Below are 115,343 nucleotides of genomic sequence, written 5' to 3'. Positions count from 1 at the left end.
CGCGGCGCCTTCCGCCTGATCCTCGACGCCCAGCCCGACATGACCGTGGTGGCTGAGGCCGCCGACGGGCGCACCGCGATCGACACCGCCAAGGCGATCAGGCCTGACGTGGTGCTCACCGACATCCGCATGCCCGGAGCCGACGGGATCGAGGTGACCCGCGCGCTGGCCGGCACCGGCATCCACGTCGTGGTCCTCACCACCTTCGGGCTGGACGAGTACGTCCATGCCGCGCTGCGGTACGGCGCCGCCGGGTTCATCCTCAAACGCTCCGGCCCGACGTTGCTCATCGAGGCCGTCCGGGCCGCGATGAGCGGCGACGTGCTCATCAGCCCGCAGCTCACCGTCCGGCTGCTACGCCGGCACGAACGGCCGCGCGAGACCTCCGGCGTGGTCCTCACCGAGAGGGAGGACGAGATCGTGACCCTGGTCGCGCGGGGCAGGACCAACGCCGAGATCGCCGCCGAGATCTTCCTGTCCCCGGGCACCGTGAAGAACCACATCGCCGCCATCCAGCGCAAGACCGGCGCCAGGAACCGCGTCGCGATCGCCGCGTGGGCGTGGGCGACCGGCCGGGCCGAACCCTGACCGCGGCGCGCGTGGAGCCGGTGGGCGGCCTGTGGACCGTCGCCGCCCCCGCCGGTCCCCCTTACGCGCTCGACCCGCGCGACGGCGGGTGGACCAGGCCCGCCGTGCGGCAGGGCGGTCAGGAGCCGCGGGTGCGGCGGGCCGCCGGGCGCGGGATGAACGGCCTGCGCGCCCGCCGGGCGGCCGGCCGTACCCGCCGGGCCAGGTCGGACCCGGTGACCGCCCGCATGATCTCCGCGCCGAGCATGACCCCGGCGCCCAGGGCGAGGGCGGTCGACAGGGCCTGCAGCAGGCTGGACATGCCCGCGTCGGGGTGGCCGAGGTTGGTCTCCAGCATGCCGCGGTACAGGGCCGTTCCCGGCAGCAGCGTGCCGATCGCCGGGATCGTGATCACCAGCGACGGCACCTTGGCCGCCCTGGCGTACGCCGAGCCGAACAGGCCCACGGCCGCCGCGGCGACGGCCGTGGCCAGCACGACCGGCACGTCCCCGCCGCACAGCAGCACGAAGACCACCCACGCCAGCGTGCCGCCGATCACCGCGGCCACCAGGTGCCGGGGCGGCACGAGCAGCGCCACCGCGAACGACAGCGTCACCCCGGCCGACCCCAGCAGCTGCGCCGGCTCCAGCAGCAGCGGCGCGGCCGGCACGTTCTCCACGCTCAGCGGCACGCCCAGGCGGACCGCGGTGTACAGGGTGACGCCGATCCCGGAGACGACCGCGGCGAGGACGAAGAAGACCTCGAACAGCCGGCCCGTCGCCGTGACGTACTCGCCGGCGATGCCGTCCTGCACGCAGGCCACCATCAGCCGTCCCGGCAGCAGCGCGACGACCGCGCCGACCACCACCGCCTCGGCCCGCACCTGCACGCCGAGCGCGATCAGCAGCACCGCCGCCAGCGAGCCCAGCATGGCCGCCACCGCGATCTGGAAGAACTCGGCCACGCCCCGGCCCGCCAGCCACGCGCTGGCCCGGTCGCCCAGCACGGTGGCGGCGAACGCGGCGAGCGCGACCCGCAGGCCGCCGCCGACCAGGATGCTCGCCGAGGCGGCCACCGTCGCGACCGCCGTCACCAGGAACCAGGCGGGGTACACCCGCACCCGCCGGGTGATCCGCCGCAGCCGCGCCTGCGCCTCCTCCAGCGGCAGCGCCCCCGCGGCGGCCTCGGCGACCAGGGCGTGCACCGCGATCAGCCGGTCGTAGTCGGGCAGCCGGCGGCGGACCCGCCGCTCGACGGTGACCGGCACGCCGCCGTCCGCCGGGACGTGCGACAGCGTGATGGCCGACAGGTTGACGTCGGCCTCGCTGTGCGGCACGCCGTACGCGTCGGTGATGCGGCGCATGGCGCCGGAGACCGTCTCGTTGGACTCGCCGCTGCCGAGCAGCAACTCGCCCACGCGCAGCGCCAGCGCCATGGTCAGATACAGGTCACGCCGCGGAGGTGCCTGCTCCAGCGGTGTCGCCGACACCGTTTCCCCCGATACTTCCGAAATAGAACCTGCGCAGAGGTTATCTGCTCACCGCCGCCGCCAGGGCACGCACCCGCTCGGCGTGGCGATCATGACCGATGATCACCGGCGGTTCGTTGTACGGCATCGCGTCGGAGGACCGGCGCAGCTTGACGTACTGGCCGCAGGCGTCGACCGCGTAGGGCTCCATGTCGTCCTGCAGCGCGCCGACCACCGTGATCCCGTACGTCTCGCCGATCCGGCGGAACAGCGCCACGGCCTCCCTGCGGTGCTCCTTTCCGAGGTTGCGGCCCAGCTCGTCCAGGACCAGGCACAGGTGGCCGCCGCCGGAGGAGGCGATCGCCGCCGCGCAGACCAGCTTCACCGCCTTCTCGTCCATCAGCGCGGTGTTGGCCCGCCGGTTGTACGGCACGTAGCCCTGCCCCTCGCCGCGCCGCCAGCGGGGCGTCACCCGCCACGCCCAGCGCTGCTCGGGGTCGGCGGGCGCGGGCGGCACCGGGAAGTCCAGCGTCGCGCCGTAGCCGCCGTAGGCCAGGTCGAGCCGTTCGAACTCCTCGGCGACCCGCGCCAGCCGCGCCTTGACCGCCGCGGTCAGCGCGGCCCGGTGCACGGCGGTGGACTGCGCCGCCTCCTCCGCCCCCTTGGCGGCGGCGGACAGGTCGCGGCGGCGGGTCTCCAGCTGGGTCTCGATCTGGCGGCGCTGGTGGCGCTCGTACTCCTCCTGGCCGCGCAGGTAGGACGCCAGCGCCGCGCAGACACCGGGGAACGTGGCCTGCTCGCGCGCGGTGCGCCCGGCCCCCGGCTCGGTCCGCTCCCTGATCAGGAACCGCAGCTCCTCGGGCATCTCCTCGTCCTCGCCGGGGAAGGTGTCGCGCAGCGCCTCGTCGAGGTGGCGTTCGGCCGCCCGCCACCACTCCTCGGCCGTCAGCGGACGCTCGTCCTCGCCCAGCGCCTCCAGCCACTCACCGGCCCCGGCGACCGTGCCGCCCCAGTCGGCGGCCATCGCGTCCAGCGCGAGCGCGTCACGGTCGGACTGCACCTTCGCCGCCTGCTCGGCGGCCTGGTCGCGCTCGGCCTCGTGCCGCGCCCGGCGGCCCTCCAGGCGCTCGATCTCCATGCTCCTGGTGCGGGCGCGGAAGTCGAGCGCGGCGACCTCCCGCTCGGCCTCGGCCACCCGCGGCGCGGCCTCGGCCAGGGCCGCGACGAGGCCGGTGAGGACCTCACGCCGCTCGGCGAGCCGCCGCTCGACGTCGGCCAGCCGCACCGCGGCGCGCGCCCCCTCCAGCCGCCGGGCCGCCTCCGCCATGCTGTCCTCGGCGGTCCGTACGGCCTCGGCGGCGGCCTCCTGCACGTCCCGCGCCCGGTGCAGCCGCTGCTCGGCGGCCTTGATCCGTGCCTCGCGGCCGGTGGCGACCGCCTCGAACGACCCCACGACCGTGATGCCCGCCGCGCTGACCAGCACCGACCCGGGCAGCGCGGTCAGCGTCCGCGCCGCCTCGGGAAGGTCGGCGGCGTCCACGATCACCGCGTGCTCCTGCGGCCAGCCCCGGGCGGCCAGGAGCGCCCGTCCCGCCTGGTCCGCCGCGGCCTCGTCGTCGCGGGCCTGCTCGGCGACGTCGATCGCGTCGAGCAGGCCGGTCGCCCGGACCCCGGCCGCGGCGAGCGCGTCGAGCTGCGCCGCCGCCGGGCCGCCCTCGGCGTCGTCCAGCGCGGCCTTCGCCTCGTCCACCTCGCGGTCGGCCACGCCCAGCGCCTTCAGCGCCTCGTTGAGAACGACCCTGGCCCGCTCCAGCTCGGCCTCGGCCGTCGCCACGTCGCGGCCGTCGGCCAGCCGCCGCTGCTCCTCCAGCCCGGGGACGCGGGCGCGCAGCTCGTCGGCCGCGTTCTCCGCCACCGCCCGGTCGGCGTCCAGCTTGGCCGCGCGGGCCTGCAACGCGGCCAGCTCCCGGCGGGCCCCGGCCAGGGCGCGCTCCAGCGAGTCGTCCCGGAGCGTGGCGATCTCCGCCTTCACCGTCTCGATCGCCTCGGCCGCGCGGCCGCCCGTCTCGCGCAGCCGCTCCAGCTCGGCGGCGAGCGCCTCGTCCCGGCGGGCCGCGTCGGCGAGCCTGCGCGCCAGCCGCCCCCGCCAGGAACGCATCGCCCCGGCCAGCCGCACCCGGGCCCGGTCGCGCCGGTCGAAGGTCGAAAGCAGCTCCCGGGACTCCTCCTCGAAGTCCGTCAGCAGCTCCGCTGCCCGCGTCGCCCGCACCCGCCTGGCGTGCTCGTCGCGCCGGGCCTCCCGCTCCTGGTCCAGCTCGGCGTCCAGGCCGGTCAGCGCGGCGATCGCCTCGAACACCCGCTCCGGGGAGATCTCGTTCAGCGGCTGGGACAGCAGGTTCGTGGCGACCTTGCTGCGCACCGAGGTGGACAGGAACGACACGCACCTGACGCGGTCGCCGTACAGGAACCTCGTCAGGTCGCGCGCCACCACGTCACGGCGGCCCGCCGAGCGCGGCAGCGACGCCCACACCTGGTCGGCCAGTGCCACCCGTTCCGCCTCCGAGGGCGCCGAGGCCGGTCTGATGCCCGGGGTCACCCGGATCTCCAGGTGCGGGGCCTCCTGGTTGACCCGCAGCCACACCGTGACCGCGTCGTCCACCGAGCCGGGCGGGGCGAAGACGCCCACGATGTAGCCGTGGTCGGCGCTGGCCCACGTCCCGGCGCCGCCGCCCGCCGCCAGCTCGGCGTTGAACAGCAGTTCCGCCACCGCCTTGGCGCCGGAGGCGAAGCGCCACTGCTCGTCACCGAGCAACGCGGTGATCATCGCGATGAACGACGACTTGCCCGCGCCGTTGGAGTCCTTCGGGCCCGCCCCGGCCACCACGATCAGCGTGCCGGGCACGAGCGGCACCGGGTGGGTCGACAGCCGCGAGATGTTGACCGCCTGCACGGCGATCAGCACGCGGTCGCCGACCACGTCGTGGTCGGGCGCGACGGGCCTGACCTCCACCGGCACCAGGCCGATCTGGCTGCCGCGCGCCCGTGCCGCCGCGGCCTCCGCCGTCTCCGCCGTCTCCGCCATTCTGGACGGTTCCGTGGCCGTGCTTCCGGCGGTGCTTCCCGCGGTGTCCTCGACGGCGCCGGCCGCGCGGCGGCCCCTCGCGCCCCGTCCCGCCCGCGCGGCCCGTTCCGGCTGTCCGGTGGTCACCCCTGTGTTCCCCTTCCTCGACGGTTCGCCCGAATGGCGGTGGCCAGCGGGGTGTGCGGCCCCGCGGCCAGGATGAGCTCCTCCTGCAGGCGGCGCCTGGCCGCCGGGGTCAGCCGGTGGAACTGCGGGCCGGGAACATAGCCGCCCGCCTCCTCACCGGCCTTGACCTGCGTCACCAGGCCCGCGTGCCGCAGCGTCCGCAGCGCCGCGTCCAGCGCGCCGACCGGCAGCCGGGTGTGCCGCCGCAGCTCCTCCACCGGCGCGGGGAACGGCGACAGCCAGCTGTCGGCGGGCAGCACGCCCTCGGCCCGGGGGATCGCCACCGAGTGGACCAGCACCAGTGTCAGCACCGCCCGCTCGGCCTCGCCGACCGTCCCGCTCACCGCGGCGCCCACCTCGTCGGCGTATCCCGAGATCCACGTCTCGCGGCCCTGGACGAGCACCCGGCCGCGCCGCCGCAGCATCTCGGCGACCGTACGGCGCGGCGCCGGGTCGCGCAGCGCCGGGAAGCGGGCCTCGTGGACCGGCTCGGCGGCGTGCTCGACCGCCATGAACGCCGCGACGATCTCGGCCCGGCGCCGCTCGTCGAACGCCTCCAGCAGGTCGGCGTCCAGGTCCGCGGCGGCGGTGACCTCCGAGGCCGCCGCGACCTCCCCGGCCGCCGCGCCCGCCGCGACCTCTCCGAGCCCCCCGGCCGTCGCGTCCGCCGCGACCCCGCCGGGCTCCCCGGCGTCCCCGTCCGGGCCGTCCGCCGCCTCCCGGGCCCCCTCGCCGTCCCCGGCGAGGACCGGGAGCACGACGGGCCGGACGGCGCCCTCCGCGCCGGAAGGCAGGCGGCGCAGCAGCTCCCGGAGCTGCGCGTGCGACTCGGCGGGCCAGGACGCGCAGCGCGGGCCGAGCCGTACCACGCCGGCCTCCACCGTCAGCCAGGCCGAGTCGTGCAGGCGGCGCAGCGCGCCGACGGCCCAGTTGCGCATCAGGTCGTCGCCGCGCCCGATGAGGGCGCGGTAGGCCGCCAGCACCTCGTCCACCGGCGCGGGCGAGCCCGGCCACGGGTCGGCGGCGAGGTCGGTCCAGCAGCACCTCAGCGCCGCCGCCAGCACCCGCCGGGTCTCCCCGGAGCGTTCCACCGCCACCGGCGCGACCTGGTACTCCTCCAGCAGCGACGGCGTCGCGCCGTCGGGCCAGGCCGGCAGCGCCGTACCCGTGCCGTCGCCGAGGCCCGCCCGGAGCATGCCGGCCGGGGCGGGCTCGCCGGGGCCCAGCGGCAGCGGCCCGGCGGACCGGGCACGCGCGTGCATCAGCTCAGGCGTCATCATCCGTCCTCTCCGGACCTTCCGAACCCTCCGGACGGCCCCGCACCGGATCGGGCGCCTCGCCCGCTCTCCCCGGACGGCCGCGCACCGGATCGGGCGCCCTCTCCGTCATTACGTCCGTCCTCTCCAGGTGACCGTGCGACAGCCACGCGGGCTCCGCGCCCGGGGCCGCCGTCAGGCCGTCGGACCAGCGCAGCCGGTAGGGCGACTCCGGGCGCAGGTCGGCCGAGACGAGGTCGGCCAGCAGGCGGCGCGCCGAGACCCACTCGCCGCCCGCGGCGAGCGCCTCCTCCAGCGGGGCGGACGGCCGCCCGGCGAGGACCGACTCGGCGACGGCGGCCAGGCGGCCGAGGACGCCGTCGCCGGCCTCGGCGTCCTGGGAGCCGGCCGGGCCGGGATCGGGCACGATCGAACGCGGGGGAGTGGGCTGCGCCGGAGCCGGGCGGGGGCTCTCGTCCACCGCCCGGACGATCGCCGCCGGGTCGTGCCAGGGCGCCGGGGCGTCGAAGGCGAAGCCGTCCAGCACGGCCGCGAGCCGCTCCTTGTCGGCGGTCTGCGCGAACGTCCGCCAGGTCTCGGCGGGCAGCAGCGTGAGGTTCCGCGTCGTGCCGGCCGAATCGGCCAGGCGCCCGGCGGCGCGGCGGGAGGCGTCGCTGTAGGCGTAGATCGCGGCGCGCAGCTCGGTGCAGGTGCGGTCGAGCTCGGGCCAGCGGGTCAGGATGGTCGCGTGCAGGCTCTGCGCCCGGCGGGCGATCTCCTCGGTGCCCCACAGCTTGGGCGCCTGCTCGCGCAGCTCCTCGATGGTGCCGCCGACCAGCGTGATCAGCTCCAGCGCCCACAGCCGGAAGGCCCGTGACAGGTTCCGCGCGCTGAGGCGCGCCTCCTCCATGGTCGTACGGGGGTCGGCGACGTTGAGGTCCTCCAGCGCCAGCAGCCGGTGCATCTCCGACTGGCCGCCGTCGGCCATCATCCGCCGGACGAACATCAGCCCCACCACGCTGGTGAACGACGCCCGGTAGCGGAGCTGGTTGGGCTTGGGGAACACCTCGCGGATCGCGCCGAGGCCCTTGAGCACCCGCAGGCGGTTCTCGAACATCTCCAGCGGGTAGGCCCGGCAGACGTGGCGCATCTGCTCGTGGGTGAGCCACTCCTCGCCGGCCTCGGCGAACGCCGCGAACAGCGTCTCGGCGATGTCGACCAGCACGGGGTCGTCCACCACCGCGCCGCTGTCGCGGGCGAGCGCGGCGAACATCCGCCGGTAGGTCGACAGCACGGCCTCCTCGGTGAGGGCCGCGTCGAGAGTGATCTCCTGGTCGGTCTCTGGCACGCCCAATACCGTAGGGCCTTCCCCCGACATCCCCGTCCCGCCGGGCGGGCGCCGCACGTCGGCCCCGGCGGAGTGGACCCCCGCCCCGCGCATCGCCCGCCGGGCGGAGGGCGGCCGTCCCGTCCGGCGACCGCCCGTTCACCGGCCGCCGGACGGATCCGGCGGCCGGGCGGGGGCGCCGGCGCGGGGCGGCACCCCGTTGCGGAGCGACCAGCCGCCGTCGCTGACGATCGTCTGGCCGGTGATCCAGGAGGCCTCGTCGCCGGCCAGCCACCGCACCAGCCCGGCGGTCTCCTCCGCCGTGCCCCACCGGCCCCGCGGATGCCGGCCGGACAGCCACTCCCGGTCCTCGGGCGAGGCGTATCCCGTGTCGACGGGTCCCGGGTTGACGCAGTTGACGGTGATGCCGCGGGCGCTCAGCGGGGCGGCCAGGCTCATCGTCAGCTGCTGCACGGCGCCCTTGGTGGCGATGTAGGGCAGCTCGGTGGGCATCGGCTCCAGGTGCTGGCCGGAGGTGAACGTGATGATCCGCCCGCCGTCCAGGTCGGGCTGGGCGGCGAACTCCTGCACCAGCAGCAGGGTCGCCCGGACGTTGACCGCCCAGCACAGGTCGAGCTCCTCGGCGGTCAGCTCGCCGATCCCGGCCTCGGAGCTGCGGGCGTGGTTGGCGACCAGGACGTCCACCCGGCCGAACCGCTCGCGGGCGGCGGCGACGATCCCGGCGGGCGCCGCCGGGTCGGCCAGGTCGGCCGCCAGGTGGGCGACCGTCCCGGCGCCCTCGGGCAGCTCCTCCCGCAGCGCCGCGACGACCCCCTCCGCGCCCAGCGGGTCGGCGCCCCAGGACTGTTCGGCGTCGTGCGGCGACCACGAGCAGGCGAGGACGTTCATCGGCACGGAGGCCAGCTCACGGGCGACGGCGTAGCCGATGCCGACGCGCCGGCTCACCCCTGTGACGATCGCGGTCCTCATCGGAACGGAGGTCATCGTTCTCTCGTCTTTCGCTGCGGACGGCATGGCGGCCCATCATCACACCAAGATCAAAAAACGTCCATCCGTTGACGGCGGGACACCGGCCGGTGACGTCTCCACCCCTGCGGAATCATCAGGGTGATCGAACCGGCCCGCTGGACCCAGCCGTCCGGGGCGAACCGGTGCGCCTCCGAGGCCGGGGCCGCTCGTGGATCACGACGCCCCTCCCAGAGGGAGCTCGGCGCGCACGGGCTCCCCGAGGGGAAGCTCGGCGCGTACGGTGAAGCCGCCCCCGGGGCGGGGCGCGGCGCGCAGCCGGCCACCGAGCGCCGCGACGCGCTCGCGCATGCCGAGCAGGCCCGTGCCGGGCACGGGCGGCGCGGCCGGGTCGGCCCCGCCGTCGTCGTCGACCTGCACGACCAGCTCCTCGCCGGCGTAGCCGACGCGCACCGCCGCGGCCGCCCCGCCGGCGTGCCTGGAGACGTTGGTGAGCGCCTCCTGGACGATCCGGTACGCGGCCCGGTCCACCTCGGCCGGCAGCTCCCGCCGCTCGCCGGAGATCGTCACCGTGACCGGCAGCCCGGCCGAGCGGGCCCGCTCCACCAGGTCGCCGAGCCGGTCGAGACCGCTGGCCGTGACCTCGGCGCCGGCGCCGGAGCCGCCGGAGCCGTCGGATCCGCCGGGGTCGCGCAGCACCTCCAGGGTGGCGCGCAGCTCGCGCATGGCGTCACCGCTGGCCTCCTGGATGGCCAGCAGCGCGGGCGGCACGTCCTCGCCGCGCTTGCGCGCCAGGTGGACGGCCACCCCGGCCTGGACCTTGATGATCGAGATGCTGTGGGTGAGCGAGTCGTGCAGCTCCCTGGCGATGCGCAGCCGCTCCTCACCCGCACGGCGCCGGGCCGCCTCCTCGCGGGTGCGCTCGGCCTCGGCGGCCCGCCGTTCGGCCTCCTCCAGGTACGCCTGCCGGTGCCGGGTCACCGTCGCCGCCACACCGGCCGCCACGAACCAGCCGACCAGCAGCGAGGCGTCCTGGAGGACCTGCACGGGCCCGTCGGCGCCGGGCAGGCTCACCGCCAGTCCCACGCTCAGGAAGACCACGCTCGCCAGCGCCGGAGCCAGCCGATGGCCGACCCGTACCGTGGCGAACACCGACACCAGCACGGGGAAGGAGGCCGGCGGGCCCGCCGGGACGCGCGCCGTGACGACGAGCATGCAGGCCGTGACGACGAGCAACGCCACCAGGGGCGCCCGCCGCCAGGCGACGAGCGCGAGCGAACCGGCGAGGACGGCCGCGAGATCCACCGCGCCCGCGCCCGGCGTGCCGAGCACGACGACCGACAGCAGGGCGGCCATCACCGCGGCGAGCAGGCCGTCCTGGGCGAGCGGCCGCCACCCTTCCACAGACCTCATCCGTGCAGATTACGATCTTTCCCGCCGGAGGTCGTCCCCGGTACGTCGTAACGAATCCCTACTCCCCAGGATGTACCGGGGCCGCTCCTGCCTCCCCGGTGTCAGGCGGAGGAGCCTTCCCGGGCATGACGACCGCCGACCGGCCCGGACAGCACGATGTCCGGCATGCACACGATCCGAGCAAAGAGCGGGCTCCGCCAGGTGAGCCCGGGGAGCCGCCGGCCGTCACCCCCCGCACCCGGACGCCGTACGGGCGGGTCCGCGGCCATGGGGACCACGCGGAGAGCCGAGCCGTGCTGAGAGGCGGGGAGGCGACAGGGGGAGGGGCCGCCCGGCCGGGGATCACCCTCGCCGCGGTGGCCGTCGTGCAGTTCATGGTGTCACTGGACCTGTCGGTGGTGAACGTCGGACTTCCGCGGATCGCCACCGGTCTCGGCTTCAGCGCGGCGGGCCTGACCTGGGTGATCCACGCTTACGCGCTCACCTTCGGCGGGCTGCTCCTCCTGGGCGGCAAGGCCGCCGACCGGTACGGCCGCAGGCGCGTCCTGCTGTTCGGGCTCGGCCTGTTCGGCCTCGCCTCGCTCGCCGGCGGCTTCGCCCAGGAACCCGGCCATCTGGTCGCCGCCCGCGCCGCGCAGGGCGTCGGGGCCGCCGCGCTGGCCCCGGCCGCGCTGGCGCTGCTGACCGCGACGTTCCCCGCGGGCAGGGCCCGCGTCCGGGCCTTCGGGGTGTGGAGCGCGACGAACGCCGCCGGGGGCGCCCTCGGCGTCCTGATCGGCGGCCTGCTCACCGAGTACGCCGGCTGGCGCTGGGTGATGTTCGTGAACGTGCCGATGGCCGCGTGCGCCCTGGTTCTGGCCCGGCGCGGCGTCACCGCCGGCCCGCCCCCGGCCCGCGGCGGCCGCCCGGACGTCCTCGGCGCCGTCCTGGCCACCGCGGGCATGACCCTGCTGGTGTTCGGCGTCGTCCGCACCGACCGGTACCCGTGGTCCTCGCCGGTCACCCTGACGACCCTGGCGGTCGCCGTCGCGCTGCTGGCGGCGTTCGTCCGCGTCGAGCGGACCACCGCCCGCGAACCGCTGCTCCGGCTCGGCCTGTTCGCCAACCGCTCGGTCGCCGGCGCGAACGCCTACAACCTCCTGGTCGGGGCGGCCATGGCCTCGTCCTTCTACTTCGTGTCCCTCTACCTGCAACGAGTCCTCGGGACCGGGCCGGCCCTGACCGGGGCCGAGTTCCTGCCGTTCGCCCTCGCCGTGGCCGCCGGCTCCGTGCTGGCCGTCAGGCTCGGCTACCGTCTCGCGCCGCGGACCCTCATGGCCGCCGGCGGGCTGCTGACCGCCACGGGCTTCGCCTGGTTCGGCCTGATCAGCCCGGACGGCGCCTTCGTCACCGACGTCCTGGGGCCCTCGATCGTCGCCGGCGCCGGCTTCGGGCTCTGCCTCGCACCGGTCGTCTCCACCGCCACCGCCGGCGTCGCGCCCCACGAGACCGGCACCGCCTCGGGCCTGCTCAACAGCTCACGCCAGATCGGCGCCTCGCTCGGGCTGGCCGCCCTCGGCGCCGTCGCGCACGACCGCACCGGCCCGATCACCACGCCCGAGGCCCTCAACGCCGGGTACGCGCTCGGCCTGACGCTCAGCGCCGTGCTCCTGGCCGCCGCCGCCCTCATCGCCCTCGTCGTCCTGCCCCGGATCAGCCCACCGTCACGGACCGGACAGGCCGACGCCCACCGGAAGGAAATCCTCGTATGACCGCCGCCCCGATCGATCTCTTCGCGTCCGTCGTCCACCTTCACCAGGGCGGTGAGATCCACGCCGGGAGGAGAGCGGCGGACCCCGGCCTGGACGGCTGGCGGCTGACGGCCTTCCACGCGAAGACCGGCGCCGACGTCCACGCCGACCACTGGGAGGTCCACCCCGAGGCCGAGGAGATCGTGTCCTGCCTCATCGGGAAGATGCGCCTCTACCTCCGCCCGGAGCGGCCGGACCAGGAGGAGGAAGAGATCAGGCTCCTGGCCGGAACCGCCGCCATCGTCCCGCGCGGGCGGTGGCACCGCATCGAGCTGGACATCCCCAGCAACATCATGACCGTCACCCTGCCCCACGGCAGCCGGCTGGAGAAACGGACCGAACCCTAGGCCGGACCCCGGCCGGAGGAACGGCCCGGAGCCCGGACCGGCTCCCCGGCCGCGGAAGTGGCCCGAAGCCCGAATCAGACCCCCGTCCCCACCCCCTGACGTCTTCATCCGGAAGGACAACCTTGAAAGAAAAGGCCCCGCTGGGCGCCCGCGTCATCCTCAGGGACACCCTGGACTGGGAGTCGCTCACCGACGACCAGGTGATCGCCGCGAGGCAGAAGGTCAACCGCATCCGATCGTCCCGGGTGACACGGATCATCACCGGCCTGCCCGACCGCCGTGCCCGCATCGAGGAGCGCACGATCGCCCTTCCGGGCCGTCGCCTGAAGCTGCGGGTGCATCGTCCGAAGGACGCCGGTCCGAGGCTGCCGTTGATCCTCTCGTTCCACGGCGGTGGCTTCATCGTGGGAGTCCCCGCGCAGAACGACTGGCTCAACAGCCACCTCGCGGCCCACTGCCCGGCGGTGGTCGTGTCGGTGGACTACCGCCTCGCCCCCGAGCACCCGCTGCCGGCGCCGATCGAGGACGGCTACGACACACTCGTCCGGATTCTCGAGGACCCGGACGGCTGGGGCGTCGACCCGGCCGCCGTCGCGGTCTTCGGTGAGAGCGCCGGCGGAACACTCGCCGCGCTCGTCGCGTTGCGCGCCCGCGAGGACGGCCCGCCGCTGCACGCCCAGGTGCTGGCCTACCCGGGCACGGACTGGTCCGACACCATGGCCGACTACCCCTCGCTCGCCGCGAACGCCGGCAACCCCGGGTTCTCGCTGTCCGAGTGGCGCATGGCTCGCAGGCTGAGCGTGCCCCCGGCCCTCGACTCACGCAGCGTGTCGCCGGTGAGGTTCGAGAACCTCGCCGGCCTGCCGCCGACGCTGGTCGTCACCGGCACGCTGGACCCCGCGGACGACCAGGGACGCCGATATGTCGAACGGCTCCGCGCCGACGGCACCGACGCCCGGCTGACCTGCCACCGGAAGGCCATCCACGGCTTCCTCAGCATGCCCGGACTGGTCCCGGCCGCCCGGCCCGCACGCCGCGAGATCCTCGCCTTCCTGCGCGGCCACCTGCACCCCGCGGCGAGACCGGTTAAGGCGGAGGGACGATGACCGTCGGCGCCCCCGCCCGGGAGGAGACGCGACCCGCACCGCCGCCGCCCGCCGTCCCCGCGGCGGCGGGGGACGGCGGCCGGCTCCCGAAGCCGTCTCGAACTCCCAGAGCAGCGGTGAGCTAGATCATGGTTGAGGTTGGCCTTGGGTCAGGGGGGAAGCTCGGCGCGGCGGCGCGACGCCGCCCGGGACGTAACAGATTCGAGGGACAGGCCACCGTGGCGATCGCACTTTCCGACCGTGACGATCTGTCAGGGACGAATCCCTGGCTCTGCACCGACGGTGATCGCCTCGACGATCTCCCGGACGGCCGAGGCGTCGGGCAGCGCGCCGAGTTCCCCGGCGAACAGCAGGTGACCGGTGCCGATCAGGGTCAGGGCAAGCGTGCGGACATCCGTGCCTGCCGTGACACGCCCGATGCGGCGCTCAGCATCCAGGTAGGCCGAGAGGCCGGTGCCGGCCTCGGTGAGGATCGGGATGCCGTGCGGGGTCGTCGCGCGCAATCGGGACCGCAGATCGTCACGGGCGATCACAACGCCCACCAGACCCAGGTTCACCGGCGTGAAGATGCGGGTCAGAGCCTCGACCAGGTTGGAGACCAGTGTGGCCGAGCCGGCCGCCTCGGTCAGCTCGTCGGTCTCCGCTTCGAGCCGGGCGATGCGGTCACGGACGAGCCCGGCCAGGAAGTCGTCGAAGTCCGCGAAGTGCCGGTGCAGCACTCCCTTGGCGACCCCCGCCTCCTCCGTCACGGCGCGACTGGTCAGCCCGCCGGCGCCGTCGCGTATCAGGATCCGCTCGGCGGCGGCGAACAGCCGCGCCCGTGCATCGCGTAGGGCCACACCCGTCGGCATGAGTCCTCCTGCGAGCAGTTGACGAATGAGCGTGCGCCTACTTCGTGTGGCGCATGGTCACTCTACCGCTGCCGCTGCCCGTTCATCCATCGACGGCGGGTCATGCCGGCGGCGCGACTGCCGCGGCCACACCGCGCATCAGGATGGAACCCCCAGACCCTGCGGCCCACGTTCGAAGGCGTGCGCTCGATCGCCGGTCACACATTCGAAGTAGCCGGACACGGACCGGTCATCCCAGTCGCCTCCCGCGAGGGCGATGTAGCCGTCAGGGCGGATCAGCACGAGCCCGTCGCCGTCGACCCCGTAGAGACCGTGCGCCTCCCCCGCCGAGTCGATGAGCGCATTTTCGCTGCCGCCGTATGGGAGCCCCGGGGGGAGAATGCGATACGTGTGTACATCGCCGCGTCGGCCCTCGCCCACCCGAGGTGCGGGCCTGGGGCCGAAGGCGAGCAGCGTGAAATGCGTGCCGTGAAACAGATCGAACAGCCTCACATGCTCGTCGCTCGCTGACTCGATGCAGTGGGCGTCCGGGGCGCGATCGCCGGCACGGATGCCGATCGCCTCGTCCAAGTCGCGGGCCAGGCTGCTGCCCCGGTAGGTGATGCTCAGCTGGCTGACGTCGCTGAACGGGTCCCGGCCTTGGAACGCGCCGACAATGCGCTCCGACACGCGTGCGGAGTCGTTGCCGGCCCAGAACCTGCCCCGAGCGGTGGTCGAGGCCAGCACGTGCCCGGCGATCGGCAGACGCTCCTCCTCATACGTGTCCAGCAGCGATTCGGGCGCTCCCCGCAAGACGTGCGCGAGTTTCCAGCCGAGGTTGTAGGCGTCTTGAACACCCGTATTCATGCCCTGGCCACCGGCGGGCGTGTGCACATGGGCCGCGTCTCCCGCCAGGAAGACGCGGCCGTCCCGATATCGGTCCACCATACGGATGTTGACCTGGTACACCGAAAGGTAGACCGCATCATGGAACCGCACCCCGGACATCCCGACTCGCTGCGAGAAGATGTGGGCAAAGGTCTCCACCGAGACCGAGGACGGCCCCTGGTCACCGTCCGGCGGCAGCGGCGCGGTGAAGAACCAGGTTCCGCTCCTCGGCATCGGGGACAGGGTCAGGCCGTTGGCCCACATATGCGCGACCGAGGCGTCCAGTCCGTCGACGCGGAGATTGCCGAACAGCATCCGCTGCCGCTCCCACGTCTCCCCGAGGAAGCTGATCCCGACCTGCTTGCGCACGGTGCTGCCGCCGCCGTCGCATCCGACCAGGTAGCGTGCCCGGATGTCCCGGCGATGCCCGTCGAATCGGACGGATGCCGTGACCTGGTCGCGATCCTGTGCGAGTTCGACCAGTTCGCCGCCGAGTTCCACCCGGATGCCGAGCGATGCCAGCTTCTCGCGCAGGGCCGCCTCGGTGAACTGCTGCCCCACCATCAGGCTGCCCGGGTAGGGCGCGCCCGGCACCGGGGGAGCGTCGTACATCACCGCCTCGCGCACCACGTGCCCCTGCGCATCGTAGAAGCGCGTGGGAAGAGGCGGCTCGGCGTGTTCGGTCAGGCGGCCGAGCACGCCGATGTCCTCGAACACCTCTTGGGTGCGGGCCCGGATGCCGCGAGCCCGCGTTCCGACCGGATACGCGGTGGCACGATCGATGATCCGCACGCGGAGGTCGCGGCGGGCGAGGTCGCACGCCAACGTGAGCCCCACCGGACCTGCGCCGACGATGACGACATCCGTCATATCCGAGGTCTCCATGAACACGTCCTCCCTTCATGGCGGCGATAGAGTGACCGCGCGCCCATTATTAATGGGCGCGCGCCCACTCGTCAAAATCGGCGAGCGATCTTTGCCGGGGCCGGCTTCGCCATCGAGTGCGGAGAACCGTTGTCACCGGTCGAGCCCTCCGGCACCGGAGGGTCCACCTGCCGTGCTGCCTGGCGGCCCTGCATCGAGAACCTCAAGCGCGCCGCCGCTCCGGCTGAGACGAAACCTGTCGCGCAGACCCCGGCGGCCACGCCGAAGTCCGACACCGACTCGGTCACCCTGCCGTGTCACGCCGTGAAGGCGGTCGCGGACGCCGCGGGCACGGCGCGGATACCACCCCGGGAGTACGGCGGGACCGCGACCGGGAGCGGACGAAAGACGTCCGGCCGGGCTCTACTGTTCCGGTATGAGGATCATGTCCGAGCGGCGCCCGGCGGCGACGGAGGCGACGGAGGCGGCTCCCGCGGCGGGGACGGGCGTCACCCGCCGCCCCGGTGGGCAGGCGGGGACGCGCGTCGCCCGCCGTCCCGGCGGGCCGGCCGTACGGATCGGCGGGGACGCCGCCCCCGCGGGAGGCGCGTCGTGATCCGGGTGCTCCTGGTCGACGACCAGCCGCTCATCCGCGCGGGGTTCCGCGCCCTGCTGGAGGCCGAGGACGACCTCCAGGTGGTCGGCGAGGCGGGGGACGGGGCGAGGGGCCTCGCCCTGGTCCGCGAGCACCTGCCCGACGTCGCGCTCGTCGACGTGCAGATGCCGGTGATGGACGGCATCGAGACGACCCGGCGGATCGCAGCCGACCCCGCCCTGGCCGGGGTGCACGTGGTGATCCTCACCAACTACGGCCTCGACGAGTACGTCTTCGACGCGCTGCGCGCCGGCGCCACCGGGTTCCTGGTCAAGGACACCGAGCCGGCCGACCTGCTGCACGGCGTCCGCGTCGCGGCGCGGGGCGACGCGCTGCTCGCCCCGGCCGTCACCCGCCGCCTGATCGGCGAGTTCGTCGCCCGCCGCCCGCTGGCCTCCGCCACCGGGCTGGACGTCCTGACCAACCGGGAACGCGAGGTGATGGCGCTGGTGGCGCACGGCCTGTCCAACGACGAGATCGCCGCGCACATGGTGATCAGCCCGGCCACCGCCAAGACCCACGTCAGCCGGGCGATGACCAAGCTGGGGGCCCGCGACCGCGCCCAGCTCGTCGTCCTGGCCTACCAGTGCGGCCTGGTCACGCCGGGGCTGCCGGGCACGCTCCCCGGTCAGGGCGCCTGACCGGCCCCGGGCGCCCGGCCGGTCCCGTCCGCGACCGGCGGCGCGTACGGCGACGGCCCCGAGGCCTCGGGGGACGGCTCCGGCGCGACGCCCGCCCCGGACCCCGGGCCGGGATCCTGGGTGAGCCGCAGGCCGGTGTGCTCGGCGAGGAAGGCCAGCAGGTCGCCCGCCAGCCCCACCGACCGGCTCGCCGACCGCGCCGCGTGCCCGACGCCCTCCTCGTGGCGCAGCAGGACCGGTCGTGTCCCCGAGGTCGCCCACTGCAGCGCCGCGCACAGCTTGCGCGCGTGCATGGGGTCCACACGGGAGTCGCCGCCGAAGGCGGCCAGCAGCGTCGCGGGGTAGTCCACGCCCTCACGCACCCGGTGGTAGGGGGAGTAGCCCAGCAGCCATCCGAGCTGCTCGGGGTCGTCGGCCGAGCCGTACTCCGCCCGCCAGGCCGGGCCCAGGCCGGACCGCTCGTAGCGGACCATGTCCGTCAGCGGGGCCGAGCAGACCGCGGCGGCGAACAGGTCGGGGCGCTGCGTCAGGGCCGCCGCGGCCACCAGCCCGCCGTTGGACTCGCCGCACAGGCCCAGCCGGTCGGGGGCGGTCCAGCCCTCGGCGACGAGGTGCCCGGCCACCGCCACCAGGTCGTCGACGGCGTTCTGCTTGCGGTCGAGCGCCCCGTCGCGGTGCCAGCCCGCGCCCTCCTCGCCGCCGCCGCGCAGCTGGGCCAGGACGAACACGCCCCCGGCCTCGACCCAGGGCAGGATGTAGGCCGAGTACGAAGGCGTCATCGGCCGGCCGAACCCGCCGTAGCCGTACAGGACCGCGGGCCGCGGGCCGGAGCCGGGCCGGGCGAGCACCACCATCCGCACGGGCGTGCCGTCCCGGGAGGCGCAGACGAGCCGGCGGGAGACGATCCCGGGCACCTCGACGGCGCCGGGCGCGGCGGCCCACGGCGTGGTCCGCCCGGTGCGGGTGTCGTAGCGGTGCACGCTCGTCGGAGTGACGCCGTCGGTGTAGGTGAACCACACCTCGGGGCCGCCCTCGGGGCGGGTGAACATCCGCCCGGCCGCGCCGAGGCCGGGCAGCGGCACCTCGCCCAGCCTTCCACCCGTGGCCGGGTCGTGCACGGCGATCTCACTGATCGCGTGCCGGGTACGGCCGACGAGCAGCACCGGCGCGCCGGGCTCCCCGGCGAACGCGAAGTCGCCGGTCACCGCCTCCGGGTCGGGGCCGACCAGCTCCCGCCAGTCCGCCACGCCGGGCCGCGCCGGATCGGCGACGCACAGCCGTCCCCGGGGGGCGTCCAGGGTGGTCAGCAGGTACAGCCGCCCGTCCGGGCCCACCGCGGGCACCGTCGCCGCGGCCGTCCCCTCCTGGACCACCCGCAGCCCGGGGCGTTCCGGCGGCCCGGACGACAGGTCGGCCAGCCACAGGTCGTTGCCGCCGCCGGAGGCCGCCGAGACCGTCAGCCAGCGGCCGTCGGCGCTCGTCCCCAGGCCGTAGGACCGCTCGTCGCCGCAGATCACCGCTTCGTCGCCGGCGGGGACGCCCAGCCGGTGCAGGCACACCCGCCGCGCGCGCACGTAGAAGAACGCCTTCCCGCCGGGCAGCCAGACCACGGGCGCGTAGCGGCAGCGGTCGATCGGACCGTCCACCTGCCGCCCGGTGGCGACGTCGAGGACCCGCAGCTCCGAACGCTCATCGCCGTTCCTGGAGACCTGGTAGGCCAGCAGCCGGCCGTCCAGGTCGGGCTGCCAGGAGTCGAGGGTGGTCAGCCCCGACGGGTCGAGCCCCGCCGGGTCGACCAGCGCCCGCTCGGCCCCGTCCGGTCCGGCGGTGTACAGCACGGCGTGCTCCTGGCCCGCCTCGCGGCGCAGGAAGAACCGGCGACCGCCCCGCCACAGCGGCGGCCCCGCCATCCCCGCGGACATGAGCCGGGCCACCCGCCCGTGCCACGCCGCGCGACCGGCGAGCGTGTCCGCGTGGCCGCGCCACAGCCTCTCCTGCGCGGCCAGCCACTCCCGCGTCCGGGGATCACCGGCGTCCTCCAGCCACCGGTAGGGGTCGGCCACCGCGTGCCCGTGCAGGTGGTCGACGATCGGCTGCCGCTCGGCGGGGGGATGGATCACAGCACCGGCTCCTGTGGGGTCGCGGGGTTCCAGTGGCCGACCAGGTCGGCGTAGAGGGGGGAGGCGGCGAGCAGCTCCGCGTGCCCGCCGAGCCGGACGCTGGTGCCGTCCATGACGAGGATCCGCCGCGCCCGCGTCGCCGACGTCAGCCGGTGCGCGATGACGACGAGGGTGCCGCCGCGGCGGGCGAACGCCTCCTCCGCGCGGGCCTCGGCCGCCGGGTCCAGGTGGCACGTCGCCTCGTCGAGGATCACCAGGCAGGCCGGGGACAGATGGGCGCGGGTCAGGGCGACGAGCTGCCGCTCGGCCGGGGACAGCGCACCGGAGGACACCTCGGCGTCGTAGCCGCCCAGCCGCTCCGCCAGCGCGGTCAGGCCCACCTCGCGGGCGGCGGCGTCCACCTCCTCGCGCGACGCCGGCGCCAGGTAGGTGAGGTTGTCCCACAGCGTGCCCCGGAAGACGTACGCCTCCTGGGGGATCAGCACCCGGCAGGCCGGATCGAGCAGGTCGGCGGGGACGCCGCCGACCTCGACGCGGCCCGCGCCGGGCCGCAGCACCCCGGCCAGCAGCGCGCCCAGCGTCGACTTGCCGATGCCGCTGGGTCCCACCACGGCGAGGTGGTCGCCCTCGGGGATCGACAGGTCCAGGCCGGAGATCACCGGCTCGGCGTGCGGGCCGTACGCGAAGGCGACCTCGCGCAGCTCGGCGTGCACGTTCCGGGCGGCGACCCGCCCGGCCGCCGGACCGTACGGCGGAGCCGCGGGACCGGGGGAGGGGACCGGGCGCTCGGGGGAGGGAGGTTGCGGGCCGGCGGAGAGGGCCTGGGACCCGGAGGCGGAGACGAGGGGACCGGTGGAGAGGGCCGGGCGCCCGGAGGCGGCGGCCGGGAGAGCGGGGGAGGCGGCCGGGAGAGCGGGGGAGGCGGGGCCGGTCGGGACGTCCGGCCGCAGGATGCGGTCCAGCGACACCCGCAGCCGCACGCCGCTGATCCCCAGCCCCTGCACGAGATTGCCCAGCGCCGGGGCCAGCGACTGCGTCACGTACGCCAGGGCGCCGAGGACCACCCCGGCCCCGGCCCCCCGCGACAGCAGCCAGGGGGTGCCAGCCAGTATCAGCAGGACCGGCAGCCGGCCGCCCACCGCCAGCGACAGCGTGCGCAGGGCGGTCACCCGGGCCAGCGACCGTCCCGCGGCGGCCTGCCCGGCCACCCGCGCGCCGACGGAGGCGGCCACCCTGTCCTCCGCCGCGCAGGCGGTGATGTCCCGCAGAGCGCCCACCGCGGCGGCCAGCGACCCGGCGGTGCGCTCGTCGGCCAGCAGGAACTCCCGCTGCCGCCGGGCCATGGCCGGCAGCGACAGCAGGAACAGCCCGACGCCGGCCGCGAACGGCGGCAGCACCAGCACCAGCACCTCGGGGACCAGCGCGCCCAGCCCCAGCACCACGCTCACCACGGTGAAGGCGAACGACCTGACCACCGTGATGACCGAGGCGAAGGCGTCACGGGCCAGCTCCACCTGGAGGTTGGACCGGGCCACGGCCGCGGCGCCCGGCCCGTGCCCGGCGGCGGACGCGCGGTCCAGCGCGCTCTCCACGACGTGGCCGAGCAGGTCCTCCCGGAACGGCTCCACGATCGCGGCGACGGCCAGCACGACCTGCCGCGCGCCCGCCGCGCCCACCAGCCAGGCGGCGGCGAGGACCGCCAGCCAGGCGAAACCGGTGCCGGGCCGGCCCGCGGCGAAACCGTCGTCGATCGCCCGCGCCACGGCCAGGCCCACGACGAGGGCGGGCGCGGTCTCCGCCACCGACCACGCGGCGAGCCTGACCAGCAGGCGAGGGTCGCGGCGGAGCGCCCGGCGGACCGGGCGGTTCACGGCGTCCCCTGCGCGGACGGCGCCCGCGGTGACACGGCCGGCGACGCGGCCGGCGACGGGGCGGCCACGACGGGACCGGGCGGGCCGGGCGGGCCGGGCGGGCCGGAGGCGGATCCGGGAGGCCCGGGGGGTCCGGGAGGCCCGGGAGGCGGGTCGTCCGCCTGGAAGACCGCGCGGTACGCCGGGTCCTCCCACAGAGTCCGGTGCGTGCCGTAGCCGCGCACCCGCCCGCCGTCCAGCCAGATCACCCGGTCCGCCGCCGCCGCGGTCGCGGCGCGGTGCGTCACGACCAGCCGGGTACGGCCGCCCAGCCGCCCGGCCAGCGCCGCGGCGACCTGCCGCTCGGTGACGGTGTCGAGGCTGGAGGTGGCGTCGTCCAGGACGAGCAGCCGCCGCCCGTGCGCGAACGCCCGCGCCAGCCCCAGGCGCTGCCGCTCCCCGCCCGACATCGGGGCGTCGTCCAGGCGCGTGCCGTACCCCAGGGGGAGCCGCCGGACGAACGCGTCGGCGCACGCCTCCCGGGCGGCCCGGCGCACGGCCCGCGGGTCCGGCTCGTCCAGGCCCAGGCCGACGGCGTCCTCGACGGTGTCGCCGACCAGCACCGGGCGTTCGAAGGCGTAGCCCGCCGCCCGGCGCAGCGCCCCGGGCGACAGCCGGGGCAGCGGCACCCCGTCCAGCAGGACCGTCCCGGCGGCGGGGTCGGCCAGCCGCCCGGCGAGCGCGGCCAGGACCGACTTGCCGCTGCCGGAGCGCCCGACCACCGCCACCGAGCAGCCGCCCGGGACGACCAGGTCGATCTCGCCGAGCCCCTCGGCGCGCACACCGCGCAGCTCCAGCGTTCCGGGACCGGCCGGCAGCGGGCTCTCGCCGTAGGCCCGCGGGGTCCCGGCGGTCAGCTCGGTGATCCGGCCGGCCGCGGCGCGCGCCCGGGCCAGCCGGGCGACCTGGCCGAGCGCCGAGCCGATGCCGGCGCCGAGCACGACGTAGCGGGCGGCGGAGTACAGCTCGCCCGCGGTCAGCCCGCCGTCCGCCAGCCGCAGCCCGCCCACCGCCAGCACGGCCACCTCCAGCAGCGGCACCACGGCGCCCGCCCGCACGCCGGCGCTCGCGTTGGCCCGCCACATGTCCATGGCGTGCCCGCGCAGCCGGGGCAGCGCGGCCAGCACCCGGGCCTTCTCCACCGCCTCGGTGCCCGCGGCGGCGATCGTCCGGGCCCCGGCGAGGGCGTCGACCAGGCGGGCGGCGATGTCGCCCTGGGCCTCCTGGTAGCCGCCGGCGATCGAGGTGCCGGCCCGCAGGAACGCCCGCAGCACGAAGGTGATCAGGACGAGGCCGCAGACCAGGGTCAGGGCCAGCCGGACGTCGATGAGAGTGAGCGCCACGATGCCGCCCGCCGAGGGGATCACCAGCGCCGCCGCGGTGACGAGCGCCTCCGGCGCCCGTCCGGCCTCCTCGGCGTTCACCCCCATCCGGGTGACGAGGTCCCCTTCGGGGAGACGGCGGGTCAGCGCGGGCCCGGCTCCGAGGACGTGCCGCAGGGCCCGCAGGCGGAGCCACGCCGTGGCCTGGGCGCCGCTCGCCCCGGCACCCCAGACGCCCAGGGCGTCGCAGGCGACCGCCCCGGCCACGAGCGCCGCGCAGACGCCCGCCCAGGTCCAGGCCCCGCCCGCCGGGCCGGCCGCGACCAGGGCGTCGACGGCCCGGCCCAGCGCGTAGGGGAGCGCCAGCTCGGCCAGCGCCCCGGCGACGGAGGAGACGGCGAGGACACCCAGCCAGGGGCCGCCGCGCCGTACGGTCTGGGCGAGCAGCCGGTCCGCCGTCCGCACCGGTCCCTCCTTCGCTCGAAAGATCCTGGGGCCCGCTCGGCGGGGCTCGGAAAAGTCCCCGGAACGGGCCGTGCCCGGGACGGCCGCCGTCATCGGCCGCCCCGGGCACGGGGTGTCACTAGTGGCAGAGCAGCAGGCTCAGGTTGCTCGGCGTGTAGGACTCGCAGCCCAGGACGGTCAGCGAGCTGCCGCCGCCACCGCCGTGGCCGCCGCCGGGAGCCTCAAGAGCCTGAAGGTCGAGAAGAACCATTTTCCTTACCTCTTTCTTGTGATCGGGGACGACTAGTGGCAGAGCAGGGCGCTCAGGTTGCTCGGCGTCTGGGACTCGCAACCGAGGACGGTCAGCGTGCTGCCGCCGCCACCGCCGTGGCCGCCGCCGGGAGCCTCAAGAGCCTGGAGGTCGAGAAGAACCATGGTGTTACTCCGTTTCTGGCGATCGGGAAGAGGATCAGTGGCACAGGAGCAGGCTCAGGTTGCTCGGCGTGTGGGACTCGCAACCGAGAACGGTCAGCGAGCTGCCGCCACCGCCACCGCCACCCCCGTTGGGGGCTTCCAGGCTCTGGAGGTCGAGAAGTACCATGCTGTTGTCACACCTCCTTCGAAGGCTCGCAGGGGGAAAGCCGCTCGGCGGATCCATGCGCGGGCAGTGCCGTGGACAGGGCACCCGCGCCGCCGGGCGGCTCGACAAAGGGAAGGAGCACCCGCCGGTCGCCCAGCGCGGAGCTCATCGCGAACAGGACTCCGGCCGTGCCGGTCGCGAAGTCCATCGAAAGCCTGAGCAGCTGGTCACCGGGGAAGGCCAGGCCGTCGCCGTACGACAGCGCGTGCCAGCCCAGTCCCCGGATCTGCTCGGCGAGGTCGGTGGCGGTCCCGGAACCGGCGCCGGCGCCGGTGCGGGCGGGGTCGCCCGGCGCGGGCTCCGCGAGCTCCGCGGGCTCCGCGGGCTCCGGGACCGCGGCCAGAGCCGCGATCATGCCGGCCCGGCCGGTGAACAGCCCCGGCTGGACGTAGTAGCGGCTCCGGGCGGCGCGCATGCAGCCCCGCAGCGCGGTCCGGAAGCCGTCGTCGTCGCGGTGGGCCAGGTAGCGGGCGAGGGCCAGGCCGATGCCGGCCGATCCCTCGTCCAGGTAGGGCAGCGTGCGCCACCCCTGCGTGACCTGCAGCGAGCCGTCCTGGACGGTGACGCAGCGCCGCAGGTCCTGCCGGAGCGCCACGGCCGCCAGGTCGAGCAGCCCGGCGTCGCCGGTCCGCTCGTAGGCGTGCAGGAAGAGGAGGGCGGGCCCGGACGAGCCGTACATCAGCCCGGCCCGCGGGTCGCCGCCGCCGCTGGTCTCCGGCACGTCCTCCACCCCGCCGAGCCGGTCGGCGCAGACGCCGACGGCGCGCAGCGCCAGGTCGGCGAGCGTCTGCTCACCGGTCGTGCCGGCCAGGTGCAGGAGGTTCAGCCCGACACCGGCGAGGCCGCCGAACAGGCCGGGTTCCAGCCCCTCCCACTTCTCCCGCATGGCCACCTCGACCGCGTCGAGCGCGTCCTGGCGGTGCCCGAGCCGGTCGAGGACGTAGGCGACGCCGTGCAGCCCGTCGTAGAACCCGACGCCGGTCCCGGAGACGGGGGACGCCGCGCGGCGGCGCAGCCACTCCACGTGCTCGGGGCGGACCTCGGTCCCGGCGGCGTCCAGCGCGTAGAGCACGCCGGCCGCGCCGTACGCGAGGTTCAGGCCGCCGCCGGGCCTGAACTGGGCCACGTCACCGGGGAAGAGACGGTCGTCGCGTCCGGGGGTGGCGCTCGCCAGGATCGCCCGGCACATGGCGTCCCGCAGCGCGGGCCAGCCGTCCGGGGCGAGCCGGGGGAGGGGCCGCGCCGTCACCGGGTCGTCGCCGACGATGGTGCGGACCGCCTCCTGAACCACCTCCGGCGGCACCGGGAAGGTCTCGGTGACGAGCTCGGCGAGCTGGAACACCTTGGCCCGGTCGAGCGACTGGGTGACGGTGAGCTGCGGCGCGAACAGGCCGAAGCACAGGCAGGCCAGCGCGTAGTCGTCGATCTCGACGCCCTGGCGGCCGGGCGGCGCGTTGAAGGCGGGATGGCCCAGGGCGGCGCGGCCGCGGTCCTCGGCGAGGGTCGCCACCTCGTAGTCGATCATGACCAGGCGGCCCTCGTCGGTGATGAGGATGTTGTTGGGATGCAGGTCGCCGAAGACCACGCCGCGCTCGTGCAGCGCCTCGACGGCCCGCCGGACCGCCGGGAGCGTCTCCATGACCCACGCGGTGTACTCGGCGAGGGTCCCGGCGTCGCAGCCGGCCCGGGTGAGGGGGTAGCGCTGCACCAGCTGCCGCTGCAGGGGGTTGCCGTCGACGAACTCCTGCACCAGGAAGTGGTGCTCGCCGAGGACGAAGTAGTCGATCAGCTCGGGCACGCAGTCCAGCCCGGACAGGCGCTCCAGCATGTCGCGCTCGTGTCCCAGGCGCGCCACCGCGTCGCGGCCAGCGGCGTCGAGGCCGGCGTGCGGGCGGGCCTCCTTCAGCACCACGCGCCTGCCGCCGCGGCGCTCCCGCCCGAGGTAGACCCCTCCGCCGTTGGAGAAGTGCATGACGCTCTCGACCTCGTACGGCAGGCCGCCGGTGGTGACCGCGTTGCGGGCCGCGAGGTGCGGTTCCAGGAACTCCGGCAACGTCACCCAGGACGGCACGGAGAAGGACGGCCCGCGCACGTCGGGCACCAGCCGGCCGTCGGCGTCCTCGATCGCGAGCACCGCCTCGCCCTTGGCGTCCAGGCAGTGCCGGGAGGCGAAACCGCCGTAGCGCACGAAGAGCGGGCCCTCGCCGTAGCGCAGGTCACTGAGGATGTAGGGGCCGTGGACGCCGCGGAGCAGCTCGTGCAGCTCCTTCAGCGTGAGCTCCAGCTGCGCCTCGTCCACGGGGTAGATCGTCACCAGCTTGCCGCTGGACCCGCGGGGGGCCGCCTTGGAGTTCAGCATCGTCACGACCGGCCGGCTGCGCAGGAACTTGAACGCGATCCCGCGGGGCACGCAGTAGTCCCAGACCAGCTCCATCGCCCGCTCGGCGTCGTCCAGGCACGCCGACACGTGGATCTTCCAGCCCTGTCTCGGCGTCCTGGCGTCGAGGGGCGCGTAGTGCATCCACGTGTCCGTCGCCTGGTGCGCCCAACCGCCCGGCACCTCCCGGCCGGCGAGCGGGAAGTCCGGGTGCTCGCTCCGGTCACTGTCGAGAGTGTCGTAGAAGATCGGGTCCGCTAGGCAATAAAGCTCATAGTGGTCATTCACGGCAATCTCCCTGCTGTCTTCCAGGGGAGAGAATTCCGGATAACCCGAGAAATCACCAGTTACAAGTTGCACGTCTCACACGTGTAAAACTCATGAGTCAAGTCATGACATTTGGTCTGACCTGCGCTTATGTGAGGTATGTGAAAGTTGCTCAGGGAAACTTTCCGCGCCGCCGAGTCGGAGACCGAAGATGTTTCTCGTATCGACCGAAATTACCACGTTCAATGCGAGTATGTGGGTATATATCGGGTAACAGAGTTGGTTTGCCTTCCTGGGTCGTCACCGAGCGTGACGGGTCTCGGGGCCGGTCCGGCCCCCCGGCGCGGCGGAGCTCACGGAACCTAGGCGGGCCAGGGCAGCGGGTTCAGCAGCCAGGCCCCGCCCGCCAGGCAGGCGCAGGCCACCAGCAGGAACAGCAGCACCCAGAACCCGCCGGGCAGGAAGGTCAGCCGGGCGAGCTGGTCGGCGTCGGAGTCGGGGGCGTGGCCCCGGCTCCGCTTGCGCCGCAGCTCCAGGATCGGCCGGACGCCGCCGAACAGCAGGAACCACACGGCCAGGCAGGCGAGGACCGCGTCCACGCCGGGCGGGGAGTACCACGTGACGGCGAAGATCGCCCCACCGGTCGCCAGCAGGCTCACCGCGCCGAACAGGTTGCGGATCAGCAGCAGCATGGCGGCGAGCAGCCCGATCACCACCGCGATCAGGATCGCCACGTGGCCGGTGGCGGTCAGCCAGGCCCCGCCCACGCCCAGCAGCGACGGGGTGACGTAGCCGGCGGCGGCGGTCAGGATCATCCCCGGCCCGCGCGGCCTGCCCCGGGTCAAGGTGACCCCCGAAGTGTCCGAGTGCAGCCGGATGCCCTGCAGCTTGCGCCGGGTGAGCAGCGCCGCCAGCGCGTGGCCGCCCTCGTGCGCGATGGTGATCAGCCCCCTGGACAGGTGCCACGACCCGGACCACGCCACCGTCGCCAGCGCGACCGCCGCCGACAGCAGCACGGCCCACGGGGGCGGCCCCGCCTGGGCCGCGGTCAAGGACTCCCAGACCTCGTTCAACGTTCGCTTCTCCTCAACGTCGCCGGAGCAAAGCGTCCCATGAGGCTTGGTCTACCGGCGATAAGGTCGAAAGGAGACGAAGCGGGATCCGGGGTGCCGAGGGGGAGACGGGGCCCCGGCCCGCGGGGCGAACCGCGTCCCGTGGGTTTCCCGGCGACCGCCCGGGTAGACGGCGCGGGCACGCACAGGATCGGGGCGCCCGGCGGGGCGGACGAGGAGGAGCAGGTGGCTGACCGGCGGATACTGGGCATGCGGAGCCGGATGCGCGGCCGCCCCGACGTCGAGCGCGACTCCCCCGAGCGGTCGATGGACCCCCGCTCCGCCGAGGCCGGGCCGGTCTCCGCCCGGTCGCACGTCATCGACAACGCGATCTACGTCGACGGGCGGCGGGCCGCCACGCCGGGATCGCTGCCCGAGGCGTTCGAGTGCCTGAAGAGCACCCCCGGCAGCATGGCCTGGATCGGCTTCTACCGCCCCGAGGACGGGGTGATCTACAACGTCGCCGAGGAGTTCGACCTGCACGAGCTGGCCGTCGAGGACGCCATCGTCGCCCACCAGCGTCCCAAGGCCGACCGCTACGGGGAGACCCTCTTCGTGGTGCTGCGCCCGGCCCGCTACGTCGACGAGACCGAGGAGGTCGACTTCGGCGAGCTGCACCTGTTCGTCGGCCGCAACTTCGTGATCACCGTACGGCACAGCGAGGCCCCCGACCTGTCCCAGGTCCGCCGGCGCATGGAGGCCGACCCCGACCTGCTCCGCCAGGGCCCCCAGGCGGTGCTCTACGCCGTCGTGGACGCGGTCGTGGACGGCTACGCGCCGGTGGTGGCCGGCCTGCAGAACGACATCGACGAGATCGAGGTGCAGGTCTTCGGCAACGAACCAGGCGTCTCCCGCCGCATCTACGAGCTGTCCCGGGAGGTCATCGAGTTCCAGCGGGCCACCCGGCCGCTGCTCGGCATGATCGAGGGGTTCATCGCGGGCGCCGACAAGTACGGGATGGACCAGGAGCTGCAGCGCTACCTGCGCGACGTCGCCGACCACGCCATCACCGTGTCGGAGCGGGTCAGCGGCTTCCGCCAGATGCTCCACGACATCCTCGTGGTCAACTCCACCATGGTCGCCCAGGCCCAGAACGAGCACATGACCCGGCTCACCGAGGCCAGCAACGCGCAGAACGAGGAGGTCAAGAAGATCTCCGCCTGGGCGGCGATCCTGTTCGCCCCCACCCTCGTCGGCACCATCTACGGCATGAACTTCGACCACATACCGGAGCTGCACTGGGCCTTCGGCTACCCGTTCGCCGTGCTGCTGATGGCGGCCGTCTGCGTCACGCTCTACCTTGTCTTCAAACGCCGCGACTGGCTGTAGAACCGCTCGGCGGGGGCCCGGAGCGTGGTCCCGTACCCCCGCCACGAGACATCAGTTCGACTTGGCCAGGATCAACTCCAGCTTGCCGTCCATGGAGTCCACCCGGGCGTGCAGGGAAGCGCCTGCGGACCTCCCCTCGGCGGTCACACGGAGAGCGTCCAGGGCCTCCCTGATGCGGGCCAGCTCCACTTTCGTCCTGAAAGCCCAGGCCTCAAGATCGCTCACTCGCTGATCGATGGTCTTCATGGTTCCTCCGAACATGAGTGCCTCCTGGTTGACGTCGGTGTGGAGGGTCACGTGACCGGGGGCGGGCCGAAAATTCGAAACGGTGTGGAACCAATTGAACACGGTCCGGAGTGGTCCGCGGGTGTGTTCGGTGATTCCCGGGGCGCGGCCGGGCGGCCGATTCCCGCGCGGGTCGCGGCGGAGGGTCAGCCGAGCAGTTTGCGGGCGGCGGCCTCGATGTCGTCTTCCGACAGCAGCACGTGCCGCGAGGCGTCCCCCAGCGGGATGAAGCTGTCGGAGGAGGTCACCCGGGCGATCCTGCCGGTGAAGCCCGCGTCGAGCAGTTCGGTGACGACGCCCTCGGAGACCCCGCCGGTGCGGCGGGTCTCGTCGGCGATCAGCACGTTGCCGGTCAGCTCGGCCGCGCGCATCAGGTCGTCCACCGGGAGCGGGGACAGCCAGCGCAGGTCCACGACCCGGCAGCCGTAGCCCTCGGCGGTGAGCCGTACCGCGGCGCGCAGGCTCATCCGCACGCCGTTGCCGAACGTCACGATGGTCAGGTCGCGGCCCTCGCCGTAGCTGCGGGCCCGCCCGATCGGGACGTGCGTCTCGGCCCAGCGCGACGGCGGGGCGTACGGCGAGAGCCAGCCGTTGTCGCCGTCGTCGAACAGGTCGCGGGTGTTGTACAGGGCGATCGGCTCCAGGAAGACGCAGACGCCGCCGTCGGCGCGGGCGGCGGCCAGGCAGGTGCGCAGCATCGAGGCCGCGTCGTCGGGCCGGGCGGGGGAGGCCACGACCAGGCCGGGGATGTCGCGCAGCGCGGCGACGGAGTTGTCGTTGTGGAAGTGGCCGCCGAAGCCCTTCTGGTAGGCGTAGGAGGCGACGCGGACCACCATCGGGTTGCGGAAGGCGCCGCGGGAGAAGAACGACAGCGTCGCCGCCTCGCCCCTGATCTGGTCGAGGGCGTTGTGCAGGTAGGCGAGATACTGGATCTCGGGCACCGGCAGCAGCCCGGAGACGCCCGTGCCGAGCGCGAGGCCGAGGACGGTCTGCTCGTCGAGGAGGGTGTCGAACACCTGGCCGGCGCCGAAGCGCCGCTGAAGCCCCCGGGTGACGCCGTAGACGCCGCCCTTGCGGGCGACGTCCTCGCCGAACACCAGCATGCCGGGGTCGGCGGCCAGGGCGTCGGCCAGGGTCCGGTTGATCGCCTGGGAGAGGGTCAGCGGCCCCTCCCGCTCCGGGAGCCTGCCGCCGAACGCCTTCTCCCGGGAGGGCGCGGCCGTCGAGGCGGCCGAGACGGCCGCGGCGACCCGCTCGGGCGAGCGGGGGGCCAGCGGTTCGACGATCTCGGCGGCGGAGGCGAGCCTGGGCCGCCGCGAGCTCTCCAGCGCCATCTTGAGCAGGTGCTCGCGCATCGTCTCGTAGTGCGCCAGGATCTCGTCGGGCGTGGTCAGGCCCGCCTCGACCAGCAGCCGGGCCGTGACGACGAGCGGGTCGCGCGCCAGGTCGGCGTCGATCTCGCGCTTGGTCCGGTAGGACATCTCCACGTCGGACCCGGCGTGGCCCATCAGCCGCACGGTGCGCAGGTGCAGCAGGGCCGGGGAGCGGCGGGTCCGGACGTGCTCGGCGGCCGCGGCCGCGACGTCGTGGACGTCGGCCAGGTCGCAGCCGTCGGCCGCGAAGTACGGCAGCAGCGGGTGATGGGCGGCCTCCACCCACCCCGCGGGGGTGCGCACGCTGATGCCCAGGCCGTTGTCCTCGCAGACGAACAGCAGGGGCAGCCCCAGCCGCTGGTAGGCGGCGTAGGCGGCGGTGTTCAGGCCGGACAGGGCGCTGGCGTGGTTGACCGAGGCGTCGCCGAGGCTGCACACCGCGACGGCGTCCTGCGGCCAGGCGCCCGGCACGCCGAGCGTCCGGGCGCGCTCGATGGCGAACGCCACGCCGACCGCGCGCGGCAGGTGGCTGGCGATCGTGGAGGTCTGCGGGATCACGGCCAGCCGGGGGTGGCCGAAGACCTTGTGGCGGCCCCCCGCGATCGGCTCCTCGGCGGCGGCGGTCAGGCCGAGCAGCACGTCGCGCAGCCCCTCCTCGGGCAGGCGCCCGGCCATCGCCGACCTGGCGAGGTAGAAGGCCCCGGAGCGGTAGTGCAGCAGCGCGGGGTCGGTGGGGCGCAGCGCCGCGGCGACCGCGGCGTTGCCCTCGTGTCCGGCGGAGCCGATGGTGTAGAAGCCCTCGCCCTGCTCGCGGAGCCGGCGTGCGGTGACGTCGAGGAGCCTGCTGCCGAGCTGGAACTCGAACAGCTCCCGGCAGCGGGCCCCGGTCAGGGTGGTGCCCTCCCGCACGGGGAGCAGGGGATCCCGCGGCGTCCCCGCGGTGAGAGCGGTCACGGCCTCGGCGAAGTGTGTTTCAACAGTGTCGCGCGCCACAGCTCGATTATGTCCTTCGTCCCGGTCGCCGTCCCGCGCTTGGCCTCTTTGACCTGCCGGACAACGGCGGAACGATGCAATTGACGGCAGTTCTTAACAGTTTGTCATGTTTAACAACGCATGACCTGTCTAGTACGTCTACTTGAAGTACGACGTGGCACCCTCATGCCGCGTTCAACCAACGGGAGGACACCCGAATGTTGCAACGCACCAGAGCCGCCGTCGCGCTGACCGTGGGCGTCGGGGCACTCGCCCTGGCACCCTCCGCCGTGGCGGCCACAACGGTCTCGGCGGTCGCGGCGACCGCGGCGGACCCCGTCGTCTCCAGCGTGAAGATCGACCCCGACCCGATCCTGGTCACCGGATCGCCGGTCGGGGCGGAGTTCACCTTCACCACCTCGGGGGCCGGCAAGGTCGACTTCAAGATCAAGGCGCCCGGCGGGGACTGGACGCCCCTGGAGGTCAAGCCCGCTCCGCACGGCCTGGAGTCGAAGTGGACCGCGACCAAGACCTTCGACACCGAGGACAGGGAGGGGCGGTGGAGCTACATCGCCGTCGCCCACGGTGAGAACGGCAAGGAGGACACCGAGAGCGGCCGGTTCACCGTCGACGTCGTGAGGCGGGTCCTCGACACCAGGATCGCCGAGTTCAACGCCTGGCCCGAGCCGGTGCGCAAGGGTGCCAGGCTCAGCGTCAACGGGCGCCTGCTCGCCTACGGCCGGCACGGCTGGCACGGCTACGCGGGCCGTACGGTCGACATCCTGTTCCGCGCCGACGGCTCCTCGCGGTGGGAGAAGGTCGGCTCCGACCGGACCGACCGGTACGGCAGGTTCTCCGAGAGCGGGACCGCCGAGCGGTCCGGGACCTGGCGGGCCGTGTTCGACGGCGGCCGTTACGTCGACGGGGCCTCCAGCGGCACCGACCACGTGCGGGTCCTGGAGCCGCAGCCGGAGCCGGAGCGCGGCACCAGCCGTGTCATCCGGTTCAACGCCTCGCCGGAGCCCGTCCGCCACGGCCGGTACCTGACCTTCACCGGCAGGCTCCAGGTCGACGACTCCGGCTGGGAGGGCTACCGCGCCAAGGTGGGCCTGTACTTCAAGCCCGCGGGGTCGAGCAAGTGGCAGCGCGTCAAGAACGCGTGGTCCAACGGGGCCGGCCACCTCTACACCAAGGCCAGGGCGTACCGGTCGGGTCACTGGAAGTTCGTCTTCGCCGGTGACGACGACTTCCGTCCCGACTCCAGCGGCAGCGACTACGTCAAGGTGATCAGGCGCTGACGCCCGCTCCGGCGCCGTCCCAGCCGGGGGCGGCGCCGGCCGGTCCGGATGCGGCCCGGGTGCTTCGGCGCCCGGGCCGCCCGCGTGTCCGGCTCCGGTTCCCCCGGCCCCCGCCCTCTGTCAGCGTGCCCCGCTGCGCGTGTCTTCGGTGCGGGCCGCGCTCCCGGACGACGTGGCCGGGCCATTTTTCACGATCCCCGGATGAATCCCATGTGATGGCGGGCTTTTTGGGGCGCCCTTGGCTGCCCGCCCGGCCCTTTCCGGCTCTAAATCATCTCATATGGTGATTCACCCCTACAGCCGCTATGGCCTGGTCTTATAGCTGAATACCGCGATATTTCTTCCCCATCGCTCATGCGTGGATCGAGATGATCAGCCCCCTTTATCGGGGAAGCCATCCGCCTTTCTGAAGGTCGTTTTGCCGTCAGCAAACGCGGCCGGTGCGAGCATCTATTCAGAGCAGCACCGATCATGACAAGGGGGAGGAATGCTCCGAAAACTTATTCCGCTTCTGGCCGCGATCACCGTGGCCGGATCGATGGCCGCCACCTCGGCGGTGGCGGCCGAGGCCGCGTCGGCGCCCGCCGGCCGCGTGACGGTCGCCGAGGCCGAGGGGACGGCCGCGGCGCGGGGGGCGGCCAAGGAGGCGGCCGCCTGCCAGCCGGGGTCGCCGTGCGCGTACGCCAACTGCGGTCCCGGCCGGGTCTGCGTGCCCCATCCCAGGCAGTGCCTGACGCTGCCGTGCCCGCAGTACGACTGCGTGCCCGCGAGCTACCCGCGGCCGCCGGTGTACTACCCGCCGTACCCGTATCCACGGCCGCCGGTGTACTACCCGCCGTACCCGTATCCACGGCCACCGGTGTACTACCCGCCGTACCCGAGGCCGCCGTACCCGCCGGTGGTGCGTCCTCCGTACCCGAGGCCGCCCTACCCGCCCCCGTACCCGCCCCCGCACCCGCTGCCGCGTCCGATGGAGGCTCCGGGCGCCTGACACCCCATCCGGCTCGGCGGCCCCGCCTGAGTCATTGACGGCGGCGGACCCACGGGTCCGCCGCCGTTAGCGTTCCTTAACCACGACCGCGGCGAGCGCCGCCCGGGCCATCCCGCGCAGCAGGCCGGCCATCAGCTCCGGCGCGAGGTCGCCCGCGCTGTGCGGCGTGGAGTTGAGCAGCCCGAAGACGGCGTGGGTGGCGGCGCGCAGCCGCGCCGCGGGGCACGAGGGGTAGATCTCGCTCAGCACGGTCACCCACTCCTCCACGTACAGCCGCTGCAGGCGCCTGATCCGGCGCCGGGCGGGCTCGGGGACGTTGCCGAGCTCGCGGTCGTGCACGGTGATCAGCGCCGGATGGCTGAGCGCGAACTCGATCTGCCCGTTGAGCAGGGCGTCCAGGGCGTGCTCGGCGTCCGGGGCCTCGGTGACGCACCTTCCCGCCGAGGCGTGCAGGCGCTCGCTGACGTCCAGCAGCATCTCGGCCAGCAGGGCCTCCTTGCCGCTGAAGTGCCGGTAGAGGGCGGGGCCCGAGACGCCGACCGCGCCGCCGATGTCCTCGATGGACACGCCGTGGAAGCCGCGCGCGGCGAACAGCGCGGCGGCGGCGTCGAGTATCTCCGCGCGTCGCGAGCCGCGGGCGCGAGCGGAGGCCGGAGCGGTCGTCACCCTCGCATGGTAGACGCTGACGTTAACGATGACTAACATCTTCGGTGAAGACGACGTTGTCACCCACCGGCCCGCGGCGACGCGGCCGGGCGGCGGTCGCGGTCGTGACGGCCGGGCCGCCGCGCCGAAGAGGAGAGCGCATGAGTGGCTGGCCGGTGCTGCGAAGCACCTGCGATCCGGGCGGTGACGCCTTCAAGGCCAACGCCGAGGTCAACGAGCGGCTGGTGGCCGAGCTGCGCGAACGCGTCGCCGTCGCCGCGCTGGGCGGCCCGGAGCGGTCGCGGGCCAGGCACGTCTCGCGCGGCAAGCTGCTGCCCCGCGACCGGGTCGACACCCTCCTGGACCCGGGCTCGCGCTTCCTGGAGCTGTCCCAGCTCGCCGCGAACGGGATGTACGGCGACGACGCCCCGGCGGCCGGGATCATCACCGGCGTCGGCCGCGTCTCCGGCCGCGAGTGCGTGGTCGTCGCCAACGACGCCACCGTCAAGGGCGGCACCTACTACCCGATGACGGTCAAGAAGCACCTGAGGGCACAGGAGGTCGCCCTCCACAACCACCTGCCGTGCGTCTACCTCGTCGACTCCGGCGGCGCGTTCCTGCCCCGCCAGGACGAGGTCTTCCCCGACCGCGAGCACTTCGGCCGGATCTTCTACAACCAGGCCACCATGTCGGCGCGCGGCATCCCGCAGATCGCCGCCGTCCTCGGCTCCTGCACGGCCGGCGGCGCCTACGTCCCGGCGATGAGCGACGAGGCGGTCATCGTGCGCGACCAGGGCACGATCTTCCTGGGCGGGCCGCCGCTGGTGAAGGCCGCCACCGGCGAGGAGGTCACCGCCGAGGAACTCGGCGGCGGCGACCTGCACTCGCGGGTCAGCGGCGTCACCGACCACCTGGCCGAGGACGACTCCCACGCGCTGCGGATCGTCCGCGACATCGTCTCCACCCTCGCCCCGCGCACCCCCGCGCCGTGGGAGCGCGTCGCCCCGGAGGAGCCCGCGCACGACCCCCGCGACCTGTACGGGATCGTCCCGGCCGACACCCGCGTCCCCTACGACGTGCGCGAGGTCATCGCCCGGATCGTGGACGGCAGCCGGTTCGGCGAGTTCAAGGCCGAGTACGGCGCCACCCTCGTCACCGGTTTCGCCCGCATCCACGGCCACCCGGTGGGGATCATCGCCAACAACGGCATCCTGTTCGCCGAGTCCGCCCTCAAGGGCGCGCACTTCATCGAGCTGTGCGACCGCCGCTCCGTCCCCCTGGTCTTCCTGCAGAACATCAGCGGGTTCATGGTCGGCCGGGCCTACGAGGCCGGCGGCATCGCCAAGCACGGCGCCAAGATGGTCACCGCGGTCGCCTGCGCCCGGGTGCCCAAGTTCACGGTGGTCGTCGGCGGCTCGTTCGGCGCGGGCAACTACGCCATGGCCGGGCGGGCATACTCGCCCCGGTTCCTGTGGATGTGGCCGAACGCCCGCATCTCCGTGATGGGCGGCGAGCAGGCCGCCAACGTGCTGTCCACGGTCGGCGACGCCGACCCCGACGCCATCCGCAGGCAGTACGAGGACCAGGGCAACCCCTACTACTCCACCGCCCGGCTCTGGGACGACGGCGTCATCGACCCCCTCGACACCCGCACCGTCCTGGGCCTGGCCCTGTCCGCCGCGGCCAACGCCCCCCTCGACCCCGTCGGCTACGGCGTCTTCCGGATGTGAGTGCCCCATGACGAACCCGACAGCGAACGACCCGGCGGCGAACCGTCCCGAGACCGTCCCGGCGGCCGGCCCGGCGCCCGGTCCGGCGGTGACCGGTCCCACGGCGACCGGCCCGGCGGCGGACACCGGCCGGGGCCGCCCGGCCCCGGCCCCCGCCCGGTCCGGGATGTTCGACACCGTCCTGATCGCCAACCGCGGCGAGATCGCCCTGCGCGTCATCCGGACGCTCCGGAGGCTCGGAGTCCGCTCCGTCGCCGTGTACAGCGACGCCGACGCCGGCGCCCGGCACGTCCGCGAGGCCGACGTCGCGGTCCGGCTCGGCGGCGGCTACCTCGACATCGACCGGATCCTGGCCGCCGCCGCGGCGACCGGCGCCCAGGCCGTGCACCCCGGATACGGCTTCCTGGCGGAGAACGCCGTCTTCGCCCGGCGCTGCGCCGAGGCCGGCCTGGTGTTCGCCGGCCCGCCGCCCGAGGCCATCGAGGCCATGGGCGACAAGATCCGGGCCAAGGAGACCGTGGCCGCCGCCGGGGTCCCCGTCGTGCCCGGCGGCGCCGAACCCGGCGACGACCTCGTCGCGGCGGCCGAGCGGGTCGGCTTCCCCGCGCTGATCAAGCCGTCCGCGGGCGGCGGCGGCAAGGGCATGGTGCTGGTGCGCTCCGCCGGGGAGCTGCCCGAGGCGCTGGCGTCGGCCCGCCGTACGGCCGCCGCCGCGTTCGGCGACGCGACCCTGCTGATCGAGCGGTTCGTGGACAACCCCCGCCACATCGAGATCCAGGTGATGGCCGACGCGCACGGCAACGTCGTCCACCTCGGCGAGCGCGAGTGCAGCCTTCAGCGCCGCCACCAGAAGATCATCGAGGAGGCGCCGTCCCCGCTGCTCGACGACGCCGCCCGGGCCCGCATGGGCGCGGCGGCGGTCGAGGCGGCCAGGGCCGTCGGCTACGTCGGCGCCGGCACCGTCGAGTTCATCGTCCAGGGCGCCACCGGCGACTACTACTTCATGGAGATGAACACCCGCCTGCAGGTCGAGCACCCGGTCACCGAGCTGGTCACCGGTCTGGACCTGGTCGAGCTGCAGCTGCGGGCCGCCGCCGGCGAGCCGCTGCCGCTCACCCAGGACGAGGTACGGCTGCGCGGCCACGCCGTGGAGGCCCGCGTCTACGCCGAGGACCCCTCCCGGGGCTTCCTGCCGACCGGCGGCCGGGTCCTGGCGCTGCGCGAGCCCGAGGGCGTCCGGGTCGACTCCGGCCTGATGACCGGCGGGACCGTCGGCAGCGACTACGACCCGATGCTGTCCAAGGTGATCGCCTGGGGTCCCGACCGGGCGAGCGCGCTGCGGCGGCTGGACGGGGCGCTCGCCGGGACGGTCGTGCTCGGCGTGCCGACCAACGTCTCCTTCCTGCGCGCCCTGCTCACCCACCCCGAGGTGGTCTCCGGAGCCCTCGACACCGGCCTGGTCGAGCGCCACCTCGGCGAGCTCGCCGCGGGCGGGGCCGTCCCCGCCGACGTGCCGGTCGCCGCCGCCCTGCTCCTGCACCACGAGCGGGTGCCCGCCGCGCCGGCCGACCCGTGGGACGTGCCCGACGGCTGGCGGCTCGGGGGCGCGGCGTGGACCGCGTGGCGGCTGGAGAGCCGCGACGGCGTGTCCGAGGTGCGGGTGCGCGGGCTCCCCGGGTCTCCCGCCGGAGCCGAGGTGAGCCCGGCCGCCGGCGGGGCCGGTGAGGACCGGGGCGCCGGGGACGCCGGGAACGCAGAGGCCGCGGGGACGGCCCGCGCCGCCGGGCCTCAAGGGGACGCCGGCGCCGTACGGGCGACGCTGGTCCTGGACGGCGACGACCTGCTCGTCACCCTGGACGGCGTCCGCAGGCGCTACGCCGTCGCCCGTGACGGCGACACCGTCTGGCTGGGCCGCGACGGCGCCGCCTGGGCCCTGACCCGCCACCACCTGGGCGACCCCGGGGACCGCGCGGGCGCGGGCGGCGCCGCCGACGGCGTGGTCCGCAGCCCCATGCCCGGCACGGTCCTGGTGGTCAAGGCCGGGGTCGGGGAGAGCGTCGCGGAGGGCCAGCCGCTGGTCATCGTCGAGGCGATGAAGATGGAGCACACCGTGACCGCGCCGATCGCCGGAGTCGTCGCCGAGCTGCCGGCGCGGGCCGGCCAGGCGGTCGACATGGACGCCGTGCTGGCGGTCGTCCGGCCGCGGGACGAGAAGGAGGAGCGGTGACGCGCGGGCCGTACACGGTCGCGGCGGGACGGGACACGGCGCGCGGGCGGCACATCGCCGCCGCGCCGGGACGGGAGGCGTGATGCGCGAGCCGTACGCGGTCCGGGAGGCCGGGCTGCCCGACCGGGTCACGGTCTACGAGGTCGGGCCGCGCGACGGGCTGCAGAACGAGAAGGCGGTCGTACCCGTCGAGGTCAAGGCCGAGTTCGTCACCCGGCTGGCCGCGGCCGGGCACCGCGTGATCGAGACGACCAGCTTCGTGCACCCCAAGTGGGTGCCCCAGCTCGCCGACGCCGCCGAGCTGCTGGGCCTCGTCGAGAAGGTCCCCGGCGTGCGCTACCCGGTGCTCGTCCCCAACGAGCGCGGCCTGGACCGGGCGCTGGAGCACGGCGTCGAGGAGATCGCGGTCTTCGCCAGCGCCACCGAGACCTTCGCCCGCCGCAACCTCAACCGCACGCTCGCCTCGCAGTTCGAGATGTTCGAGCCGGTCGTGGCGCGGGCGCTGGAGAACGGCCTGCGGGTCAGGGCGTACGTGTCGATGTGCTTCGGCGACCCCTGGGAGGGCCCCACCCCGGTCGGCCAGGTGGTCGAGGTCGGCCGCAGGCTGCTCGACATGGGCTGCTTCGAGCTGTCGCTCGGCGACACGATCGGCGTCGGCACCCCCGGGCACGTCACCGCGCTGATCGGCGCGTTCGGCGGGCCCTCGCGGCTGGCCGTGCACTTCCACGACACCTACGGCCAGGCCCTGGCCAACACCCTGGCCGCGCTGCGGGCGGGCGTGACCGTGGTCGACGCCTCCACCGGCGGCATCGGCGGCTGCCCGTACGCCGACAGCGCCACCGGCAACCTCGCCACCGAGGACCTGGTGTGGATGCTGCACGGCCTCGGCGTCGAGACGGGTCTCGACCTCGCCTCGCTGGTGGAGACCAGTACCTGGCTGGCCGCGAGGCTCGGCCGTCCCAGCCCGTCCCGGGTCGTCCAGGCGCTGGGGGAGACCCCCACCGGCGGTACGGCCGACCACGACGTCAAGGAGTAGTGACGATGCCCAAGCTCGGCGACGAGTACGAGGAGCTGCGCAAGACCGTCGAGGCGTTCGCCCGCGACGTGGTCGCCCCGGTGATCGGGGACTTCTACGAGCGCGAGGAGTTCCCCTACGACATCGTGCGGCAGATGGGCGCGATGGGCCTGTTCGGCCTGCCGATCCCCGAGGAGCACGGCGGCATGGGCGGCGACTACTTCGCCCTGTGCCTCGCCCTGGAGGAGCTGGCCCGGGTCGACTCCAGCGTGGCCATCACCCTGGAGGCCGCGGTGTCGCTGGGCGCGATGCCGATCTACCGGTTCGGCACCGACGCCCAGCGCGCCGAGTGGCTGCCCCGGCTGGCGGCGGGCGAGGCGCTCGGCGCCTTCGGCCTCACCGAGCCGGGCGGTGGCTCCGACGTGCCCGGCGGTATGCGCACCACCGCCGTGCTGGACGGCGGTGAGTGGGTGATCAACGGTTCCAAGGCGTTCATCACCAACTCCGGCACCGACATCACCGGCGTCGTCGGGGTGGCCGCCATCACCGGCCGCCGCGCGGACGGCAGGCCGGAGATCTCCACGATCCTGGTGCCGTCGGGCACGCCCGGCTTCACCGTCTCCAAGAAGTACTCCAAGGTCGGCTGGAACGCCTCCGACACCCGCGAGCTGTCCTTCTCCGACTGCCGGGTCCCGTCGGCCAACCTGCTCGGCGAGCGGGGCAGGGGCTACGCCCAGTTCCTGCAGACCCTCGACGAGGGCCGCGTCGCCATCGCCGCGCTCTCGGTCGGCCTGGCCCAGGGCTGCGTGGACGAGTGCCTGCGCTACGTCCGCGAGCGTCAGGCGTTCGGCCACCCGATCGGCCACTACCAGGCCATCCAGTTCAAGATCGCCGACATGGAGACCCGGACCCACACCGCCCGCCTGGCCTACTACCACGCCGCCGAGCGGATGCTGGCCGGGGAGCCCTTCAAGAAGGAGGCGGCCATCGCCAAGCTCGTCTCCAGCAACGCCGCCATGGACAACGCCCGCGACGCCACGCAGATCTTCGGCGGGTACGGCTTCATGAACGAGTATCCGGTCGGCCGCTTCTACCGCGACGCCAAGATCCTGGAGATCGGCGAGGGCACGAGCGAGGTCCAGCGCATGCTCATCGCCCGCGAACTGGGCCTGTCCGACCTCTGACCCGCCGGTACGGTGGCCGGAGCGTCGGCCCGGCCACCGCGGGGAGGACTTCGGCGCGCGGCCACCGCGGGGAGGACCTCGGTCCGGCCCTCGGCGAACGTGGCCGAGCGCCTGAGGGAGCGAGCTTTCCGTACGGTCAGCAGTCGCAGCCGCAGCCGTCGCAGCCGCACCCGTCGTCGCCGCAGCAGCTACAGCAGTCGCAGCAGTTCCCGCAGTTCGAGCACGCGTCGCACCCGCTGCAGTCGCAGCGGTCCCAGCACGACCTGTAGCGCTCCTCGTCCCACGGCGGCCGGTACAGCCCGCAGGTGCAGCAGGCCATCGCGGCGCACGCCATCGACAGCAGGCCCCCCGGGTCGGGCTTGAGGCGCGGGTCACGCGGCGGCGCCTCGGGAGGTCCGGGCGCCCCGGGGTCCTCCTGCCGTTCCCGGTCCGCCAGGGCGAAGACGCGATCGGCCGAGCGCCGGGTCTCCTTCACCAGCAGCGCCCGCACCAGCGTGCGCCGCTCCAGGTCGAGGTCGGCCACGGCCAGCTCCAGGCCGAGCAGCGCGTCGTCGGCGTGCCGCCGGGCGGCGGCGAGGTCGGTGCCGGAGGCCGTCAGCGGGTTGTAGGCGCCCGTCGCCCGGTCGGCGGCCAGGTCCTCCACCGCGTCGAGCAGGTGGGCCAGGCGGCCGAAGTGGCGTCCCGCCTCCATGAGCGTCTCGCGGTTGTGCGGTTTGCCGGCGAGCAGCGCCGTGTGCCCGAAGGCGGCGGCGACCGCCTCCCCGGTGGGCGCGGTGAGCGCCGGCAGTCCCAGGCCCGGGGTGCCCTCCAGACGCGTCTGCGCCTCGGCCGCGCGCAGCAGCGGCTCGGGGACGAATCCCAGGTCGCCGGCCGTACGGGTGCCCGCGGCGGACCAGCGGGCGGCGACCTTCCCGGCGACGAGGGCCACGGGGCGACGGGCGTAGGCGCCGTCGCCGTCGGCGACGTGGTCGGCGACCTTGCCGGCCGCCAGGATCAGCGAGACCGCCGCGGCCAGCCGTACCCCTTCGGCCTCGGCGACGTCGGCGCCCTTGAAGCCGCGCAGAGCGCACGCCCCGGCCCGGCGGCGCGCGGCGGGGGTGGTCGTCTGCGCCTCGGTGAGGACCGAGACGAGCAGGCCGTCGTAGTTGGTCACCAGCCGGGCGGCGTGGCCGTGCTCGTCCCGCAGGGCCAGGCAGAGCCCGCACAGGTGGGCCATCCACTCCTTGAACAGCCCGCCGCACATCCCGTGCCGGCACGGCCGAACGATCCCAAACACATGAGCTCCTTGGTGCGAGTGGGATAAATGGTGCCATCTATCGGTCGCACCGCATGCAGAGATCCCGCTCGGCCGGGATCTCCTCCTCGGTCACCGGGAGGTGCCCGGCCTCGGCCGCCGGCCGCCGGTTCATGATCTCCGTTCTCTGTGGGGAGTGAAACTTTCAACGGTTCCGGGAGCCGTAGCCGCAGGTCGTGACTGCGGACCGGCGGGGGTGGACGGCCTTCGCTGGAGGCGGGGGAGGCGGACTCGTTAATGTGGGAGCGCTCCCACCCCCCGTCCAAGGAGTCCCCCATGCGAAGAAGGCCGATCCTGGCCGCACTCGGCGCGGCCCTCGCCGTGGCGACCGGCGTCGCGGCGTCCCTGGCCTCCATGGCCTCAGTGGCCTCCGGCGCCGCCGCGGCCGACTCCTCCTTCTACGTCGACCCGGACACCGGCGCGGCCAAGTGGGTCGCGGCCAACCCCGGCGACTCCCGCACGCCGGTCATCCGCGACCGGATCGCCGCCGTCCCGCAGGCCCGGTGGTTCACCACGACCAACACCTCCACCGTGCGCGGCCAGGTGTCGGCGTTCGTCGGCGCCGCCGCGAGCGCCGGCAAGACGCCCATCCTGGTGGTCTACAACATCCCCAACCGCGACTGCAGCGGCGCCAGCGCCGGCGGCGCGCCGAGCCACACGGCCTACCGGCAGTGGATCGACGAGGTCGCGGCGGGCCTGCAGGGACGCCCGGCGTCGATCATCCTGGAGCCCGACGTCCTGCCGATCATGACGAACTGCATGAGCTCGGCCCAGCAGCAGGAGACCAACGCCTCCATGGCGTACGCCGGGAAGAAGCTCAAGGCCGCCTCGTCGGCGGCGAAGGTCTACTTCGACATCGGCCACTCGGGCTGGCTGTCGGCCTCCGACGCCGCGGCCCGGCTGAAGGCGGCCGGCATCGCCGACAGCGGTGACGGCTTCTCCCTCAACGTCTCCAACTACCGCTGGACCTCCACCGAGGTCGCGTACGCGAAGAACGTCATCTCCGCCACCGGCGTCTCCCGGCTGCGCGCCGTGATCGACACCAGCCGCAACGGCAACGGGCCACAGGGCAGCGAGTGGTGTGACCCGGCGGGCCGGGCGATCGGCACGCCGAGCACGACCGGCACCGGCGACCCGATGATCGACGCGTTCCTCTGGATCAAGCTTCCCGGCGAGTCGGACGGCTGCATCGGCCCTGCCGGGCAGTTCGTGCCGCAGCGGGCCTACGACCTGGCCATGGCGGCGCCGCAGCCCTCCACCTCGCCGACCCCGACCGTCACCCCGACGGCGACCCCGACCGTCACGCCCACCTCCACCCCGACCCAGACCCCCACCACGCCCCCGCCCGGAGACCGGTCCTGCGCGGCCGACTACAGGATCGTCAGCTCCTGGCAGGGCGGCTTCCAGGCCGAGGTGACGGTACGGAACACCGGCGCCCAGGGCATCAACGGCTGGACGGTGAGCTGGACCTTCCCCGGCGGCCAGACCGTCACCCAGCTCTGGAACGGGAAGTACACCCAGAGCGGCGCCGCCGTCACGGTGCGGAACGCCGACTACAACGGCGCCCTCCCGTCCGGGACCACCACGTCCTTCGGCTTCACCGGCAACGCGCCCGGAGCATCCGGCGTGCCGGCCTCGGTCGGCTGCGCCGCCGCCTGACCCGGCGGCGCGGTCCCGGAACGGTACGGCTCGCGCGGACCGAGCGCTCCCGAGCGCGGGCCGTACCGGCTCTCCTCCCGCCCTGCGGCCCTCACGGCGCCGCGGGGCGGTCTCGTGCGTGCCCGTCTCGTTCCCGCCGTTCGGACGTCGGCGGCGTTCAGGCGCCGGCCGCGCCGGTGCCCGCCGTACTCGTCGTGCCCGCCATGCCCGTCGTGCCCGTCGTGCCCGTCGTGCCCGCCATGCCCGTCGTGCCCGTCGTGCCCGCCATGCCCGCCGTACTCGTCGTGCCCGTCGTGCCCATGGGATCGTCCCCGTAGGGGGACGCCATCACCGCCGCGGCCTTGGACATGATCCGCGTCATGCCGGCCAGCTCCTCGGGGGTGAGCTGGTCGATCAGGAACGCGCGGACGACGGCCACGTGGCCGGGGGCGGTCTTCTCCAGGCAGCGCATGCCCTGGTCGGTCAGCACGGCGAGGACGCCCCGCTCGTCGGAGGGGCAGGCCGTCCGCGCGACGAGGCCGCGTTTCTCCAGCCGGCCGACCTGGTAGGTGAGCCCGCTCTTGGAGACCACGGCGCTGCGTGCGAGCTCGGTCATGCGCATGCGGCGCCCGGGGGCGGCCGAGAGCTTGGCGAGGATCTCGTACTGGGCGTGGGTCAGCCCCGAGTCGGCCTTCAGCTGCTCCTCGATGCGCCGTTCAAGCAGGTGAGAGGCGGTGAGATAGGCCATCCAGGCGCTCATCTCGGCCTCGCTCAGCCATGGGGTGTCCGTCACGGATCCAGTGTATGGGTTGTTCGAATTTGAACTACCGGCTAGGTTTGGTTCAAATTGGAACTAACGAAGGAGCGGCAATGCTCGACCGGATTCGGCCCTTCGCCCTGCTGCTGGGGCGGATCGGCATCGGAGTGATCTTCCTCGTCCACGGGTGGCAGAAGTTCACCACCATGGGGATCTCCGGGACGACGGCGTTCTTCGAGCAGATCGGGATTCCGCTGCCGGGCCTGGCCGCTCCGGCGGTGGCCGTGCTGGAGGTCGTCGGCGGGATCGCGCTCATCGTCGGCGCGGCGCTGCCGGTGTTCGGCGTCCTGCTCGCCCTGGACATGATCGGCGCGATCGTCTTCGTCCACGGGGCCAACGGCTTCGCGGCCGACAAGGGGGGATACGAGTTCGTCCTGGCCCTCGCCGCGGCGGCCCTGGCCATCGGCTTCAGCGGCGGCGGGGCGCTGGCCGCGGACGGCCTGTGGCGGCGTGGCCGCCGGACCGAGGCCGTGACCGTCTGAGACGGACCCGCCCGGCACGGGAGCGTGGGCGGCCGGACATCGGGCGCGTGATGCGCGGCCGGGGAGCTCCGGCGCGGGGGTGCGCGGCCGGGGAGCTCCGGCGCGGGGGTGCGGGCGGGGAACACCCGGCTCGGGAGAACGGGCGGGGAACGCCCGGCGCGGACGAGAACGCCCGGCACGGGGGAGCCCGTGCCAGGGGGGGGGCGGACGCCGCACGGGACCGCCGCGGTGCGATGCCGCACCGCGGCGGTGCCCACGGGACGAAGGGAACGGCCCCGACCTCCGGCCGGGGCCGCGGGGGACGGCCGGGCGGCTCAGCCCGGAAGCTGGGCCTCCAGGCGGTAGCCGTCCACGGTGACGTACACCTGGTCGCCCGGCCGGGCGTTCAGGCGCATGAGCACCGGCTGGAGCGAGTCGAAGACCGGCTGGTCGCGCCAGACCAGCACCACCGCGTTGTCGCCGGGGCCGGTCACCGACAGGAGCGTGCCCGGGCGCATGCCGAGCCTGGTGGCGTACCCCTCGGGCACCGCCACCGGGCCGCCCCGCAGGTGCTCGCTGGTCACCTCGATCCGCTGCCAGCGGCTCGGGTCGGTGACCGGGCCGGAGGAGCTCGGCGGACCGGCCGGCGGGTGCAGCGGGGCCCGGCGGCTGGAGACCAGATGCGGGCGGCCGTTGCCGGACAGGGCCGACAGGGTCGCCAGCGCGGCGCGCGGGTCGATGGAGTCGGGGCTGACCTGCGGAACCGGCTGGCCGCCGCGGTGGTGGTGGGCGTTGGCGCCCGGGGTGCGGCGCGGGAGCTGCCCGCCCTGGCCGGGGGAGCCGGCGCCGCCCTGCGGGGCGCCCTCGCTCCCGGCCGGGGAGTTGTTGAGGGCGACCAGCCACGCCGGGGCGGAGTGGGCGCGGATGCCGAGCTGGCGCTCCATGAGCGCGACCACGTCGGCGTCGGACGGCTGCCCGGCCAGCAACTTGCGGGTCCGGTCGCGCAGGCCGCCGAGGTCGCCGACGACCAGCCAGCCGTCCTGGAGCCGCCGGTCGGGCATGAGCGTGACCAGCACCCGCCACAGCGGCGTGCGGAGCGTGGGGACCTCGATCGGGTGCGCCGGGTCGGCCGCGATGAGCTGCTCCTCGGTCGCCGCCGCGCCCAGCCACTCGGTGAGCCCGAACATGTGGCCGGTGAGCGGGGCCGACTCCGGTGAGCGCAGCCACAGCAGGATGCGCTCCTCGGCGGTGCGCTGGGCCGCCGACAGCGCGTCGCGGCCGGCGTCGAGCCGGTGGGCGAGCGCGCGCAGGCTGATCGGATCGACGGCGAACAGCCGTTCCACGGCGACCGCGAGCTCCAGCGGGTTCCAGCCGCGGAACATGTTCTCCACCAGGCGGACCAGCGGGTAGTCGCCGAGATCCACCTGCGGCCGCGCCGGCTCCTGCGCCGCGGCGGGCGCGGCCTGCGGTACGGCCGGCGCGGCGGGCTGCGGCGCGGCGGGCGCGGGGGACTGCGCGGGCACCGAGACCGCGGGCGGCGCGGACGGCGCGGCCGGGGCCTGCCGCTCCGGGGCCGCCGGAGCCGCCGCGGGGGCGGGCGTCTGCCCGGTGACCGGGCGGTTCTCCACGGCCGTTCCGGCGGCCGTCCCGGCCTGCTCGGCGACCCCGGAGATCCCGGGAACCCGGCCCAGCACCTCCTGGAACACGGCCGTCACCACGACCTCGGGGGTGGCCTGACCGGGCGCGCCGCCCAGGTCGGCGGAGGTCAGCCGGCGCAGCCGGGCCCAGCCGCCCAGCGCGGAGATGGCCGCGCGGGCCGGCTCCGGCCACCCGGGCAGGGTGGGGTCGACGGTGTGGACGTGCAGGGCGGGCAGCACGTCGCTCAGCGGCAGGTGATCCCAGCGCGACACGGAGAGCCGGGCGAGCCGGTCGCAGATCCAGTCGAGCCCGGCGGTGCCGAGGGCCTTGGTGAGGGTGACCGAGGACCACCAGCCGGCGGGCAGGCGGGGATCGGAGAGGGCTTCGGCGACCTGCTGGGGCCTGCTCCAGCGCAGGGCCGGTACCAGATCACTCAGGCAGATCGATGAATCGGCATCCATCGGTGGACCGCAACCTCCCCAAAGTGACGCATGTGGCTGATGGTGCAGCTTACGCCGCAAGCTATCAATTGGTGATAAGAGGATAAAGCTGGTTGGTACCCACTTCGGACCCGGCGACGCGCGGCCGTCCGCCGACGGCGGCCACCGCCTCGGCTCCGGCCCGGCGCCCCGCGTCCAGCGCGGCCTCGTCGTCAGCCCCTCTCAGCAGGGCGGTCAACAGGCCCGCGGCGAACGCGTCACCGGCCCCGGTCGAGTCAACCACTTCCGCGGGCAGTCCGGGAACCCGGGCGGTCAACTTTCCACCGCGGGCCATCAGCGCCCCCCGGGAGCCGAGCTTCACGGCGGCCGCGCCGTACCGCAGGCTCAGCCGCTCGGCGGCGCGCTCGGGGGAGGACTCGCCGGTGAGCAGGCGCGCCTCGTCGAGGTTCGGGACGATCAGCCGGGCGGACAGGGTCTCCTCGACGAACCGCCCGGCGCCGAAGGACCGCAGGAACCCCGTCGAAGCCGGATCGACGCTGGCCGTGACGCCGCGCCGGGCGGCCTCCGCCAGGGCCAGCCGGGAGAGCTGGAGCCCCGGCTCGGCGAACAGGGTGTAGCCCGAGAGGTGCAGGTGGCCGACCCCGTCGAGCAGGCTCTCGTCCCAGTCGTCGACGCCGATGTGCCCGCCCGCGCCCCGGTTGGTGAGCATGGAGCGCTCGCCGGTCACGTCGACCATGGCGATCACCACCGCGGTCGGCCGCTCAGGGTCCACCCGCAGGTGCGGGCGCACCCCCCGGCGCCGCAGCTCGGCGGCGTGCCACTCGCCCGTGTCGAAGCCGACCCGGGTCAGGATCCGCGCGTCGGCGCCCAGGTGGGCGGCCCAGGAGGCCGTGTTGGCCCCCGAGCCGCCCGGGCGCAGCACGATGTCGGCCGCCGTGTCGGTCCCGACGGCCAGGTGGGCCAGGGCGGTGCCGCCGTGGAGCGCGACGACGTCGGTGACCACGTCACCGATGACCAGCAGACCGGCTGTGCTCACGGCGTCCTCAGTTTCCCCTGCTCCACGCCGCCGCGATCAGCCCGGCGACGCGGGCGTTGCCCCGCACGGCCGCCAGGTTGGCCTCCAGGGAGGCGCCGTCGGTGCCCTTGACGAGGTAGCTCAGCAGGAACGGGGTGATCGCCTGGCCGCTGACGCCCTGCCGTTCGGCCGCCTCCAGCGCCTCGGCGAGCACCCGGTCGTGCAGGGCCGGGTCGAGCTGCCGGTCGCGCGGCACCGGGTTGGCGACGATCAGTGCGGTCTCCGGCCCGCCGAGCGCGTCCTGGGCCCGCATGACGCCCGCCGCCTCCTCCGGGGTCTCGATCCGCCAGTCCACGCGCTCGCCGGAGGTGTGCAGGTAGAAGCCGGGGAACTCGTCGGTGCCGAAACCGGCGACGGTGATCCCGCGCGTCTCGAACCGCTGCAGGGTCGCCGGGACGTCCAGGATCGACTTCACCCCCGCGCAGACGACGGTGATGCGGGTACGGCTCAGCATGTCGATGTCGGCCGACTCGTCCTGGGTCTCGACCCAGCCGCGGTGCACGCCGCCCAGGCCGCCGGTGGCGAAGACCCGGATGCCCGCGCGGGCGGCCAGGAACGAGGTCGCCGATACCGTCGTCGCGCCGCTGGCCCGCAGCGCGGCGGCGGCGGGCAGATCGCGGAAGCCGAGCTTGCGCAGCCCCGGTTCGGTGGCGATCCGCTCCAGCTCGCCCTCGTCCAGGCCGATGCGCGCCACCCCGTCCAGCACCGCGATCGTCGCGGGCACCGCCCCGGCGTCCCGGACGATCCGCTCCAGCTCGGCCGCGACCTCGAGGTTGCGGGGCTGGGGCAGGCCGTGGGAGATGATCGTGGACTCCAGAGCCACGACCGGGGCGCCCCGCTCCAGTGCCTCGGCCACCTCGCCGGACGGTCGGAGCGCGCTTTCGATGGGCTGGTGGGTGGTACGCATGAGCGGTCTCTGTCTCCCTGTGCGGGCCGGCTCGTCGCCCTTTTGGAACGGTGTAACCGGGATTGCTGCTTCCGGGGTGATCACGTTACGGCCGTCCCGGTGGGACGTCCACCCGTAGAGCCGCCGGGAACGCCGCGCCCGCGCGCCGGTCGCGCGGCGCGGGGCGCGGCGGGGTCCCGTTCCCTTCCCGGGGTCGACGCCTCCCACCGGCGGCGGGAGCGCGGCGGCCGGTGACACCTCCCTCTCTCCGGAGGAGTACCCGCCTTACCGCCTGAGCGGTAAACAGAAATGACCTATAGACCGTTTTGTCGCCTTCGCTATATGGTGCCGGGCATGGCGCTCATCGAGGTGGCGGACGCGCTCCGTCCGGAACCGCACCGGCAGACGGGCCTCTGACCCGCGGCCGCACCCGGCCCGATCCCCCGGTCCCAGCCCGGTCCCAGAACCTCCCAAGGGGTGACGCGTGTTCCGTTCCCGCTACGACGCAGTGATCGTGGGAGGCGGCCACAACGGCCTGGTCGCCGCCGCCTACCTCGCCCGCGCGGGCCGCCGGGTCCTGGTGCTGGAGCGCCTGGACCACGTGGGCGGCCTCGCGGTCTCGGCGCGGGCCTTCCCCGGCGTGGACGCCCGCCTGTCGCGCTACTCCTACCTCGTCAGCCTGCTGCCCTCGAAGATCGTCTCCGACCTCGGGCTCCGGCTGGAGCTGCGCCGCCGCCGCTACGCCTCCTACACCCCCGCCGGGGACACCGGCCTGCTGGTCGACCACGGCGACGAGGCCCGCACCGCGGCCTCATTCGCCCGGGTGACCGGAGGAGAGGCCGACCTCGCGGCCTGGCGGCGCTTCTACGCGCTGACCGGGCACGTCGCCGGACGCGTCGCGCCGACCCTGCTGCACCCCCTCATGGACCGCCGGGCCATGCGCGACCTCGTCGGCGAGGAGGCGTGGCGGGAGCTGTTCGAGCGGCCGATCGGCGAGGTCGTGGACGAGCGCTTCGCCGACGACACCGTACGGGGGGTGGTGCTCACCGACGCCCTGATCGGCACCTTCGCCGACCCCGGCGACGACGGCCTGCTGGCCAACCGCTGCCTGCTCTACCACGTGATCGGCGACGGCACCGGCGACTGGAACGTCCCGGTCGGCGGCATGGGCGCGGTCTCCGGCGGTCTCGCCGACGCCGCGCGCTCGGCCGGGGCCGAGATCCTGACCGGCGCCGAGGTGCTCGCCGTCGACCCCTCCTCGGGCGAGGTGACCTTCCGCGACACCGGCGGCGAGCATGCGGTGCGCGGCACGCGGGTCCTGGCGAACGTGCCGCCCGCCGTGCTCGCCCGGCTGCTCGGCGGCGACGGGTCCGCGCCGGAGGGGTCGCAGCTGAAGGTCAACATGGTGCTCTCCCGGCTGCCGCGGCTCAGGGACGCCGAGGTCGACCCGGTGGCGGCCTTCAGCGGCACCTTCCACATCAACGAGGGCCGCGAACAGCTCGCCCGCGCGTACGCCGAGGCGTCCGCCGGGCGGATCCCCGCCCTGCCCCCGGCCGAGGTCTACTGCCACTCGCTGACCGACCCGTCCATCCTCGGCGCGGACCTGCGCGCCGCCGGGGCGCAGACGATGACCCTGTTCGGCCTGCACATGCCGGCCCGGCTGTTCCGCGAGGACCCGGCCGGGGCGCGCGAGGCCGCGCTGCGGGCCACCCTCGCCTCCGTCGACTCCGTGCTCGCCGAGCCGATCGGGGACTGCCTGCTGCGCGCCCCCGACGGGAGCCCGTGTCTGGAGGTCAAGACCCCGGTGGACCTGGAGGACGAGGCGGGACTGCCCGGCGGGCACATCTTCCACCGTGACCTGTCGTGGCCGTACGGCGAGCCGGGCAAGTGGGGGGTGGAGACCGCCTTCGAGCGCGTCCTGCTCTGCGGCGCGGGCGCCCGGCGCGGCGGCGGCGTCAGCGGCATCCCCGGCCACAACGCCGCCATGGCCGTCCTGTCCTGAGCGCCGTCCTCGAGCGCCGTCCCGTCCTGAGCGCGGCCGTACGGCCCGGCCCGCCCCGATGACCGGCGGGCCGGCGGGGGTGAAACAGGGAGCGGGCGTTCATCGGGCTCTCATGTCGGGCGTCTAGCGTGGGGGCCATGGGTGACGGTGGTGCGGCGCGGGTGCTGGTCGTGGACGACGAGCCCGCGCTCAGGGAGGCGCTGCAGAGCAGCCTGGAGTTCGAGGGCTACCACGTCGGCGTCGCCCCCGACGGGCAGGAGGCCCTGGCCGTCCTCGCCCGGGAACCGTACGAGCTGGTGCTGCTGGACGTGATGATGCCCCGCCTGGACGGCCTGACCGCGTGCCGGCGGCTCCGGGCGGCCGGCAACCACGTTCCGGTGCTCATGCTCACCGCCCGCGACGCGGTCGGCGACCGGGTGTCCGGGCTGGACGCCGGGGCCGACGACTACCTGGTCAAACCGTTCGAGCTGGACGAGCTGCTGGCCCGGGTCAGGGCGCTGCTGCGCCGCGGCGCCCTCGCCGCCTCCGCCGCGCCCGGCGGCGGCGGTCCGGGCGGCCCCGGTGGTTTCGGCGATGCCGTGCTGGCCTGCGGCGACCTGCGGATGGACACCGCGGGCCGGGAGGTCACCCGGGCGGGCGGACGGCTGGAGCTGACCCGCACCGAGTATCTGCTGCTGGAGCTGTTCATGCTGCACCCGCGCCAGGTGCTCACCCGCGAGCAGATCCTCAGCGAGGTGTGGGGCTTCGACTTCGAGCCGTCGTCCAACTCCCTCGACGTCTACATCATGTACCTGCGCCGCAAGACCGAGGCGGGCGGCCGTCCCCGCCTGATCCACACCGTCCGGGGCGTCGGCTACGTCCTGCGGGCCGCGCCGTGAGACGCCGCCGCTCCCTGCGCTCGCGGCTGACCCTGCTGGTCGCGGCGGCCGTCGCGCTGGCGATCGCGGTGTGCGCGGGCGCCTGCTGGTTCATCGTCCGCGGCGCGCTGCTGAACCAGGTGGACCGTTCCCTGCTGGAGAAGCCCAAGGGAGCGTCGGCCGGCGCCCAGTGGATGCAGGACTACTGCGCGGGCAACCTGCCCGCCCTCCCCCCGCTGCCCGATCTGCCCGGGTCCCCCCCGGGCACGTTCCCGGACCGGCCCAGGCCGCCGCGGGTCCTCCCGGTGCAGGTGATCGACGCGCAGGGAGGCAGGTGCGTCGTCGGCGGGCTCGCCGTCACGGTGACCCCGGCCGACCGCACCCTGGCCGCCGCCCCCGAGGGAAGGTGGGCGCTGCGGGACGGCGCCGCCGAGGACGGCACCCCGGTGCGGGTGCTCACCACGGGCGCCGGATCGGGCCTGGCGGTGATGGAGTCGCGGTCGCTGGCCGAGTTCCAGTCCACGCTGACCACGCTCGCCTGGATCCTCGCCGGGGTGGCCGCCCTCGGCGTGGTCGGCGCCGCCTGGGCCGGGCTGCTGGTCTCCCGTACGGCGCTGCGCCCGGTCGGCCGGCTGGCCGAGGCCGTCGAGCACGTCGCCAGGACCGAGGACCTCGGCACCCGCATCCCCGTGGAGGGCACCGACGAGATCGCCCGCCTCGGCGCCTCGTTCAACGCGATGACCGCGGCGCTGGCCGGCTCCCGCGAGCGGCAGCGGCGGCTGATCGCCGACGCCGGGCACGAGCTGCGCACCCCCCTCACCAGCCTGCGCACCAACGTCGACCTGCTGCTGCGCAGCGAGAACACCGGCCGCCCGCTGGACACCGAGCCCAAGCGCAGGCTGCTGGCCGGGTTGAAGGCGCAGTTCGAGGAGCTGTCCACGCTGGTGGGGGACCTGCTCCAGCTCGCCCGCGGGGACGGCGACCACGAGCCGCACGTGGAGTTCGCCTTCCACGAGGTGGTGGAGTCCGCCGTCCGCCGCGCCCGGCTCCGCGCCCCCGGCACGTCCATCGAGACCGGCCTCGCCCCCTGGTACGTCCACGGCGACCAGGCCGCCATGGAGCGGGCGGTGGTTAACCTGCTGGACAACGCCGTGAAGTTCTCCGGGGGCCCGGTCACCGTACGGCTGCGCGACGGCGAGCTGACCGTGCGGGACGCGGGGCCGGGCATCCCGCCCGAGGAACTGCCCTACGTGTTCGACCGGTTCTGGCGGTCGTCGTCGGCGCGGAGCATGCCCGGCTCCGGGCTGGGACTGGCCATCGTGGCGCAGACCGTACGGGAGGCCGGGGGGCGGGTCGCCCTGGAGAACGCCCCGGGCGGCGGGATCCTGGCCCGGATGCGCCTGCCCGGCGCGGCCCGCGAGGCGTGACGCCGCCCCCGGCCCTTCCCTTTCCTGCCGGCGAGCCGGTCCCGGGCCGCCGCCGGTCCTCGCCGGCCGGTCCCCGTTCCCGCCGGGCCGGGCCGGGCCGGGCCGGGCCGGGCCATGGAAGGTCAGCGCGGATCCCAGTCGTTTGCAAGATCGCTTCAGCATCCTCAGACGCCTTCACGGATTTTCTCACCGGCCGTTAACGGACGCCTCAGGTCCGTCAAAGACCGCCGGGTGAGCCTTGGGCCCATGAGAAGAGATCCGAGTCCCGGCTCACGGAGGGCGGTGTGATGGGGGTGACGGCACCGGCGCGGACCCGGCTGGTCGAGGTCGTGGTTCCCGTCCACAACGAGCAGCGGGTGCTCGATGCCAGCGTCCGCCGCCTGCACGCCTACCTGACCGGCACCTTCCCCTACGGCTTCCGCGTGACGATCGCCGACAACGCCAGCACCGACGCCACCTGGGAGATCGCCACGCGCCTGGAGCGCGAGCTGCCCCACGTGCGGGCCGTCCACCTGGACGCCAAGGGTCGTGGGCGGGCGCTGCGGCGGGTGTGGTCGGCCAGCGACGCCGACGTCGTCGCCTACATGGACGTCGACCTGTCCACCGGCCTGGACGCCTTCCTGCCGCTGGTCGCCCCGCTGCTGTCGGGCCACAGCGACCTGGCCATCGGCACCCGGCTGGCCAGGAACGCCAACGTGGTCCGCGGCCCGAAGCGGGAGCTGATCTCCCGTGCCTACAACCTGCTGCTGCGCTCGGCGATGGGGGCCGGCTTCTCCGACGCCCAGTGCGGGTTCAAGGCGGGCCGCACCGAGGTCGTCCAGGCGCTGCTGCCGGCGGTCGAGGACGAGGAGTGGTTCTTCGACACCGAGCTGCTGCTCCTGGCCGAGGGGCACGGCCTGCGCATCCACGAGGTGCCGGTCGACTGGGTGGACGACCCCGACAGCCGGGTGGACATCCCGCGCACCGCCCTGGACGACCTGCGGGGGATGGCCAGGGTGGCGAGGAGGGCCCTGCGGGGCGCGGCCCGCCTGCCGGTGCCGCCGCGGGTCCGCGCGGCCCGCCTCCCCCGGGGCATGGCCCGCCAGCTCTCCGGCTTCGCCGTCGTCGGCGCCGTCAGCACCCTGGCGCACCTGGGCCTGTTCGTCGCCCTGCGCCAGGTGACGCCCGCGGTGACGGCCAACGCGGTGGCGCTGTTCGTCGCCGCCGTCGCCAACACCGCCGCCAACCGGCGCTTCACCTTCGGCGTCACCGGCCGCGCCGGCGCGCTGCGCCACCAGCTCGAAGGCGGCCTGGCGTTCGCCGTCGGGCTGCTGCTGAGCACCGGCGGCCTGGCGCTGCTCGGCCGCCTGCTGCCCGGCGCCTCCGCCACGGCCGAGGTCGTCGCGCTCGTCGCGGCCAACGCGCTGGCCACACTGGCCCGCTTCGTGCTGCTGCGCGTCTGGGTCTTCAACCCGCGCCGGGCGAACGCCTCCGGCTCCACCGGGACGAACGCCTCCGGCTCCGCCGGGACGACCGGTTCCGCCGGGGAGGTCGTCCGATGAGCGCCCGCGTCACCCCCGGGGACGTCCCCGGCACCCCGTCCGGCTCCGCGCGGGAGACCTTCCGGGCCGGAGCGCCGGACACCTCGCCCGGTCCCGCCACCGCCGCACCCGCCGTCGTCACCGCGACGCCGCCGGACGGCGGGAGGTTCCGCGCCGCCGTGCGGCGGGCGGCCCTCGGCGCCCCCGGCGACCCCCGCTGGGCGAGGCCCGGCCTGTGGGCGGTGCTCGCGTCGGCCGCCGTCCTGTACACCTGGGCGCTCGGCCGCAACGGGTACGCCAACGACTACTACGCCGCCGCGATCCTGTCGGGCACCCGGAGCTGGAAGGCGTTCTTCTTCGGCGCGCTGGACGCCGGGTCGTTCATCACCGTGGACAAGCCGCCCCTCGCGCTGTGGGTGATGGGGCTGCCGGCGAGGATCTTCGGGTTCGGGACGTGGAGCATGCTCCTGCCCCAGGCGCTGGCCGGCGTCGCGGCCGTGGGGGTCCTGTACTCCGCGGTGCGGCGCGCGCTGCCCGGCACGGCGGGCCACGCGGCCGCCCTGCTCGCCGCCCTGGTGATGACGCTGACCCCGATCACGGTGGCGATCAACCGGGACAACAACCCCGACACCGTCCTCGTCCTGCTGCTGGTGGCCGCCGCGTGGCTCTGCCAGGAGTCGGTCCGCACCGGCCGGACGCGCACCCTCGTGCTGTCCGCCGTCGCCGTCGGCCTGGCTTTCAACACCAAGATGCTCCAGGCGTACCTGGTGGTCCCGGCGTTCGCCGCGGTCCATCTGTTCCTGGCCCCCGGTACGGTGGCCCGCCGCCTGGGCCGGCTGTCGGCCGCCGGGGCGGCGCTGGTCGGCTCCAGCGCGTGGTGGATGGCGATCGTGGACCTGTGGCCGGCCGGAAGCCGCCCCTACGTCGGCGGCAGCTCCGACAACTCCGTCTGGGACCTGGTCGTCGGCTACAACGGCCTGGGCCGGATCTTCGGCGGTGAGGGAGGGCCGCCGGGACGCGGCGCGGCGGGGAACCCGCCCACGGGCGTGCCCGCGGACCCGCCGGAGGGCCTTCCCCGGTATCTGCTGGGCGGCCCCGGCGGGGGCGGCGGGTTCGGCGGCGCGCCGGGCGCCGGGCGCCTGTTCAACGACATCCTGGCCGGGCAGATCTCCTGGCTCCTGCCGTTCGCCGCGCTCGCCCTGGTCGCCGGGCTCGTCCTGGCCTTCCGCGGCTCCCTGCGCGGCGCCCGCGCGGCCCTGCTGCTGTGGGGCGGCTGGCTGGCCGTCCACTACGTGGTCTTCAGCTTCGCCGAGGGCATCTTCCACCCGTACTACACCACCGCGATGGCCCCGGCGGTCGCCGCGCTGACCGGCGTCGGCGGGGTGCTGATGTGGCGGGCGGCCCGGCGCTCGCGGGCCTGGGCCGCGGTGCTCGCGGGCGGCCTCGCGGTCACCGGGGCGTGGTCCTTCGCGGTGCTGCGCCGCAGCCCGGACTTCGCGCCGTGGCTGGCGTGGGTGGTCGCCGCCGCGGCGGCGGTCGCGGCGGCGGCGCTGCTCCTGACCCGCCTCGGCGGGCGTGCCCGGCGGCTGGTCGCGGCGACCGTACTGGTCACCGGGTCGTTCACCGGCCTCGCCGGTCCCGCCGCGTACGCGCTGACCCCGCTGGGCTCGCCCGTCATGGGCACCAATCCCACGGCCGGCCCGGCCGGAAGCGGCATGCCCGGCATGCCGGGCGGCGCCCGGGGCGTGCCCGGCCGCTTCCTTGAGGGGACCGGCGCGGACGGCCCCGGGAACGCCCTGCCCGGCGAGGCGGGGGAGCGTTCCTCCGGCGAGGGGACCGGCGACGGCTCCGGCGCGTCCGGGCCGCGCCTGGTCAGGGGCGGCCCCGGCGGAGAGATCGACCGGAAGCTGCTCGACTACCTGGAGCGGAACCAGGGCGGCGCGACCTGGCTGGTGGCCGTGGACAGCGCGCAGAGCGCCGCGTCGGCCATCCTGTCCACCGGCCGGCCCGTCATCGCGATGGGCGGCTTCAGCGGCTCGGATCCGGCCATGAGCATGGCCAGGATCAAGGAGTTCGTCTCCTCGGGGCGGCTCCGGTACGTGCTGCCCGGCGGCGGTCCCGGCGGTTCCGGCGGCCGGGGCGGGTCGGACGGGCCGGGTGAGTCCGGCACGTCCGGTGGGTCCGGCCGCTCCGCGGGGACGGCCGAGGGTTCCGGCGCTCCGGACGCGGCGGGCCCGTCAGGCGGACCCGGCGGGCCCGGGGGCCGGGGGAACTCGGAGGCGCTCGCCTGGGTCCAGGCGAACTGCGCCGTCGTCCCGGCGGCCGAGTACGGCGGGACCGGAGAGGACCGGCCCCTCTACCGCTGCGGTTGAACCGCCGGGGACGAACCGGAATCCGGCGCGGAACCGGTCCGGATATCATTGACTGAACACTCAGTCAATAGCATTCGGACCGGTGTCCCGCGCTCCTGTTACTCTTGCGCAGTGCAGAGCGGAGAGGGAGCGCGGGGCAGCCGCGCCGACCAGGCCGACCAGCGGAGGGCGGAGCTGCTCGAAGCCGCCCGGCGGGTCGTGCTCGAACGGGGTCTGGCCAGCACCCGGGTCGCCGACATCGCCCGGGCGACGAACGTGAGCGGCGGCCTGATCCACTATCACTTCGCCACCAAGAACGACCTCATCACCGAGATGCTCCGCAGCACCAGCGAGGCGGAGGTCCAGCGGCTGAGGGAGATCGGCGCCGGGCCCGGCGGCTCCGTCGAGAAGCTCGACCGGATCCTGCGCTTCTACATCCCCGCCTCCCGGTCCGACCAGAGCTGGATCCTCTGGCTCGACGCCTGGGCCGTCGGGGTGCGTGAGCCGCACGTCCGCGACATCCTGCTGGAACTGGAGAGCGGCTGGATCGAGACCCTCGCCCAGGTGATCGCCGAAGGGGTGGAGCGGGGCGAGTTCGTCTGCGACGACCCCCAGGGGGCGGCGGAGCGGCTCGACGGCATGCTCGACGGCCTGGTGGTCCGCTACACCCTGCACACCGGGAACATGTCGCGCGGCCGGCTCCTGCACCACGCCCGGGTCGCCGCGGCCCGCGAGGTCGGGCTGGACCCCTCGGTCTTCCCCGCCTCCGACGTCCCGGAGGGCCCCGACGGCCCCGAGGCGACCGCCGGGCCCGTGCCGATCTGAATCCGGACGGCTCGGGCCGGGACCCGGGTCGCCCGGGTGCGTGAGCCGGGCGGGCGACGCCGGACCGGACCCGTACCGAGGGCCGGGCGGAACCGGTCCGTCCGGCCCGGATGGCCCGGACGGCCCGGACGCGCGGATCAGGCGGGCATGGCCGCGAGCAGGAAGGCCAGGCGGGCGGCGGCGCCCTCGACGTTGCCGGTGTCGCCGAGCCGGTATCCCCACGAGGTGATGAAACCCCCGTCGGACGAGCACGTCACGGTCTCGGAGAGGGTGGCGCTGAAGCGGTTGCGGACGCATACGTACGCCGGGTCTCCGAACGACATCCTCTGCACCGACAGGTCGGCGTGCCGCCGGGTGGCCGTGGCGAACTGCTCCAGGCAGGACAGCGTGTCGAGCATCGTGCGTCACCTCCGTCGTCGAACAGAGAATTGCACGATCTTGGCACTCTGATCAAGCAATTGCGGGGATTAATCCGCTGATTGCCCGGACAAATCATCCAGCACCCGGGCCATCACCGCCCTGGCCTGCTCCCCGAAGGCCGCGACCCCGTGGAGCTCGTCGAACGTCGTCTCGTAGAACTCGACGTCCTCGGGGTCGCGCAGGAGGAGCTCGCGGGTTCTCGTCGGCACCGCGGCCAGCTCCCTGTCGTAGATCCAGAAGCCGTTGAGCAGCGCCGAGGGCAGGGGCGCCTCGAAGGGGATGACGCCGAACTCCACGTTGGGCAGCGTGGTCACGGCCAGCAGCCGGTCGATCTGGCCCCGCATCACCTCCGGCGACGCCAGCCGGTAGCGCAGGGCGGCCTCGGGCAGGACGAAACGGAACGTCTTGCTCTGGTCGTAGAGGATCTCCTGGCGCTTCATCCGCACCCGGATGGCGGCGTCGATCTCGTCCGGCGCCCGGTAGATGCGCTTGAGCCGGGTGAAGACGCCCCGGGCGTACTCGGTGGTCTGCAGCAGGCCGATGACGATGCCCGGCTCGAACACCCGGAACAGCGAGGTCCGCATCTCCCGGTCGCGGATGTCCTCCTGGAACGTGGCCAGGCCGCTGCGGTGCCGCTGCCGCCAGGAGTCCTGCCGCTCCAGCAGCGCCTTGACCTGCTCGACCAGCTCCTCGACCGTGCCGGGGGCGGCCTGGAGGGCGCACCCCCACTGGGTGACGTCCTCCTCGGTGGGGGTCTGGCGGGCGTTCTCCAGGCGGGAGACCTTCGACGCCTGCCACCTGAGCCGCTCGGCGAGATCCTTGCCGGACAGTCCGGCCGACTCGCGAAGCCGCCGCAGCTGCATGCCGAGCTCGGTCCGGCCCTCCTGGAACCCGTTCACCCGTCGTCTCCTCCGTCGGCCGTACGGGCCGGACGCCACCACTCGCACCGGGGCCGGTCCCTCTTTTCGGGCACGGCCGTCACATGACCGCACGAGGGTAGACCCGAAAGAACCGATCATGCCATAGAGCGTGGTGCAATCGTGATCAATCCGAGGGGAGCACCCGGCGGGCGATGTCCACGAGCAGCTCCCTCGGCACCTCGACCGCGGTCTCGCCGTCGAGGACGTGCCGGAGGTCGGCCAGCGTCACGGGGTCGGTGACATGGAGGCCCTGGACGACGATGGTGCCGCGGTCGGTCTCGTAGAGGGAGGGGCAGGCGCCCGCCTCCGACGTGGAGCCGAGGAACCGCAAACGCATGACTCGATCCTTCCCTAGGCAACGATCACGTCGCAATTGCGAGCAATCCTAGGGTTGCGAGCGCGTTTTTCGGGATTCTGAGCGCCGACAGACCGAATTGTTGTCGGTCCGTATCCGGCGACGGACCGCGACCGGCGACGGGCCGCACCCGGTGGCGGGCCGTCTCCGGCGGTGGGCCGCCCGCCGGCGGGCGGCGGATTCCGGACCGTATCCGGGCGCGCCCGGTGGCGAGCCGGCCGGCCGGGCGATGGACCGTGTCCGGTGACGGGCCGGGACCGGACAGGGGCGGGGTCCGCGCGTGGCCACGGGCACGCGGGGTCCACGCGTGGTCACGGGTCCGCGGGGTCCACGCGTGGTCACGGGTCCGCGGGGGCCTCACAGCAGGGTTCGGGGGACGTCCGTGAGCGCGGCGCGCAACTCCTCGCCGAGCGCCTTGGCCTGGGCGTCCAGGCGGGTGCCGGCCGAGACGCCCAGGCCCAGCAGACCGTGGACGACGAAGTTGAGCGCCAGGAGGTTCGGCAGCTCGAATCGCTCGATCCGCAGGCCCGCGACGGCCGGGAGGAGCCGGGCCAGGCGCTCCGCCGTCAGGTGGCCGGCCAGCCACCCGAACCGCTCGGGCGTGCTCACCCACACCCCCAGATTGGCGTCACCGCCCTTGTCGCCCGACCGGGCGCCCACGATCGTCCCCAGCGGCACCCGCACCGTCGCCAGATCGTCTTCCGCGCCCGGCGGTACCCGTTCCGTCACGAGGACGTCTTCCGCGCCCGGCGGTACCCGTTCCGCCGCCGGATCGCCGTTCACGCCCTGTGGAACCCGTTCCGCCGCCGGCCCGCCGTCCTCACGGGCCGGCCGGCTCTCCTCCGCCTCCGGTCCCGCCGGGGCCGGTCCAGGCAGCCCGGGCGCCTCCTGGCCGCCCGGCCGTCCCGGAGCGCCCGTCCCGTACGGCCCGGCGCCGTCCCCGCCCACCTCCTCGCCGTCGAGCCAGACCCGGGGCCGCACGGTCTCCGCCGGGATCAGGGCGGGCCGGTAGACGCCGTACGGCGTGGCGTTCCCCGGCGGGGTCAGGGCGTAGCAGCCCGGGTAGCTCGCCAGGGCCGTCTCCACGACGGCCGAGGAGAAGACGCGCCCGGCCTTCCCGGGGTCGGCGTCCAGCACCGTGATACGGAGCAGGGCCGTTCCCCCGGCGGGGGAGAGGCCGGCGCCGAGCGGGACGAGTTCGACGTGGACCTCGTCGAAGGTCTCCTTCGGCACGCGGGCCCAGACGGCCTCCTCGGCGAGCCGGGCCTTGGCCTCGATGTCCAGGCCGGTCAGGACCAGGGTCATGGTGTTGCGGTATCCGGCCGGGTAGGTGAGCGCCACCTTCAGGTCCGGCGGCGGGGCCTCGCCGCGCACCCCGGAGATCCGGACCCGGTCCGGCCCCTGCTGCTCCAGCTCGATCGTGTCGAACCGCGCCACCGCGTCGGGGCCGAGGTAGCGCGGGGAGCCGATCTCGTACAGCAGCTGCGCCGTGACGGTCCCGACCGACACCAGGCCCCCGGTCCCGGGATGTTTGGTGACCACGCAGGAACCGTCGGCCGCGAGCTCCACCAGCGGGAACCCGCAGCGCGCCGGGTCGGGCACCTCCCGGAAGAAGGCGTAGTTCCCGCCGGTCGCCTGGCAGCCGCACTCGATGACGTGCCCGGCGACCACCGACCCGGCCAGCGCGTCGTGGTCGTCGGGTCGCCAGCCGTACCGCCAGATCCCCGGGCCGGTGACCAGCGCGGCGTCGGTGACCCGGCCGGTCACCACCACGTCCGCGCCGGCCGACAGGGCGGCGGCGATCGGCCGGCCGCCCAGGTAGGCGTTGGCGGTCAGCGGGGTCGCGGCCGGCCGCTCCCCGGTGTCCGGGTCGCGCGCGCCGCGCAGGTCACCGCCGGACAGGTCGTCCCCGGTGACATGGGCGACCCGCACCCGCAGCCCGAGCCGGTCCGCCAGCCCGGCCACCGCCCCGGCGCACCCGGCCGGGTCGAGGCCGCCCGCGTTGGAGACGATCCTGACGCCCTGCTCCACGCACGTGCCGAGGACCTCCTCCAGCTGCCGCAGGAAGGTGGTCGCGTACCCGGGGCGGCCCTTCGCGCGGTTCCCGGCCAGGATCAGCATGGTCAGCTCGGCGAGCCAGTCGCCGGTGAGGACGTCGATCGGGCCGCCCTCCACCATCTCCCGGGCGGCCGACAGGCGGTCGCCGTAGAAACCGGAGCAGTTCGCGACGCGCAGCATCGGACCTCCTGCGAAGACCGCGGCGGACGGGACGGGACGAGACGCGGGCGGGACACGGGCGGAACGGGACGGGACGCGGGCGGGGCACCGTACGGCCGGCGGAAGGCCGTCAGGCCTCCCGCGGCACCCAGGACGCCGGGCGCTTCTCCATGAACGCGGCGATGCCCTCCTGGCCCTCGGCGGAGGTGAACCGCTCGGCCGACAGCTCGGCCATGCGGCGCATGCCCTCCTCCAGCGGCATCGCCGGCACGGTCCGCACCAGCCGCTTGGTCAGCGCGAGCGCCTCGGGGCCGCCGCGCAGCAGCATGCCGGCGTAGTGGGCGACCGTGCGGTCCAGATCGGCCTCGGGCACGGCGCGGGTGAGCAGGCCGATCTCCTGGGCGCGGGCGGCGTCGAAGGTCTCCCCGGTCATGAGGTACTCGGCCGCGGCCCGCGGGTCCAGCCGCCGCAGCACGGTCACCGAGATCATCGCCGGGACCACGCCGAGCCGCACCTCGGTGAACGCGAACGACGCCGTGTCCGGCGCGACCGCGAAGTCGCAGGCGGCCACCAGGCCCAGCCCGCCGGCGCGGGCGGTGCCGTTCAGCCGGCAGATCACCGGCTTGGGGCTCTCCCAGATCACCCGCATGATCTCCGGGAAGGACGCGGTCACCGGGGCGTCCTTGGCCGCCCCCGGCCCGAGCCGCTGCTCCTTGAGGTCCGCGCCCGCGCAGAACACCGGGCCGGCCCCGGTCAGCACGATCACCCGCACGCCGTCGTCGGCGAGCGCCCGGTCGAGGTGGTCCCGCAGCTCGCCCAGCAGCCGCACCGACAGCGCGTTGCGGTTGCGCGGCGAGTCGAGCGTGATCGTCGCGATCCCGCCGGACACCTCCCCGCGCACCAGGCGCTCCACCGGCGGCTCGTCAACGGCGTTCATCCACCACTCTCCTCGATCACTGCCAGTACGGCGCCCGCCTCGACCCGGTCGCCCGGGGCGACGTTCACCGCGGAGACCGTGCCGGCCGCCGGGGCGGCGATCCGGTGCTCCATCTTCATCGCCTCCAGCACCAGGACCGTCTGCCCCGCGGTGACGAGGCCGGCGGGCTTGACCTCGACGCGCAGCACCGTACCGGGCATGGGCGCGAGCAGGGAGCCCGGGGCCGTGCGCCCGGCCGGCTCGGGGAGCCGGGGCAGCGGTGTGAGCCGTACCGGGCCGAGGGGGGAGTCCACGTGCGTCACGCCGTCGTAGCGGGCGACGGCGAAGCGGTGCCGTACGCCGGAGGTCTCCAGGACCACCAGGTCCGGGGCGGCGGAGACCAGGCTCGTGTCCGGCAGGCCCTCGGCCCGCAGCCCGTCCCGGGTGAGCAGGTAGGAGACCCGCGCCTCGGCGAAGTCCGTACGGCGGGGCTGGGAGACCACGTTGCGCCACCCGGCGGGCAGCCCGGCCTGCACGGGGGCGGCGGCACGGTTGGCCGCCGCCTGCGCCAGGGCCGCGGCCAGGGCCGACAGGGGAACGGCGGACTCGGCGGACTCGGCGGGTGCGGCGGGTGCGGCGGTCAGGTCGTGCTCGGTGAGGAAGCCGGTGTGGGTGTTCCCGGCGCGGAACGCCTCGTGCCGCAGGACCCGCACCAGCAGGTCGCGGTTGGTGACGAGGCCGTGGATCCGCGCGCCCGCCAGGGCCGCGGCGAGCCGGCGTACGGCCTCGGCCCGGTCGGGGGCGTAGGAGACGACCTTGGCGAGCATCGGGTCGTAGTGGACGCCGATCTCGCAGCCGTTCCCGACGCCGGAGTCCAGGCGCAGGCAGCGGGACGCGCCGGGCGGCGGCGGGGCGAAGCGGACGTCCACCCCGGGGACGTCCAGGAGGTGCAGGACGCCGGCCTGCGGCAGCCAGTCGCGCCCGGGGTCCTCGGCGTACAGCCGCGCCTCGACGGCGTGGCCCGTCGCCCGCGGGGGCGCCTCGGGCAGCCGCGCGCCCTCGGCCACCCGGATCTGCAGCTCCACCAGGTCGACGCCGTGCACGCACTCGGTGACGGGATGCTCGACCTGCAGGCGGGTGTTCATCTCCAGGAACGCGACGGTGTCGTCCGCGACGAGGAACTCCACCGTGCCCGCCCCGACGTATCCGACGGCCCTGGCCGCGGTGACCGCCGCGTGGCACAGCCGCACCCGCGCCGCGGGGGAGATCGCCGGGGACGGGGCCTCCTCGATCACCTTCTGGTGCCGCCGCTGGATCGAGCACTCCCGCTCGCCCAGCGCCCACACCGTCCCGTGGCGGTCGGCCATGATCTGGACCTCGACGTGCCGGGCCCGCTCCAGGAGCGGCTCGACGAAGACCGTCCCGTCACCGAACGCCGCCTCGGCCTCCCTCCGGGCCGACTCGATCGCGGCGGCGAGGTCGCCGCCCGGCTCCACGATCCGCATTCCGCGCCCGCCGCCCCCGGCCGACGCCTTCACCAGCAGCGCCCTTCGCCCGGCGGAGGCCGGACCGCGCTCGATGAGGGCCCGCACGTCGCGTTCGAGGTCGTCGGCGGAGCGGTCCGGCCCGGCGGTGAAACCGGGGAGCACGGGGACCCCGGCCGCGGCCATCAGCGCCTTGGCCCGGATCTTGGAGCCCATGGCGGCCACGGCCTCCGGGGGCGGGCCGATCCACGTCAGGCCGGCGTCCAGCACGGCCCGCGCGAACGCGGCGTTCTCCGACAGGAAGCCGTAGCCGGGGTGGACCGCGTCGGCCCCGGTCCGCAGGGCGGCCTCGACGACCTTCGCCGCGGACAGGTACGTGACGGCGGGCTCGGCGCCGGGCAGCCGCACGGCGTGGTCGGCCTCGGCGGCGTGGGGGGCGCCGGCGTCGGCGTCGGAGAACACCGCGACGGTCTCGATGCCGAGGTCACGGCAGGTACGGAGGACACGGCGGGCGATCTCGCCGCGGTTGGCGACCAGGAGGCGTCCGATCACCGGAGGGGTCAGGGGCACGGGCTCACATCCGGAAGACGCCGAAGCCCGCGGGCTCCGGGACGGGGGCGTTGCCGACGGCCGACAGGCACAGGCCGAGGACGGTGCGGGTGTCGCGGGGGTCGATGACCCCGTCGTCGTACAGGCGGCCGGACAGGAAGAACGGCAGCGACTCGGCCTCGATCTGCCGCTCGACCATCTCGCGCATGGCCGCGTCGCCCGCCTCGTCGTAGTCCTGTCCCCGGGCCCGCGCCGCGGCGCGGCCCACGATGGACAGCACCCCGGCGAGCTGCGCCGGTCCCATCACGGCCGACTTCGCGCTCGGCCAGGTGAACAGGAACCGGGGGTCGTAGGCCCGGCCGCACATGCCGTAGTTGCCGGCGCCGTAGGAGGCGCCCATGACGACCGTGAGGTGCGGGACCGTCGAGTTGGCCACCGCGTTGATCATCATGGAGCCGTGCTTGACGATGCCGCCCCGCTCGTAGTCCGTGCCGACCATGTAGCCCGTGGTGTTCTGCAGGAAGACCAGCGGCGTGCGGGCCTGGTTCGCGAGCTGGATGAACTGGGCGGCCTTCTGGGACTCCTCGCTGAACAGCACGCCCCGGGCGTTGGCCAGGATCCCGACCGGGTGGCCGTGCAGCCGCGCCCAGCCGGTCACCAGGCTCGTGCCGTACAGCGGCTTGAACTCGTCGAACTCGCCGCCGTCCACGATCCGCACGATCACCTCGCGCGGGTCGAAGGGGATCCGCAGGTCCTCGGGGACGATGCCGAGCAGCTCGTCGGCGTCGTGGCGGGGCTCGCGCACCGGCCCGGGAGCCGGGCCCGCCCTGCGGTGGTTGAGATTGCGCACGATCCGCCGCCCGATGCGCAGCGCGTCGTGCTCGTCGTCGGCGAGGTGGTCGGCGAGGCCGCTGACCCGGGCGTGCATCTCGGCGCCGCCCAGCGCCTCCTCCTCGGCCTCCTCACCGGTGGCCATCTTCACCAGCGGCGGCCCGCCCAGGAAGACCTTCGCCCGCTCGCGGACCATCACCACGTGGTCGCTCAGCCCGGGAACGTAGGCGCCGCCGGCGGTCGAGCTGCCGAACACCAGGGCGACGGTCGGGATGCCGGCGGCCGACAGCCGGGTCAGGTTCCGGAAGACCCGCCCGCCGGGGATGAAGATCTCCTTCTGGGTGGGCAGGTCGGCCCCGCCGGACTCCACCAGGTTGATCAGCGGCAGCCGGTTGGCCAGGGCGATGTCGGCGGCGCGCAGCGTCTTGCGCAGCGTCCAGGGGTTGGTGGAGCCGCCCCGCACGGTGGGGTCGTTGGCGACGATCACGCACTCGACGCCCTCGACCACGCCGATCCCGGTTACCACGCTCGCCCCGACGGGGAATTCGGTGCCCCAGCCCGCCAGCGGCGAGAGCTCCAGGAAGGCCGAGTCGGGGTCGACGAGCAGCTCGATCCGCTCCCGGGCGAGCAGCCCGCCCCGCGCGCGGTGCCGCTCGACGTACTTCGGGCCGCCCCCGGCGACCGCCCTGGCGTGCTCGGCGTCGAGTTCGGCCAGTTTGGCGAGCATCGCCGCGCGCCGCGCCCGGTAGTCGTCCCCGGAGGTGTCCAGCCGGCTCACCGGGTGTCCCGCCCGGTGTCCGTCCGCCCGCCCCGCCTGCCCCGCCCGCCGCGCGCCGGGTGATCCCGCCCGGCCGCCGTCCCAGAGTTGACGATCACCCCAGCAAGGTAGCCGACGCTCAGGCGCTCCGACAGGGGCGACGACGCGTGTCGACGCGAAAGCGGCGAAGGCGCACGTGAGGCGGCGGAAGCGATCGGCCGGACCTCCCGCCGGCCCGGCCCGCGGCATGCCGCCGGGACCCGGTCCGGCCTCTCCGGGGCTCAGCCGCAGTGGCTCCAGCCGCTCTTCCACGTCGCCGAGCCGTACGAGCCGCCCCAGATGACGCACTTGCCGGCGCCGGGGAGCCGCACCGGCCCGGCGTAGGCGGTGAAGGGGCCCGGGTTGCTGCCGGAGGAGCCGCCCTTCACCTGGAGGATCGCGTTCATGGTGATCTTCTCCGGGACCACGTACTTCGACATGGTCACCACGCAGTTGCGGCCCGCGCCGGAGCTGTAGAGCAGGTAGACGGTCGCCGAGGACGACAGGGCGTGGGAGTCGATCACCTTGTAGCCGGAGCCGCAGACGCCGGTCGCGGTGTAGGGGTTCGGCTTCGGTGCGGGCTTGGGCTTGGTCGTCGGCTTCGCGGTCGTGGCCGTCGGCTTCGGGAGGGGGGCGGTCGTCGGCTTGGTGGTGGCCCGCGGCGGCGCGGTGGCCGGCTTCTCGGTGGAATCGGACGGCGGGTCGCCCGGCTCCACCGCGTTCGGGTCCGGTTCCGCGGTCTTCCGCGCCCGCTCGCGGTCGCCGGAGCCGCCGCCCGCCCTGGTGGCCGTCGGCTCGGACGGCCTGGGGGGCTGGGGGGCGACCGTCCGCCCCCGGCCTGCCTGGGCGGTGGGTGAGGGGCTCGCCTTCGGCGTGGGCGACTTCCACGCCGCGGGCGGCTCGTCGGGGGTGAGCTCCGCCTCGGGCTCCTCGGGCTCCCCGGCCTGCCGCGTGGGGTTCGACGGCTCGGCGGTCTTGGCGGCCTCGGCGGCCGAGGTCCGCTCGTCGCCGTTGAGGATCACCACGGTGCCCGTGGCGACCGCCAGCGCGGCCACGCCCGCCACGCTCGCGAGCAGGAGGCCGCTCGGCCGGCGTGGTTTCGGCGCGGGCCTGCCCGGCCGGGCCGGGTCGCCGGGGGCGGCCGGGGCGGGAGCACCGCCGGGGTGCGGGCCGCCGGGGGCGGCCGCGCCGGGGCCGCGCCCGGGGTACGGGGGACCGGCGGTGACCGGGGCGGGACCCGCCGGACCCGGCGGGGCGGAGGCGGGTCCGGCCGGGGGCGGCGATGCGGGCCGGGCCTGCGGGGGCTGGTCCCGCAGGTGGGCGGGGGAGGGGATCGTCGCGCCCATCAGGTGGCCCACCAGCTCCTCGGCGGTGGGCCGGGCCGCCGGGTCCTTGGACAGGCACGCGGTCACCAGGGAGCGCAGCTGCCCGTCCAGTGCGCCGAGGTCGGGTGCGGCGGTGAGGATCCGGTTCATCACCACCGGGATGGAGTCCGCGCCGAACGCGGGCTTGCCGGTCGCGGCGAAGACCATCGTGACGCCCCAGGCGAACACGTCGGCGGCGGCCGTCACCTCGCCGTCGCCGAGCTGTTCGGGGGCGAGATAGGACGGCGTGCCCACGGCCGTCCCGGTGGAGGTCAGGCCGGGGGAGTCCAGCGCCCTGGCGATGCCGAAGTCGATCACGACGGGGCCCTCCGGCCCCATCAGCACGTTGGCGGGCTTGAAGTCCCGGTGCAGGATCCCGGCCCGGTGGATCGCCGACAGCGCGGTGGCCGTGCTCATCGCGAGGCGGTCGAGCGCGGCGCCCCTGCGCGGGCCCTCGGTGAGGACCAGCTGCCGCAGCGACGGCCCCGGAACGTACTCGCTGACGACGTACGGCTGGCTGCCCGCCAGGTCGGCGTGGAGCACCGAGGCGGTGCAGAACCGGGCGACCCGCTGGGCGACCGAGACCTCCCGCAGGAACCGCGACCGGGCCTCGGGGTCGGACGCCAGGCCGTGGTGCAGGAGTTTGACGGCGACCTGCTCGCCCGCCGGTCCGCGCCCGAGGAAGACGACCCCCTGACCGCCCTCCCCCAGGCGGCCGGTCAGCTCGTACTGGCCCAGCCGCGGGGGATCCCCCGCTGAGAGCGGCTCTACCACGACGACCCCCGACAAAAGCGAAAAACAGGTTTATGTGGTGCAGCACGCTACCAGCGTGAGCCCCGGGGCGGATGTTTTCCGCCGGACATCGCCGCCGGGGCGGGCCGCCGGAGTTTCCGCGACCCCGGCGAACGGGCGCCCCGCCGTACCGGGCCCCCGGCGGCCCGCCCGGACCGCCGGGAGGGCCGCCGGGAGCGCGGCTCAGATGGCCTTGCCGGGGTTGAGGATGCCGAGCGGGTCGAAGAGCCGCTTGATCCCGTGGTGCAGCTCCTCGGTGACCGGGCCGGTCTCCAGCGCCAGCCAGCGCCGCTTCAGCAGCCCGACGCCGTGCTCGCCGGTGAGCGTGCCGCCCATGGCCAGCGCCTCCCGGAAGACCTCGTCGGCCGCGGCCCACACGTTCGGCGGCGGCTCGGGCAGGGCGTGGTCGAAGATGAAGACCGGGTGCAGGTTGCCGTCACCGGCGTGGGCGACCGTGGCGATCAGGGCGTCATGCCGCGCCGCGATGGCCTCGATCTTCTCGATCATGAACGGCAGCGCCGAGCGCGGCACGCACACGTCCTCCACCAGGCACTTCCCCAGCTGTTCCTTGGCCTGGTAGGCCATCCGGCGGACCCAGATCAGCTCCTGGGCCTCCTCGGGGCTGGAGGAGGCCGCCACGAAGGACGCCCCGTTGGCCTCGCACAGCTCCGCCATCCGCGCGGAGACGGCCTCGGCGTCGGCGGAGTCCGCCTGCCCGATCAGCATCGCCTTGGTGGCGGGCTCCAGCCCGATGCTCCGCCAGGCCTCGACGGCCTCCAGCGTGGTCCGGTCGAGCATCTCCAGCAGTGACGGCTGGCACCCGGCCGCGATGATCGCCGAGACCGCGGCGGCGGCGTCCCGCAGGGAGGTGAACTCGGCGGCGATCGTCGCCGGATAGGTGGCCGGGGCGCGGCGCAGCCGTACGGTGGCCGCCGTGATGACCCCGAGCGTCCCCTCCGAGCCGATGAACAGGCCGGTCAGGTCGTAGCCCGTCACGCCCTTGACCGTGCGCCTGCCGGTGTCGACGACCCGCCCGTCGGCCAGGACGACCTCCAGGCCCAGCGCCGAGTCGCGGGTCACGCCGTACTTCACGCACCGCAGCCCGCCCGCGTTGGTGGCGAGGTTGCCGCCGATCGTGGAGATCTCGTAGGAGGAGGGGTCGGGCGCGTACATCAGCCCGTGCTCGCGGGCGGCCCTGTCCAGGTCGGCGGTGATGACGCCGGGCTCCACCACGGCGATCTCGTCGGCCGGGGACAGCTCCCGGATCGCGGTCATCTTGTGCAGCGCCAGCACCACGCCGCCGTCCACCGAGGTGGCCCCGCCCGCCAGGCCGGTCCCGGCGCCCCGCGGCACCACCGGCACCCGGTGCCGGGTCGCCCAGCGCATGACGGCCACCACGTCGTCGCGGGTCTCGGCGAGCACGACGGCCAGGGGCTTGCCCGGCTCCAGGAAGGTCCGGTCCCGGGCGTAGGAGTCGGTCACGTCGGGGTCGGTCAGGATCTTTCCGGGTGCGAGCGCGGCGGTGAGTTCGGTGATAGCAGTCACAAGGGGACTGTAAGCCCTCAGGCCGGGCCGCCCGGACCGGGTGCCGGACGCGGAGGCGGGGGAGGGGCGCGCCGGACGCGGAGGCGGGGGAGGGGCATGGAGGGGGCGGGGAGAGGGCGGGGGCGCGGAGCGGGTGCGGAGAGGGAGCGGGCGACCCGGGTGCGGCTGCGGTCCGGCCCGGTGCGAGAATTCCGAAAATAAGGCGAATTATCCCTGTAAATGTGCTTTTTAGAATTAATTGCCTCATTGAGAAGATTAGTTGACTATGTAGCTCATCGTGCCGTGTGTTCGGATTGTCCGTACCGGGCAGAGGGCTGGTGAACGAACGGGGAGTTCCGCCGTATCCGGCTGTCGCCAACCGGAAGGAGCCGGCTGTGACATCTGTGCAGCAGCGGCCCGCGCTCGCGCCCACCGCCAAGGGGTCGTTGATCGTGTCGTGGCTGACCACGACCGACCACAAGATCATCGGGAACCTCTACCTGATCACGTCGTTCGTGTTCTTCGTGCTCGCCGGGCTCATGGCGATGGTCATCCGTGCGGAGCTGTTCCACCCCGGCATACAGTTCGTCAGCCAGGAGCAGTACAACCAGATGTTCACCATGCACGGCGCGGTGATGCTGCTGCTGTTCGCCACGCCGCTGTTCGCCGGCTTCGCCAACGCGATCATGCCGCTGCAGATCGGCGCGCCGGACGTGGCCTTCCCCCGGCTGAACATGGTGAGCTACTGGCTGTTCGCCTTCGGCGGCATCATCGCCGTCTCGGGGTTCCTCACCCCGGGCGGCGCGGCCAGCTTCGGCTGGTTCGCCTACACCCCGCTGTCGAGCACGGTCGGCTCGCCCGGCGTCGGCGGCGACCTGTGGATCGTCGGCCTGGTCATCAGCGGCCTGGGCACGATCCTCGGCGCGGTCAACTTCATCACCACGATCATCTGCATGCGCGCTCCCGGCATGACCATGTTCCGGATGCCCATCTTCACCTGGAACGTCCTGCTCACCTCGATGATGGTGCTGATGGCCTTCCCGGTGCTCGCCGCCGCCCTGCTGGCCCTGCTGATCGACCGGAAGTTCGACGCCCAGATCTACGCCCCGGCCACCGGCGGGCCGATCCTGTGGCAGCACCTGTTCTGGTTCTTCGGCCATCCCGAGGTGTACATCATCGCGCTGCCGTTCTTCGGCATCGTGACCGAGGTCCTCCCGGTCTTCAGCCGCAAGCCCATCTTCGGCTACATCGGCCTGGTCGGCGCGACCATGGCCATCGCGGGGCTGTCGATGACCGTGTGGGCGCACCACATGTTCCCGACCGGCCAGGTGCTGCTGCCGTTCTTCTCGTTCATGACGTTCCTCATCGCGGTCCCGACCGGCGTGAAGTTCTTCAACTGGACCGGCACCATGTGGCGCGGCCACCTGGTCTTCGCCACACCCATGCTGTTCGCCGTCGGCTTCCTGGTCACGTTCCTGTTCGGAGGCCTGACCGGTGTCATCCTGGGTTCGCCGCCGCTGGACTTCCACGTGACCGACTCCTACTTCGTGGTGGCGCACTTCCACTACGTCGTCTTCGGCACCGTGGTGTTCGCGATGTTCGCGGGCTTCTACTTCTGGTGGCCCAAGCTGACCGGGCGGATGATGAACGAGAAGCTCGGAAAGATCCACTTCTGGATGCTGTTCATCGGCTTCCACACCACCTTCCTGGTCCAGCACTGGCTGGGCGCGGCCGGCTTCCCGCGCCGCTACGCCGACTACAGCCCGATCGACGGCTTCACCGGCCTGAACATGATCTCCTCGATCGGGGCGTTCGTCCTCGGCGCCTCCACGCTGCCGTTCTTCTACAACGTCTGGTGGTCCCACCGCCACGCGGACCGGGTCACCATGGACGACCCCTGGGGGTTCGGCAACTCCCTGGAGTGGGCGACCTCCTGCCCGCCGCCGCGGCACAACTTCACCTCGCTGCCGCGCATCCGGTCCGAGCGGCCGGCCTTCGACCTGCACCACCCCAGGGTGAAGACCCAGCCGCGCCAGCTCGATCCGACCGCCCCGAAGGAGGAGATCTGACCGCCCGCACGGCCGGTCGTCCGGCGGGCCGGTCGCGGCCGTCCCGCACGAGGAGATCCGGGACCGCCCGGCCCCTCCCGCCCTGACGTCGCGCTGACGCCGTCCCGACGCCCCGGCACCCCGGTGCCGGGGCGTCGCCGTGCCCGGGAGTCCCGGACCACCCGCCGTGCCCCCGCCCGCCGTACGGGCTGGCCGCCGTGCCCTCGCCCGCCGTGTCCCCGCCCGCCGTGCCCTCGCCCGCCGTACGGCCGGCCGCCGTGTGGTCCACCGGGTCCGACCTGCCGATTGGTCCTTGATAAAAGATCAAGGACCGACATAACGTATTTACGCGACAAAAGCCTCTCAATTACAGTTTCACAACATAAAGCCGACGTCTTTACTCCTGCTTTACCTTCTCGTCTAACGTCCCCGTCGGCGCGTGCACACGGCACGCAGGGATGTCCGCGCCCGGCGAACCCGGGCAGGGAGGGTATGCGTTGTCCAGCAGAGGCAGAGGCATCCGCAGGCGCGTTCTCGCGCTGGTGCCTGTCGTCGGCCTGGCCGCCGCGGGACTGGCCGTCGGCGGCCAGTCGGCGCAGGCCGACACTTCGGTCGCCCGGTACCAGCCGACCGCGGCCGACTACTACATCAACTACGCGCCGCCCAGGGAGGAGCCGGAGGTGGCCGACCCGGCCGTTCCCGGCTCGCGAGCCAAGGCTCGTCAGGCCACCGCGGCGAAGAAGGTCAACCGCAAGTATTCCGAGGGCAACCCCACCGCGGCCCGGGTGCTGGCCGCCCGCGAGGCCCAGGCGATCAAGACCGGGCTCAACCCGGCCGAGTTCCTGTTCAAGAAGTCGAAGGTCGCCAAGCAGGCCAAGCTCCTCACCCTTCTGGTGGAGTTCGACGACAAGGCGAACGACGACTTCTCGGGCTTCAGCCGTCCCAAGAGCGTGACCGACGACACGTGCGTGACCGAGCCGCCGGGCACCCTGCTCAACGGTCCGCTGCACAACAAGATCCCCGACCCGGCGAAGCTGGCGAACAAGGACAACAACAGCTTCTGGGTGCCGGACTTCAGCCCCGAGCACTTCAACAAGATGCTTTACAGCTCCAAGGGCATCACCGAGCGGGTCCGCCCCGACCTGACCGACCCCCGGGACGGCCGCAAGGGCATCGACATCTCCGGTTACACCATGAAGAACATGTACGAGGAGATGTCCAAGGGCGCCTACACCGTCAGCGGCCAGGCGAGCCCGTGGATCAAGGTCCCGCACTCGGAGGCCTACTACGGCGCCCGCGCCTGCGGCCAGGAGCCCCAGGACATGACCGGTCACCCGAGCAACCCGCTCGGCCCGGGCCAGCTCGCCATCGACGCGGTCAACTCCCTCGCCGCCGCCGACCCGAACTTCCCCTGGGCCGACTACGACGTCGAGGACGTCGCCGACGCCGACGGTGACGGCAACTTCGCCGAGCCCGACGGCGTGGTGGACCACCTGGTGCTGGTCCACGCCGGCAAGGACAAGTCCTCCGACGGCGGCGCCGAGGGCCCCTACGCGATCTGGGCGCACTCCAGCGCGGTGGCCGGCGGCTACAAGGTGCCCGGCAAGGACGTGAAGATCTCCAACTACATCGTCCAGCCGGAGGACTCCGGCGTCGGCGTCTTCGCCCACGAGTACGGCCACGACCTGGGCCTGCCGGACCTGTACGACACCACCGGCCAGGGATCCTCCGCGGTCGACTTCTGGGACCTGATGTCCAGCGGCTCGCACAGCGGCCCGATCTTCCAGTCCATGCCCACCCACATGGGCATCTGGGACAAGTGGGTCCTCGGCTGGGCCAACCCCAAGGTCTTCAACGCCGGTGACTCCTCCCGTCTCGTGACGATCGGCCAGGCGTCGCGCACGCCCAAGCTCACCCAGGACGGCGTCCGGGTGAACGTGCCCAGCGCGCCGCTGAAGATGATCGAGCCGCACAGCGGCACCAAGATGTGGTGGTCCAACCTCGACCAGGAGTGGGGCGACGTCAAGCTCGCCCGCGACGTCCAGGTCCCGGCCGGCCCCGACGTGAAGTTCTGGCTCTGGAACAACTACGAGATCGAGCAGGACTGGGACTTCGGCTTCGTCGAGGCGTCCACCGACGGCGGCTCCACCTGGAGCCAGCTGAAGGTCTACACCGAGGGCGGCGCCCTGGTCTCGACCGGTGACGACTACCCCGACCCGAACAAGAACCTCGCCAAGTTCAACAACCGCAAGTACGGCCTCACCGGCAACACCGACGGCTGGCGGCACGACTACGTCGACCTGGCCCCGTTCGCGGGCAAGAACATCAAGCTGCGCCTGGTCTACAACACCGACGCGGCCTTCACCCCGCGCAGCTGGCACGTGGACGACTTCGCGCTCACCAACGGCGGCCAGACCGTCTGGAGCGACGACGTCGAGGGCGGCAACAACGGCTGGACCACCAGCGGCGGCACCTTCACCAACACCCACGGCCAGGGCTGGATCGTCAACGACGGCTACCGCGAGATCTCCCGCTTCTACCTCGCGGAGTGGCGCAACTTCGACGGCTTCGACAAGGGCCTGCAGTACACCTACACCACCAACTACTCCCGCGACGGCGCGTGGAAGGTGGAGAAGGTCAAGTACAACGCGCCCGGCATGCTGGTGTGGTACCGCGACTCGACCTACACCAACAACTCCATCGTCAACAACCTGGACCTGGCGCCGAGCATCGGCTCCAAGGGCAGCCTCCTCCTGGTCGACTCCCACTTCGACCCGCTCCGCCGGAACGGCGAGGGGGCGCAGAAGGACCCGACCGTGCTGAAGAACCTGCCCGGCCGTATGCAGACCTCGAACGCGGCGTTCTCCTTCGGCAAGACCTACCCCTTCACCGAGTGCATCGAGGGTGCGAACGAGCCGTTCAGCGCCTACTGCAGCAAGCTGCCGGCCCAGAACGGGGTGCACGAGTTCACCGACGCCAAGACCTGGGTCCCGGGCTTCGAGTTCCGTGACGGCGGCCTCTACTACCGCGACTTCGACGCCTCGGTGGTCGTCCCGTCCAAGGGCGACCAGCCCTACAGCACCCGGGTCGTCAACCCCGACGGCACCCCGGCCACCGACCTGTACGGCAGTGACCTGGGCGACGGCCACGTCCTCGGCACCGGCAACCCCGGCGACGAGGGCAAGGCGCTGGGTGTGAAGCTCAAGCTGGTCACCCCGCTGCCCGGCAACCTCGGGGCGATCATCCAGGTGACCCCGCCGTCCAAGTGACCCGGAAGGCCCGCCTGACCGCCTGACCGCCCGGTCCCGGGCCGTCCGGACCACCCGGACGGCCCGGATCACCGGCCGGAGAACCGTGTATGGCCCCGCCGTCACCGACGGCGGGGCCATACCATTTGAGCGGCAGGAACGCCGAGGCGGAGAGGGACACGTGGCAGAGCTCCGAAGCAAGGCCGAGCACACCGAGGCCATCCGGACGAAGGGCAGGATCTGCCTGGTCGTCAACACGCGTTCGCGCCGCGGCCGCCGCCTCTTCCCCGAGGTCGTCCGCGCGCTGCACGCGGAGGGTTTCAAACCGGTCCGCACCTTCACCGTCGACGATCCCCGCGGCCTGCGGGCCACGCTGGACGCGGCGCTGGACGAACGCCCCGACCTGCTGGCCGTCGGCGGCGGCGACGGCACGCTCAGCGCCGCGGTCAAGCACGTCGCCCACCGCGACGTCGCCCTCGGCCTGCTGCCGCTGGGCACCACCAACAACTTCGCCCGCAGCCTCGGCCTCCCGCTGGACCTGCCCGGGGCGGTCCGGGTGTTCCGCACCGGCAAGGTCGCCGACATCGACCTGGGTGTCGCCGGTGACCGGGAGTTCGCCAACCTCGCGAGCTTCGGCGTCTCCGTCGAGGTGGCCGGCAAGGTGCGGCCCTGGCTCAAGCGCGTCCTCGGGCGCCCGGCCTACCCCCTGACCGCCCTGACGATCCTCCCCGGGCACCGGCCCTTCCGCGCCGCCATCACGGTGGACGGCCACCGCCACGAGCTGCTCACCCACCAGCTCAACATCGCCAACGGCCGCTTCCACGGCGGCTGGCAGGTGGCCAGGGACATCAGCATCGACAACGGCCTGCTCGTCGCCTACCAGCTCGGCTCGGGCAAGCGCCTCCGGCTGGTCGTGGAGACCCTGATCCGCGCCGCCACCGGCCGCTGGCGCAGCCTCGCGGGCGGCCCCTTCGTCGTCGGCCGGGAGATGCTCCTGGAGACCGACCCGCCGATGGCCGCCGACGTCGACGGCGAGGTCCGCCTGATGACGCCGATCACCATCCGGACCATCCCGAACGGCCTGCGGGTGATGGTCCCCGAGGAGTTCGTCGACTCCTGAGCGCCCGGTCCCGAGCCGTCCGGCCCCCGGTCGCCCGGCCCCCGGCCGCCCGGTCGCCCGGCGCCGGGCGACCGGGGAGCGCCGGGCCGCCCGCTCCGCCGCTCCCCGGGCCGTTCTCCGTGCCCTTTTCGTGCCGCTCCCGCGCCCCGTTCCGGGTTCCCGGGACGGGCACTCCGGATTGGACGCGGATCGCCGGGGAAGCTCCCTTCGGAAAGCGATGGGAGGACACGATGGCGACCATGATCGACCGTATCCGGCGATACCTGGCCGGCCCGCAGGGCCGCAGGACCGTCGAGCGGGTCAAGGTGATGGCCCGGGACCCGCGCAACCAGCAGCGGGCGCGCGAGCTGATGGCCCGCCTCCGGGGGAACCGGGCGGCGGGGCCCCGGCGCTAGCCGCCGTTACGTGCGGCGGCCGGACAGGCGGCGGAACCTGCCGCGGATCCGGTCGAGCAGCACGGGGTCACGCTCCGCCGCCCGCTCCCCGGGCGGCAGCCCCACCCGCGCCCGCCGCAGGTCCTCAAGGGCCTCGGCGGCGCCCGGCCGCTTGTCCGGGGAGTGGTCGCGCATCCGCCGCAGCAGGTCCGTCACCTGCGGCGGGACGTCGTCCAGCGGGGCCTCGGCGTCCGGGCTCCCCGACGGCAGCCGCCCGGCGAGCAGGTGGAAGCCGATGACCCCCGCCGCGTACACGTCGGAGGCGGCCGTCATCCGCTCGGGCCCGGCGTGGCACTCGGGGGCGACGTAGGGGGTGTCGAGGACGTTGGGCAGTTCGCTGGCGACCGTGTACGGCCGGGGGCCGGGCTTGGCGTAGTCGAACCCGGTCAGCATCGCCCGGCCGTCCTCGGTCACCAGCACCCACGCGGGGCTGAGCGCCCGGTGGATGACGTTGTTGGCGTGGACGTGGGCCAGGCCCGCCAGCATGTCCTCCAGCACGTCGAGCCGGGCGGCGGTGGGCAGCGCCCGCCGGGACGCGGTCAGGCGCAGCTGCAGGGCCTGGCCGTGCACGTCGTCGAGGACCAGCACGAACCGGCTCTCGTCGTCGACGGCGAAGAAGTCCCGCGCGCGGACGACGCACGGGTGCGGCGGGATCCTGGTGAGGGCCTGGTAGGCGTTGGTGATCAGGCGCCGCTCGGCCGCGCGCGGCTCCTCCTCGGCCAGCGGGTCGGCCCGGTACACCCGCAGCAGCACCGTCTCGCTGCCCGGGACCGTGGCGTTGAACGCGCGGTACTCGGTGACCCGGGCGTCCCCGCCGAGCTCCTCCTCCACCTCCCAGTTGCCGAACCGCGGCGGCGCGGTGGACCGCCGTACGGCGCCGTTCAGCGCCTCCAGGATCGCGGCCCGGTACGGCACGGCGTCGGGGGTGCAGCCCCGCCTGATCCGGGAGACGTCGCGCAGCGTGGGGATCAGCCCGTCGAGGTCGGTGACGTGCCGCAGGTCGCGGCCGGCCGGGTCGACCAGTTCGGCGTCGGGCCCGGTCAGCACGACGAGGCTGTCGACGTACACCCGATCCAGCTCCCGCCGCTGCCGGACCAGCAGGCCCTTCAGCGCCCGCCCGGTGCCGCGCAGCTTGGTCACGGGGGAGCCGAACGCCTCCCGCCGCGCCGGGAACCACCGTGAGCCGGCGACCTCGATCCGTCCGCGCGTCCCCTTGACGTCGATCACGCACAGGGAGTGGCCGGTCAGGACCACCAGGTCCACCTCGAAGACGTCGCCGTCGCGCGGCACCTCGATGTTGTGCAGCAGCAGCCAGTCGTCGGGGGCGTTGTCCCGCAGATGGGCGATCACCCGTCGCTCGGCGTCGTTGACCGGGCGTCCGCCGCCGACGATCTGTGCCATTTCTAGCGTGCCGCCCTTCCCATCGCGTTCGGCAAGTAGAGCAAGGGTCTCATGATCTGGCGTAACAGACTTTCCACGCGACCCGACACGCCCCGTCCGTGGAGAACCCGCCTCCCGCCGGGTTCCCTCCGGTGGAGGTGCCGGACGAGCCGGACCGGCACGACGCGGAGGGCGGCGTCGAACTTCACCTTCATACCCTCGCCCGGGAATGACCTAGTCTGTCCGCCGATGCTCTTACGGTGATCGGAACGGCGGGCGGTTGTGGGTGTTCTGACGGCGGTGGCCTTCGCGGTCACCGCCCTGTTGCTGGTGGGCGGGTTCGCCGTGGTCACCCGGCGGCTGCTCGACCTGCGGTTCGGGGTGGTCCGCACGCTCCTGGCCGGGGGACTGGTGGCCCTGGTCCTCGGGCCGCTGATGAAGGCGTTCTCCGGCGCGGTGGACGTGAACGACCAGGGCGTCACGCCGCTACCGCCTGGCCCGGACGCTGGAGCGGCGCACCCGGTGGGGCCGCGCCTCCGGCGTCGGCGACCTGTCTCGGGGTGAGCGACGCGCTGCTGCTCGGCACCGACCCGGGCCCGCCGGTCACCGCCGACGTCGGTCTCCACCAGCTCATCGGCTACCGCAATGCGGGCCAGTGTTCCGGCCTTCAGGTGCGGAGGTGAAGGCCCACGCGGGAGTGCCCGCCAGGGCGCGAGCGTGTCCTGGCCTTCCTGGTCTTGCCGCTCGGCCCACCAGGCGTAGGGCACCGGGACGGCGAAGGGCCGGCCGCCCGCGTTCGGCGATGGTGTGTTCGCCGGGGTGGTGGGCGGCGTCGGCGCGGGCGCCGATGTGTTCACGGATCGCCCGGATTCCCCTACGCCCGGTCATGGCCGAGTGGCACGATGATGGCCGTGCGGCTGCGTTACCGGTACCGGCTTTCCCCGGACGCCGCCCAGCGTGAAGTGCTGGCGCGGGCGTTCGGGTGCGCCCGCGTGGTGTTCAACGACGGGCTGCGCGCACGCCGGGCGGCGCGTGAGGTGGGCCTGCCGTACGTCTCGGATGGGGAGTTGTCCAAGCGGGTCATCACCGAGGCGAAGAAGACGCCCGAACGGGCATGGCTGGGCGAGGTGTCGGCCGTCCTGCTTCAGCAGGCGCTCGCCGATCTGAACACCGCCTATCGGAACTTCTTCGCCTCGGTCGCCGGGAAGCGGAAGGGTCCGAAGGTCGCGCCGCCCCGGTTCCGGTCACGCAAGGACGACCGGCAGGCGATCCGGTTCACCCGCAACGCCCGGTTCACCGTCACGGCGGGCGGCAGGCTGCGCCTGCCGAAGATCGGGGATGTTCCGGTGCGCTGGTCACGCGGCCTGCCGTCCGAGCCGTCGTCGGTGACGGTCATCAAGGACGCGGCCGGGAGGTACTTCGCGTCGTTCGTGGTCGAGACGACCGACGAACCGCTTCCCCAGGCCGCCGCCGAGGTGGGCATCGACCTGGGATTGACGCACTTCGCGGTCGCATCGGACGGCTCGAAGGTGGACAACCCGCGCTTCCTGCGGCGGGCGGAGCGCCGCCTGCGTAAAGCCCAGCAGGCCCTCAGCCGCACGGTGAAGGGGTCGAACAACCGCACGAAGGCCGTCGTCAGGGTCGCGCGGGCGCACGCCCGGGTGGCCGACGCGCGCCGCGACTTCGCCCACAAGCTCTCCACCGCGTTGATCCGCGACAACCAAGCGATCTACGTGGAGAACCTGTCGGTGAAGGGCCTGGCGCGCACGAGGCTGGCCAAGAGTGTGCATGATGCGGGCTGGTCGCAGTTCGTCGGGATGCTGGAGTACAAGGCCGCCCGGTACGGGCGGACCTTCGCGAAGATCGACCGCTGGTTCCCGTCGTCGAAGCTGTGCTCGGCGTGCGGTGCCCTCGCCGCGTCCATGCCGCTTTCCGTCCGGTCGTGGACCTGCCCGTGCGGCGTGGTCCACGACCGGGACGTCAACGCGGCGATCAACATCCTGGCCGCCGGACGGGCGGACAGGCTAAACGCCTGTGGAGGGACGGTGAGACCACCGCTTGCGGTGGCACGACCCGGCGAAGCAGGAACCCACTCCAAGCCGCCCGCGTTCTCGGCGGCCTGGCAGGGGAGAATCCCCGCCTTTCAAGGCGGGGAGGACGTCAAAACCTGCTGGTGATCAGCGCGATCCTCGCGCTGCGGGTGCTGGTGGTCGTGTTCCGCCGCGACCGGTGAGCCGCGCGGCGGCCGCGATCCCGGCGCCGGCCACGGCCGCCACCAGTGCGCAGGCCAGCAGGGCGATGTCGGTGCCCGTCCGCGGGCCCGCCGCGCCGACCACCGCGGCCATCAGCGCCACGCCCAGCGTCGAGCCGACGTAGCGGGCGGTGTTGCCCGCCCCCGACCCCATCCCGGCCCGGTGGGCGGGCACGCTCTCGATCGCCAGCCGGGTGAGCGCCGCGTTGATCAGGCCGCTGCCCGTCCCGGCGACGACCAGCCCGGCCGCCACCCGGGCCCAGGGGGCGTGGGCGGCGGCGCCCAGCAGCGCGAGCGTGCCCGCGGCCGACAGCAGCAGCCCCAGCGCCAGGCCGCCTCCGCCGGTCAGCGGCAGGCGGCGGGCCTGCAGGGCGGTCAGGAACGAGACCCCCGACCAGACGGCCAGCAGCACGGCGCCGCCCAGCGGGGTCAGGCCCCGGGAGAGCTGCAGCACCGTCGGCAGGAAGCTCATCAGCCCGATCACGACCGTCCCGACGACGAGCGCCCCGCCGGTGGAGACGACGAACAGGGGATGCCGGAAGAGCCCCAGGTCGAGCAGGGGGAGCCGGCGGCGCCGTTCGACCGCGACGAAGGAGCCCAGCAGCAGCGCCGCGGCGGCGAAGGCGACGGCCACGACCGGCCGGCCCCAGCCGGCGCGTCCCTCGGTGACGGCGGTGACCAGCGCGGCGAGGCCCGAGGCCAGCAGGAGCGCGCCCGGCACGTCCGGCGGCCGGCGCGTCGCGGCCCGCGACTCCGGCAGCCGGCCGGCCGCCGTCAGCGCCAGAGCCGCGGAGGCCGCGGCGACCACCCAGTGGACCGCCCGCCAGCTCACCGCGGTGGCCAGCGCGCTGGAGAGCAGCGGCCCGATGGCGATGCCCAGGCCGATCATGGCCCCGTAGCGGCCGGTGGCGCGCAGGCGCTCGGGACCGTCGGGGAAGGCGTGCCCGAGGACGCCCAGGCCGGCGGTGAGCACCGCCGCGCTGGCAGCCCCCTGCGCCATCCGGGCGGCGACGAACATCCCGGTTCCGGTCGCCAGGGCCGCCGCGACGGCGGTGGCGGCCAGCGTCCACAGCCCGGCGAGGTAGACGCGCCGCCGTCCGTAGGCGTCGGCCATGTCCCCGGTGACCAGCAGCGCCGCCGCCAGGCCCAGCGAGATGCCGTTCAGCAGCCAGGCCGGTCCCGTGGGGCCCGAGCCGAGGTCCCGGGCCATCTGGGGCAGTGTCGCCGCCGGGACGGTGTAGTTGACCAGCGCCAGCAGCGTCGCGGCGCAGGCGAGCACGAGGGTCGGGCCGGGGGCCGGGGCGGTGTCCGGTGCGCGCCCGGGCGCGGCGATTGCCATGGGGAAGCCTCCAAGGTTCATTGAATGAACTGACGGAAACCGTAGCACGGGTCAGTTCGGTGAATGAACCTGCATCGGTCGTGCGGCGCGTGGGTTCGGTGAGCGAACTAGCATGGGGCCATGGCGCTCGGCAAGAACTACCAAGGGCAGGACTGCACCCTCGCGCGTGCCCTGGAACTCGTCGGGGAGCGCTGGACGCTGCTCGTGGTCCGCGACGCGCTGTACGGCGTGCGCCGCTACGGCGACTTCCTCGCCCACCTCGGCATCCCGCGGGCCGTCCTGTCGCAGCGGCTCCAGACGCTGGTGGACGCCGGGGTGCTGGAGCGGGTCCGCTACTCGCAGTCGCCCCCGCGCGACGAGTACGTCCTGACCGAGATGGGCCGCGAGCTGTGGGGCCCGGTGTACCTGCTCGCCCAGTGGGGCGAGCGGAACCTCTCGAAGGCCGGCCCCTACCGGGTCTTCCACCACGTCACCTGCGGCGCCCGCATCGACCCCCACGGGCTCTGCCCCTCGTGCGGCGGGCGTCCCCCGCTGGAGGAGACCGAGGTACGGCCCGGCCCCGGCGCCGACCTCCTCCGCGACGACCCGGTCAGCGTGGCCCTGCGCCGCCCCCACCGGATGCTCGTCCCGCTGCCCGGCTGACCGGCCGCGCCGCCCTCACCGCCCTCACCGCCCTCGCCACGTCCGCCGCCGGCGGCGGGTGCGGCCGTCGAGCGGGCCCGGACCGGCCGCGCCTCGGGCCCGGCGTGTCCCGGGCCGCTCCGCCGAATGACGGCGGGTAACCGGTTGCCGTCGAACGGCAGGTGGGTATGGCCAGAATCGAACCGGTATTCACGCCGGTCACATCGATCATGAATCCGCGCGGCCCCGGTCCACGGGACGCGCGGACGGGTGGGGAGGGGCGGTCCGCCGCTCCCTTCCCGGCGGCGTACGAGCCGTCACCGGCGCAGGCGCGCTCCTCCCCGCGGTGACGGCGCGACCGCCGCGAGCGCCGGGCGCGAGGCCGCGCGGCGGCTCGCGACCGGCCGCCGCCGGGGATGTTTGCCATGGCAGGAGGGGGTAGGCGCTTCTCCTGCAGGGAGGAGAGGCATGCCATGACCGACACTCAGAAGGAGACCCTGTCCACCGGGGAGCTGGTCCGTCAGCTCTCACAGGACGTCTCACGCCTGGTCCGGGACGAGTTACGCCTGGCCAAGCTCGAACTGGCGGAGAAGGGCAGGCACGCCGGGCTCGGCGCCGGGTTGTTCGGTGGAGCGGGCGCCATGGCGCTGTACGGGGGCGGAGCCCTGGTCGCCGCGGCGATCCTGGCCCTCGCACTGGTCCTGCCGGGCTGGCTGTCCGCGCTGATCATAGGCGTGGTGCTGCTGGTGCTGGCCGCGATCCTCGGCCTGCTGGGCAAGCATCAGGTGTCCGAGGCCGGCCCGCCGGCCCCGCGGCACACCATCGAGAGCGTCAGGCACGACATCGACACGGTGAGGGAGAGGGCGCACCGATGACCGAAACCGATCCGGGCAGGGGCGGCCGGGAGCGTCCGGAGGCCGGCACCACCGGCTCCCGCCGGGAACCGGTCGGCATGCCGGTGCCGCCGGACGAGAGACAGTCGCTGGACATCCCGCCGAAGACGCCGTACCTCCCGATTCCCGACGCCTCGGCGGGCGAGCGCACCGGGACGGCGCCCGGCGGCGCCGCCGGGCCCGGGGCCGCCGGGCCGTCCGCCACCGTGGGGGGCGCCACCGGGGGGAACGCCGCCGGAGGCCGGTCCGGCGCGGTCGGGACCGGCACGGCGGCGAGCGGCGTGGGCACGGCGGGCGCGGGACCGGCCGGCATGACCGCGCCCGGCGGGACGATGACCGACGGCAGGGCCCCGGCGCGGGGCGGCAGGGGCGCGGTCAAGGACACCAAGGAGTCCGTGCGCCGCGACATCGAGAACTCCCGCCGCCAGCTGGGCGACACCGTGGAGGCCCTGGTGCACAAGACCGACGTCAAGGCCCGCGTCAGGCAGGGCGCCGACCGGATGGTGAGCCGGGTGCGGGGCGCGGCGCCGGAGGTGGTCGGCCGCGTGAAGGAGAGGGCGCCCGTCCAGCTCACGAACACCGCGGGCCGGACGCCGGCCGCCGCGGCGGCCGCGGCGGCGGCGGCCCTGGCCCTGCTCGCGTTCCGGTCGCTGCGCCGGAACCGGGTCAGGACCCGCAGGGTGACCGTACGGCGGATGGTCGCGCGGCGACGCAGGTGGTGAGCAGGCCGGTCGAGCCCCCTGTCCCGCCGGGGGACGGGGGGCGACCGGCCTCGATCGGCGGGGAGTAGTCTGGCCGCTTCCGGGTGGACGGCGGACCCCCTCTCCCTTCCGTCCGCCCGGAAACCCGGGGCGCGGCCCGCCGCCACGGGGTCGCGGGGCGCGCACGGAGGACCCGGAAGCCGGCCGGACCGCCTCGGGCCCGCGTCCGTCGCCTTCGGGATCCGGGGCCGGCTGAACCGTTCCGGAGCCGTGTCCGTTGTCCTCAGTGCCGATGCAGGCATATCCGTCGGAGGGCGGGACCGTACGGCCCCGCCCTCCCGGCCGGACCCCCCAGGAGGTCACATGCGCCGTGCTCTCGGAATCGCCGCGGGACTCGCCCTCGTCGTGACCGCGCTGTCCCCGGCGTCGTCCGCCGACGCCGGCTGCCTCAGCGCCAGGAAGTGCGAGCGGGAGGCGCTCATCGCCTTCGACCTGACCGTCCGGGGCGCCTCCCGCGCCGCCCCCGGTCGGGAGGTCACCTACGTCCTGGACTACTCCACGACCTGGACGCCGTCCTTCGCCCCCTACTGGGGCTACTACTGGGTGGGCGGCTCCTTCCCCAAGGGGGCCCGCGGGCCCTCACAGGCGGTGCTGTTCGACACCGCGGGCAAACGGCTGGCGACCTTCCCCTGCGGACGGCACGCCGACGGCGTCTGGTGCGAGACCCGCGGCAGGATCCCCAACCAGGGCAGGATCGTGCTCTCCGCCCGCCTCGCGGCCAAGGGTCACGGGAAGGCCAGGGCGACCCTCGGCTTCGACAGCTTCGACGGGCTCAACGAGCAGGACTACGCGCGGCGGCACACCCGCGCCCAGGCGCGGGCGAAGTTCTGCAACTACCGCTTCAGCCGTACGGTCACCACGAAGGTCGCCTCCTGACGGAGGTCTCCGCCATCGCCGCCTTCTATGCTGGGGCGATGGCGGAGACCTCCGGGATGACTGCTTCCGGCGCGGCGGAGACGGCGTGCGCGTTCTGCGCCATCGCGGCGGGGGAGCAGCCGGCGCCGGTGGTGCTCTCCGACGGTGTGGCCACGGCCTTCCTGGACCGGCGGCCGGTCTTCAAGGGGCACGTCCTCGTGGTGCCCGCCCGCCACGTCGAGACGCTCCCCGAGCTGCCGGCGCCGCTGGTCGGCCCGTTCTTCGAGCGGGTTCGGGCCGTCTCCGCCGCCGTCGAGCGCGGCCTCGCGGCGGGCGGCACGTTCGTGGCGATGAACAACCGGATCAGCCAGAGCGTGCCGCACCTGCACGTCCACGTCGTCCCCCGCAACCGCAAGGACGGCCTGCGCGGCTTCTTCTGGCCCCGCGTCCGCTACGACGGCGACGACGAGGCCGAGTCCTACGCCGAGCGCATCCGCCGGGCCCTGGGGCCGTCCGTCTGAAGCCCGGCGGGCGGTCAGCGGCGGTAGAGGCGGAAATAGTCGAACCGCGCGGTGGCTCCGGCCCCTCCCATCGAGATGAGCCCGACGCGCACGTCGGCCCCGGCCGGCAGCGTCCACACGCCGCCGTGGACCCACTCGCGCCCGTCGCGGCTGGTGGCCGCGCGCAGCTCGTGCTCGCCGTCGCGCGGGTCCACCCGGTGGACGAGGCGCAGCCAGGTGGTCTCGGCGGGCGGGCCGACGATCGTGCCGCCGTAGGCGATCCGGCCGGCGTAGGGCGTCTCCTTGCCGAACTCGGTCTGGCGGGTGTTCCAGATCGCGGCGTGGACGAGCTTGGTGTAGAGGTCGTCCCCGGCGTAGGCGATCAGGCCCGCCTGCTGGTAGTTGCGGACGGTGTCGGTCCCCAGGTCGATGGTCAGCCTGGTCTCGGCCGTCCAGTCGCCCCGGGGCACGTCGCGCAGCAGCACCGAGGCGGTGTTGTCGTCCCGGTTGAGCTCGACGGCCTGCGTGGGCCAGTGCAGCGCCCCGTCGCGGAGCTCGCCCTGCGGGGAGCGGACCCACGACCAGCCGTGGCGCAGGGCCGTACCGTCGAAGTCGTCGCTGCGGGCGCGGTCCACCGGGCCGGGGACCGGGTCCGGCGCGGGCCCGCGGTGCGGGTCCCGGCGGCCGGGCGCGGGCTGGGGGTCCTCGGAGGCCCAGCGGCCGCCCCGCACGGTCGGCCAGCCGTCGATCCAGTCGAGCCGGTCCATCAGCATGGGGCGCTCGTTGACGCCGTACGGTTCGTCGAGGTAGGGGTCGGAGCGGTCGATGGCGTGGTAGAGCAGCCAGTCCTGGCCCGTGCCGTCGGTCAGGACGGCGTTGTGCCCGGTGCCGACCCAGCGGTTGCCGTTGGGGGCGATGACGATCGTGCCACCGGCCCTGGAGGTGTTCAGCGGCACGCCCTGGCGGTCGAGGTAGGGGCCGGTGATGTCGCGGGAGCGGCCGGCGTAGACGCTGTAGCCGGTCGTCGGGCCCGCGCAGCAGTCGGCGGAGGAGGCGAACAGGTACCAGTAGCCGTCGTGGCGGACCAGGTAGCCGCCCTCGAAGCGGTTGTCGATGGCGATCATGGTGGGCTCGCCCACCGCGCGCCTGCCGGTGGCGTCGAGCCTGGTGATGAAGACGCCGCCGTAGTAGGAGCCGTAGACGAGGTACTGGGCGCCGTCGGTGTCGACGGCCAGGGCCGGGTCGAAGGTCCACTTGAAGTCGCCCTCGCCGCCGGAGCCCCTGCGGGGCCCGACGACCGGCGCGCCGGAGTCGGTCCAGGGGCCGGCCGGGGTGGGCGCGGTGGCCATGCCGATCGCGTTGTCGTTCGGCTCGCCGGTGACGGTGGTCTGGGTGACCACGTAGTAGAGCCGGTACTCGCGGCCCACCTTGCGGATGTCGGGCGCCCACAGGCTCGCGCCGCCCGCGGTGTCGGCCCAGGAGGGCATGGTCTCCTCGGTGAAGGCGTCACCGACGTGGGTCCAGCGGACCAGGTCGCGGGAGCGGGAGACGGGCAGCAGATGGCGGGTGCCCTCGCCCTCCCGCAGCGGGTCGCTGGTGCCGTAGGCGTACCACCAGCCGTCGTCGCCCCGGATGACCGAGGGGTCGGCGAAGGTGTCGGCGAAGTCCCGGCTGACCGGGTTGGCGTACGTGCCCCGCGGCGTCCTGGCCGGGTCGGCGGCGCCCCGGTCCCGGGCGGCGGCCGGCGTCGGGACGGTGCCCTGCTGCCGGACGGCGCCCTGCGCCGGGGCGACGCCCCGCGGATGGACGGTGCTCTGCGCCGGGGCGGGGGCCGCCGCCAGGAGGCAGGCGGCTCCGGCCGCGACCGCGAGGGCGCGGCGGACGGTTCTGGTGCGCACGGGTCTCTCCTCGGTTCCTCGCCCCCGATGATCGTGTCCAGCCGTTTCTACAACGTTGTATTCAACGATGTAAAGAGCCGCCGGGCACCTGCCGGCCGTCCGTGGCACCGTATTGATCTACGTTGTGAAGCAGCGCTGGCCGTACAACGATCCCGGCGGTAGGGTCCGGCAGGTGGAACCCCTCGTCGCGGTGCTGGTGGTGGCGGTCCTGGTCGGCGTCCCGGCGCTGGTGCTGTGGCGGGTGCTGCGCGGCCGGCGGGAGCTGGGCAGCAGCCCGGCCGAGCGGGCCACGTTCGAGACCCTGCACACCGCCTCGCTCGCCGCGCCGCCGCTGCGGGCCGGGCTGACCGAGGCCGGGGCGCAGAAGGCGTCCCGGCACCTGCGCGAGCTGCTCGGCTCCCCGGCGCTGGCGATCACCGACGGGGAGCGGCTGCTGGTCTACGACGGCGAGGGCGACCACCACGCCCCGGAGGCGTTCGGGCACGCGGCCAGGACCCTGGCGGGCGGCCGCACCCGGGTGCTGGGGCCGGAGGTCGTCTCGTGCGAGATCCCCGAGTGCCCGATCAGGTTCGCCGTGGTGGTGCCGCTCACCACCGACGGCCGGGTGGTCGGGTCGCTGGCGGCCTACGGCGGGCACGCCTCGGCGGGGCTGGTCCGGGCGGCCCACGAGGTGGCGAGCTGGGTGGACTCCCAGCTGGAGCTGGCCGAGCTCGACCGGTCCAGGACGCGGCTGATGGAGGCGGAGGTGCGGGCGCTGCGGGCGCAGATCTCCCCGCACTTCATCTACAACTCGCTGACGACCATCGCGAGCTTCGTGCGGTCCGATCCGGATCGCTCGCGGGACCTGCTGCTGGACTTCGCGGACTTCACCCGGTACTCCTTCCGGCGGCACGGGGAGTTCACCACGCTGGCCGAGGAACTGCACTCCATCGACCGGTACCTCACCCTGGAGCGGGCCCGGTTCGGCGACCAGCTCCAGGTGACCCTGCGGATCGCCCCGGAGGTGCTGGCGGTGGCGGTGCCGTTCCTGTGCCTGCAGCCGCTGGTGGAGAACGCGGTACGGCACGGCCTGGAGAGCAAGCCGGGGACGGGGTGCATCGCGATCATCGCGGAGGACGCGGGCGCCGAGTGCCGAATCAGCGTGGAGGACGACGGGGTCGGGATGGATCCGGAGCGGCTGCGCCGGATCCTGGCGGGGGACACCGAGATGCGTTCCGGGGCCGGCGGGGTGGGGCTGGCGAACGTGGACGAGCGGCTGCGTCAGGTCTACGGTGACGAGTTCGGGCTGGTCGTGGAGACCGGCAGGGGCGCCGGGACCAAGGTCAGCGTGCGGGTTCCCAAGTACCACCCGGGAGTGTCGGCCAACTGAGCCGGATGCGCGGCGGAGGGCGGTCCCCTCGGAGGGCCGGCGGAGACTGTTGACACTTGATGTCTGGTTCATCACCCTCTAGGGATTCGCATGTGAACGACGTCGAGAGGTGACCGTGACCGGCCTGCGCGTGCTGGCGGTGGACGACGAGCTTCCCGCCCTGGAGGATCTGGCCTACCTGCTGCGGGACGACCCGCGGATCGGTGAGGTCTTCCTGGCCAGGGACGGCGCGGCTGCGTTGCGGGTCCTGGACCGGGCGATCGCCGAGGGGCGGCCGGTGGACGCGGTGTTCCTGGACATCCGGATGCGGGGGCTGGACGGGGTGGTGCTGGGCAGGCTGCTGTCGCAGTTCGCCAACCCGCCGCGGGTGGTGTTCGTGACGGCGTACGAGGAGCACGCGGTCGACGCCTTCGAGATCAAGGCCGAGGACTACCTGCTGAAGCCGGTCAGGCCGGAGCGGCTGGCGGAGGCGATCCGGCGGGTGTGCGTGGCGGCGGAGCTGCCGGACGGGGACGGCGCGGGCCGGGCCGAGCCGGAGACGATCCCGGTGGAGCTGGGGGGCGTCACCCGGTTCGTCTCCAGCGCCGAAGTGCGCTACGTGGAGGCGCAGGGCGACTACGCGCGGCTGCACACGGCCGCCGGCAGCCATCTGGTGCGCATCTCGCTGGCCACGCTGGAGGAGCGCTGGTCGGCGGCGGGGTTCGTACGGGTGCACCGCAGTCATCTGGTGGCGGTCAAGCACATCGACGAGCTGCACATCGACTCGGGCCGGTGCGTGGTGCGGGTCGGAGGCAGTGAGATCCCGGTCAGCCGCCGGCACACCCGCGAGCTTCGTGACCTGCTGGTGCGCCGGGCCCGCCGGGGCAGGGGCGAATGAGCAGGGAGGGCAGGGAGGCCGAGCCGCGGGAGGAGCCGGAGCCGCGGCGGCGGATGGCCGAGCGGTTCACCCGGGCGGTGGGCCGGGAGGGCCGGGAGAGCAGGGAGGGGGAGCGGCCGCGGCCGCGGCGCGAGGTGGTGACCAGCCCGCGGACCACCGCGGCCCGGCATCCGCGGTATCCGGCGACGCGGGAGATCGACGAGCAGACGCGGCTGGGCGAGGTCTACATGAGGTCGCTGGTGCGGACGCAGTTCCGGCTGGCCTTGTTCGTCTGCACGGTGCTGGGGTGCGTGGCCGGCGGGCTGCCGCTGCTGTTCATGCTGGTGCCGGAGCTGGGGTCGGCGCGTCTTCTCGGGGTGCCGGTGCCGTGGGCGCTGCTGGCGGGGCTGGTCTACCCGGGGTTCGTGGCCGGGGCGTGGCTGTACGTGCGGCAGGCCGAACGCAACGAGCGGCACTTCGCCGAGCTGGTGGACCGGCCGGGCGGGCGTGACGAGCGGTGTTCCGCCGGGCCGGTGGACCGGCCGGGCGGACGTGATCCGGATGCGGGGGCGGGTCCGGTCGCGGATCCGGTCGCGGAGTCCGGGTCGGATCGGGCGGGCGGCCGGTGAACGCGGCGTACGGTGTGACCGCCGTGGTCCTGGTGATGCTGGCGGCGGTGCTGATCGGGACGTTCGGCGTGCGGCTGTCGCGGACCACCTCGGACTTCTACGTCGCCTCCCGGACGGTCTCGCCGCTGTGGAACGCCTCGGCCATCGGCGGGGAGTACCTGTCGGCGGCGAGTTTCCTGGGGGTCGCCGGGCTGATCCTCACCTACGGCGCGGACATGCTGTGGCTGCCGGTGGGGTGGACGGGCGGGTACCTGGTGCTGCTGGTGCTGGTCTCGGCGCCGCTGCGCCGTTCCGGGGCCTACACGCTGCCGGACTTCGCGGAGGCGCGGCTGGAGTCGATGGCGGTGCGCCGGCTGGCCGGGGTGCTGGTGGTGCTGATCGGGTGGCTGTACCTGATGCCGCAGTTCCAGAGCGCGGGCCTGGTGCTGCGGGCCATCACCGGCGCGCCGGAGTGGATCGGCGGGTCGCTGGTGGCGGTGGTGGTGGCGGTCAACGTGGTGTCGGGCGGCATGCGGTCGATCACTTTCGTGCAGGCGTTCCAGTACTGGCTGAAGCTGACCGCGCTGGCCGTTCCGGTGGTGTTCCTGCTGGTGGCCTGGCGGGCGGACGGCGCCCCGGGCCTGAGCGCGGGTGACGCGGCGACCTGGGCGCTGCCGCTGGCCAGCGGCAAGGAGTACGGGCTGTACTCGACGTACTCGCTGATCCTGGCGACGTTCCTGGGCACGATGGGGCTGCCGCACGTGCTGGTGCGGTTCTACACCAACCCCGACGGGCGGGCGGCGCGCCGTACGACGCTGGTGGTGCTGACCCTGCTGGGGGTGTTCTACCTGCTGCCGGCGGTCTACGGCGCGCTGGGCCGGATCTACGTCCCGGAGCTGGCGGGCGGTGACACGGTGGTGCTGGCGCTGCCCGGCCGGGTGATCGGGGGAGTGGTGGGCGACCTGCTGGGGGCGCTGGTCACGGCGGGGGCGTTCGCGGCGTTCCTGTCGACCTCCTCGGGGCTGACGGTGTCGGTGGCGGGGGTGATCGGCCAGGACATCCTCAGGGGCGGGGTCCGCTCGTTCCGCGCGGCGGCGGTGGTGGCGGTGGCGGTGCCGCTGGGCCTGGCGACGTGGGCGCGCACGCTGCCGGTGGCCGACGTGGTGGGGCTGGCGTTCGCGGTTGCGGCCTCCTCCTTCTGCCCGCTGCTGGTGCTGGGCATCTGGTGGCGGCGGCTGACCTCGGCCGGGGCGATGGCCGGGTTGCTGGCGGGCGGTGGGCTGGCCGGCGGTGCGGTGCTGCTGACGATCGGCGGCGGCCCGCACACGGGGCTGGCCGGGGCGTTGCTGGCGCAGCCCGCGGCGTGGACGGTGCCGGTGGCCTTCGGGGTGATGATCGTGGTCTCGCTGCTGACGCCGGGTCGCATCCCGCCGGGGGTGGCGCGCACGATGGTGCGCCTGCACACCCCCGAGACCCTCAACCTGGACCGGGGCGACTGGCGGCCCCGTTCCCCCTGATCCGGACAGGGGCGGCCGGTGTCCCGGCGGCCCTTGACGCGGATCATGACGTGTGAAGGAATGATCGGAAAAGGTCCGTTTCGAGGTGGGGAGCGTGCGATGGGCAACAGCAACTCCAACGGCCGGTGCCTCACCGGGGAGGACGGCTTCCAGCTTGAGGCGTCCTTCTCCTTCAGCCCCGCCGAGACGCTTCTTCTCGATGAGTTCTTCTCCGTGCGGTTCGCGCCCGGCGTGCTCACCGGCGCCCGCTGACGGCCGGTGGCACGCGCCCAGCGGGAGCGTGAGACCGGCCTGACGGAGGCGTTGTCCGTCATCGAGGAGATGTTCGCCGGCTCCGGCCTGTCGGCGGAGTTCGTCTCCGCCGGCTCGCCGGAGTTCCCCGTCCACCGCTGCACCGTCCGTGACCGGTCGGGGAAGGTCGTGACGGCGTCCCTGGGCAAGGGGGCCGGCGGGCAGAGCAGGGTGAGCGCGTTGTTCGAGGCCTGGCAGCACCTCGAACACGATCGGGGACAGGCCGCGCTCGCCCGGGACACCGGCCGGGTGCGGGTGCTGCCGGTGGAGGCCGTGGTGGCCCAGCCGGAGCTGCGCGGTGAGGAGATGCTCCACCGCCTCGCCCGCGACCATCCCGGTGTCGCCGTGGCCTGTCTACGGGCCGAGCCGCTGGGGGAGCCTTCGGGGGAGTCTCCGCGGACGTCCGGGCTGGTCGCCGGCCCCGGGCGGGCCGGGGCCGCGTCGTCCCCCGAGGGAGGTCCTTCTCCGGGGCGCCGGGCGATCTGGTATCCGGCCTTCGCCCGGTCGCCGTCCTGCCGCAGCCATCCCGTCCCCGGTGACGACCTGCGCTACGAGTCCTACCTGCGGTACGCCTACGACAGCGGCACCGCCGCCGGGGTGACCGAGGCCGAAGCCGTCCTGCACGGGCTGCTGGAGGTCGTCGAGCGGGACGCCCTGTCGCACGCCCTGCTCGACTGGTACCTCGACGGGGCCGCGCCGATCCGGGTCATCGACCCGGGCGGGCTGCCGGGTGACCTGCGCCGCCTGCACGCCGAGGCGCGGACGCGCCTCGGGGCGCCGCCGCTGGTCATCGACATGACTTCCGACCTGGGCATCCCCGCCTACTGCGCGATCCCCTCCCGGGCCGGGCCGTACCCCGGGGTGATCGGCTCGGGGGCCTCGCTCGACCCGGAGTACGCGGTGGAACGCGCGCTGAGCGAGGTGGTCCAGTCGTCGTTCAACATGTCGCTCGGGGTGGACCTGACCCTGGCGCGCAGGCTGGAGAGCCTGCGGCGCTGGCCGCTGCTGGAGCGGTGCGCGCGGCTCGATCCCGGGCCGCTGGGCCCGCGCCTGGTGCCCGGCCCCTGGCCGGGCGGGGAGGAACGGCGGGCGGGTACGGAGGACCGGGCGGACCGGGCGGACCGGACGGCGGATGACCATCTGACGGAGCGGGAGCGTATGGACGAGCGGTCCGAACGGCGGCGGGGCGTGGCGGGCCGGATCGCCGCGGTCCTCGGGCGGATGGAGGCCGCGGGATTCGCCGCCTACGCCTTCCGCTGGAATCCCGGGCGCGTCCGTTGCCCGGTGCTCACCGTGATCGTTCCCGGTCTGGACACGTTCGCGATGGTGCACAGCGCCGTTCCGGTGCTGCCGACGGGACGGGCCGCGCGGCGGCTCGCCGGTCAGCGGTGATGCGCGCGGCCCTGCGCGACCGGCGGTTCCGGATCGTCTACCTCGCGATGGTCACCAGCCTGCTGGGGGACGCGTCGCTGCTGCTGATCCCGGCGGTCCTGGCGAAGAAGCTCACCGGCTCCGACGGCGCCGCCGGGCTGACCCTGTTCTTCTTCACCGTTCCGCTGTGCTTGTCGCCGCTGATCGGCTATGTGATCGACCGGGTGGACCGCAGGAGGTTCCTGGTCGCGACCTGCCTGCTGGCGGCCGTGGCGATCACCCCGCTCGCCGCGGTGACCGGGCCCGGCACCTTCTGGCTGGTCTACCCGGTCTCGGCCGCCATGGGGCTGTCGTACGCCGCGACGTCCGGGGCGCTCGGCGGGCTGCTGAAGGCCATCCTGCCGGCGGAGTCGCTCGCCGGGGCCAACGGCGCGCTGCAGACCGCCCGGCAGGGGCTGCGCCTGGTCGGGCCGCTGTTCGGCATGGCCGTCTACGCGGCCTGGGGCATCGGTGCGGTGGTGCTGTTCGACGTGGCCACCTTCGTGGTGGCCGCCGCGGCCTTCGCGCTGCTGCCCGCGCCGCCGCCGGTGCCGGTCGCGCCGCGGGGCCGCCCGCGGGACGAGTTCCTGGCCGGCGCCCGGCACCTGGCCGGTGATCCGCTGCTGCGCCGTACCGTGACGGCGTTCTGCATGATGTTCGCGGTCGCGGGCGCCACCGAGTCGCTGATCTTCGCGGTGATCGAGCACGGCCTGGGCCGGCCGCCGGAGTTCACCGCGGTCACCTCCACCGCGATGGGCGTCGGTGCGATCATCGGCGGTCTGGGCGCGGCGACGGTGATCGCCCGCTGCGGCGAGCTGTTCGCGATCGGCGCCGGCATCGCCCTGTACGGCGTGGCCGTGCTGCTGTGGACGGTGCCGGCCGGGGCGGTCGTGCTCGCCGCGATGGCGGCGGGGGGAGCCGGGCTGACGCTGGCGGGGGTGGCCGAGGCGACGCTGACGCAGCGGCGCAGCCCCGGGCACCTGGTCGGGAGGGTCTCGGCCGCCTTCGACGCGGTCGCGGGCGTCGTCCAGCTGGCGTCCCTGGCGGCGGGGGCGGTGCTGGTGTCGCTCTTCGACCACCGCGTCCTGCTGGGCGTGGTGGGGGTGACGGTGTGCCTGGCCGGGGCGCACGCCCTGCGGGCCCGGTCCATGAGGTCCCCGGCCGGGCGCCCGAGCGCCGCCTGACCGGGTCCCCGGGAGGGGCGGAGGCCGGACCGGGCCGGGTACGGCGTACCGTTCGGCGCAGGGATCGGGCCGTTCACCGCGGGCCGTGGCCGGTTGAACGCCGTCCGGCGGCGGCTGGGCGACGAGTCCGCCGCCGGGTCTCCTCGCCGGAGAACCCCTCCTCCTACGTTGTCGGTGACCCAGATCACATGCGTGGGAGGTCCGGTGACCACCAGACAACATGATTCATCTCTATATGAACAGATCCAGAGTGAGGAGCGGTTCCAGGAGCTGAAGCGGCGCTTCCGGGCGTGGGTGTTCCCGATGACCGCGGTGTTCCTGGTGTGGTACCTGCTGTACGTCGTGTTGTCGGCCTGGGCTCGCGGTTTCATGGGCACGAAGGTCCTCGGCAACATCAACGTGGCGCTGATCTTCGGCCTGCTGCAGTTCGTCTCGACGTTCCTCATCGCCTGGGCCTACTCCCGGCACGCCGCCCGGAGGCTCGACCCGCTGGCCGACGAGATCCGCCACGAGGCCGAGGGCAGGACCGACGTGAAGGGCGGGACCGAATGAGCCACCAGACGCTGTCCACGATCCTGTTCCTGCTCTTCGTCGCCATCACCCTGGGCATCACCTTCCGGGCCAGCCGCAGCACCAAGGACGCCGCGGGCTTCTACGCCGGCAACCGGTCCTTCAGCGGCGCGCAGAACGGCCTGGCGATCGGCGGCGACTACATGTCGGCCGCGAGCTTCCTGGGCATCGCTGGGACCATCGCGCTGTCGGGCTACGACGGCTTCCTGTACTCGATCGGCTTCCTGGTCGCCTGGCTGGTGGCGCTGCTGCTGGTCGCCGAGCTGATGCGCAACTCCGGCAAGTTCACCATGGCCGACGTGCTGGCCTTCCGGATGAGCCCGCGCCCGGTGCGCACCGCGGCGGGCGTCTCCACCATCGTGGTGTCGATCTTCTACCTGCTGGCCCAGATGGTCGGCGCGGGCGCGCTGGTCGGCCTGCTGCTCGGCGTCACCTCCCCGGCGGGCAAGGCGCTCACCATCGTCGCCGTGGGCCTGCTGATGATCGTCTACGTGGTCGTCGGCGGCATGAAGGGCACCACCTGGGTGCAGATCGTCAAGGCCGTGCTGCTCATGGGCGGCGCGACCCTGATCACCCTGCTGGTGCTCGGCAAGTACGGGTTCAACCTCTCCGGGCTGCTCGGCGACGCCGCCGCGCAGAGCGGCAAGGGTGAGGCGTTCCTCAACCCGGGCGGCAAGTACGGCACCGAGGCGCAGGGCCTGGCCGGCAAGCTCGACCTGATCAGCCTGGGCCTGGCGCTGGTGCTGGGCACCGCGGGCCTGCCGCACATCCTGATCCGCTTCTACACCGTCCCCACCGCCAAGGAGGCCCGCAAGTCGGTGCTGTGGGGCATCGGCATCATCGGCGTGTTCTATCTGCTGACCCTCGTGCTGGGCTTCGGCGCGGCGGCGCTGGTCGGCGGCAAGGCCATCGCCGCGCAGGACAAGGCCGGCAACACCGCCGCGCCGATGCTCGCCGAGGCGATCGGCCGGGCCGTCTTCGGCGAGGTGGGCGGCACGATCCTGCTGGCGGTGATCGCCGCGGTCGCCTTCGCCACGATCCTGGCGGTCGTCGCCGGGCTGACGCTGGCCTCCTCCTCCAGCTTCGCCCACGACCTGTACGCCCACGTCTTCAAGCGCGGCCAGACCACCGACCGGGAGGAGATCGCGGTCGCCCGGATCGCCGCCTTCGTCATCGGCGCGGTCGCCATCGGCCTGGGCATCCTCGCCCAGAAGCAGAACGTGGCGTTCCTGGTGGCGCTGGCCTTCGCGGTCGCCGCCTCGGGCAACCTGCCGGCGATCCTCTACAGCCTGTTCTGGCGCCGGTTCAACACCTCCGGCGCCGTCTGGGCCATCTACGGCGGCCTGGCCTCCGCGCTGCTGCTGGTGATCTTCTCGCCGGTCGTGTCGGGCGCGGAGACCTCGCTGATCCCGGGCGCGGACTTCTCCTGGTTCCCGCTCAGCAACCCCGGCCTGGTCTCGATCCCGCTGGGCTTCCTGTTCGGCTACCTCGGGACCGTGCTCAGCAAGGAGCACAACGCCGCCAAGTACGCCGAGATCGAGGTCCGCTCGCTCACCGGCGTCGGCGCGGAGAAGGCCGCCCAGCACTGACCGCGCCGCGGGGCCCGGCGGGTCCCGCGGCACCGGCGGGGGTCTCGCGGCGTCCGGAGAGGACACCGCGGGACCCCCGCACCGTCAGCGGGACGCCTCGTCCAGCAGCTTCAGGTCGTCGTCGGTCAGCTCCAGCTCGGCGACGGCCAGCAGCGGCCTGAGCTGCTCGACGTTGCGGGCGCTGGCGATGGGCGCGGCCACCGTGGGCTGGGCGGCCAGCCAGGCGAGCGCGACGGTGGCCGGGACGGCGTCGTGGGCGGCGGCCACCTCGTCCAGCGCGGCGAGCACCCGGCGGCCCCGCTCCTCCTCCAGGTAGCGGGCGGCGGAGTCGGCGCGGGGGCTGTCCACCTCGACCCCGGGCCGGTACTTGCCGGTCAGGAAGCCGCGGGCCAGGCCGAGGTACGGCGTGCTGGTCAGCCCCCGGGCCGCCACCACGTCGCGCAGCGCCCCTTCGTAGTCGCGCTCCACCAGGTTGTAGTGCTGCTGCAGCACCCCGTAGCGGGGCAGCCCCTCGCGCTCGGAGACGTCCAGGGCCTCGGCCAGCCGCTCGGGACCGTAGTTGGAGGCGCCGATGTTGCGGATCTTGCCCTCGCCGATCAGCTCGCCGAACGTGCCGAGCGTCTCCTCCAGCGGGGTGTCGGCGTCGTCGATGTGCGCCCAGTACAGGTCGATGTAATCGGTCCGCAGCCTGCGCAGGGAGTCCTCGACGGCCAGGCGGATGTTCTTCGCCGACAGGCCGCGACGGCTGCCCAGCATGCCGACCTTGGTGGCCAGCACGATCCGGTCGCGGTTGCCGCGGGCGTCGAGCCACTCGCCGATGATGGTCTCCGACTCCCCGCCGCTGTGCCCGGGGGCCCACGCGGAGTACACGTCGGCGGTGTCGACGAAGTTACCGCCAGCCTCGGCGTAGGCGTCCAGAACGGCGAAGGAGTCCTCGCGGCCGGCGGTCCAGCCGAAGACGTTGCCGCCCAGGCAGAGCGGGAAGAGGTTGAGTTCGGAAAAGCTCATGTGGCAACTGTATTTGCCTCCTGCCCGCGTGACTCCGGGGCCCCGCCGGACCCGGGCCGGTGCGCCGCGCGGCCGGCCCGGGCCCGGCGGCGCCCGCCGCGCCGCGTCCCCCCACGCCGGCCGGTGCGTTCCCGCGTACGGCGGAGCCGGGCGGCGGGCCGTACGGTGATCTCCCTCCGGCGGCATGGAAATCCGGCCGGACCCGCGGTTATGGTCGGCGTGTGAACGGCTTCAGGCAGCGGCGGGGCGGGACCGGACGCGAGCGTGACGGTGCCGATCCCGATACGCGGTCCGGACGCGAAAGTGACGGCGCCGACCCCGGCGCGCGGTCCGGACGTGAGCGTGGCGGCGCCGATCCCGGCGCGCGCACCCGCATCCTCGACGCCGCCGAGACGCTGTTCGCCGGGGGCGGCTACGAGGCGACCTCGACGGCGGAGATCGCCCGGGTCGCCGACGTGCCCAAGGGCCTGGTCTTCCACTACTTCCCCAGGAAGATCGACGTGCTGGTCACGCTGGTCGACGAGCGCACGCTCGTGGAGGAGGCCCCCGAGGTGGAGGCCGTCCCCGGTGACGCGGCCGGGACGCTGTCGAAGCTGGCCCGGCGGCTGCCGCTGCGCGCCTCCCCGGCGATGCGCCGCATCCTGTTCCGCGAGGCCGACACGCACGGGTCGGTCCGCGAGCGGCTGGGCCGCCTGAACGGAGAGATCATCCGGCGGGCCCGGTTCGCCCTGGGGCTGGCGCTGCCGACCCCGCGCGGCGACGCCGCCCGGCTGGAGGTCGCCGCCGTCACCTTCGCCGCGGTGCTCCTCTACCAGGAGAACCTCTGTCAGCTCACCGGGCACGCCATCGACCCCGACGCGGTCGCCGAGCTGATCGCCCACGCCCTGGGCTGAACCCCGCTTCAGGCCGGTGCCGGCACCGCCACCGGGTCCGCCACCGGGGCCGTGCCCGGGGCCGTGCCCGGGACCGTCACCGGGTCCGGAGCCGGATCCGCGGCCGTCGGCGACGCCGGGACCGTCACCGGGTCCGGGATCGCCACCGGGCCCGCGACCGTCAACGGGCCCGTGACCGTCACCGGGTCCGCGACCGTCACCGGGTCCGCGACCGTGACCGGGTCCGCGACCGTGACCGGCGCGGCGGGCGGGGCCGGGTGGGTGTCCGCCGTTCCGGCCAGCTCGACCAGTTCGTCCATCGCCTCCTGCAGGTGGCCCATGAGCCGCCAGACGTCCGCCACCCGGTCCGGGCAGGCCAGCACGCCGAACCCGAGCGAGCCGTCGTAGGAGAAGCAGGTGATGTTGACCCCGCCGGTCATGTCGGTCAGCACCGACATCGGGTAGTAGCCCAGGACCCGGGCGCCGCACAGGTACAGCGGGAACTGCGGCCCCGGCACGTTGGAGACGATCAGGTTGATCGGCGGCAGCACGATCGAGGCCAGCCGGAAGACCGCCGGGGTCGCCACGGCCGTGACCGGGGCGGGCAGCACCGCCGACAGCTCGTCCAGCCAGGTGGCGGGCGCGGCCGCGAAGCGCCGCTTGGCCCGGCGCATCGCCTCCCCGGTGACCCGCAGCCGCTCCAGGGGGCAGGCGACGTCGGTCGCCAGCGGGGCGACCATGGCCGAGAGCCGGTTGCCGACCCCGACCCCGGCCCCCGTCTCGGCCCCGGCTCCACCGCGGGCGCCCGCCGTACGGACCGCGACCGGGACCGCGGCGACCAGCGGTTCGGCGGGCAGCACGTCGCGCTCGCGCAGCCAGGAGCGCAGCGCCGAGGCGCACAGCGTCATGACCACGTCGTTGACGCTGAGCCCGAAGGTCCGGGCGACCCGCTTGACCTCGGAGAGGGGCAGCGCGCCGTAGGAGAAGCGCCGCCGGGCGCTGATCGGGCCGTTGAACGGGGTGGGCGGGGCGACCAGGGGCGGCATCTCCGGCAGCCCGGCGTCACCACCGATGATCAACCGGGCCGCGGCGGCCACCGTCCGGGCCGCGGGCAGCGCCCCGAGCAGCGGGATCGCGTCGAGGTCGGCCGCCAGCCGGCCCAGGGAGCGCAGCGCCCTGGCGGGGTGGGCGACCGACCTGGCCACGGCCACGGCCAGCATCTCCGCCGGGTCAGGGGCGGGCGGCGGCGGGCCCGGGGGCTCGGGCGCGGGGACCGGGCGGATCTCGGATGTGAGGTCCAGCAGGCAGGCCAGGATCTCCGCGCCCGACATCCCGTCGACCGCGCAGTGGTGGACCTTGGTGTACAGGGCGGCCCGGCCGCCGCTCAGCCCCTGGATGAGGTGCATCTCCCACAGCGGGCGCGACCGGTCGAGGCGGCGCTCGTGGATGCGGGTGATCTCGTCGGCGAGCTGGGACTCGTCGCCGGGCAGCGGCAGCACGACCTCGTGGACGTGGTCGGCGACGTCGAGGCCGGCGGCCTCCGTCCAGTACGGCCGGTCGAGGCCGAACGGCACCTCGGCCAGCCGCAGCCGCAACGCCGGGATCAGGTGCAGCCGCTCACGCAGCAGCCTGATGACGTCGTCGCGGGTCACGGCGCCACCGGGGGAGCGGGCGGCGTCCAGGATCGCGACCCCGGCGAGATGGGCCGCGGTGGTCGCCGACTCGGCGTGCAGGAACTGCGCGTCCAGCGCGGACAGCTGTCGCATCGGTCGGCCCTCCCGGCGGAAAACGACTGGTGGAAGAACAGGTGCGGCCATCATCGCCCCGGTTCGTTTCCCCCTCGTTTCCCCTGTGCGACGCCAGGCGTCCTTTCCGGATGGGATCCGGCGGACCGACCATGGATTCCGGCGGCTTGTCTTGCCTGATCAGCTAATACCTCCGCGCTCCAAGGGAAATGACCCGTGACCTTTTGAAGGGGTAAGAACTGCGTACGGGAATTCCATGTGATCGCTGCGGAGTGGAAATCACCGGCGTTTCTCGCTCAGGTGTTCGCGGTCCGGTCGTTCGTGGCTCAGGACATTCGCGGCTCAGGTCGTTCACCGCTCAGGCGTTCACCACGGTCACCGGATGGCGGACGACCGCGTCGAACAGGTATCCGAAACGGTTGTGCGGCGTGCGGTCCGGCTGGACGGCCCCCGTCTCGTCGACCGCCCTGGCCATCAGCTCGTACGGTCCCGTGACGCGGGGACACCAGGTGACGTGCCAGCGGACCCAGGCGGGGGAGAGGTGTGAGCCGTGCAGCTGGGCCGGGCGCCAGGTGGCGCCGCCGTCCAGGCTCACCTGCACCCCGGTGATCCGGCCGCCGCCCGACCACGAGCGGCCGCGCAGCACGTGCGGGTGCCCGGCGGCGAGCCTGGCCCCCCACGCCAGCTCGAAGGCGCTCCTGATGTTCTGCGTGCTCAGCGGCTCGCCGCCCCGCGGCGGGTAGGCGGCGCCGAACATCCGGTAGAACTCGGTGGTCCACGGCGAGCTCAGGGGCGAGGCGGAGACCTCGATGTCGCCCACCCACTTGATCGACGCCAGGCCGATCCAGGACGGCACGACCAGCCGCACCGGGTAGCCGTGGTCGGGCGGCAGCGGGCGGCCGTTCATCTCGTAGGCGAGGATCACGTCGTCGAGCGCCTTGGCCACCGGGATCGGCCTGCGCACCCTGCCGAAGTCGACGCCCGCCTCGACGTAGTGCGGGTCGAGGCCGCGCGGCATGACGTCGACCGCGTCGGGGGTGACGCCGGCCAGCCGGAGCACCGTGGACAGCGGCACCCCGCGCCAGCGGGCCACGCCGGCGGCGCCGAGCCGCCAGGGGGTGCCGATGACCTCCTGGCCCTGCTGGGAGGCGAACAGGCTGCGGCCGTTGCCCGCGCACTCGATCATCACGTCCCGCGTCACCGCCGGCAGCGACAGCAACTCGGCGTAGCCGAAGTCGCGGGGCGCGCGCAGGCCGGAGCCGTGCAGCCGCAGCCGCCAGGCGGCGGCGTCGATGATCGGGGTGGAGGTGTGGTTGCGCACGAAGAAGCGTTCGGCGGGCACGTGGTAGCCGACGCCGCCCATCGCCTCCCAGCGCGTCTCGGCGTTGGTGTCGTGCGCGACGAACAGCTCCGGCGGCAGCGGCTTGACGATCCCGGGGACGCCGTCCCCGCGGGTTCCATGGCGCTGTCCCGTCCCGCTCTCGGCCGTGTACGGCATGCTGCTCCCCTTCCCCGGTTACATTTATTCCCTACCAGATAACCGTGTAATTGTGCAGGGGGCGTGACGGGCGTGTCACCTCCCGCCACCTCGTCGCTCCCGATGTCGCTCCCGGTGTCGCTCCCGGCGGCCGGGTCCTCCCCGGGAACCATGCCCCTCCGGGAACCACGCCATCCCCGGGAACCATGTCGTCCCGGGAACGGCCGTCCCCGGCGGGCGGGGACGGCGCGGTTCCCGGCGGGCGGCCGTCAGCGGCCCAGGAAGCCCAGCAGCCGCTCCAGCGGCCAGGTGTTGATCACGTCGTCGGCGGTCAGCCAGCCCCGCTGCGCCACGCCGACCCCGAACCGCTGGCCCGCGAGCCCCGGCACGGAGTGGGCGTCGCTGTCGATGGAGAACCTCACCCCATGATGCCGCGCCAGCCGTACGAGGTCGGAGGGCAGGTCGGAGCGTTCGGCGGCGGAGTCGATCTCCATCGCGGTGCCGGTGCGCGCGGCGGCGCGGAACACCTCGTCCCAGTCGGCGTCCACCGGCGGGCGCCGGCCGATCCGGCGGGTGGTGGGGTGGCCGATGATGTGGACCCGCGGATTCTCGCAGGCCGCGATGAACCGCCGCGTCATCTCCTCGCGTGACTGGGTGAAGTGGGAGTGCACGCTGGCCACGCACACGTCGAAGCCGGCCAGGACCTCCTCCGGCCAGTCCACCGACCCGTCGGGGCCGATGTTCAGCTCGGTGCCGTGCAGCAGCCGCATGTCCGGATGGTCCGCCTGCAGGCGGCGCAGCCGCTCGCGCTGCTCCAGCGCCCGCTCCAGGGTCATCCGCTGCATCGCCAGGTCCGGGGCGTGGTCGGTGACGGCGTAGTAGGAGTAGCCGCGCGCGGCGGCGGCCGCCACCATCTCCTCGAGCGTGGCGATGCCGTCGGTCAGGTCGGTGTGGGTGTGCAGGTCGCCCCGCAGGTCGGCGACGGTGACCAGGTCCGGCAGCTCCCCGGCGAGCGCCGCGTCGATCTCCCCGCCGTCCTCGCGCAGCGTCGGCGGGATCCACGGCATGCCGAGCGCCTCGTAGACGTCCTCCTCGCGCTCGGCGGCGATCACCCGGTCGCCGTCGAACAGGCCGTACTCCGACAGCTTCCAGCCCCGCTTCACCACCAGCTCCCGCAGGTGCACGTTGTGCTCCTTGGAACCGGTGAAGTACTGCATGGCCGCGCCCCACGAGGCGGCCGGGACCAGCCGCAGGTCCACCTGCACGCCCTGCGTCGTGCGGACCGAGGTCTTCTTCTCGCCGGAGGCGATGACCTCCGCGACGTACGGCATGCCCCGGAAGTCGTCCATCAGGCTCTCCGGGCCGACCGCCAGGATGTCGATGTCGCCGATGGTCTCCTTCATCCGGCGCAGCGACCCGGCGTAGGCGATCCGCTCGGCGTCGAGCGAGGCGATGATCTGCTCGGCGAGGTCCATGGCGGTGCCGATGTCCACCCGGGCGCCGGCCAGCTCCAGCTGCTCCAGGCCGTGCAGCAGGTTGGCCTCCGTCTTGGGGCCGAAGCCCCTGACGCCCCGCAGCCGCCCCTGCCCGATCGCCTCGGTCAGGGCCTCGGGGGAGTCGATGCCCAGCTCCTGGAAGAGGAAGACCGCCTTCTTCGGCCCCAGAGAGGGGACGCGGGTGAGCCGCCTGACGCCCTCCGGGACCTTCCCGCGCAGGTCGTCGAGCTGGCGGAAGCTGCCCCTGATGAGGAACTCCTCGACCTTCTTGGCGATCGCCTCGCCCACCCCCGGCACCGAGCGCACGGCCGTGGCCGCGATGTCCTCGGGGAAACCGGCGATCGCCTTGGCCGCCTTCTGGTAGCTGCGCACCCGGAAGGCGTCGCCGCCGGTCATCGCGAACAGCTCGGCGTACTCCTCCAGGGCGGCCGCGACGGCGTCGTTTGCTCGTGCCATGGGCCCAGCTTAGAAGATCGCCCCGACATTTCCCGGCCGCCCGCGCCCGGCCCGCGGCGGGCTCCAGCACACCGGAAGGTGCACCCGGCCGACCCCGTGGATCACGATCGAAAAGGAGTGAGAGCTGAGGAAGGAGGTGAACGGTATGGAGATCAGCTGGGACCTCGGTCAGGTCGACGAGGAGGCGCAGGAGTTCGACGTGCTCGGCAACAAGTCGTACTGACGTGCCGCGCGACGAGACCGTAGCCGCCCCGCGACCGGGCGGCGCGTGATCCGAGGGCGCTGCGGGGCGGGTCGCCGTGTTGACGCCCCCGCGCCCGGACCCCCGGGTGTGCCGGCTTGAGGAGAGGGAGACCATGGACCAGGGCGACGCCGCGCCGCGGCCCATCGTGCGCCCGCTGGTCGGCGGGATCCTGCACGTGGCCTGGACGGCCGACGGCGCCGGCGTCAGCGGCGGCGCCTGTGACGCCGACCCCGGCCGGGCCGCCCGCCGCGCGGCGGGGGAGTACGCCCAGCACGTGAGCCACCTGTCGGCCGCCGGCGCGCTGCCGGTCCTGGCCGGCCCCGGCGACCGGCCCCGGATCGCACCGGCCGCGCACGCCGCCGCCGGCTCCCCGCCGACGTCCTGGGTGGCCGGCCACGGCATGCGCGACGGTACGGAGGTCGCCGTGCCCGCCCAGGCCGTCTTCCTCGGCTGGGACCCTCCGCCGCCGGAGATCCGCTGGTGCGTGCAGACGTCGGCCGGCACCGCCGCCGGCGCCGACCCGGAGCGGGCGCGCACGGCCGCGCTGCTGGAGGTGATCGAACGGCACGTGCTGGAGCGCGGCTGGCGGACCGGGGACATCCGGTTCGAGGAGCTGGACCACCTGCACGACGCCGTGCTGCCGCCGGGCCTGACCGGCGCGCTGCGGGACGGCGGCGTCACCCTCCGGACGCTCCGCGTGGCGGGGCTGTCGCCCGACGTCGTGACGGCCTTCCTGCACCGCTCCGACGGCACCGCGCTGACCTGCGGCGCCGCCGCCCGGGGGGACACCGCCGCCGCCGTACGGCACGCGGTCTACGAGGCGGTGGGCAACCGTCTCGCCCTCTCCGCCCCGCGAGGCCCCGCGCGGCCGGGCGGCCATGACCATGACGGGGACTCCGCGCGGCCGGGCGGCCCGGACCGGGACCCCGCGCGGCCGGGCGCCGGGGACGGAGGCTCCGTGTACCCGGGCGCCAGGGACGGAGGCTCCGCGCGGCCGGGCGACCGGGACCGCGACAGAGGGCTCGCCGCGGCCGCCGCCGGCCCGCGGCACCTGGACTTCGTGCGGCGGCGGACCGTGGGCGCCGGCGAGCCCCGGACCGCCCCCGTCACCCCGGCCGGCCTGCTGGAGACCGCCGAGGCCCTGTTCGGCCGCCAGCCCGCCGAAGTGCGGCTGCCCTCGGTCGGGCCGTACGCGGTGCACCGCGTGGTGTGCCACGGCTCGGAGGTCTTCCAACCGCTCACCCCGCCCGCCGGCCTGGCGTGCCCGCTCGCCTAGGAGGTCACGTGCCCAAGTTCGCCTACCACCGCGACGACTCCGTCTCCTTCGGGGAGCTCCGCTTCGCCGGGCCGCGGGTGCTCGACACGGCCGAGCTCGCCCGGCGCTGGAGGGCGTGGATCGACCTGGGCGACGCCGACCCGGCCCCGCTGCGGTCGCGGCACGCCGTACACCTGGCGCGGATGCTCACCGGGGAGGCCGAGGAGATGGCGCCCAACTGGTTCGCCACCGTGTCGGTGACCAGCTCCCGCTACCAGGTCGTGGCGCAGGCCAGGGCCGTCGGACACCGGTGCGAGCGGCCCGCCGGCCTGGCCGGGCGGCTGCGCACCCCCCGCTGGCAGGCCCTGGTGACCGCGCTGGAGCGCTGGCCGGCGCTGCCGCCGGCCCGCAGGGTCGTGGTGGTCGCGCTGCTCACCCAGCTCGGCTTCCACCGCCACGTCGTCAGCCTCGTCGGCACCCTCACCGCCGCCGCCGACCCGCTGTCGCAGCAGCTGGCCTACGAGGCGTCCCGGGCCGCCTACCAACTCAACCGCGCCTCGCCCGTCCCGGCCCGCGTCTTCGGCTGGCTGGCCGAGAACGCCGCCCGGCCCGCGCTGCGCACGCTCGCCGCCCTGCAGCTGGTCTCCACCCGCTCCCGCGGCGGCGGCGACCGGGCGGAGGCGGCCCGGTGGCTGGCCGCGGCGCGCCGGGCGGCCGACGGCCTGGACGCCGAACCCGACTGGCTGGCGCACCTGGTGACGAGCCGCTACCACCGCGCCGCCGCGCTGCACGAGCTGTCCGGCGGCGACCGCGAGCCGGTGGTCGAGCACATGCGCCTGGCGCTGAGCCACGACGAGGACATGGCACGGTGCGCGCCGGACCCGGTGCGGGCCCACTACCGGGCGGAGAACCGGGGACTGGTCCTGGAGGCCCACCTGAAGCTCGACACCCTCACCGGCGAGGCGAGCGCCCCCGCCGACGCCGTGGCGCAGCTCCGCGCCCTGGACCCGGTCGATCCCGAGCCGCTGTACGCCGTCGGCGCCTACCTCGCCGGACGCGGCGACTGGGAGGGCGCCCGCGGGGCGTTCCGGCGGGCCGCGGGGTCGGGCACGCTGCGCGGGGCGATGGCCGCCGCCGCCGCGGCCGACTGCTCCGAGCGGCTGGGACGCCCCGGCGACGCCGAGGAGGACCGCCTGCTCTGCCTCGACCTCGACCCGGCCGCCCGCCTGACCGCCCGCCCGAGCCCGGCAGGGGAGGGACGATGACCGGCACGCGCAGGCCCCCCGCCCCGGAGGAGACCGGAACCGGTGAGCATCTCGCCGACTGCGGCCCGGAGCGGCCCGGAACCGGCGGACTGCTCACCGTCCGGCCGCTGGAGGCCCTGCCCGACCTGGACGGCCTGCGCCCCGGCGACCCCGAACCGGGCGGCCGGCACGCCCTGGAGGAGATCATCACCGCCCTGCCCGTCGCGGAGTTCCTCGACCGGCACTGGGGACGCGACTGCCACCTCGACCCCGGCGATCCCGGCGACCCGGGGCGGTTCCACCACCTGCTGCCCTGGCCGGAGCTCGACCGGCTGCTCGACGGGCACCGGGCGTGGCCGCTGCGGATGCAGGTGGCGCGGGGCAACGCCTCACTGCCGCCGTCCTCCTACCTGGAGACGATCCCCGGCAGGGGCGTCGGCCGCGAACCGGCGATGCGGGTGTCCAGCGCCAAGCTGCACGCCCGGCTGCGCGAGGGCGCGACGCTGGTGTTCGGGTCGGTGGACGAGGCGGTGCCCGCGGTGCGGGAGCTGGCCGAGCGGCTCGAACACGACCTGCGCGCCGAGGTGTTCGTCAACCTCTACGCCTCCTGGGGGCAGGTCGGGGCGTTCGACCCGCACTGGGACGACCACGACGGCATCATCCTGCAGGTCTACGGGCGCAAGGAATGGCGGCTGTACGGCGTCGGCCGTCCCGCGCCGCTGCCGGGCGACGGCCCCCTCAACGAGTGCCCGCCCCGGCCCCTGCGGCAGTTCGAGCTGACCGAGGGCCAGGCGCTGTACGTGCCGCGGGGCCACTGGCACGCGGTCCGGCCGGTCGGCGGCACCACCGTGCACCTGACGTTCGGCATCCGGCGGCCGGTGGTCCGCGACCTGCTGCGCTGGGCGGTCGACCGGCAGCTGGGCCACCCCGACGCCCGGCTCGACCTGCCGCTCGGCGGGTGGGACGACGAGCTCGCCGGCCGGCTGTCCCGGCTGCTCGACGGGATCGGCGAGCTGCTCGGCGCCGAGGGGTTCGGCCGGTACGTCGCCGAGCGGGACGGGCGGGCCGCGGCGCGCCCCCGCCACCTGCTGCCGCACGCGGTGACCGACCTGTCCGGCGGCTGCCCGCCGGACGCCGTCGTCGTCCTGGCCGCCCCCCGGCCGGTGGCGCACGGCGGGGACGGGCGCCGGCGGACCCTGCTGTCGGGCGGCCTGCGCTACGACTTCGACGCCCGCTGCGAGCCGCTGCTGCGCCGCCTGCTCGGCCGCCGCCCCTGGCGGGTGGGCGACCTCGCCCGGGAGGCGGCCGCCGAGGGCGGCCCGGACGCCGGGGAGTGCCGGCGGCTGGTGGCCGAGCTCCTGGGGCACGGCCTGCTGCGGTTCGACACCGGCCCCGCCGCGCCATCCGGATCACCCGGCGGGCCGCCCGCCGGAGCACCCGGAGAGCGGTACGACCGGCGGCCTGAGGAGGGACGACGATGACGGACACGATCCCCGGAACCGGGGCGCCGCGACCCACCCGGCGGCCCGGCGCGCTGTCCCTGGCGCCGGACTTCCCCATGCTGTGGGGCGCCTCGGCGGTGTCGCTGCTGGGCAACGGCATCTCCTCGGCGGCGCTGCCGCTGCTGGCCGCCACGCTCTCCACCGACCCGGTGGTGGTCGCCTCCGTGGTGGTCGTCGGGAGGCTGCCCTGGCTGCTGTTCGCCCTGCCGGCCGGGGCGATGGCCGACAGGTGGGACCGTAAGCGCGCCATGTGGCTGGCGGACCTGGTGCGGGCCGCCCTCACCGGCGTGCTGGCGGTGGCCGTCGCGGCGGGCTTCGCGAGCATCGGGCTGCTGATGGCCGTCGGCTTCCTCATCGCGGTCGCCGACACCGTCTTCGACAGCAGCAACACCGCCGTGCTGCCCAAGGTGGTCTCCGGCGACCCCGACCGCATCCGGCGGGCCAACTCCTGGCTGGTGGGGACCAGGACCACCGTCGAGTCGTTCGCCGGGCCTCCCCTCGGCGGGCTGCTGTTCGGCTTCTCCCGGGCGCTGCCGTTCGTCGGCGACGCGCTGTCGTTCCTGCTCAGTGCCGCGCTGCTGCGCAGGATGCGCGGCGACTACCACGTCTCCCGCAACGCCTACGGCGAGACGGGACTGTGGCGGGCCGTCGCCGAGGGCTGCTCCTGGCTGTGGCGGCAGCCGGTGCTGCGGTCGATCACCGCCGTGGCGGGCCTGTTCAACGTCGCCTGCCTGGCGCAGACCGCGATCTTCGTGCTGTTCGCCCAGCAGGAGCTCGGCCTGGGGGCCTTCGGGTTCAGCCTGCTGCTGGCCGTGGGGTCGTTCGGCAGCCTCTTCGGCGCCGCGCAGGCCGGCCGGCTCAACGCGTGGTTCGGCACGGCGGTCAGCCTCCGCCTCGCCCTGGTCGTGGCGGGCGCCGCGTGCCTGGCCACCGCGGTCGCCCCGGACGCGTGGACCGCGGGCGCCGCGGAGGTCCTGGCCGGGTTCGCCGCCGCGATCTGGAACGTCAACCAGATGTCGCTGCGGCAGTCCGGCACACCCGACCACCTCCTCGGCCGGGTCACCGGCGCCCACCGGCTGGTCACCTACGGGGGGATGCCCTTCGGCGCGCTGCTGGGGGGCCTCCTCGCCTCGGCCGCCGGCCTGCGCGCGTCGTTCGTCGTCGCGGGAGCGATCATGCTGGCGCTCGCCGTGTTCGCCGCCGCCACGATCACCCGATCCCGCGTCGCCGAGCTGGTCGGAGAACCGGCCGCCGGCCGGGGATGAGCACCGCCGCACCGACCCGGACACGAGCACCGGCATGAGCACCGCCGCACCGACCCACGCAACCGCCGCGCAACCGACAAGGAGCAGTCAATGGTGGGCAACAGCTTCGAACGCGTCCTGAACCACCCCCGCGAGAAGGTCTGGCGGGCCATCTTCGACCCCGCCGCCGCCGAGCACTGGCTCGGCGTGGTCGCCAGCGTCATGCCGGAACGGCCGGGCGCCGCCTTCTGCTGGCTCTACGACGCGGGCGCCCGCAGGCCGACCGCCTACACCGGGCGGATCGGCGCCCTGGAGACGCACCGCCGGCTGGAGCTGACCGTCGGCCTGATCGCCTGCGACGCTGAGGTGACCATGGTCTTCGAGCTGGCCGACGACGACGCCGGCCGTACCCGTCTGACGCTCCGGCAGGACGGCTTCCCCGAGGAGGGCAACGGCAGGTTCGAGCGCGACGGGTTCCTGCACCACTGGGACCACTTCCTGGACCTGCTCGGCGACTACCTCGACGAGACCCCGCACAACTACCACACCATGCACCGCACCGAGCTGGGGGTCATCCCCGTCGGGGCCGTCGCCGGCGAGGGCATGCTGGTGCAGGACGTGGCGCTCGGCGCGCCCGCCGACGTCGCCGGGGTGCGCCCCGGCGACGTCATCCGCGCCGCCGACGACTTCCTCTTCGACAGCCTCGACGACCTGGACGTGTGGGTCGAGAACCACCGGCCCGGCGATCGGGTGAACCTGGTGATCGGCGAACGCGTCGTCCCCGCCGTCCTGCGGGCCAAGCGGTACGCGCCGTCCTGACGGAGCGCACCCCCCGGCGACCCCGGCGATCTCGACGACCCTGACGGCCATGGACAGGAGGCACGATGCCGGACGTCATCCCGCTGCCGGAGCGGACGGAGCGGATCACCGCGTCGCTGCCGGACCCGTTCCGCCGCTCCCAGCTCGACGGCGACGGCCCGGCGTTCGCGCTCACCCCGGCCGGGCCGGTGGTGAGCGCCGACGCCTGGTCCGGCCGCCATCTGGCGCTGCTCACCGGCGGGCGGTGGACGCCGCTCACCACCGGGCCGCGGTGGCACCGCCGCCCCCGGTGGGACGGGGAGCGGCTGACGGCCGACGCGTCACGCGACCTGGCCGCCGAACGGTTCGGCGAGGAGACGGTCCCGCTCCCGGTTCCTGTTCCGGTTCCGGTCGCGGGCCGGGAGCCGGCGCCGGCTCCCGGCCCGGCGGGCCGCGGCGGGAGGGTGGTCCACCCGGTCCTCGGCGAGGTGCTGCTGCCGCCGCGCGCCGTGGTCGAGGCGGTCGTGCCGGACTCGCCGCGCCGCGACAGGATCGCCGTGCTGCTGCGCCGGGGACCGGCCAGGCGCGTGGTGTGCGTGGACGGCGGCGGCGTCTCGCACTGGGACGGCCCGGTGACCTCCGTCGGGCCGTGGCTGTCACCGGAGGAGGTCGTCGTGGTCGCGGAGACGTGGCCGGGCCGGGCGGCCTACGCCTGGCACACCCGCACCGGGGCACGGCGCCGCCTGACCGGGCCCGGCGCGGCCGTGGTGGGCGACGTGCTGGCCGGCGACGGGGTCGCCGGCCTGAGCTGGACGTCGGCCGGGCAGCCCCGGCGGCTGTGGGCGGGGGAGAGCGCCGAGCTCGCCGCGGGAGGGCTGCGGCTGCGGCCCGACCCGCCCCGCGGCCAGGCGCCCCCGCCCGCACGCCACACCGTGCTGCAGGGGCCGTGCTGCCCGCTGCCGTGCCTGCTGCGCGACCCGCCCGGTACGGCGCGCGGCACGGTGCTGCTGCTGCACGGCGGCCCGAACGGGGTGAACCTGGGGACCTGGTCGCCCTTCGCCGAGTCGCTGGCGCTGGCCGGCTGGCGCGTCGTCCAGCCGAACGTGCGGGGGAGCAACGTGCTGGACCCGGCGCTGCGCCCGCCGCCGCCCGGCCGCTACGGAGTGGACGACGCCGACGACGTGCTCGCCGTACTGCGCCAGGTCGCGACCGGGCCGGTCGTGGCCGGTGGGATGAGTTACGGGGGTTACCTCGCGGCCCGGGTCGCGCGCCTGTCCCCCCGGGTGCGCGGGGTCTTCCTGCTCGGCGGGTTCCTGCGGTTCACCGACCTCGGCGACTCCGGCCACGACGGGGTGCGGGCCTTCCTGCGCACGGCCGGCGACCGCCTCGCGCCGGACGCGGCGCCCGCCGCCGCGCCGCACTTCGTCGCGCACGGGGAGGAGGATCCGCGCATCCCCGCCGGCGCGGTCCGCGCCCACCTGGGCGAACTGCCGGCCGGGTCGGAATGGGTCGGCATCGAGGGCGAGGGCCACGGGATGCTCACCGACCATGCCGCCAGGAAGGTCTTCCCCCGGTTCTTCGCCTGGCTGGACAGGCTCGGCTGAGCGCGGCGCCCATCGGCGCCCATCGGAGGCCATCGGCGCTCACCGGAGGCCATCGGCGGCCATCTGGCGGCCGGAGACGGACGGGGACGGGCGGGGGGACAGGGGGCGGGGCCGGGGGAACGGAAAGAACCGGACACGACGGAAGAGGTGGTGGACGATGCTGCGAGTGAGCGTCAGCAAGGTACGGCCGGAGCAGGTGGACCGGCTGCGCGCGTGGTTCGCCGAGCTGTCCGGCCCCCGCAGGGGCGAGCTCCTGGCGACCTTCGCCGACGAGGGCGTGCGGCACGAGACCGTCCTGCTGGTCCCCACCTCCGACGGGCCGCTCATGGTCTACGTCATGGAGGAGGAGGACCCGGCACGGTCGATCGCCGCCTTCCGGGACTCGGCCCACCCCGTCGACGCCGACCACCGGGCAGTGCTGTCGGCGGCGTTCATGGGGGTGGCCGAACACGAGGTGCTCCTCGACGTGCCCGCGGAGCCGCCCGCCGGCCTGTCGACCGGCCCGTCCGCGGAGCCGTCCGCCGCCCGGCCCGGCTCCCTGCCGCCGGCGGCGGGCACGGCCACCGGAACCCCCTGAAACTCCCCGGCGACCCCGGCGACCCCGGCGCCCATCGGGTCCGAGGACGCGCCGCCCGGTTTCCGGCCCCGGCCGCCGGCAGCCACCGGAACCCCCTGAAAACCCCCGGGAACCCCCAGAACCCGCCGGAGCCGGGGACGTGCCGCCCGATTGTGCCGCCGCGCCGGGGCCGGGCCGATACCGTGGCACCGCCGCCCGCACACCCCCGGCCTGGAGCGAGAGATGACGGCGACCGCGCAGACCCCGCCCCCCGTGCCCTTCGACCCCGTCCGCCCCCTGATGGGGGTGGAGGAGGAGTACTTCGTCGTCGATCCGGTGACGCGGGCCGTGACGCCCCGGGCCGCGGAGGTGGCCAAGCGCGCCGCCGCCGTCCTGGGGGACCGCGCGAGCACCGAGATCATCCGGTTCCAGGTGGAGGCCAAGACACCGCCCTGCGCCGACTCCGCCGGCCTGGCGGAGCGGTTGCGCGAGATGCGGGCGGCCATGGCCTCGGCGGCGGCCCGCGAGGGGCTGGCGGTGGTCGCCTCGGGAACGCCCGTGCTGGGCGACGTCGTCCCGCCGCCGATCGTCGACGACTCGCGTTACGACCTCGGCATCGCCGCCTACCGGACGCTGCACGACGAGCAGAGCATCTGCGCCGGGCACGTCCACGTCCACCTGCCTGACCGGGCGCGGGCGGTGCTGGCGGGCAACCACCTGCGGCCGTGGCTGCCGGTGCTGATCGCGATGACGGCCAACTCCCCGCTGTGGGCCGGCCGCGACACCGGTTACGCCGCCTGGCGGGTGCTGTGCTGGAACAAGTGGCCGGTCGCCGGGCCGCCGCCGTACTTCGCCGAACCGGAGGAGTTCGACCGGCTCGTCGCCACCCTGACGGACGCCGGGGTGCTGGTGGACCCCGGCACGATCTTCTGGGACGTCCGGCCCTCGGCGCGGCTGCCCACCCTGGAGGTGCGGGTGGCCGACGTGCCCGCCACCGCCGGGGAGTCGGCGCTGCTCGCCGCCGTGGTCAGGGGCCTGGTGGTGACGGCGCTGGAGCGGATCGGCGACGGGGACCCCGGACCGCGCCCGCCGGAGGCGCTGCTGCGCGCCGCCTACTGGCAGGCGGCCCGCGACGGCATGGACGGCCACGGCATCGATCCGCTCACCGGCGAGCGGCACCCCGCCGCCGACCGGGTCGGCGCGTTGCTGCGCCACATCCGGCCCGCGCTGGAGCTGACCGGCGACCTGGACATGGTGACCGAGCGGCTGGCCCGGCTGGGCGGGGAGGGCACCGGGGCGGCCCGACAGCGGGCCGTCCACGCCCGCCGCGGCCTGCCGTCCGACGTGGTGGACCACCTCGTCGGGCACTTCACCGCCTGACCGTCCGGGTGGTGGGCGAGCCTGCGGCGTTCCGGATGGTGGGCGGGCCTGCGACGTTCCCACCTGCGGCCGCGGCCGCGGCCACCGCCACCCCGGCCGCGGCCGGGGTGGCGGTGGCGGCGCGGCGCGCGCGCAGGCCGCCGGCCAGGCACAGCACGACACCGAGCGCGAGCCAGGCGACCAGGACGATGACGGAGTGGGCGGCGCCGTGGCCGTCGAAGAAGGCGGTGGAGCGCAGCAACCGGCCGCCCGCCCCGGGCGGCAGCAGCTGGCCGAGGACGCCGGACCAGCCGGGCAGCATCTCGGGTGCGGTCGCGGCACCCGACAGGGGATTGCCGATGAGCATCATGGCGACGGCGCCGAGACCGAAGCCGACGTACCCGAGCAGTGACTCCAGCCCGAGGATGCTCAGTGAGGTGGCCGCGATGGTCAGGGCGATGGCGCCGCTGTTGGCCAGGTAAGCGCCGCTGAGCGAGCCGAGCCAGAACTGCAGGATCGCCGCCACGGCCAGGCCGCCGGCGATCGCGAAGGCGAGCGCTCCGGTGACCCGGCGGGCGGTGCCGCGGACGAGTCTGGTCAGCAGCAGTACGGCGAGCAGGCCGCCCATGGCCAGGGGCAAGGCCCCGGCGGCCAGGCCGGCGCCGCGCGGGTCGTCGGCCGGCAGGGCGACGAGGTCACGGGCGGCGACCGCCGGGTCGGCACCCTGCGCCTGCGCCTGACCGAGCGCGGTCGCGATGCCCTGCAGGGTCTGCGCGACCGCCGCGCTGGCGGCGGAGGCCGTGATGACCTGCGGAGTGCCGGAGCTGACGTCGATCGCCCCGTACACCTCCCGTTCGCGGATCAACCGTTCGGCGGCCGCTGTGTCGGCGACCTCGGTGATCTCGAAGCCGCCCGGCAGGCGTTGGCCGAGAGCGGTGCTGACTCGCCCGGCCGCGGCGGCCGGGCCCGCGACGGCGATCGGCACGTCGTGTACCGATGAGCGCACCGACGGCCAGGCGAAGGCGGTGAGCAGCACGGAAATGCTCGCCGTGAGCAGGACGACCGCCCTGGCCACCGTCGGCCAGGGTGACTGCGGTGCGTCGGCTGCCTGCGGGGCCTGAACGGCCATATCTACTCCTCGAAGAGAACGTTTGCGTGATTTACGTGGTGACGGGGCGGCCGGTTCGCGCTTGTGCCGATGAGCGGACGCCTTCGCTCGGGGCTCCGCACCGTCGCGATGCCGTGATCATGGAGCGGCGGCTGAAGGATCACTTCAGCGTGAGGGGGGTCTCGGATGCGATCCGGGTCAGCTTCCGCGGGTTGCGGACGTAGTAGAGGCCGGTGATGCGGGCGTCCTCGACCCGGACCGCTATGACACCGTCGATCTCGCCGTCCACGCGCAGGAGGAGCGCCGGGTTGCCGTTGACCACGGTGGACTCGCTGGTGAGCGCGATCCGGGCCCTGCCGAGGCCGCCGACGATCATGCGGGCCACCTTGCCGGCACCGGTGATCGGCCGCGGCGCGGCCTGCTTGACGCCGCCGCCGTCGCTCACCAGGACGACCTCGGGGGCGAGCACGTCGAGCAGGCCCCGCAGGTCCCTGGTTTCGAGCGCGCGCCGGAAGGACTCCAGCACCGCCCGGGCCTGGCCCGGGGAGACCACCTCGCGAGGCCGCCGGGCATCGACGTGCCGGCGGGCCCGGTGCGCGATCTGGCG

94 protein-coding genes (2 of these 94 only partly in view) are annotated in these 115,343 nt (G+C 74.4%); 52 read left to right on the top strand and 42 right to left on the bottom strand.

Annotation, left to right across the window (positions count from 1 at the left end):
• On the top strand, window positions 1–19 hold the 3' end of the coding sequence (locus IEZ10_RS04420) for a sensor histidine kinase (RefSeq protein ID WP_229811034.1). 1,085 nt of this gene lie to the left of the window's left edge; the window shows 19 of its 1,104 coding nt (coding positions 1,086–1,104); the start codon falls outside the window, past its left edge; its stop codon occupies window positions 17–19.
• Window positions 1–588: the 3' portion of a response regulator gene (locus tag IEZ10_RS04415; RefSeq protein ID WP_189245175.1), read on the top strand. 42 nt of this gene lie to the left of the window's left edge; 588 of the gene's 630 nt are visible here — the last part of the coding sequence; the start codon falls outside the window, past its left edge; it ends in the stop codon at window positions 586–588. The genes IEZ10_RS04420 and IEZ10_RS04415 overlap by 61 nt, the downstream gene beginning before the upstream one ends.
• A 118-nt stretch (window positions 589–706) precedes the next feature.
• Here IEZ10_RS04415 and IEZ10_RS04410 read toward each other — a convergent pair whose 3' ends face one another.
• The 6 genes from IEZ10_RS04410 to IEZ10_RS04380 all read right to left on the bottom strand — a co-directional run bounded on the left by IEZ10_RS04410 (window position 707) and on the right by IEZ10_RS04380 (window position 10,265).
• A complete protein-coding gene (locus IEZ10_RS04410; RefSeq protein WP_179827318.1) occupies window positions 707–2,056 on the bottom strand; it encodes a threonine/serine exporter family protein in 1,350 nt (449 codons plus the stop codon).
• A gap of 40 nt (window positions 2,057–2,096) precedes the next feature.
• Window positions 2,097–5,117 (bottom strand): coiled-coil domain-containing protein, encoded by a 3,021-nt coding sequence (locus tag IEZ10_RS04405; RefSeq protein WP_229810948.1) that lies wholly within the window; start codon window positions 5,115–5,117, stop codon window positions 2,097–2,099.
• A gap of 122 nt (window positions 5,118–5,239) precedes the next feature.
• Complete coding sequence (locus IEZ10_RS38695) at window positions 5,240–6,559, bottom strand: helix-turn-helix domain-containing protein (RefSeq protein ID WP_229810947.1); 1,320 nt, start codon at window positions 6,557–6,559, stop codon at window positions 5,240–5,242.
• Window positions 6,549–7,886, bottom strand: a complete 1,338-nt coding sequence (locus IEZ10_RS04390; protein WP_229810946.1) for a hypothetical protein — start codon at window positions 7,884–7,886, stop codon at window positions 6,549–6,551. Before IEZ10_RS04390 ends, IEZ10_RS38695 begins: the two co-directional genes overlap by 11 nt.
• A 138-nt stretch (window positions 7,887–8,024) precedes the next feature.
• Window positions 8,025–8,870, bottom strand: coding sequence for an SDR family oxidoreductase (locus IEZ10_RS04385; protein WP_268246274.1), 846 nt, complete (start codon window positions 8,868–8,870; stop codon window positions 8,025–8,027).
• A gap of 198 nt (window positions 8,871–9,068) precedes the next feature.
• Entirely contained in the window at window positions 9,069–10,265 is a 1,197-nt protein-coding gene (locus tag IEZ10_RS04380; RefSeq protein WP_189245174.1) for a sensor histidine kinase, read from the bottom strand.
• Between the two features lie 356 nt (window positions 10,266–10,621).
• On the opposite strand from IEZ10_RS04380, the gene IEZ10_RS04375 reads away from it, so the two are divergent.
• The 3 genes from IEZ10_RS04375 to IEZ10_RS04365 all read left to right on the top strand — a co-directional run bounded on the left by IEZ10_RS04375 (window position 10,622) and on the right by IEZ10_RS04365 (window position 13,508).
• On the top strand, window positions 10,622–12,016 hold the full coding sequence (locus IEZ10_RS04375; RefSeq protein ID WP_229810944.1) for an MFS transporter: 1,395 nt from the start codon (window positions 10,622–10,624) through the stop codon (window positions 12,014–12,016).
• Window positions 12,013–12,402 carry a cupin gene (locus IEZ10_RS04370; RefSeq protein WP_189245173.1) on the top strand — a complete coding sequence of 130 codons (390 nt, stop codon included), beginning with the start codon at window positions 12,013–12,015 and terminating at the stop codon, window positions 12,400–12,402. The genes IEZ10_RS04375 and IEZ10_RS04370 overlap by 4 nt, the downstream gene beginning before the upstream one ends.
• Before the next feature lie 122 nt (window positions 12,403–12,524).
• Window positions 12,525–13,508, top strand: coding sequence for an alpha/beta hydrolase (locus IEZ10_RS04365; protein WP_189245172.1), 984 nt, complete (start codon window positions 12,525–12,527; stop codon window positions 13,506–13,508).
• A 251-nt stretch (window positions 13,509–13,759) separates the two neighbouring features.
• Here IEZ10_RS04365 and IEZ10_RS04360 read toward each other — a convergent pair whose 3' ends face one another.
• Both IEZ10_RS04360 and IEZ10_RS04355 read right to left on the bottom strand, forming a co-directional pair.
• Complete coding sequence (locus IEZ10_RS04360; RefSeq protein ID WP_189245171.1) at window positions 13,760–14,359, bottom strand: TetR/AcrR family transcriptional regulator; 600 nt, start codon at window positions 14,357–14,359, stop codon at window positions 13,760–13,762.
• A gap of 138 nt (window positions 14,360–14,497) precedes the next feature.
• Window positions 14,498–16,111: an FAD-dependent monooxygenase gene (locus IEZ10_RS04355; protein WP_229811033.1), complete on the bottom strand. Its 1,614-nt coding sequence runs from the start codon at window positions 16,109–16,111 to the stop codon at window positions 14,498–14,500.
• 415 nt (window positions 16,112–16,526) lie between these two features.
• Here IEZ10_RS04355 and IEZ10_RS04350 point away from each other — a divergent pair, with 415 nt between their 5' ends.
• Window positions 16,527–16,706 (top strand): hypothetical protein, encoded by a 180-nt coding sequence (locus IEZ10_RS04350; RefSeq protein WP_189245169.1) that lies wholly within the window; start codon window positions 16,527–16,529, stop codon window positions 16,704–16,706.
• A complete protein-coding gene (locus IEZ10_RS04345; RefSeq protein WP_189245168.1) occupies window positions 16,703–17,386 on the top strand; it encodes a response regulator in 684 nt (227 codons plus the stop codon). The genes IEZ10_RS04350 and IEZ10_RS04345 overlap by 4 nt, the downstream gene beginning before the upstream one ends.
• On the opposite strand, the gene IEZ10_RS04340 is transcribed toward IEZ10_RS04345, so the two are convergent.
• From IEZ10_RS04340 to IEZ10_RS04305, 8 genes are all read right to left on the bottom strand, one after another.
• A complete protein-coding gene (locus IEZ10_RS04340) occupies window positions 17,374–19,506 on the bottom strand; it encodes a prolyl oligopeptidase family serine peptidase (RefSeq protein ID WP_189245167.1) in 2,133 nt (710 codons plus the stop codon). The genes IEZ10_RS04345 and IEZ10_RS04340 overlap by 13 nt on opposite strands.
• Complete coding sequence (locus IEZ10_RS04335) at window positions 19,503–21,377, bottom strand: ATP-binding cassette domain-containing protein (RefSeq protein ID WP_229810943.1); 1,875 nt, start codon at window positions 21,375–21,377, stop codon at window positions 19,503–19,505. Before IEZ10_RS04335 ends, IEZ10_RS04340 begins: the two co-directional genes overlap by 4 nt.
• Window positions 21,374–23,203 (bottom strand): ABC transporter ATP-binding protein, encoded by a 1,830-nt coding sequence (locus IEZ10_RS04330; protein WP_189245166.1) that lies wholly within the window; start codon window positions 23,201–23,203, stop codon window positions 21,374–21,376. The genes IEZ10_RS04335 and IEZ10_RS04330 overlap by 4 nt, the downstream gene beginning before the upstream one ends.
• A 118-nt stretch (window positions 23,204–23,321) precedes the next feature.
• Window positions 23,322–23,453 (bottom strand): SapB/AmfS family lanthipeptide, encoded by a 132-nt coding sequence (locus tag IEZ10_RS04325; RefSeq protein WP_179827333.1) that lies wholly within the window; start codon window positions 23,451–23,453, stop codon window positions 23,322–23,324.
• A gap of 32 nt (window positions 23,454–23,485) precedes the next feature.
• Complete coding sequence (locus IEZ10_RS04320) at window positions 23,486–23,617, bottom strand: SapB/AmfS family lanthipeptide (protein WP_179827342.1); 132 nt, start codon at window positions 23,615–23,617, stop codon at window positions 23,486–23,488.
• A gap of 34 nt (window positions 23,618–23,651) precedes the next feature.
• On the bottom strand, window positions 23,652–23,783 hold the full coding sequence (locus tag IEZ10_RS04315) for a SapB/AmfS family lanthipeptide (RefSeq protein ID WP_189245165.1): 132 nt from the start codon (window positions 23,781–23,783) through the stop codon (window positions 23,652–23,654).
• A gap of 7 nt (window positions 23,784–23,790) precedes the next feature.
• Complete coding sequence (gene lanKC, locus IEZ10_RS04310; RefSeq protein ID WP_189245164.1) at window positions 23,791–26,487, bottom strand: class III lanthionine synthetase LanKC; 2,697 nt, start codon at window positions 26,485–26,487, stop codon at window positions 23,791–23,793.
• A gap of 341 nt (window positions 26,488–26,828) precedes the next feature.
• Complete coding sequence (locus IEZ10_RS04305; RefSeq protein ID WP_189245163.1) at window positions 26,829–27,539, bottom strand: M50 family metallopeptidase; 711 nt, start codon at window positions 27,537–27,539, stop codon at window positions 26,829–26,831.
• Between the two features lie 225 nt (window positions 27,540–27,764).
• On the opposite strand from IEZ10_RS04305, the gene IEZ10_RS04300 reads away from it, so the two are divergent.
• Complete coding sequence (locus tag IEZ10_RS04300) at window positions 27,765–28,907, top strand: magnesium and cobalt transport protein CorA (RefSeq protein ID WP_189245162.1); 1,143 nt, start codon at window positions 27,765–27,767, stop codon at window positions 28,905–28,907.
• Window positions 28,908–28,958: 51 nt separating this feature from the next.
• Here IEZ10_RS04300 and IEZ10_RS04295 read toward each other — a convergent pair whose 3' ends face one another.
• The gene (locus IEZ10_RS04295; RefSeq protein ID WP_189245161.1) at window positions 28,959–29,153 is read right to left on the bottom strand and encodes a hypothetical protein; all 195 of its coding nucleotides are present in this window, start codon (window positions 29,151–29,153) and stop codon (window positions 28,959–28,961) included.
• A 185-nt stretch (window positions 29,154–29,338) separates the two neighbouring features.
• Complete coding sequence (locus IEZ10_RS04290; RefSeq protein ID WP_189245160.1) at window positions 29,339–31,558, bottom strand: thiamine pyrophosphate-dependent enzyme; 2,220 nt, start codon at window positions 31,556–31,558, stop codon at window positions 29,339–29,341.
• Window positions 31,559–31,755: 197 nt separating this feature from the next.
• On the opposite strand from IEZ10_RS04290, the gene IEZ10_RS04285 reads away from it, so the two are divergent.
• Window positions 31,756–32,835: a hypothetical protein gene (locus IEZ10_RS04285; protein ID WP_189245159.1), complete on the top strand. Its 1,080-nt coding sequence runs from the start codon at window positions 31,756–31,758 to the stop codon at window positions 32,833–32,835.
• A 487-nt stretch (window positions 32,836–33,322) separates the two neighbouring features.
• On the top strand, window positions 33,323–33,826 hold the full coding sequence (locus IEZ10_RS04280) for a hypothetical protein (RefSeq protein WP_189245158.1): 504 nt from the start codon (window positions 33,323–33,325) through the stop codon (window positions 33,824–33,826).
• A gap of 66 nt (window positions 33,827–33,892) precedes the next feature.
• Here the strand turns inward: IEZ10_RS04280 and IEZ10_RS04275 are convergent, their stop codons facing one another.
• Window positions 33,893–34,492 carry an SACE_7040 family transcriptional regulator gene (locus IEZ10_RS04275; protein WP_189245157.1) on the bottom strand — a complete coding sequence of 200 codons (600 nt, stop codon included), beginning with the start codon at window positions 34,490–34,492 and terminating at the stop codon, window positions 33,893–33,895.
• 140 nt (window positions 34,493–34,632) lie between these two features.
• Here IEZ10_RS04275 and IEZ10_RS04270 point away from each other — a divergent pair, with 140 nt between their 5' ends.
• The 4 genes from IEZ10_RS04270 to IEZ10_RS04255 all read left to right on the top strand — a co-directional run bounded on the left by IEZ10_RS04270 (window position 34,633) and on the right by IEZ10_RS04255 (window position 40,627).
• Window positions 34,633–36,201 (top strand): carboxyl transferase domain-containing protein, encoded by a 1,569-nt coding sequence (locus IEZ10_RS04270; RefSeq protein WP_189245156.1) that lies wholly within the window; start codon window positions 34,633–34,635, stop codon window positions 36,199–36,201.
• Window positions 36,202–36,367: 166 nt separating this feature from the next.
• Entirely contained in the window at window positions 36,368–38,428 is a 2,061-nt protein-coding gene (locus IEZ10_RS04265) for an acetyl/propionyl/methylcrotonyl-CoA carboxylase subunit alpha (protein WP_189245676.1), read from the top strand.
• Window positions 38,429–38,510: 82 nt separating this feature from the next.
• On the top strand, window positions 38,511–39,464 hold the full coding sequence (locus tag IEZ10_RS04260) for a hydroxymethylglutaryl-CoA lyase (RefSeq protein ID WP_189245155.1): 954 nt from the start codon (window positions 38,511–38,513) through the stop codon (window positions 39,462–39,464).
• Between the two features lie 5 nt (window positions 39,465–39,469).
• On the top strand, window positions 39,470–40,627 hold the full coding sequence (locus IEZ10_RS04255) for an acyl-CoA dehydrogenase family protein (RefSeq protein WP_373287372.1): 1,158 nt from the start codon (window positions 39,470–39,472) through the stop codon (window positions 40,625–40,627).
• A gap of 136 nt (window positions 40,628–40,763) precedes the next feature.
• Here IEZ10_RS04255 and IEZ10_RS04250 read toward each other — a convergent pair whose 3' ends face one another.
• On the bottom strand, window positions 40,764–41,903 hold the full coding sequence (locus tag IEZ10_RS04250; RefSeq protein ID WP_189245153.1) for a DUF5685 family protein: 1,140 nt from the start codon (window positions 41,901–41,903) through the stop codon (window positions 40,764–40,766).
• A 294-nt stretch (window positions 41,904–42,197) separates the two neighbouring features.
• Here IEZ10_RS04250 and IEZ10_RS04245 point away from each other — a divergent pair, with 294 nt between their 5' ends.
• The gene (locus tag IEZ10_RS04245; protein ID WP_189245152.1) at window positions 42,198–43,580 is read left to right on the top strand and encodes a glycoside hydrolase family 6 protein; all 1,383 of its coding nucleotides are present in this window, start codon (window positions 42,198–42,200) and stop codon (window positions 43,578–43,580) included.
• Between the two features lie 157 nt (window positions 43,581–43,737).
• Here the strand turns inward: IEZ10_RS04245 and IEZ10_RS04240 are convergent, their stop codons facing one another.
• Entirely contained in the window at window positions 43,738–44,352 is a 615-nt protein-coding gene (locus tag IEZ10_RS04240) for a MarR family winged helix-turn-helix transcriptional regulator (protein ID WP_189245151.1), read from the bottom strand.
• A gap of 77 nt (window positions 44,353–44,429) precedes the next feature.
• Between IEZ10_RS04240 and IEZ10_RS04235 the strand changes: the two genes are divergently transcribed.
• Window positions 44,430–44,858: a DoxX family protein gene (locus IEZ10_RS04235; protein WP_189245150.1), complete on the top strand. Its 429-nt coding sequence runs from the start codon at window positions 44,430–44,432 to the stop codon at window positions 44,856–44,858.
• Between the two features lie 314 nt (window positions 44,859–45,172).
• On the opposite strand, the gene IEZ10_RS04230 is transcribed toward IEZ10_RS04235, so the two are convergent.
• From IEZ10_RS04230 to IEZ10_RS04220, 3 genes are all read right to left on the bottom strand, one after another.
• Window positions 45,173–46,936, bottom strand: a complete 1,764-nt coding sequence (locus IEZ10_RS04230) for a hypothetical protein (RefSeq protein WP_189245149.1) — start codon at window positions 46,934–46,936, stop codon at window positions 45,173–45,175.
• A 64-nt stretch (window positions 46,937–47,000) separates the two neighbouring features.
• Window positions 47,001–47,951 carry a carbohydrate kinase family protein gene (locus IEZ10_RS04225; RefSeq protein WP_189245148.1) on the bottom strand — a complete coding sequence of 317 codons (951 nt, stop codon included), beginning with the start codon at window positions 47,949–47,951 and terminating at the stop codon, window positions 47,001–47,003.
• A 7-nt stretch (window positions 47,952–47,958) separates the two neighbouring features.
• Entirely contained in the window at window positions 47,959–48,897 is a 939-nt protein-coding gene (locus IEZ10_RS04220; RefSeq protein ID WP_189245147.1) for a pseudouridine-5'-phosphate glycosidase, read from the bottom strand.
• 463 nt (window positions 48,898–49,360) lie between these two features.
• Between IEZ10_RS04220 and IEZ10_RS04215 the strand changes: the two genes are divergently transcribed.
• The 6 genes from IEZ10_RS04215 (at window position 49,361) to IEZ10_RS04190 (ending at window position 57,858) form a co-directional block, all read left to right on the top strand.
• Window positions 49,361–50,878, top strand: coding sequence for a phytoene desaturase family protein (locus IEZ10_RS04215; RefSeq protein WP_189245146.1), 1,518 nt, complete (start codon window positions 49,361–49,363; stop codon window positions 50,876–50,878).
• A 137-nt stretch (window positions 50,879–51,015) separates the two neighbouring features.
• Complete coding sequence (locus IEZ10_RS04210) at window positions 51,016–51,756, top strand: response regulator transcription factor (RefSeq protein ID WP_189245145.1); 741 nt, start codon at window positions 51,016–51,018, stop codon at window positions 51,754–51,756.
• Window positions 51,753–53,162, top strand: coding sequence for a HAMP domain-containing sensor histidine kinase (locus tag IEZ10_RS39770; RefSeq protein ID WP_189245144.1), 1,410 nt, complete (start codon window positions 51,753–51,755; stop codon window positions 53,160–53,162). Before IEZ10_RS04210 ends, IEZ10_RS39770 begins: the two co-directional genes overlap by 4 nt.
• 287 nt (window positions 53,163–53,449) lie before the next feature.
• Window positions 53,450–54,703 carry a glycosyltransferase gene (locus IEZ10_RS04200; protein ID WP_189245143.1) on the top strand — a complete coding sequence of 418 codons (1,254 nt, stop codon included), beginning with the start codon at window positions 53,450–53,452 and terminating at the stop codon, window positions 54,701–54,703.
• Window positions 54,700–57,054, top strand: a complete 2,355-nt coding sequence (locus tag IEZ10_RS04195; RefSeq protein ID WP_189245142.1) for a glycosyltransferase family 39 protein — start codon at window positions 54,700–54,702, stop codon at window positions 57,052–57,054. The genes IEZ10_RS04200 and IEZ10_RS04195 overlap by 4 nt, the downstream gene beginning before the upstream one ends.
• Before the next feature lie 111 nt (window positions 57,055–57,165).
• Window positions 57,166–57,858, top strand: coding sequence for a TetR/AcrR family transcriptional regulator (locus tag IEZ10_RS04190; protein WP_189245141.1), 693 nt, complete (start codon window positions 57,166–57,168; stop codon window positions 57,856–57,858).
• A gap of 137 nt (window positions 57,859–57,995) precedes the next feature.
• On the opposite strand, the gene IEZ10_RS04185 is transcribed toward IEZ10_RS04190, so the two are convergent.
• The 9 genes from IEZ10_RS04185 to IEZ10_RS04145 form a co-directional block, all read right to left on the bottom strand.
• The gene (locus tag IEZ10_RS04185; protein ID WP_189245140.1) at window positions 57,996–58,256 is read right to left on the bottom strand and encodes a hypothetical protein; all 261 of its coding nucleotides are present in this window, start codon (window positions 58,254–58,256) and stop codon (window positions 57,996–57,998) included.
• Window positions 58,257–58,325: 69 nt separating this feature from the next.
• Entirely contained in the window at window positions 58,326–59,177 is an 852-nt protein-coding gene (locus IEZ10_RS04180; RefSeq protein WP_189245139.1) for a helix-turn-helix domain-containing protein, read from the bottom strand.
• 145 nt (window positions 59,178–59,322) lie between these two features.
• A complete protein-coding gene (locus tag IEZ10_RS04175; RefSeq protein WP_179827411.1) occupies window positions 59,323–59,535 on the bottom strand; it encodes a hypothetical protein in 213 nt (70 codons plus the stop codon).
• Between the two features lie 375 nt (window positions 59,536–59,910).
• Window positions 59,911–61,791, bottom strand: coding sequence for an acyclic terpene utilization AtuA family protein (locus tag IEZ10_RS04170; RefSeq protein WP_189245138.1), 1,881 nt, complete (start codon window positions 61,789–61,791; stop codon window positions 59,911–59,913).
• Window positions 61,792–61,900: 109 nt separating this feature from the next.
• Window positions 61,901–62,707, bottom strand: coding sequence for an enoyl-CoA hydratase family protein (locus IEZ10_RS04165; RefSeq protein WP_189245137.1), 807 nt, complete (start codon window positions 62,705–62,707; stop codon window positions 61,901–61,903).
• Window positions 62,704–64,722: an acetyl/propionyl/methylcrotonyl-CoA carboxylase subunit alpha gene (locus tag IEZ10_RS04160; RefSeq protein WP_189245675.1), complete on the bottom strand. Its 2,019-nt coding sequence runs from the start codon at window positions 64,720–64,722 to the stop codon at window positions 62,704–62,706. The genes IEZ10_RS04165 and IEZ10_RS04160 overlap by 4 nt, the downstream gene beginning before the upstream one ends.
• A gap of 22 nt (window positions 64,723–64,744) precedes the next feature.
• The gene (locus IEZ10_RS04155; RefSeq protein ID WP_189245674.1) at window positions 64,745–66,277 is read right to left on the bottom strand and encodes an acyl-CoA carboxylase subunit beta; all 1,533 of its coding nucleotides are present in this window, start codon (window positions 66,275–66,277) and stop codon (window positions 64,745–64,747) included.
• A 311-nt stretch (window positions 66,278–66,588) separates the two neighbouring features.
• The gene (locus IEZ10_RS04150; protein ID WP_189245136.1) at window positions 66,589–68,484 is read right to left on the bottom strand and encodes a serine/threonine-protein kinase; all 1,896 of its coding nucleotides are present in this window, start codon (window positions 68,482–68,484) and stop codon (window positions 66,589–66,591) included.
• 201 nt (window positions 68,485–68,685) lie between these two features.
• Window positions 68,686–70,047, bottom strand: coding sequence for an FAD-binding oxidoreductase (locus tag IEZ10_RS04145; protein ID WP_189245135.1), 1,362 nt, complete (start codon window positions 70,045–70,047; stop codon window positions 68,686–68,688).
• A gap of 374 nt (window positions 70,048–70,421) precedes the next feature.
• Here IEZ10_RS04145 and ctaD point away from each other — a divergent pair, with 374 nt between their 5' ends.
• From ctaD to IEZ10_RS04125, 4 genes are all read left to right on the top strand, one after another.
• Window positions 70,422–72,095, top strand: a complete 1,674-nt coding sequence (ctaD, locus tag IEZ10_RS04140; protein ID WP_189245134.1) for an aa3-type cytochrome oxidase subunit I — start codon at window positions 70,422–70,424, stop codon at window positions 72,093–72,095.
• A gap of 476 nt (window positions 72,096–72,571) precedes the next feature.
• On the top strand, window positions 72,572–75,343 hold the full coding sequence (locus IEZ10_RS04135; protein ID WP_229810941.1) for an immune inhibitor A domain-containing protein: 2,772 nt from the start codon (window positions 72,572–72,574) through the stop codon (window positions 75,341–75,343).
• Between the two features lie 160 nt (window positions 75,344–75,503).
• Entirely contained in the window at window positions 75,504–76,442 is a 939-nt protein-coding gene (locus IEZ10_RS04130) for a diacylglycerol/lipid kinase family protein (protein ID WP_189245132.1), read from the top strand.
• 239 nt (window positions 76,443–76,681) lie between these two features.
• The gene (locus tag IEZ10_RS04125) at window positions 76,682–76,837 is read left to right on the top strand and encodes a hypothetical protein (RefSeq protein WP_189245131.1); all 156 of its coding nucleotides are present in this window, start codon (window positions 76,682–76,684) and stop codon (window positions 76,835–76,837) included.
• 6 nt (window positions 76,838–76,843) lie between these two features.
• Here the strand turns inward: IEZ10_RS04125 and mads6 are convergent, their stop codons facing one another.
• Window positions 76,844–78,277 (bottom strand): methylation-associated defense system protein kinase MAD6, encoded by a 1,434-nt coding sequence (mads6, locus tag IEZ10_RS04120; RefSeq protein ID WP_189245130.1) that lies wholly within the window; start codon window positions 78,275–78,277, stop codon window positions 76,844–76,846.
• 261 nt (window positions 78,278–78,538) lie between these two features.
• On the opposite strand from mads6, the gene IEZ10_RS04115 reads away from it, so the two are divergent.
• The 3 genes from IEZ10_RS04115 (at window position 78,539) to IEZ10_RS04110 (ending at window position 80,433) form a co-directional block, all read left to right on the top strand.
• A complete protein-coding gene (locus tag IEZ10_RS04115) occupies window positions 78,539–78,820 on the top strand; it encodes a hypothetical protein (RefSeq protein ID WP_189245129.1) in 282 nt (93 codons plus the stop codon).
• Window positions 78,817–78,939 (top strand): hypothetical protein, encoded by a 123-nt coding sequence (locus IEZ10_RS39765; protein ID WP_268246272.1) that lies wholly within the window; start codon window positions 78,817–78,819, stop codon window positions 78,937–78,939. The genes IEZ10_RS04115 and IEZ10_RS39765 overlap by 4 nt, the downstream gene beginning before the upstream one ends.
• A 228-nt stretch (window positions 78,940–79,167) precedes the next feature.
• Window positions 79,168–80,433, top strand: a complete 1,266-nt coding sequence (locus IEZ10_RS04110; RefSeq protein WP_189245128.1) for an RNA-guided endonuclease InsQ/TnpB family protein — start codon at window positions 79,168–79,170, stop codon at window positions 80,431–80,433.
• Here IEZ10_RS04110 and IEZ10_RS04105 read toward each other — a convergent pair whose 3' ends face one another.
• Complete coding sequence (locus tag IEZ10_RS04105) at window positions 80,434–81,846, bottom strand: MFS transporter (RefSeq protein ID WP_189245127.1); 1,413 nt, start codon at window positions 81,844–81,846, stop codon at window positions 80,434–80,436. It lies immediately after the preceding gene.
• Window positions 81,847–81,966: 120 nt separating this feature from the next.
• Here IEZ10_RS04105 and IEZ10_RS04100 point away from each other — a divergent pair, with 120 nt between their 5' ends.
• The 5 genes from IEZ10_RS04100 (at window position 81,967) to IEZ10_RS04080 (ending at window position 85,497) form a co-directional block, all read left to right on the top strand.
• Window positions 81,967–82,488, top strand: a complete 522-nt coding sequence (locus IEZ10_RS04100; protein ID WP_189245126.1) for a winged helix-turn-helix transcriptional regulator — start codon at window positions 81,967–81,969, stop codon at window positions 82,486–82,488.
• Between the two features lie 452 nt (window positions 82,489–82,940).
• On the top strand, window positions 82,941–83,342 hold the full coding sequence (locus IEZ10_RS04095; protein WP_189245125.1) for a phage holin family protein: 402 nt from the start codon (window positions 82,941–82,943) through the stop codon (window positions 83,340–83,342).
• Entirely contained in the window at window positions 83,339–84,082 is a 744-nt protein-coding gene (locus tag IEZ10_RS04090; protein ID WP_189245124.1) for a DUF3618 domain-containing protein, read from the top strand. Before IEZ10_RS04095 ends, IEZ10_RS04090 begins: the two co-directional genes overlap by 4 nt.
• A 342-nt stretch (window positions 84,083–84,424) precedes the next feature.
• On the top strand, window positions 84,425–84,997 hold the full coding sequence (locus tag IEZ10_RS04085) for a hypothetical protein (RefSeq protein WP_189245123.1): 573 nt from the start codon (window positions 84,425–84,427) through the stop codon (window positions 84,995–84,997).
• 38 nt (window positions 84,998–85,035) lie between these two features.
• Entirely contained in the window at window positions 85,036–85,497 is a 462-nt protein-coding gene (locus IEZ10_RS04080) for an HIT family protein (protein WP_229810940.1), read from the top strand.
• Window positions 85,498–85,511: 14 nt separating this feature from the next.
• Here IEZ10_RS04080 and IEZ10_RS04075 read toward each other — a convergent pair whose 3' ends face one another.
• A complete protein-coding gene (locus IEZ10_RS04075) occupies window positions 85,512–87,374 on the bottom strand; it encodes a glycoside hydrolase family 43 protein (RefSeq protein WP_229810939.1) in 1,863 nt (620 codons plus the stop codon).
• 172 nt (window positions 87,375–87,546) lie between these two features.
• Here IEZ10_RS04075 and IEZ10_RS04070 point away from each other — a divergent pair, with 172 nt between their 5' ends.
• The 9 genes from IEZ10_RS04070 to IEZ10_RS04030 all read left to right on the top strand — a co-directional run bounded on the left by IEZ10_RS04070 (window position 87,547) and on the right by IEZ10_RS04030 (window position 96,768).
• Entirely contained in the window at window positions 87,547–88,743 is a 1,197-nt protein-coding gene (locus IEZ10_RS04070) for a sensor histidine kinase (RefSeq protein WP_189245122.1), read from the top strand.
• A 115-nt stretch (window positions 88,744–88,858) separates the two neighbouring features.
• Entirely contained in the window at window positions 88,859–89,620 is a 762-nt protein-coding gene (locus IEZ10_RS04065) for a LytR/AlgR family response regulator transcription factor (RefSeq protein ID WP_189245671.1), read from the top strand.
• Window positions 89,617–90,228, top strand: a complete 612-nt coding sequence (locus IEZ10_RS04060) for a DUF485 domain-containing protein (RefSeq protein WP_229810938.1) — start codon at window positions 89,617–89,619, stop codon at window positions 90,226–90,228. Before IEZ10_RS04065 ends, IEZ10_RS04060 begins: the two co-directional genes overlap by 4 nt.
• A 14-nt stretch (window positions 90,229–90,242) precedes the next feature.
• A complete protein-coding gene (locus IEZ10_RS04055) occupies window positions 90,243–91,724 on the top strand; it encodes a sodium/solute symporter (protein WP_444545398.1) in 1,482 nt (493 codons plus the stop codon).
• Window positions 91,725–91,823: 99 nt separating this feature from the next.
• Window positions 91,824–91,976, top strand: coding sequence for a hypothetical protein (locus IEZ10_RS04050; RefSeq protein WP_179827456.1), 153 nt, complete (start codon window positions 91,824–91,826; stop codon window positions 91,974–91,976).
• Between the two features lie 6 nt (window positions 91,977–91,982).
• Window positions 91,983–93,407 carry a YcaO-like family protein gene (locus tag IEZ10_RS04045; protein WP_189245120.1) on the top strand — a complete coding sequence of 475 codons (1,425 nt, stop codon included), beginning with the start codon at window positions 91,983–91,985 and terminating at the stop codon, window positions 93,405–93,407.
• Window positions 93,407–94,609 (top strand): MFS transporter, encoded by a 1,203-nt coding sequence (locus IEZ10_RS04040; protein ID WP_189245119.1) that lies wholly within the window; start codon window positions 93,407–93,409, stop codon window positions 94,607–94,609. Before IEZ10_RS04045 ends, IEZ10_RS04040 begins: the two co-directional genes overlap by 1 nt.
• Window positions 94,610–94,813: 204 nt before the next feature.
• Window positions 94,814–95,161 carry a DUF485 domain-containing protein gene (locus IEZ10_RS04035; protein WP_189245118.1) on the top strand — a complete coding sequence of 116 codons (348 nt, stop codon included), beginning with the start codon at window positions 94,814–94,816 and terminating at the stop codon, window positions 95,159–95,161.
• Entirely contained in the window at window positions 95,158–96,768 is a 1,611-nt protein-coding gene (locus IEZ10_RS04030) for a monocarboxylic acid transporter (protein ID WP_189245117.1), read from the top strand. Before IEZ10_RS04035 ends, IEZ10_RS04030 begins: the two co-directional genes overlap by 4 nt.
• Window positions 96,769–96,852: 84 nt before the next feature.
• Here IEZ10_RS04030 and IEZ10_RS04025 read toward each other — a convergent pair whose 3' ends face one another.
• Entirely contained in the window at window positions 96,853–97,776 is a 924-nt protein-coding gene (locus IEZ10_RS04025) for an aldo/keto reductase (protein ID WP_189245116.1), read from the bottom strand.
• Between the two features lie 221 nt (window positions 97,777–97,997).
• Here IEZ10_RS04025 and IEZ10_RS04020 point away from each other — a divergent pair, with 221 nt between their 5' ends.
• On the top strand, window positions 97,998–98,669 hold the full coding sequence (locus tag IEZ10_RS04020) for a TetR/AcrR family transcriptional regulator (protein WP_189245115.1): 672 nt from the start codon (window positions 97,998–98,000) through the stop codon (window positions 98,667–98,669).
• Between the two features lie 8 nt (window positions 98,670–98,677).
• On the opposite strand, the gene IEZ10_RS04015 is transcribed toward IEZ10_RS04020, so the two are convergent.
• The 3 genes from IEZ10_RS04015 to polX all read right to left on the bottom strand — a co-directional run bounded on the left by IEZ10_RS04015 (window position 98,678) and on the right by polX (window position 103,822).
• Window positions 98,678–100,414 (bottom strand): wax ester/triacylglycerol synthase family O-acyltransferase, encoded by a 1,737-nt coding sequence (locus IEZ10_RS04015; protein WP_229810937.1) that lies wholly within the window; start codon window positions 100,412–100,414, stop codon window positions 98,678–98,680.
• A 337-nt stretch (window positions 100,415–100,751) separates the two neighbouring features.
• Window positions 100,752–101,891: a sulfite oxidase gene (locus tag IEZ10_RS04010; RefSeq protein WP_189245114.1), complete on the bottom strand. Its 1,140-nt coding sequence runs from the start codon at window positions 101,889–101,891 to the stop codon at window positions 100,752–100,754.
• A 248-nt stretch (window positions 101,892–102,139) separates the two neighbouring features.
• Window positions 102,140–103,822, bottom strand: a complete 1,683-nt coding sequence (gene polX, locus IEZ10_RS04005) for a DNA polymerase/3'-5' exonuclease PolX (protein WP_189245113.1) — start codon at window positions 103,820–103,822, stop codon at window positions 102,140–102,142.
• A 356-nt stretch (window positions 103,823–104,178) separates the two neighbouring features.
• Between polX and IEZ10_RS04000 the strand changes: the two genes are divergently transcribed.
• The 8 genes from IEZ10_RS04000 (at window position 104,179) to IEZ10_RS03965 (ending at window position 113,649) form a co-directional block, all read left to right on the top strand.
• Window positions 104,179–105,342 (top strand): YcaO-like family protein, encoded by a 1,164-nt coding sequence (locus tag IEZ10_RS04000; RefSeq protein ID WP_189245112.1) that lies wholly within the window; start codon window positions 104,179–104,181, stop codon window positions 105,340–105,342.
• 8 nt (window positions 105,343–105,350) lie between these two features.
• Entirely contained in the window at window positions 105,351–106,586 is a 1,236-nt protein-coding gene (locus tag IEZ10_RS03995) for a hypothetical protein (protein ID WP_189245111.1), read from the top strand.
• Window positions 106,583–108,046 carry a cupin domain-containing protein gene (locus tag IEZ10_RS03990; RefSeq protein WP_189245110.1) on the top strand — a complete coding sequence of 488 codons (1,464 nt, stop codon included), beginning with the start codon at window positions 106,583–106,585 and terminating at the stop codon, window positions 108,044–108,046. Before IEZ10_RS03995 ends, IEZ10_RS03990 begins: the two co-directional genes overlap by 4 nt.
• Window positions 108,043–109,332, top strand: a complete 1,290-nt coding sequence (locus IEZ10_RS03985) for an MFS transporter (protein ID WP_189245109.1) — start codon at window positions 108,043–108,045, stop codon at window positions 109,330–109,332. Before IEZ10_RS03990 ends, IEZ10_RS03985 begins: the two co-directional genes overlap by 4 nt.
• A gap of 90 nt (window positions 109,333–109,422) precedes the next feature.
• Entirely contained in the window at window positions 109,423–110,130 is a 708-nt protein-coding gene (locus IEZ10_RS03980) for an SRPBCC domain-containing protein (protein WP_189245108.1), read from the top strand.
• Between the two features lie 65 nt (window positions 110,131–110,195).
• On the top strand, window positions 110,196–111,713 hold the full coding sequence (locus IEZ10_RS03975) for a S9 family peptidase (protein ID WP_189245107.1): 1,518 nt from the start codon (window positions 110,196–110,198) through the stop codon (window positions 111,711–111,713).
• Between the two features lie 157 nt (window positions 111,714–111,870).
• Window positions 111,871–112,290: a DUF6176 family protein gene (locus IEZ10_RS03970; RefSeq protein WP_189245106.1), complete on the top strand. Its 420-nt coding sequence runs from the start codon at window positions 111,871–111,873 to the stop codon at window positions 112,288–112,290.
• Window positions 112,291–112,512: 222 nt separating this feature from the next.
• Entirely contained in the window at window positions 112,513–113,649 is a 1,137-nt protein-coding gene (locus IEZ10_RS03965) for a carboxylate-amine ligase (protein WP_189245105.1), read from the top strand.
• Here the strand turns inward: IEZ10_RS03965 and IEZ10_RS03960 are convergent.
• Together IEZ10_RS03960 and IEZ10_RS03955 are read right to left on the bottom strand one after the other, a co-directional pair.
• Complete coding sequence (locus IEZ10_RS03960; protein WP_229810936.1) at window positions 113,639–114,757, bottom strand: hypothetical protein; 1,119 nt, start codon at window positions 114,755–114,757, stop codon at window positions 113,639–113,641. The genes IEZ10_RS03965 and IEZ10_RS03960 overlap by 11 nt on opposite strands.
• Before the next feature lie 139 nt (window positions 114,758–114,896).
• Window positions 114,897–115,343, bottom strand: a 447-nt coding sequence (locus IEZ10_RS03955; protein WP_506004876.1) for a sigma-70 family RNA polymerase sigma factor family protein, incomplete at its 5' end; no start/stop codon positions are given.

The sequence above is a fragment of the Streptosporangium pseudovulgare genome, from assembly GCF_014648055.1.
GTDB classification, from domain to species: domain Bacteria; phylum Actinomycetota; class Actinomycetes; order Streptosporangiales; family Streptosporangiaceae; genus Streptosporangium; species Streptosporangium pseudovulgare.
This window is presented reverse-complemented; position numbering and strand designations above follow the sequence as displayed.

Excerpts from the sequence above, each read along its gene's own strand:
- IEZ10_RS04105 (WP_189245127.1), bottom strand. The coding sequence starts at position 81,846 with ATGGCAATCGCCGCGCCCGGGCGCGCACCGGACACCGCCCCGGCCCCC.
- IEZ10_RS04260 (WP_189245155.1), top strand. The coding sequence starts at position 38,511 with ATGCGCGAGCCGTACGCGGTCCGGGAGGCCGGGCTGCCCGACCGGGTC.
- IEZ10_RS04000 (WP_189245112.1), top strand. The coding sequence starts at position 104,179 with ATGGACCAGGGCGACGCCGCGCCGCGGCCCATCGTGCGCCCGCTGGTC.
- IEZ10_RS04030 (WP_189245117.1), top strand. The coding sequence starts at position 95,158 with ATGAGCCACCAGACGCTGTCCACGATCCTGTTCCTGCTCTTCGTCGCC.
- IEZ10_RS04360 (WP_189245171.1), bottom strand. The coding sequence starts at position 14,359 with ATGCCGACGGGTGTGGCCCTACGCGATGCACGGGCGCGGCTGTTCGCC.
- IEZ10_RS04155 (WP_189245674.1), bottom strand. The coding sequence starts at position 66,277 with ATGCTCGCCAAACTGGCCGAACTCGACGCCGAGCACGCCAGGGCGGTC.
- IEZ10_RS04050 (WP_179827456.1), top strand. The coding sequence starts at position 91,824 with ATGGGCAACAGCAACTCCAACGGCCGGTGCCTCACCGGGGAGGACGGC.
- IEZ10_RS03975 (WP_189245107.1), top strand. The coding sequence starts at position 110,196 with ATGCCGGACGTCATCCCGCTGCCGGAGCGGACGGAGCGGATCACCGCG.
- IEZ10_RS04085 (WP_189245123.1), top strand. The coding sequence starts at position 84,425 with ATGCGCCGTGCTCTCGGAATCGCCGCGGGACTCGCCCTCGTCGTGACC.
- polX (WP_189245113.1), bottom strand. The coding sequence starts at position 103,822 with ATGGCACGAGCAAACGACGCCGTCGCGGCCGCCCTGGAGGAGTACGCC.
- IEZ10_RS03985 (WP_189245109.1), top strand. The coding sequence starts at position 108,043 with ATGACGGACACGATCCCCGGAACCGGGGCGCCGCGACCCACCCGGCGG.
- IEZ10_RS03980 (WP_189245108.1), top strand. The coding sequence starts at position 109,423 with ATGGTGGGCAACAGCTTCGAACGCGTCCTGAACCACCCCCGCGAGAAG.
- mads6 (WP_189245130.1), bottom strand. The coding sequence starts at position 78,277 with ATGGCACAGATCGTCGGCGGCGGACGCCCGGTCAACGACGCCGAGCGA.
- IEZ10_RS04325 (WP_179827333.1), bottom strand. The coding sequence starts at position 23,453 with ATGGTTCTTCTCGACCTTCAGGCTCTTGAGGCTCCCGGCGGCGGCCAC.
- IEZ10_RS04385 (WP_268246274.1), bottom strand. The coding sequence starts at position 8,870 with ATGACCTCCGTTCCGATGAGGACCGCGATCGTCACAGGGGTGAGCCGG.
- IEZ10_RS04125 (WP_189245131.1), top strand. The coding sequence starts at position 76,682 with ATGATCGACCGTATCCGGCGATACCTGGCCGGCCCGCAGGGCCGCAGG.
- IEZ10_RS04370 (WP_189245173.1), top strand. The coding sequence starts at position 12,013 with ATGACCGCCGCCCCGATCGATCTCTTCGCGTCCGTCGTCCACCTTCAC.
- IEZ10_RS04315 (WP_189245165.1), bottom strand. The coding sequence starts at position 23,783 with ATGGTACTTCTCGACCTCCAGAGCCTGGAAGCCCCCAACGGGGGTGGC.
- IEZ10_RS04265 (WP_189245676.1), top strand. The coding sequence starts at position 36,368 with ATGTTCGACACCGTCCTGATCGCCAACCGCGGCGAGATCGCCCTGCGC.
- IEZ10_RS03965 (WP_189245105.1), top strand. The coding sequence starts at position 112,513 with ATGACGGCGACCGCGCAGACCCCGCCCCCCGTGCCCTTCGACCCCGTC.
- IEZ10_RS04270 (WP_189245156.1), top strand. The coding sequence starts at position 34,633 with ATGAGTGGCTGGCCGGTGCTGCGAAGCACCTGCGATCCGGGCGGTGAC.
- IEZ10_RS04220 (WP_189245147.1), bottom strand. The coding sequence starts at position 48,897 with ATGCGTACCACCCACCAGCCCATCGAAAGCGCGCTCCGACCGTCCGGC.
- IEZ10_RS04285 (WP_189245159.1), top strand. The coding sequence starts at position 31,756 with ATGTTGCAACGCACCAGAGCCGCCGTCGCGCTGACCGTGGGCGTCGGG.
- IEZ10_RS04025 (WP_189245116.1), bottom strand. The coding sequence starts at position 97,776 with ATGAGCTTTTCCGAACTCAACCTCTTCCCGCTCTGCCTGGGCGGCAAC.
- IEZ10_RS04280 (WP_189245158.1), top strand. The coding sequence starts at position 33,323 with ATGCTCCGAAAACTTATTCCGCTTCTGGCCGCGATCACCGTGGCCGGA.
- IEZ10_RS04165 (WP_189245137.1), bottom strand. The coding sequence starts at position 62,707 with ATGAACGCCGTTGACGAGCCGCCGGTGGAGCGCCTGGTGCGCGGGGAG.
- IEZ10_RS03990 (WP_189245110.1), top strand. The coding sequence starts at position 106,583 with ATGACCGGCACGCGCAGGCCCCCCGCCCCGGAGGAGACCGGAACCGGT.
- IEZ10_RS04010 (WP_189245114.1), bottom strand. The coding sequence starts at position 101,891 with ATGCCGTACACGGCCGAGAGCGGGACGGGACAGCGCCATGGAACCCGC.
- IEZ10_RS04255 (WP_373287372.1), top strand. The coding sequence starts at position 39,470 with ATGCCCAAGCTCGGCGACGAGTACGAGGAGCTGCGCAAGACCGTCGAG.
- IEZ10_RS38695 (WP_229810947.1), bottom strand. The coding sequence starts at position 6,559 with ATGACGCCTGAGCTGATGCACGCGCGTGCCCGGTCCGCCGGGCCGCTG.
- IEZ10_RS04100 (WP_189245126.1), top strand. The coding sequence starts at position 81,967 with ATGGCGCTCGGCAAGAACTACCAAGGGCAGGACTGCACCCTCGCGCGT.
- IEZ10_RS04380 (WP_189245174.1), bottom strand. The coding sequence starts at position 10,265 with ATGAGGTCTGTGGAAGGGTGGCGGCCGCTCGCCCAGGACGGCCTGCTC.
- IEZ10_RS04295 (WP_189245161.1), bottom strand. The coding sequence starts at position 29,153 with ATGAAGACCATCGATCAGCGAGTGAGCGATCTTGAGGCCTGGGCTTTC.
- IEZ10_RS04200 (WP_189245143.1), top strand. The coding sequence starts at position 53,450 with ATGGGGGTGACGGCACCGGCGCGGACCCGGCTGGTCGAGGTCGTGGTT.
- IEZ10_RS04185 (WP_189245140.1), bottom strand. The coding sequence starts at position 58,256 with ATGCTCGACACGCTGTCCTGCCTGGAGCAGTTCGCCACGGCCACCCGG.
- IEZ10_RS04060 (WP_229810938.1), top strand. The coding sequence starts at position 89,617 with ATGAGCAGGGAGGGCAGGGAGGCCGAGCCGCGGGAGGAGCCGGAGCCG.
- IEZ10_RS04195 (WP_189245142.1), top strand. The coding sequence starts at position 54,700 with ATGAGCGCCCGCGTCACCCCCGGGGACGTCCCCGGCACCCCGTCCGGC.
- IEZ10_RS04210 (WP_189245145.1), top strand. The coding sequence starts at position 51,016 with ATGGGTGACGGTGGTGCGGCGCGGGTGCTGGTCGTGGACGACGAGCCC.
- IEZ10_RS03970 (WP_189245106.1), top strand. The coding sequence starts at position 111,871 with ATGCTGCGAGTGAGCGTCAGCAAGGTACGGCCGGAGCAGGTGGACCGG.
- IEZ10_RS04350 (WP_189245169.1), top strand. The coding sequence starts at position 16,527 with ATGAGGATCATGTCCGAGCGGCGCCCGGCGGCGACGGAGGCGACGGAG.
- IEZ10_RS04095 (WP_189245125.1), top strand. The coding sequence starts at position 82,941 with ATGACCGACACTCAGAAGGAGACCCTGTCCACCGGGGAGCTGGTCCGT.
- IEZ10_RS04015 (WP_229810937.1), bottom strand. The coding sequence starts at position 100,414 with ATGCGACAGCTGTCCGCGCTGGACGCGCAGTTCCTGCACGCCGAGTCG.
- IEZ10_RS04230 (WP_189245149.1), bottom strand. The coding sequence starts at position 46,936 with ATGGATGCCGATTCATCGATCTGCCTGAGTGATCTGGTACCGGCCCTG.
- IEZ10_RS04040 (WP_189245119.1), top strand. The coding sequence starts at position 93,407 with ATGCGCGCGGCCCTGCGCGACCGGCGGTTCCGGATCGTCTACCTCGCG.
- IEZ10_RS04090 (WP_189245124.1), top strand. The coding sequence starts at position 83,339 with ATGACCGAAACCGATCCGGGCAGGGGCGGCCGGGAGCGTCCGGAGGCC.
- IEZ10_RS04175 (WP_179827411.1), bottom strand. The coding sequence starts at position 59,535 with ATGCGTTTGCGGTTCCTCGGCTCCACGTCGGAGGCGGGCGCCTGCCCC.
- IEZ10_RS04320 (WP_179827342.1), bottom strand. The coding sequence starts at position 23,617 with ATGGTTCTTCTCGACCTCCAGGCTCTTGAGGCTCCCGGCGGCGGCCAC.
- IEZ10_RS04235 (WP_189245150.1), top strand. The coding sequence starts at position 44,430 with ATGCTCGACCGGATTCGGCCCTTCGCCCTGCTGCTGGGGCGGATCGGC.
- IEZ10_RS04355 (WP_229811033.1), bottom strand. The coding sequence starts at position 16,111 with ATGGAGACCTCGGATATGACGGATGTCGTCATCGTCGGCGCAGGTCCG.
- IEZ10_RS04080 (WP_229810940.1), top strand. The coding sequence starts at position 85,036 with ATGGCGGAGACCTCCGGGATGACTGCTTCCGGCGCGGCGGAGACGGCG.
- IEZ10_RS04245 (WP_189245152.1), top strand. The coding sequence starts at position 42,198 with ATGCGAAGAAGGCCGATCCTGGCCGCACTCGGCGCGGCCCTCGCCGTG.
- IEZ10_RS04405 (WP_229810948.1), bottom strand. The coding sequence starts at position 5,117 with ATGGCGGAGACGGCGGAGACGGCGGAGGCCGCGGCGGCACGGGCGCGC.
- IEZ10_RS03960 (WP_229810936.1), bottom strand. The coding sequence starts at position 114,757 with ATGGCCGTTCAGGCCCCGCAGGCAGCCGACGCACCGCAGTCACCCTGG.
- IEZ10_RS04170 (WP_189245138.1), bottom strand. The coding sequence starts at position 61,791 with ATGCTGCGCGTCGCGAACTGCTCCGGTTTCTACGGCGACCGCCTGTCG.